The 112193-nt window shown below is 64.7% G+C and carries 109 protein-coding genes, 1 tRNA gene and 1 pseudogene (1 of these 111 running past the window's edge); 35 read left to right on the forward strand and 76 right to left on the reverse strand.

Annotated elements, in window-relative coordinates:
- The 3 genes and pseudogenes from ACROSR_RS09315 to ACROSR_RS09325 all read left to right on the forward strand — a co-directional run.
- A partial coding sequence (locus ACROSR_RS09315) for a hypothetical protein (RefSeq protein WP_432684327.1) occupies nt 1–483 on the forward strand: 483 nt, incomplete at its 5' end.
- 190 nt (nt 484–673) lie between these two features.
- Nucleotides 674–1021: a hypothetical protein gene (locus ACROSR_RS09320; RefSeq protein WP_432684329.1), complete on the forward strand. Its 348-nt coding sequence runs from the start codon at nt 674–676 to the stop codon at nt 1019–1021.
- Nucleotides 1018–2037: pseudogene (locus ACROSR_RS09325) on the forward strand (recombinase family protein); the annotation flags it as partial. The gene ACROSR_RS09320 and the pseudogene ACROSR_RS09325, both read left to right, overlap by 4 nt.
- Before the next feature lie 514 nt (nt 2038–2551).
- Here ACROSR_RS09325 and ACROSR_RS09330 read toward each other — a convergent pair.
- Both ACROSR_RS09330 and ACROSR_RS09335 read right to left on the reverse strand, forming a co-directional pair.
- Nucleotides 2552–2627: transfer RNA gene (locus tag ACROSR_RS09330), tRNA-Ala, on the reverse strand.
- An 85-nt stretch (nt 2628–2712) separates the two neighbouring features.
- Nucleotides 2713–3039 (reverse strand): TIGR02300 family protein, encoded by a 327-nt coding sequence (locus ACROSR_RS09335; protein WP_432684331.1) that lies wholly within the window; start codon nt 3037–3039, stop codon nt 2713–2715.
- A 113-nt stretch (nt 3040–3152) separates the two neighbouring features.
- On the opposite strand from ACROSR_RS09335, the gene ACROSR_RS09340 reads away from it, so the two are divergent.
- The 3 genes from ACROSR_RS09340 to ACROSR_RS09350 are packed head-to-tail and all read left to right on the forward strand — an operon-like array spanning nt 3153 to nt 5696.
- Nucleotides 3153–3845, forward strand: a complete 693-nt coding sequence (locus ACROSR_RS09340) for a M48 family metallopeptidase (protein WP_432684333.1) — start codon at nt 3153–3155, stop codon at nt 3843–3845.
- 30 nt (nt 3846–3875) lie between these two features.
- Nucleotides 3876–4523 carry a GntR family transcriptional regulator gene (locus tag ACROSR_RS09345; protein WP_432684335.1) on the forward strand — a complete coding sequence of 216 codons (648 nt, stop codon included), beginning with the start codon at nt 3876–3878 and terminating at the stop codon, nt 4521–4523.
- A gap of 6 nt (nt 4524–4529) precedes the next feature.
- Nucleotides 4530–5696, forward strand: a complete 1167-nt coding sequence (locus ACROSR_RS09350) for a cation:proton antiporter (RefSeq protein WP_432684337.1) — start codon at nt 4530–4532, stop codon at nt 5694–5696.
- 6 nt (nt 5697–5702) lie between these two features.
- Here the strand turns inward: ACROSR_RS09350 and ACROSR_RS09355 are convergent, their stop codons facing one another.
- From ACROSR_RS09355 to ACROSR_RS09365, 3 genes are all read right to left on the reverse strand, one after another.
- Complete coding sequence (locus ACROSR_RS09355; protein ID WP_432684525.1) at nt 5703–6665, reverse strand: acetyl-CoA carboxylase carboxyltransferase subunit alpha; 963 nt, start codon at nt 6663–6665, stop codon at nt 5703–5705.
- Between the two features lie 76 nt (nt 6666–6741).
- Nucleotides 6742–7344: a LysE family translocator gene (locus ACROSR_RS09360; protein ID WP_432684339.1), complete on the reverse strand. Its 603-nt coding sequence runs from the start codon at nt 7342–7344 to the stop codon at nt 6742–6744.
- Between the two features lie 107 nt (nt 7345–7451).
- A complete protein-coding gene (locus ACROSR_RS09365; RefSeq protein WP_432684341.1) occupies nt 7452–8474 on the reverse strand; it encodes a fatty acid desaturase in 1023 nt (340 codons plus the stop codon).
- Between the two features lie 350 nt (nt 8475–8824).
- On the opposite strand from ACROSR_RS09365, the gene ACROSR_RS09370 reads away from it, so the two are divergent.
- Nucleotides 8825–9922, forward strand: a complete 1098-nt coding sequence (locus ACROSR_RS09370; protein WP_432684527.1) for an AI-2E family transporter — start codon at nt 8825–8827, stop codon at nt 9920–9922.
- Between the two features lie 81 nt (nt 9923–10003).
- Here the strand turns inward: ACROSR_RS09370 and ACROSR_RS09375 are convergent, their stop codons facing one another.
- The 16 genes from ACROSR_RS09375 to leuS form a co-directional block, all read right to left on the reverse strand.
- Entirely contained in the window at nt 10004–10723 is a 720-nt protein-coding gene (locus tag ACROSR_RS09375) for an alanyl-tRNA editing protein (RefSeq protein WP_432684343.1), read from the reverse strand.
- Nucleotides 10720–13167, reverse strand: coding sequence for a DUF3772 domain-containing protein (locus tag ACROSR_RS09380; RefSeq protein ID WP_432684345.1), 2448 nt, complete (start codon nt 13165–13167; stop codon nt 10720–10722). The genes ACROSR_RS09375 and ACROSR_RS09380 overlap by 4 nt, the downstream gene beginning before the upstream one ends.
- Entirely contained in the window at nt 13164–14195 is a 1032-nt protein-coding gene (locus ACROSR_RS09385; RefSeq protein WP_432684347.1) for a cysteine synthase A, read from the reverse strand. Before ACROSR_RS09385 ends, ACROSR_RS09380 begins: the two co-directional genes overlap by 4 nt.
- A gap of 57 nt (nt 14196–14252) precedes the next feature.
- Nucleotides 14253–15335 (reverse strand): NUDIX domain-containing protein, encoded by a 1083-nt coding sequence (locus tag ACROSR_RS09390; protein WP_432684349.1) that lies wholly within the window; start codon nt 15333–15335, stop codon nt 14253–14255.
- A 105-nt stretch (nt 15336–15440) separates the two neighbouring features.
- Nucleotides 15441–16646 (reverse strand): class I SAM-dependent methyltransferase, encoded by a 1206-nt coding sequence (locus ACROSR_RS09395; protein ID WP_432684351.1) that lies wholly within the window; start codon nt 16644–16646, stop codon nt 15441–15443.
- A gap of 82 nt (nt 16647–16728) precedes the next feature.
- The gene (locus tag ACROSR_RS09400) at nt 16729–18150 is read right to left on the reverse strand and encodes a cryptochrome/photolyase family protein (protein ID WP_432684353.1); all 1422 of its coding nucleotides are present in this window, start codon (nt 18148–18150) and stop codon (nt 16729–16731) included.
- Nucleotides 18151–18198: 48 nt separating this feature from the next.
- Nucleotides 18199–19419, reverse strand: coding sequence for an aminotransferase class V-fold PLP-dependent enzyme (locus ACROSR_RS09405; RefSeq protein ID WP_432684355.1), 1221 nt, complete (start codon nt 19417–19419; stop codon nt 18199–18201).
- Nucleotides 19420–19519: 100 nt separating this feature from the next.
- The gene (locus ACROSR_RS09410; RefSeq protein WP_432684357.1) at nt 19520–21226 is read right to left on the reverse strand and encodes a BCCT family transporter; all 1707 of its coding nucleotides are present in this window, start codon (nt 21224–21226) and stop codon (nt 19520–19522) included.
- 290 nt (nt 21227–21516) lie between these two features.
- On the reverse strand, nt 21517–21744 hold the full coding sequence (locus ACROSR_RS09415; RefSeq protein WP_432684359.1) for a ribbon-helix-helix domain-containing protein: 228 nt from the start codon (nt 21742–21744) through the stop codon (nt 21517–21519).
- Between the two features lie 76 nt (nt 21745–21820).
- Nucleotides 21821–22003: a DUF4169 family protein gene (locus ACROSR_RS09420; RefSeq protein WP_432684361.1), complete on the reverse strand. Its 183-nt coding sequence runs from the start codon at nt 22001–22003 to the stop codon at nt 21821–21823.
- Nucleotides 22000–23391, reverse strand: coding sequence for a class II fumarate hydratase (gene fumC / locus ACROSR_RS09425; protein ID WP_432684363.1), 1392 nt, complete (start codon nt 23389–23391; stop codon nt 22000–22002). The genes ACROSR_RS09420 and fumC overlap by 4 nt, the downstream gene beginning before the upstream one ends.
- A gap of 99 nt (nt 23392–23490) precedes the next feature.
- Nucleotides 23491–23943 (reverse strand): SspB family protein, encoded by a 453-nt coding sequence (locus tag ACROSR_RS09430; RefSeq protein ID WP_432684365.1) that lies wholly within the window; start codon nt 23941–23943, stop codon nt 23491–23493.
- A gap of 75 nt (nt 23944–24018) precedes the next feature.
- A complete protein-coding gene (chrA, locus tag ACROSR_RS09435; protein ID WP_432684367.1) occupies nt 24019–25272 on the reverse strand; it encodes a chromate efflux transporter in 1254 nt (417 codons plus the stop codon).
- A 42-nt stretch (nt 25273–25314) separates the two neighbouring features.
- Complete coding sequence (gene holA / locus ACROSR_RS09440) at nt 25315–26343, reverse strand: DNA polymerase III subunit delta (RefSeq protein WP_432684369.1); 1029 nt, start codon at nt 26341–26343, stop codon at nt 25315–25317.
- Nucleotides 26340–26831 (reverse strand): LPS assembly lipoprotein LptE, encoded by a 492-nt coding sequence (gene lptE / locus ACROSR_RS09445; protein ID WP_432684371.1) that lies wholly within the window; start codon nt 26829–26831, stop codon nt 26340–26342. The genes holA and lptE overlap by 4 nt, the downstream gene beginning before the upstream one ends.
- Entirely contained in the window at nt 26818–29379 is a 2562-nt protein-coding gene (gene leuS / locus ACROSR_RS09450; protein WP_432684373.1) for a leucine--tRNA ligase, read from the reverse strand. The genes lptE and leuS overlap by 14 nt, the downstream gene beginning before the upstream one ends.
- A gap of 159 nt (nt 29380–29538) precedes the next feature.
- On the opposite strand from leuS, the gene ACROSR_RS09455 reads away from it, so the two are divergent.
- Complete coding sequence (locus ACROSR_RS09455; protein WP_432684375.1) at nt 29539–30777, forward strand: glycosyltransferase family 4 protein; 1239 nt, start codon at nt 29539–29541, stop codon at nt 30775–30777.
- 22 nt (nt 30778–30799) lie between these two features.
- On the opposite strand, the gene ACROSR_RS09460 is transcribed toward ACROSR_RS09455, so the two are convergent.
- Nucleotides 30800–31279, reverse strand: coding sequence for a DUF3576 domain-containing protein (locus ACROSR_RS09460; RefSeq protein ID WP_432684377.1), 480 nt, complete (start codon nt 31277–31279; stop codon nt 30800–30802).
- A gap of 135 nt (nt 31280–31414) precedes the next feature.
- Between ACROSR_RS09460 and ACROSR_RS09465 the strand changes: the two genes are divergently transcribed.
- Nucleotides 31415–32068, forward strand: coding sequence for a YggS family pyridoxal phosphate-dependent enzyme (locus ACROSR_RS09465; protein WP_432684379.1), 654 nt, complete (start codon nt 31415–31417; stop codon nt 32066–32068).
- 35 nt (nt 32069–32103) lie between these two features.
- Here ACROSR_RS09465 and ACROSR_RS09470 read toward each other — a convergent pair whose 3' ends face one another.
- Both ACROSR_RS09470 and ACROSR_RS09475 read right to left on the reverse strand, forming a co-directional pair.
- Entirely contained in the window at nt 32104–32598 is a 495-nt protein-coding gene (locus ACROSR_RS09470) for a L,D-transpeptidase family protein (RefSeq protein ID WP_432684381.1), read from the reverse strand.
- A gap of 61 nt (nt 32599–32659) precedes the next feature.
- A complete protein-coding gene (locus tag ACROSR_RS09475; RefSeq protein ID WP_432684383.1) occupies nt 32660–32848 on the reverse strand; it encodes a hypothetical protein in 189 nt (62 codons plus the stop codon).
- A 45-nt stretch (nt 32849–32893) separates the two neighbouring features.
- Between ACROSR_RS09475 and ACROSR_RS09480 the strand changes: the two genes are divergently transcribed.
- Entirely contained in the window at nt 32894–33238 is a 345-nt protein-coding gene (locus tag ACROSR_RS09480; protein WP_432684385.1) for a DUF1127 domain-containing protein, read from the forward strand.
- Between the two features lie 265 nt (nt 33239–33503).
- On the opposite strand, the gene ACROSR_RS09485 is transcribed toward ACROSR_RS09480, so the two are convergent.
- Genes ACROSR_RS09485 through ACROSR_RS09495 form a run of 3 tightly spaced genes read right to left on the reverse strand, consistent with a single transcriptional unit; the run spans nt 33504 to nt 36870 of the window.
- Complete coding sequence (locus ACROSR_RS09485) at nt 33504–34865, reverse strand: cytochrome P450 (RefSeq protein WP_432684387.1); 1362 nt, start codon at nt 34863–34865, stop codon at nt 33504–33506.
- Nucleotides 34862–36067 (reverse strand): hypothetical protein, encoded by a 1206-nt coding sequence (locus ACROSR_RS09490; protein ID WP_432684389.1) that lies wholly within the window; start codon nt 36065–36067, stop codon nt 34862–34864. The genes ACROSR_RS09485 and ACROSR_RS09490 overlap by 4 nt, the downstream gene beginning before the upstream one ends.
- 50 nt (nt 36068–36117) lie before the next feature.
- Entirely contained in the window at nt 36118–36870 is a 753-nt protein-coding gene (locus tag ACROSR_RS09495; protein WP_432684391.1) for a cytochrome c biogenesis CcdA family protein, read from the reverse strand.
- A gap of 92 nt (nt 36871–36962) precedes the next feature.
- Between ACROSR_RS09495 and ACROSR_RS09500 the strand changes: the two genes are divergently transcribed.
- Complete coding sequence (locus tag ACROSR_RS09500) at nt 36963–37193, forward strand: sulfurtransferase TusA family protein (protein ID WP_432684393.1); 231 nt, start codon at nt 36963–36965, stop codon at nt 37191–37193.
- Between the two features lie 100 nt (nt 37194–37293).
- Here the strand turns inward: ACROSR_RS09500 and ACROSR_RS09505 are convergent, their stop codons facing one another.
- The 6 genes from ACROSR_RS09505 to purC all read right to left on the reverse strand — a co-directional run bounded on the left by ACROSR_RS09505 (nt 37294) and on the right by purC (nt 45535).
- Nucleotides 37294–40056 carry an Rne/Rng family ribonuclease gene (locus ACROSR_RS09505; RefSeq protein ID WP_432684395.1) on the reverse strand — a complete coding sequence of 921 codons (2763 nt, stop codon included), beginning with the start codon at nt 40054–40056 and terminating at the stop codon, nt 37294–37296.
- A gap of 443 nt (nt 40057–40499) precedes the next feature.
- Nucleotides 40500–41822 carry a sigma-54-dependent transcriptional regulator gene (locus ACROSR_RS09510; RefSeq protein ID WP_432684397.1) on the reverse strand — a complete coding sequence of 441 codons (1323 nt, stop codon included), beginning with the start codon at nt 41820–41822 and terminating at the stop codon, nt 40500–40502.
- An 18-nt stretch (nt 41823–41840) separates the two neighbouring features.
- On the reverse strand, nt 41841–43598 hold the full coding sequence (locus ACROSR_RS09515) for a sensor histidine kinase (protein WP_432684399.1): 1758 nt from the start codon (nt 43596–43598) through the stop codon (nt 41841–41843).
- Nucleotides 43599–43643: 45 nt separating this feature from the next.
- Nucleotides 43644–44312 (reverse strand): phosphoribosylformylglycinamidine synthase subunit PurQ, encoded by a 669-nt coding sequence (gene purQ / locus ACROSR_RS09520; RefSeq protein WP_432684401.1) that lies wholly within the window; start codon nt 44310–44312, stop codon nt 43644–43646.
- 206 nt (nt 44313–44518) lie between these two features.
- Complete coding sequence (purS, locus tag ACROSR_RS09525; protein ID WP_432684403.1) at nt 44519–44758, reverse strand: phosphoribosylformylglycinamidine synthase subunit PurS; 240 nt, start codon at nt 44756–44758, stop codon at nt 44519–44521.
- A gap of 15 nt (nt 44759–44773) precedes the next feature.
- Nucleotides 44774–45535 carry a phosphoribosylaminoimidazolesuccinocarboxamide synthase gene (gene purC / locus ACROSR_RS09530; protein WP_432684405.1) on the reverse strand — a complete coding sequence of 254 codons (762 nt, stop codon included), beginning with the start codon at nt 45533–45535 and terminating at the stop codon, nt 44774–44776.
- A 179-nt stretch (nt 45536–45714) separates the two neighbouring features.
- Here purC and ACROSR_RS09535 point away from each other — a divergent pair, with 179 nt between their 5' ends.
- The gene (locus ACROSR_RS09535) at nt 45715–46029 is read left to right on the forward strand and encodes a DUF1476 domain-containing protein (RefSeq protein ID WP_432684407.1); all 315 of its coding nucleotides are present in this window, start codon (nt 45715–45717) and stop codon (nt 46027–46029) included.
- Nucleotides 46030–46098: 69 nt separating this feature from the next.
- The gene (bmt, locus tag ACROSR_RS09540; protein ID WP_432684409.1) at nt 46099–47109 is read left to right on the forward strand and encodes a betaine--homocysteine S-methyltransferase; all 1011 of its coding nucleotides are present in this window, start codon (nt 46099–46101) and stop codon (nt 47107–47109) included.
- A gap of 24 nt (nt 47110–47133) precedes the next feature.
- On the opposite strand, the gene ACROSR_RS09545 is transcribed toward bmt, so the two are convergent.
- From ACROSR_RS09545 to prfA, 6 genes are all read right to left on the reverse strand, one after another.
- Nucleotides 47134–48600 (reverse strand): carboxypeptidase M32, encoded by a 1467-nt coding sequence (locus ACROSR_RS09545; RefSeq protein WP_432684411.1) that lies wholly within the window; start codon nt 48598–48600, stop codon nt 47134–47136.
- Nucleotides 48597–49748: a heme A synthase gene (gene ctaA, locus ACROSR_RS09550; RefSeq protein ID WP_432684413.1), complete on the reverse strand. Its 1152-nt coding sequence runs from the start codon at nt 49746–49748 to the stop codon at nt 48597–48599. Before ctaA ends, ACROSR_RS09545 begins: the two co-directional genes overlap by 4 nt.
- 55 nt (nt 49749–49803) lie before the next feature.
- Nucleotides 49804–50547, reverse strand: coding sequence for an RNA methyltransferase (locus ACROSR_RS09555; RefSeq protein WP_432684415.1), 744 nt, complete (start codon nt 50545–50547; stop codon nt 49804–49806).
- Between the two features lie 175 nt (nt 50548–50722).
- A complete protein-coding gene (locus tag ACROSR_RS09560; RefSeq protein ID WP_432684417.1) occupies nt 50723–51316 on the reverse strand; it encodes a DUF4167 domain-containing protein in 594 nt (197 codons plus the stop codon).
- 218 nt (nt 51317–51534) lie between these two features.
- A complete protein-coding gene (prmC, locus tag ACROSR_RS09565; protein WP_432684419.1) occupies nt 51535–52404 on the reverse strand; it encodes a peptide chain release factor N(5)-glutamine methyltransferase in 870 nt (289 codons plus the stop codon).
- Nucleotides 52401–53447 (reverse strand): peptide chain release factor 1, encoded by a 1047-nt coding sequence (prfA, locus tag ACROSR_RS09570; protein ID WP_432684529.1) that lies wholly within the window; start codon nt 53445–53447, stop codon nt 52401–52403. The genes prmC and prfA overlap by 4 nt, the downstream gene beginning before the upstream one ends.
- 66 nt (nt 53448–53513) lie before the next feature.
- On the opposite strand from prfA, the gene ACROSR_RS09575 reads away from it, so the two are divergent.
- Entirely contained in the window at nt 53514–53795 is a 282-nt protein-coding gene (locus ACROSR_RS09575; protein ID WP_432684421.1) for a hypothetical protein, read from the forward strand.
- Here the strand turns inward: ACROSR_RS09575 and ACROSR_RS09580 are convergent.
- From ACROSR_RS09580 to ACROSR_RS09590, 3 genes are read right to left on the reverse strand one after another with little or no spacing between them, the layout of a single operon-like run.
- Nucleotides 53733–54131: a DUF1499 domain-containing protein gene (locus ACROSR_RS09580; RefSeq protein ID WP_432684531.1), complete on the reverse strand. Its 399-nt coding sequence runs from the start codon at nt 54129–54131 to the stop codon at nt 53733–53735. The two genes, ACROSR_RS09575 and ACROSR_RS09580, sit on opposite strands and share 63 nt — an antisense overlap.
- 25 nt (nt 54132–54156) lie before the next feature.
- Nucleotides 54157–54552, reverse strand: a complete 396-nt coding sequence (locus tag ACROSR_RS09585; protein ID WP_432684423.1) for a cell division protein ZapA — start codon at nt 54550–54552, stop codon at nt 54157–54159.
- Nucleotides 54552–55082 (reverse strand): hypothetical protein, encoded by a 531-nt coding sequence (locus ACROSR_RS09590; RefSeq protein WP_432684425.1) that lies wholly within the window; start codon nt 55080–55082, stop codon nt 54552–54554. Before ACROSR_RS09590 ends, ACROSR_RS09585 begins: the two co-directional genes overlap by 1 nt.
- 178 nt (nt 55083–55260) lie before the next feature.
- Between ACROSR_RS09590 and tkt the strand changes: the two genes are divergently transcribed.
- Complete coding sequence (tkt, locus tag ACROSR_RS09595) at nt 55261–57276, forward strand: transketolase (RefSeq protein ID WP_432684427.1); 2016 nt, start codon at nt 55261–55263, stop codon at nt 57274–57276.
- A gap of 132 nt (nt 57277–57408) precedes the next feature.
- Here the strand turns inward: tkt and ACROSR_RS09600 are convergent, their stop codons facing one another.
- Nucleotides 57409–58017 (reverse strand): inner membrane-spanning protein YciB, encoded by a 609-nt coding sequence (locus ACROSR_RS09600; protein WP_432684429.1) that lies wholly within the window; start codon nt 58015–58017, stop codon nt 57409–57411.
- 33 nt (nt 58018–58050) lie between these two features.
- Complete coding sequence (locus ACROSR_RS09605) at nt 58051–58953, reverse strand: EamA family transporter (RefSeq protein WP_432684431.1); 903 nt, start codon at nt 58951–58953, stop codon at nt 58051–58053.
- A gap of 126 nt (nt 58954–59079) precedes the next feature.
- On the opposite strand from ACROSR_RS09605, the gene ACROSR_RS09610 reads away from it, so the two are divergent.
- Entirely contained in the window at nt 59080–59547 is a 468-nt protein-coding gene (locus ACROSR_RS09610) for an MgtC/SapB family protein (protein WP_432684533.1), read from the forward strand.
- A gap of 37 nt (nt 59548–59584) precedes the next feature.
- Here the strand turns inward: ACROSR_RS09610 and ftsY are convergent, their stop codons facing one another.
- Complete coding sequence (gene ftsY, locus ACROSR_RS09615; protein WP_432684433.1) at nt 59585–60757, reverse strand: signal recognition particle-docking protein FtsY; 1173 nt, start codon at nt 60755–60757, stop codon at nt 59585–59587.
- Between the two features lie 69 nt (nt 60758–60826).
- Nucleotides 60827–62512, reverse strand: a complete 1686-nt coding sequence (locus tag ACROSR_RS09620; protein WP_432684435.1) for an NAD(P)H-dependent oxidoreductase subunit E — start codon at nt 62510–62512, stop codon at nt 60827–60829.
- A gap of 294 nt (nt 62513–62806) precedes the next feature.
- Here ACROSR_RS09620 and ACROSR_RS09625 point away from each other — a divergent pair, with 294 nt between their 5' ends.
- Together ACROSR_RS09625 and ACROSR_RS09630 are read left to right on the forward strand one after the other, a co-directional pair.
- A complete protein-coding gene (locus ACROSR_RS09625; RefSeq protein WP_432684534.1) occupies nt 62807–63199 on the forward strand; it encodes a hypothetical protein in 393 nt (130 codons plus the stop codon).
- A 119-nt stretch (nt 63200–63318) separates the two neighbouring features.
- Nucleotides 63319–64716: a helix-turn-helix domain-containing protein gene (locus ACROSR_RS09630; protein ID WP_432684437.1), complete on the forward strand. Its 1398-nt coding sequence runs from the start codon at nt 63319–63321 to the stop codon at nt 64714–64716.
- 4 nt (nt 64717–64720) lie between these two features.
- Here ACROSR_RS09630 and ACROSR_RS09635 read toward each other — a convergent pair whose 3' ends face one another.
- The gene (locus ACROSR_RS09635) at nt 64721–65614 is read right to left on the reverse strand and encodes a hypothetical protein (RefSeq protein WP_432684439.1); all 894 of its coding nucleotides are present in this window, start codon (nt 65612–65614) and stop codon (nt 64721–64723) included.
- 213 nt (nt 65615–65827) lie between these two features.
- Between ACROSR_RS09635 and ACROSR_RS09640 the strand changes: the two genes are divergently transcribed.
- Nucleotides 65828–66874: a DMT family transporter gene (locus tag ACROSR_RS09640; protein ID WP_432684441.1), complete on the forward strand. Its 1047-nt coding sequence runs from the start codon at nt 65828–65830 to the stop codon at nt 66872–66874.
- A 7-nt stretch (nt 66875–66881) separates the two neighbouring features.
- On the opposite strand, the gene lpdA is transcribed toward ACROSR_RS09640, so the two are convergent.
- The 4 genes from lpdA to queA all read right to left on the reverse strand — a co-directional run bounded on the left by lpdA (nt 66882) and on the right by queA (nt 71487).
- Nucleotides 66882–68276 (reverse strand): dihydrolipoyl dehydrogenase, encoded by a 1395-nt coding sequence (lpdA, locus tag ACROSR_RS09645; RefSeq protein WP_432684443.1) that lies wholly within the window; start codon nt 68274–68276, stop codon nt 66882–66884.
- A 119-nt stretch (nt 68277–68395) separates the two neighbouring features.
- Complete coding sequence (locus ACROSR_RS09650) at nt 68396–68974, reverse strand: DUF924 family protein (protein WP_432684445.1); 579 nt, start codon at nt 68972–68974, stop codon at nt 68396–68398.
- A gap of 102 nt (nt 68975–69076) precedes the next feature.
- Nucleotides 69077–70330, reverse strand: a complete 1254-nt coding sequence (locus ACROSR_RS09655) for an MFS transporter (protein WP_432684447.1) — start codon at nt 70328–70330, stop codon at nt 69077–69079.
- Between the two features lie 68 nt (nt 70331–70398).
- Complete coding sequence (gene queA, locus ACROSR_RS09660; protein WP_432684449.1) at nt 70399–71487, reverse strand: tRNA preQ1(34) S-adenosylmethionine ribosyltransferase-isomerase QueA; 1089 nt, start codon at nt 71485–71487, stop codon at nt 70399–70401.
- A 90-nt stretch (nt 71488–71577) separates the two neighbouring features.
- Between queA and ACROSR_RS09665 the strand changes: the two genes are divergently transcribed.
- The 3 genes from ACROSR_RS09665 to ACROSR_RS09675 all read left to right on the forward strand — a co-directional run bounded on the left by ACROSR_RS09665 (nt 71578) and on the right by ACROSR_RS09675 (nt 74168).
- Nucleotides 71578–72039 carry a peroxiredoxin gene (locus ACROSR_RS09665; RefSeq protein ID WP_432684451.1) on the forward strand — a complete coding sequence of 154 codons (462 nt, stop codon included), beginning with the start codon at nt 71578–71580 and terminating at the stop codon, nt 72037–72039.
- 235 nt (nt 72040–72274) lie between these two features.
- A complete protein-coding gene (locus tag ACROSR_RS09670) occupies nt 72275–73597 on the forward strand; it encodes a DUF5930 domain-containing protein (protein WP_432684453.1) in 1323 nt (440 codons plus the stop codon).
- Complete coding sequence (locus ACROSR_RS09675; RefSeq protein WP_432684455.1) at nt 73587–74168, forward strand: bactofilin family protein; 582 nt, start codon at nt 73587–73589, stop codon at nt 74166–74168. Before ACROSR_RS09670 ends, ACROSR_RS09675 begins: the two co-directional genes overlap by 11 nt.
- A gap of 105 nt (nt 74169–74273) precedes the next feature.
- On the opposite strand, the gene ACROSR_RS09680 is transcribed toward ACROSR_RS09675, so the two are convergent.
- Nucleotides 74274–74858 (reverse strand): HNH endonuclease, encoded by a 585-nt coding sequence (locus tag ACROSR_RS09680; RefSeq protein WP_432684457.1) that lies wholly within the window; start codon nt 74856–74858, stop codon nt 74274–74276.
- Nucleotides 74859–75015: 157 nt separating this feature from the next.
- Complete coding sequence (locus tag ACROSR_RS09685) at nt 75016–76836, reverse strand: ABCB family ABC transporter ATP-binding protein/permease (RefSeq protein WP_432684459.1); 1821 nt, start codon at nt 76834–76836, stop codon at nt 75016–75018.
- A 225-nt stretch (nt 76837–77061) separates the two neighbouring features.
- Between ACROSR_RS09685 and ACROSR_RS09690 the strand changes: the two genes are divergently transcribed.
- Nucleotides 77062–77613 (forward strand): LOG family protein, encoded by a 552-nt coding sequence (locus tag ACROSR_RS09690; RefSeq protein ID WP_432684461.1) that lies wholly within the window; start codon nt 77062–77064, stop codon nt 77611–77613.
- Here ACROSR_RS09690 and rarD read toward each other — a convergent pair.
- The 8 genes from rarD to ACROSR_RS09730 form a co-directional block, all read right to left on the reverse strand.
- Nucleotides 77574–78470, reverse strand: coding sequence for an EamA family transporter RarD (rarD, locus tag ACROSR_RS09695; protein ID WP_432684463.1), 897 nt, complete (start codon nt 78468–78470; stop codon nt 77574–77576). The genes ACROSR_RS09690 and rarD overlap by 40 nt on opposite strands.
- 128 nt (nt 78471–78598) lie before the next feature.
- Nucleotides 78599–79057, reverse strand: coding sequence for a host attachment family protein (locus ACROSR_RS09700; protein ID WP_432684465.1), 459 nt, complete (start codon nt 79055–79057; stop codon nt 78599–78601).
- Between the two features lie 139 nt (nt 79058–79196).
- Nucleotides 79197–79796: a superoxide dismutase gene (locus ACROSR_RS09705; RefSeq protein ID WP_432684467.1), complete on the reverse strand. Its 600-nt coding sequence runs from the start codon at nt 79794–79796 to the stop codon at nt 79197–79199.
- A 134-nt stretch (nt 79797–79930) separates the two neighbouring features.
- Nucleotides 79931–80500: a sarcosine oxidase subunit gamma gene (locus tag ACROSR_RS09710; protein ID WP_432684469.1), complete on the reverse strand. Its 570-nt coding sequence runs from the start codon at nt 80498–80500 to the stop codon at nt 79931–79933.
- Nucleotides 80493–83501 (reverse strand): sarcosine oxidase subunit alpha family protein, encoded by a 3009-nt coding sequence (locus ACROSR_RS09715; RefSeq protein ID WP_432684471.1) that lies wholly within the window; start codon nt 83499–83501, stop codon nt 80493–80495. Before ACROSR_RS09715 ends, ACROSR_RS09710 begins: the two co-directional genes overlap by 8 nt.
- Before the next feature lie 61 nt (nt 83502–83562).
- On the reverse strand, nt 83563–83892 hold the full coding sequence (locus tag ACROSR_RS09720) for a sarcosine oxidase subunit delta (protein ID WP_432684473.1): 330 nt from the start codon (nt 83890–83892) through the stop codon (nt 83563–83565).
- Nucleotides 83886–84455, reverse strand: a complete 570-nt coding sequence (locus ACROSR_RS09725) for a hypothetical protein (protein WP_432684475.1) — start codon at nt 84453–84455, stop codon at nt 83886–83888. The genes ACROSR_RS09720 and ACROSR_RS09725 overlap by 7 nt, the downstream gene beginning before the upstream one ends.
- A complete protein-coding gene (locus ACROSR_RS09730) occupies nt 84455–85699 on the reverse strand; it encodes a sarcosine oxidase subunit beta family protein (protein ID WP_432684477.1) in 1245 nt (414 codons plus the stop codon). Before ACROSR_RS09730 ends, ACROSR_RS09725 begins: the two co-directional genes overlap by 1 nt.
- Before the next feature lie 214 nt (nt 85700–85913).
- On the opposite strand from ACROSR_RS09730, the gene ccmI reads away from it, so the two are divergent.
- Genes ccmI through ACROSR_RS09745 form a run of 3 tightly spaced genes read left to right on the forward strand, consistent with a single transcriptional unit; the run spans nt 85914 to nt 87860 of the window.
- Nucleotides 85914–87155 (forward strand): c-type cytochrome biogenesis protein CcmI, encoded by a 1242-nt coding sequence (ccmI, locus tag ACROSR_RS09735; protein ID WP_432684479.1) that lies wholly within the window; start codon nt 85914–85916, stop codon nt 87153–87155.
- A 53-nt stretch (nt 87156–87208) separates the two neighbouring features.
- Nucleotides 87209–87634, forward strand: a complete 426-nt coding sequence (gene ruvX, locus ACROSR_RS09740) for a Holliday junction resolvase RuvX (protein WP_432684536.1) — start codon at nt 87209–87211, stop codon at nt 87632–87634.
- Complete coding sequence (locus ACROSR_RS09745) at nt 87624–87860, forward strand: DUF1289 domain-containing protein (RefSeq protein ID WP_432684481.1); 237 nt, start codon at nt 87624–87626, stop codon at nt 87858–87860. Before ruvX ends, ACROSR_RS09745 begins: the two co-directional genes overlap by 11 nt.
- A 65-nt stretch (nt 87861–87925) precedes the next feature.
- Here the strand turns inward: ACROSR_RS09745 and ACROSR_RS09750 are convergent, their stop codons facing one another.
- The 6 genes from ACROSR_RS09750 to ACROSR_RS09775 form a co-directional block, all read right to left on the reverse strand.
- Complete coding sequence (locus tag ACROSR_RS09750; protein WP_432684483.1) at nt 87926–88705, reverse strand: DUF2189 domain-containing protein; 780 nt, start codon at nt 88703–88705, stop codon at nt 87926–87928.
- A gap of 147 nt (nt 88706–88852) precedes the next feature.
- Nucleotides 88853–89539, reverse strand: a complete 687-nt coding sequence (gene pdeM / locus ACROSR_RS09755; RefSeq protein ID WP_432684538.1) for a ligase-associated DNA damage response endonuclease PdeM — start codon at nt 89537–89539, stop codon at nt 88853–88855.
- An 89-nt stretch (nt 89540–89628) separates the two neighbouring features.
- A complete protein-coding gene (locus ACROSR_RS09760; protein WP_432684485.1) occupies nt 89629–92064 on the reverse strand; it encodes a ligase-associated DNA damage response DEXH box helicase in 2436 nt (811 codons plus the stop codon).
- 156 nt (nt 92065–92220) lie between these two features.
- The gene (locus ACROSR_RS09765) at nt 92221–93297 is read right to left on the reverse strand and encodes a 5-(carboxyamino)imidazole ribonucleotide synthase (RefSeq protein WP_432684487.1); all 1077 of its coding nucleotides are present in this window, start codon (nt 93295–93297) and stop codon (nt 92221–92223) included.
- The gene (gene purE, locus ACROSR_RS09770; RefSeq protein WP_432684489.1) at nt 93290–93778 is read right to left on the reverse strand and encodes a 5-(carboxyamino)imidazole ribonucleotide mutase; all 489 of its coding nucleotides are present in this window, start codon (nt 93776–93778) and stop codon (nt 93290–93292) included. The genes ACROSR_RS09765 and purE overlap by 8 nt, the downstream gene beginning before the upstream one ends.
- A gap of 46 nt (nt 93779–93824) precedes the next feature.
- The gene (locus tag ACROSR_RS09775) at nt 93825–94049 is read right to left on the reverse strand and encodes a YdcH family protein (RefSeq protein WP_432684491.1); all 225 of its coding nucleotides are present in this window, start codon (nt 94047–94049) and stop codon (nt 93825–93827) included.
- A 160-nt stretch (nt 94050–94209) separates the two neighbouring features.
- On the opposite strand from ACROSR_RS09775, the gene ACROSR_RS09780 reads away from it, so the two are divergent.
- Nucleotides 94210–94623, forward strand: coding sequence for an Hsp20 family protein (locus ACROSR_RS09780; protein WP_432684493.1), 414 nt, complete (start codon nt 94210–94212; stop codon nt 94621–94623).
- A gap of 6 nt (nt 94624–94629) precedes the next feature.
- The gene (locus tag ACROSR_RS09785) at nt 94630–94857 is read left to right on the forward strand and encodes a DUF1150 family protein (RefSeq protein ID WP_432684495.1); all 228 of its coding nucleotides are present in this window, start codon (nt 94630–94632) and stop codon (nt 94855–94857) included.
- A 15-nt stretch (nt 94858–94872) separates the two neighbouring features.
- Here ACROSR_RS09785 and ACROSR_RS09790 read toward each other — a convergent pair whose 3' ends face one another.
- Nucleotides 94873–95577 carry a hypothetical protein gene (locus tag ACROSR_RS09790; RefSeq protein ID WP_432684497.1) on the reverse strand — a complete coding sequence of 235 codons (705 nt, stop codon included), beginning with the start codon at nt 95575–95577 and terminating at the stop codon, nt 94873–94875.
- 26 nt (nt 95578–95603) lie between these two features.
- Nucleotides 95604–97316 carry a bifunctional sulfate adenylyltransferase/adenylylsulfate kinase gene (locus ACROSR_RS09795; RefSeq protein WP_432684499.1) on the reverse strand — a complete coding sequence of 571 codons (1713 nt, stop codon included), beginning with the start codon at nt 97314–97316 and terminating at the stop codon, nt 95604–95606.
- A 313-nt stretch (nt 97317–97629) separates the two neighbouring features.
- On the opposite strand from ACROSR_RS09795, the gene ACROSR_RS09800 reads away from it, so the two are divergent.
- On the forward strand, nt 97630–98682 hold the full coding sequence (locus ACROSR_RS09800) for a cytochrome-c peroxidase (protein WP_432684501.1): 1053 nt from the start codon (nt 97630–97632) through the stop codon (nt 98680–98682).
- Between the two features lie 272 nt (nt 98683–98954).
- On the opposite strand, the gene ACROSR_RS09805 is transcribed toward ACROSR_RS09800, so the two are convergent.
- From ACROSR_RS09805 to ACROSR_RS09815, 3 genes are all read right to left on the reverse strand, one after another.
- Nucleotides 98955–99194, reverse strand: a complete 240-nt coding sequence (locus ACROSR_RS09805; RefSeq protein WP_432684503.1) for a hypothetical protein — start codon at nt 99192–99194, stop codon at nt 98955–98957.
- 395 nt (nt 99195–99589) lie between these two features.
- Nucleotides 99590–100171: a DUF1523 family protein gene (locus tag ACROSR_RS09810; RefSeq protein ID WP_432684505.1), complete on the reverse strand. Its 582-nt coding sequence runs from the start codon at nt 100169–100171 to the stop codon at nt 99590–99592.
- 12 nt (nt 100172–100183) lie between these two features.
- Entirely contained in the window at nt 100184–100450 is a 267-nt protein-coding gene (locus ACROSR_RS09815; RefSeq protein ID WP_432684507.1) for a hypothetical protein, read from the reverse strand.
- A 162-nt stretch (nt 100451–100612) separates the two neighbouring features.
- On the opposite strand from ACROSR_RS09815, the gene ACROSR_RS09820 reads away from it, so the two are divergent.
- Entirely contained in the window at nt 100613–101428 is an 816-nt protein-coding gene (locus tag ACROSR_RS09820; RefSeq protein WP_432684508.1) for a cyclase family protein, read from the forward strand.
- 204 nt (nt 101429–101632) lie between these two features.
- Here the strand turns inward: ACROSR_RS09820 and ACROSR_RS09825 are convergent, their stop codons facing one another.
- Entirely contained in the window at nt 101633–103318 is a 1686-nt protein-coding gene (locus ACROSR_RS09825) for a thiamine pyrophosphate-dependent enzyme (protein WP_432684510.1), read from the reverse strand.
- 132 nt (nt 103319–103450) lie between these two features.
- Between ACROSR_RS09825 and ACROSR_RS09830 the strand changes: the two genes are divergently transcribed.
- Complete coding sequence (locus ACROSR_RS09830; protein WP_432684511.1) at nt 103451–103894, forward strand: NUDIX domain-containing protein; 444 nt, start codon at nt 103451–103453, stop codon at nt 103892–103894.
- On the opposite strand, the gene ACROSR_RS09835 is transcribed toward ACROSR_RS09830, so the two are convergent.
- Both ACROSR_RS09835 and ACROSR_RS09840 read right to left on the reverse strand, forming a co-directional pair.
- On the reverse strand, nt 103861–104733 hold the full coding sequence (locus ACROSR_RS09835; protein WP_432684512.1) for a DMT family transporter: 873 nt from the start codon (nt 104731–104733) through the stop codon (nt 103861–103863). The two genes, ACROSR_RS09830 and ACROSR_RS09835, sit on opposite strands and share 34 nt — an antisense overlap.
- Before the next feature lie 78 nt (nt 104734–104811).
- A complete protein-coding gene (locus tag ACROSR_RS09840; protein WP_432684514.1) occupies nt 104812–106596 on the reverse strand; it encodes an ABC transporter ATP-binding protein in 1785 nt (594 codons plus the stop codon).
- A gap of 432 nt (nt 106597–107028) precedes the next feature.
- On the opposite strand from ACROSR_RS09840, the gene ACROSR_RS09845 reads away from it, so the two are divergent.
- Nucleotides 107029–107763 (forward strand): alpha/beta fold hydrolase, encoded by a 735-nt coding sequence (locus tag ACROSR_RS09845; protein WP_432684516.1) that lies wholly within the window; start codon nt 107029–107031, stop codon nt 107761–107763.
- A complete protein-coding gene (locus ACROSR_RS09850; protein ID WP_432684518.1) occupies nt 107760–108908 on the forward strand; it encodes an alpha-D-ribose 1-methylphosphonate 5-triphosphate diphosphatase in 1149 nt (382 codons plus the stop codon). Before ACROSR_RS09845 ends, ACROSR_RS09850 begins: the two co-directional genes overlap by 4 nt.
- 283 nt (nt 108909–109191) lie before the next feature.
- Here the strand turns inward: ACROSR_RS09850 and pepN are convergent, their stop codons facing one another.
- The gene (gene pepN / locus ACROSR_RS09855) at nt 109192–111744 is read right to left on the reverse strand and encodes an aminopeptidase N (RefSeq protein WP_432684540.1); all 2553 of its coding nucleotides are present in this window, start codon (nt 111742–111744) and stop codon (nt 109192–109194) included.
- A 108-nt stretch (nt 111745–111852) separates the two neighbouring features.
- Here pepN and ACROSR_RS09860 point away from each other — a divergent pair, with 108 nt between their 5' ends.
- Together ACROSR_RS09860 and ACROSR_RS09865 are read left to right on the forward strand one after the other, a co-directional pair.
- The gene (locus ACROSR_RS09860; RefSeq protein ID WP_432684519.1) at nt 111853–112050 is read left to right on the forward strand and encodes a hypothetical protein; all 198 of its coding nucleotides are present in this window, start codon (nt 111853–111855) and stop codon (nt 112048–112050) included.
- Between the two features lie 23 nt (nt 112051–112073).
- Nucleotides 112074–112193, forward strand: the beginning of a protein-coding gene (locus ACROSR_RS09865) for an FAD-binding domain-containing protein (protein WP_432684520.1). 1383 nt of this gene lie beyond the right edge of the window; the window shows 120 of its 1503 coding nt (coding positions 1–120); its start codon is at nt 112074–112076; its stop codon lies off the right edge, out of view.

Genomic DNA, 112193 nt, shown 5'->3' on the forward strand with positions numbered 1-112193 from the left:
GCTATCAACACCATGATTTATATACGAAATACCAAGCTCAGGACAGCGAAATCAGCGGACTACTTGGGGAATGCGGGGAAGAAACCGTCGAACGAATTCAGCCGCGTGTCCGACGCCCAAAGAGCGGCGCTCGAAGGACTGCGCACCTATGCCGAGAGGCTGTCAGAGAAACAGGAGGCCGCTTTGCTGAACCATGATTTGGCCTGGGAAGCCGAGAAGCGCCGCTTTCAGCCGAAGCTTCAGAACGAATTCCACCTTGGCCGAATCACGCCGCGCCTCACGCAACGCGAATACCGAAAGCTGCGCGCGGAATTCGCAGAACGCCGCAAAACCATCATCGAGAACTACGCGGCCAAACGAAAGGAACTCGAACGCGTGAAGGAGGTCGTGCTGGATCGGTTCAATGAGCGGGCGCATCAGCGGAGGAAGACCAGGACTTTCGAACGCAGCGGACGTGACCGTGACGACGGACCGGAACGCTAGGCAAAAGCCGCGCCAGATCAGGGCAGAGCGAAACGGATCGTCGCGGATTGAAAAAGATCGAAACGGGCCAAGCCGCGCTCAATGCGGCTTTGCAGCAAAGAAATAACCCGCCTCTTTTTGCGAGAATGCCAAAAAATACGGTAAAATAAAAAGAGGTGTTGGTGTGGAAAACCAGAGATCGGAGAGACCGATGAAACACTATACCGATGCCAATAAAACCTCAGAGATGCTGGAAGCCTTTTCGGCTTCGGCACGTCCGACGCTCAGCATCGATGTCGCCAAGTATCAGGAATATCTTGACGAGTCTGAACTGACGCCGGAGCAGAAGGAAGAGTTTCTGCTTGCCGTTTGGAGCGTTGTCGTCACGTTCGTTGAATTGGGCTATGGCGTCCATCCGCTGCAAGAAGCCTGTGGAAAAGATAACGAGGCGGACGGTCCGCCTCCCGTTCGGGCCTTAGATGAGGTAACATCTAAGGATCAGGAAACAGCTAAACCCTTTGAGAAGCCTGCTCCGCCAGGCAAGCCGGAGGTCAAATGACAAAGAAAAACAACGATAACGAGATCACGCAGGCAGTCATTTACTGCCGCGTGTCGAGCACGCGGCAGAAGACCGAAGGCGGCGGGCTCGATAGTCAGGAACACCGCTGCCGCCAGTATGCGGCAGCGCAAGGCTACGATGTCGAAGCCGTGTTCCCCGACGACGCCTCGGGCGGCGGCGATTTCATCAAGCGGCCTGGCATGGTGGCGCTGCTGAGCTTCCTCGATGCGCAGCCGGACAAGAGATACATGGTCATCTTCGATGATCTCAAGCGCTTCGCGCGCGATACGGAATTTCACATCAAGCTGCGCCGCGAATTTCTCACGCGTGGAGCAAAGATCGAATGTCTGAACTTCAAGCTGGACGACACGCCGGAAGGCAAATTCGTCGAGACGATCTTCGCCGCGCAAGGCGAGCTTGAACGCGAGCAGAACCGGCGGCAGGTGATCCAGAAGATGAAAGCCCGCGTCGAGAAAGGTTACTATGTCTTTTCTCCGCCGGTCGGCTACCGCTACGAGAAGGATCGCGTCCACGGCAAGCTTCTCGTGCGCGATGAGCCCGTGGCGTCTATCGTCACCGAAGCGCTGGAAGGCTACGCCGCCGGAAGGTTCGGCACGCTGAGCGAGGTGACGCGCTTCTTCGAATCAAAACCGGACTTCCCGAAATCGTCTAAGGACGGCAGCGTGCGGATCACCAAGACCAGGGAAATCCTCGAACGCGCGACCTATGCCGGATACATCGAAGCCGCGAAATGGGGCGTGGGGCTGCGTAAAGGGCATCATGAGCCCTTGATCAGCTTTGCCACGCACGAACTCATTCAGGCGCTTCTCAAAGGCACCGCACAGGCACCGACGCGGAAGGATATCAACGAGGACTTCCCGCTACGGGGCTTCGTGCTCTGCGACGACTGTGGCGAGCCGATGACCTCCTGCTGGTCGAAGGGCCGGAATAAGCACTATCCCTATTACCTGTGCGATACGCCGTCCTGCGCCTCGAAGCGCAAGTCGATCCCGCGCGCCGATATCGAAGGCGGCGCGGAAGCGCTCCTGCGGTCGCTGCAGCCCGCCAAACAGCTCTATGAGCTGGTGCGGGCGATGTTCATCGACGCATGGAACATGAAGCTGACGCAAGCGCGACAGGAGCAAAGCACGCTCGCAGCGCAGATCAAGGACATCGAAGGCCAGATCGAGGCGCTACTCGACCGGATCGTGGATGCCACGAGTCCTTCGGTGATTCAGGCGTATGAGAAGCGGATCGACAAGCTAGAGCGTGAGAAGATCAAGCTGGGCGAACAAGCGGCCATGAAGGTGCCGCCAAAGGGACGCCTGGAGGAATTTATCGAACACGCCCTGACGTTCCTCGGAAATCCTTGGAAACTCTATGAAAACGGCGGCTTTGCGTTCAAGCGCACAGTGCTGAAACTGGCTTTTGCAGAGCCTCTGCGATACAGCCGCGATAATGGTTATCGAACCGCTAAAACCACCTTTCCATTCAAGGTGTTAGCGGACATTTCAACCCAAAAGTGCGGCATGGTGGAGCCTAGGGGGATCGAACCCCTGACCTCTTGCATGCCATGCAAGCGCTCTCCCAGCTGAGCTAAGGCCCCGAATGACGATCATTATTTGGTCGTCGCTGGCCGTGTAGGCAAACCCGTGAGCGGGATCAAGAGGAAAATCCCGCGCACGGGGCTGTCACATGTCGTTCTCGTCGGATTCGACATCCGCGATCTCGTCGAGAGACACGTTATCGGTGTCGTCGTCTTCGAGCAGGTCGTCTTCCAGCACGACATCCTCGTTGTCGTCATCACCACTGGACTCGCTGTTGTCGGCACTCTTGCCAGACTTGAGCTTCTTGCTTTCCGCGTCCTCGGTGTCGGGCCGGATGGAGCGGGCCTTGCCGGTGGCAAGTTCCACAACCTCGCCAGTATACGGGCTGACGATCGGGGTCTTGTTCAGGTCGTAGAAGCGCTTGCCGGTGGTCGGGCAGACGCGCTTCACACCCCATTCTTCCTTGGGCATCGATGATCCTCGTTGTCTTTGTACTCTTGCACGCAATCAGGGTGCCCTGCCATAAAGGCCCGGTGCTGTCAAAGGCTTTGCCGCGGCACCTGTGCGACCCATACCGAGGCCCCATGACCCAGCATTTTCTTTCGGGCAGTCCCCCCGTGGCCCTGACGCTGCGTCACAGCCCGCGGGCCCGGCGCATCTCGCTTCGCGTTTCAGGCATTGATGGCCGCGTGACGCTGTGCGTGCCCCGCGGCGTAACCGAGGCCGACGCACTTGATTTCGCGCAGTCGAGGGAAGAGTGGCTGCGCACACAACTGGCCCGCCAACCCGAGCATGTCCGGATCGCACCCGGCCTCGAGGTACCGGTGGAAGGGCGCTTGATGCGGATAGCGCCGGTTTCGGGGCGCGCCGTGACGCTTGGCCGGGACACGATCGGTGTGCCCGGCCCCGCCGGTCGGACCGCGACACGGCTTGAGGCCTGGCTGAAAGCGCGCGCGCGCGACCGCCTGTCCGCCGCCTCGGATCGGTACGCGGCGCAGCTTGGGCGACGCTACAGTCGGATCACGCTGCGTGATACGCGCTCTCGCTGGGGGTCGTGCTCGTCGAACGCCGCGCTCAGCTATTCCTGGCGGCTCATCATGGCCCCGCCCGAGGTGCTGGACTATGTCGCGGCGCACGAGGTGGCGCACCTGTCCGAGATGAACCACTCGCCCGCGTTCTGGGCCGTGGTGACACGGCTCTTTCCCGCGCATGACGCCCCGCGCAAATGGCTGCGGCGCGAGGGGGTCGCGCTGCACCGTTATCGTTTCCGTGATTGACCAGGACGCCATTTGTGATCACATGACGGCATGCTGATTTCCACCCGCCCCGATCCCGAACCCGCCGCGCATGACAGGATTTATCGCGGACTCCGCTCGCGGATCATGTATGGCGAGATCGCGCCGGGCCAGGCGATGACGCTACGCGGGATCGCCGCTGAATTCGACGTCTCGATGACGCCCGCGCGCGAGGCATTGCGGCGGCTGTCGGCCGAAGGGGCGCTGACGCTGTCACAGTCGGGCCGCGTTTCGACCCCGGAACTCACCAATGACCGGATCGAGGAACTTGCGGCGCTGCGATCCCTGCTGGAGGTCGAGCTGGCCAGCCGCGCCCTGCCCCGCGCGCATATCGCGCTGATCGATCGGCTGCAGACGATCAATGCCCGCATCGCCGAGGATATCGCCCGGCAGGACGCCGTCGCCTATATCCGGCGCAATCTGGAATTTCACCGCACGCTCTACCTGCGCGCGCAGGCCCCGGCGATGCTTGCGATGGCCGAAACCGTCTGGTTGCAACTCGGCCCGACGATGCGGGCGCTTTACGGGCGATTGCGGCGCAAGGATCCGCCGCGCTTTCATCGGTTGATCATCGCGGCCCTCAAGGCCGGTGACGAGCCGAGCCTGAGGCTTGCGGTGCGATCGGATGTGACGCAGGGTTTGCGCATGCTGATCGGGTGACGGGATATGGAGCACGCATCGGTCCTCATCACGCTTGGGGCGCTTTTCCTTGTCGGACTGGCCGCTGACGCGATAGGGCGGCACACGCCCCTGCCGCGGGTCACGTTGCTTTTGGGCTGCGGGATCGTCGTCGGGGGATCGGGGTTCGACCTTCTGCCGCAGCAGGCGCAGAACCTTTACGACACCCTGTCCGCCGTCGCCCTGACGATGGTGGCCTTTCTTCTGGGCAATTCCCTGACCGTCGCGACACTGCGCCGTCACGGGCGGGCGATCCTGACCGTCTCGATCCTGATCGTGCTGATTACCGTGGCGCTCGTCGCGCTTGGCCTGTGGCTTGTCGGGGTGCCGGCACCTGTGGCCCTGCTGCTTGGGGCCATCGCCACCGCGACCGACCCTGCCGCGACCCAGGATTCGCTGCGCCAGGCCGGTGCGCGGGGGGCGTTCCCGAAACTGCTGCGCGGCATCGTGGCGATCGACGACGCCTGGGGGCTTCTGGCGTTTTCCATGGCGGCCGTGCTTGCCGCCAGCCTTGGCGGTCCGCTGGACTTTGCGCATCTGGCCGACGCGCTGTGGGAAATCGGCGGCGCACTTGCCCTTGGCGCGGCGGTGGGGCTGCCCGCAGCCTACCTGACCGGGCGCCTCGCACGGGGCGAGCCGCAACTGACAGAGGCGCTCGGGCTGGTCTTTCTTATCGCCGGTGTTGCGGTCTGGGCCGAAGTGTCATACCTGATCGCCGGTATGACCGCCGGCACCATCGTCGCCAACCTTGCACAGCACCACGACCGCGCGTTTCACGAAATAGAGCATGTCCAGTGGCCGTTCCTTATCCTGTTCTTCGTGCTTGCGGGGGCCTCGTTGAAACTGGACGTTCTGGCCGATCTTGGCCTGATCGGCGGCACGTATGTCCTGCTGAGGATCGTTGCGCGCGTGGCGGGTGGATGGCTCGGCGGCGCGCTTGGGGCCGTGCCTGCCAGACAACGCCCATGGGTCGGCATGGCGCTTTTGCCACAGGCCGGCGTGGCCGTGGGCATGGCCCTGATCGCGGCGCAGGAATTTCCCGAGCACAGGGATCTGATCGTCAGCCTGACCATCGGGACGACCGTGATCTTCGAGATCATCGGCCCGATCGCCGTCCTGTGGTCGGTCACGCGATTGCAGGCGCAGCGCGACTGACACCGATCAGGCCGCGAGACCCTTTGTCCCGAGACGCAGAAACCGCTCGCGGCGATCGCGGATCAGGGCCTTTCGGCTCTTCTTGTCCAGTTCGCTCAGCATCGCCCCGAGGGTCTGTCCGACAGCCCTGATCGTGGCGTCGCGGTCGCGATGCGCACCGCCCAGGGGCTCGTCGATGATCCGGTCGGCGACGCCCAGCTTTGTCAGATCCTGCGCCGTCAGGCGCAGCGCCTCGGCTGCCTCGCGCATCTTCTCTGAATCCTTCCACAGGATCGAGGCGCAGCCTTCGGGCGAGATCACGGAATATACCGAATGTTCCAGCATGGCGACGCGATTTGCACTGGCAAAGGCGACCGCGCCGCCAGACCCGCCCTCGCCGACAATGACCGACACCAACGGGACACCGATGGCAAGGCAGGTCTCCGTAGAGCGGGCGATCGCCTCGGACTGTCCGCGTTCCTCGGCCCCCTTGCCGGGATACGCACCCGGCGTGTCCACCAGCGTGATCACCGGCAGGCCGAACCGGTTGGCCATCTCCATCAGGCGCACCGCCTTGCGGTAGCCTTCAGGCCGGGCCATGCCGAAATTGCGCGCGATCCTGCTTTTGGTGTCGTTGCCCTTCTCGTGGCCAATCACCATCACCGGGCGGTCCTCCAGACGGGCCAGCCCGCCCATGACCGCGTTGTCCTCGCCGAAGGTGCGATCCCCGGCCAGCGGCGTGAACTCGGTGAACAGCGCCTCGATATAGTCGCGGCAATGCGGACGGTCCGGATGCCGCGCGACCTGGCATTTGCGCCACGGCGTAAGGCCCTTGTACAGATCGCGCAGCAGGTTCGCGGCCTTGCGATCAAGCGCGCCGGCCTCGTCCTCGACATCCATCTCCGTGCTGGTACGGGCCAGCGCGCGCAACTCTTCCGCCTTGCCTTCGATTTCCGCCAGCGGCTTTTCAAAGTCGAGGTAATGGGTCATCGCTACGCGGTCTCCGTCGGTTGCCATTGGACTGTATGATGATCCTCGGCGGGATTTGCAATCGCTTGCTGCGCTGTCACGCGGGCCACAGGACCGGGATGAGCGTCGCCAGCAACAGCGCCGCCATTATCATGTTGAACACGCGCAGTCGCGTGTAATTCTTCAGAAGGCGGCGCAATTGCTGGCCCAGAACGGTCCAGCTTGTCGTGCTGACCGCGGACACGCCGACATAGACGGCAGCCACCCAGAGAACCGCGACCAGATCCCGCCCCGTGGCATACAGCGTGATCGCCGAGAGTGCCATGCTCCACGCCTTGGGGTTGACCCATTGGAAGGCCGCCGATTGCAGGAAGGTCAGCGGCTTGCCCGCGACCTCGGCATCGGCAGAGGCGGGCGGCGCGGCATTGGCGATCTTCCATGCCAGGTACACCAGGTACGCGACCGACACGATCTTCAGCACCGTGTAGCTCTGCGGCCAGATGTCGAACACCTGCATCACGCCCAACCCCACGCAGACCACCATCATGGGAAATCCCAGACCGACGCCGAGCATGTGCGGGATCGTGCGCATGAAGCCGAAATTCGTCCCCGAGGCCATGAGCATCAGGTTGTTGGGCCCCGGCGTGATGACCGTGACAAGGGCAAAGGTCGCAAGCGCGGTGAACAGATCAAGTGTCATGCTCGGTATTCCCTGCAATCAAGTCCAGACGAGGGATCTTGTGGCGGCGTGATGCGTCAAGGCGGTGACCTTGACGCCGAACCAGCGACTGGCGACCCCATGCCCGGTTACACGGATCGTTCCGGATGGGCCACCCCAACCCGGTCCTCACGCGGGAATGGCACCAACCGTTCTGCCGTTTCATCCCATAGCTTGAGCCGGAAGCTGCGAAGCGCCTCGGGCCAGCGGATCACGTCATGGGACTTGAGGTGGTCGGGCAAGTCGTGCTGGCATCGCCGCAGGTTGTAGGAGGGGATCGCGGGATTGTAGTGGTGCAGATCGTGATAGGCGATGTTGCCGGTGCCCAGATCCCACCACCAGCCCAGATCCAGCGAGCTCGAGCCCTCCAGCGTCGCCTTACGAAAATCGAGACCGGGTTTGCGGTCCCAGTAGGTGTCCTCGAAATTGTGCTGGAGATAGACAAGAAACACGCCGATCACCCCGGCCACCACCGCGCTCAGCGCCAGAACCGCCACGCCCGCCAGCCCGAGCGTCACCCAGACCAGCGCGATGAACCCGGCAAGCACAAGATTGTGGACGATCACGCCCGCAACCCCGACAGTGGTGGTGTTCCGTGGCCAGCGATAGGCGAAGAAATAGGTGACGATCCCCCCAAGCGACAGCATCACCGCCGGGTTGCGATAAAGCCGGTACCATAGCCGGCGATACCACGGCGCGACCTGCCACTCGCGCAGCGTCATGGTATAGACCTCGGTCGTGTCGCGGCGATCCAGATTGCCCAGATAGGCATGATGCAGATTGTGATTGTACTGCATCACGCGAAATGGCGTCAGCGAGAATATCGAGAGCACGTATCCCGCAGCGATGTTCATCCAGCGCGTGGCGAACAGCGAATGATGCCCGCAATCGTGTTGCAACACGTATAGCCGTACGGTGGCAAAGGCCAGCAGCACGATCAAAGGCAGCGCCAATGGCCACGCCTCACCCGCGGCCAGACGCCCCCCGACCGTGAGCGCACCGGCATAGACGGCAAGCGTGCCGACAAAGGACAGGCTGCCCCTTAGATCGCTTTTCAAGGTGTAGGGTTTGAGAAACTTGCGCAGCGATGTCTCCGGATCGGTGGTGGTCATGGCAACCTCATTCATGAAAACAGTCCAGAAGTATCACACTATGATCAGGTTGAACTTCTTGACCTTCGATGCAAGGGGACAAAGGCGACTTTTCGATGACATTTGCAGGCCCGCGCCGCGACCGGATCGGACCGGACCCGTCGCAGACGCCGTGACCGACGATGCCCTGCCCGATAGTTCGGCCCATCATGCGGAAAGTCAGGTCCGTGGATCTCTAGCGGTCAGGAGCGATTGTGTTTTCTGCCGGATTTGCAGATAATCGTCACAGACGTTGACCGGCCATGACCACCCCGACGCAGCGAGCCCCCGTGACAGCCCAGATCCAGAAGCCAAAGCCCGAGATTGCCTACATGACGGAATCCCACCGTGTCCGGACGGCCACACAGATCATCATCGCCTTCGCGGTGGTCCTGTTCCTCCTGGTGCAGGCGCGGTTTCTGCTGATCTCGCTGGCGACCGCAATCATTCTGTTCAGCCTGACCTCGGACGCGATCAGTTCCATCGCGCGAATACGGCTTGGACCGGTGCGCGTTCCGAATTGGCTGGCCAGCATCGTGGCGCTCTTGATGATCTCTGCCGCGTTGCTGAGCTTGTCGGCGGTCATCCTGTCACAGGCCAACACCGTGCTTTCGACCACGCTGGCCTATACCGACCGCGCACCGCAGGCAATCTCGGCCATGTTCAAATGGCTGGGCCCGGATGCCGAAGAGATCGTCTACAACTCTGTCGCGACACTCGATGTTGCAAGTTACCTGCGTACCATCGCGGGACAGGCGGGCAGCCTGATGCAAGGCACCGTGCTCGTGATCCTTTTCGTGGGTTTTCTGTTCGCGGAACGCGTCTGGTTCGGCACCAAGCTTGAAAGTCTTTTCGACGATGCGGCACGGGCGCAAAAGGTCAGCCGTATCATCGGGTCGATCATCCATCGGGTGAACTACTACCTGCTTGTCAAGACGCTGGTCAGCGCGGTCACCGGCTTCATGGTCTATGCGGTCGCGCGCGTGTTCGAGCTTGATCTCGCGGCGGCACTGGGGATCCTGACATTCGTGCTAAACTACATCCCCTCGATCGGGTCGATTGTTGCGACCGTTCTTGTGGCACTGGTCGCGTTCGTGCAACTGGCCGACGGGCCGCTGACACTTCTGCTATTCGCGATTGTGGGGGCGATCCAGTTCCTCAACGGCAATATCATCGACCCGATGCTGATGGGCCGCGCGCTGCGCGTATCGTCGTTCGGCATCATCATCAGCCTTGCCTTCTGGGCCGCCATCTGGGGCATCCCCGGCATGTTTCTGGCGGTGCCGATCATGGTGGCCATGATGATCGTATGCAGCCATGTTCCGGGCTTGCGCGCGGTGGCCGTGTTGCTGTCGCGCGAAGGGTTGCCGGAAACCGACTCGGATCTCGATATAGCTACGCCGAAAGCCACCCGGATCAACGCGCGCTAGAGGGTGTCACAGCGCCCCGGCACAGGTCACATGCCTGCGACGGCTTGTCCGACACCGGAGCCCGCCATCATGCGGCCGTGTCTAGTCGTCGAAATGCAAATAGACGCGCCGGTTCTGGCGCCCCTTTTTCTCGATCTTGCCGATGCGTAACGCGCCGATCTCTCCGGTCCGGGCCACATGGGTGCCCCCGCACGGTTGCAGATCGACCTGACTTTCGTCCTGCCCGATCCGGATCAGGCGCACACGACCCGAGCCGCGGGGCGGCTGCGCGGACATGGTCTTGACGAGACCCGGATTCGCGTCGAGCTCGGCATCGGTGATCCATGTCTCACTGACGGCAAGATCCTGTTCGACCAACCGACCGAGATGCGAATTCAGCGCGTCCCGATCCTCGGGCGCCTCGGGCATGTCGAAATCGAGACGGCTGCGCTCCTCGCCGATGGCGCCACCCGTCACGGGCCGCGCAATGACCACGGACAAAAGATGCAGCGCCGTGTGCATCCGCATCACGCGGTAACGGCGCGTCCAGTCCAGCACCTGCCGAACGGTCGTTCCCACGGGCGGCAATGTCTGCGCCGCGACCGGAACAAGGGCGATGTCGCCGGTATCGGCCTTGACGCTCGTGGCGACGGTCAGGCTGCCCTGCGCCCAGTCAAGCCGGCCGCTATCACCCGGCTGTCCGCCCCCGGTCGGATAGAACACCGTCCTGTCGAGCACGACACCCCCGTCGGGTGTATGGGCGACCACGCATCCGTCGGCTTCGGCCATGTAGGGGGCGTCGCGAAACAGTGGATCGGTCATCTGCCGCCCCCATCACCACCGGCACCGTCTGCGCCGTTGGCATCGGGGTCGACATCGGGCTGATGATTCCGCGCAGGACCCCGGCCTTGCGCGCCGGACGCCGACGCCGCCGCCTGCCCTGTCGGGGCGGGCTCCTTGCGGATCCAGACCTCCTGTTGCGGGAACGGAACCTCGATGCCGGCCTCGGCAAAGCGGCGGGCAATATCGTGGTTCATTTCCGAATGCACATCCATCATCCAGTTGACGTCACGCAGGATCGCACGGATCTCGAAGTCCAGCGAGCTGGCCCCGAAGCCCCTGAAAAGGATGGTCGGCGGCGGATTCATCAACACCAGCGGATGCGCTTCTGCGATCTCCCGCAGCACTTTCTCGACCTTCCGTGAATCGCTGCCGTAAGCCACGCCCACAGGTACGATGACCCGGCCCACGGTGTTGCCCCGCGTGTAATTCGTGACCGTGCCGCTGACAAAATCGGCGTTCGGCACAATGACGTCGGTGCGATCGAAGGTCTCGATCCGGGTGGATCGCACGGAGATCGCCTTGACATAGCCGTGCTTTCCGCCGACCTCGATCCAGTCGCCTTCGGAGATCGGGCGCTCGATCAGCAGGATGATGCCAGCCACGAAGTTCGACACGATGTTCTGCAGGCCGAAACCGATACCGACCGACAGCGCACCGGCAACGATGGCCAGCGAACTGAGGTCGATACCCGCACTGGTGATCGAGATCAGGACCGCGAGAAAGATCCCGACATATCCCACGCCCGAAACGATCGCGTTGCGCCCGCCCGTATCAAGCTTGGTCTTCGGCAGGATCGTCGTCTTGAGCGCGCCCTGAAGGATACGGGTCAACAAGAGGCCGAGCCCGAAGACGATCACGAGGGTCAGGAAGATCGTCGGCGATATCGTCGTGGTACCGATGGTCACGCCTTCGGTCAGCTTGGTCCAGAATTCAAGCAGTTGCGCCGGACGTGCCCCCCAGATCAGCGCGAAGACGGGCAACGACAACGTAACCAGCAGAAATCCCGCCAGCACCGGGATAAGCGACTCGTCCGCGCCGTTGCGATTGCCCACGAGCATGACGTAGATCTCGTTCAGGAAGCGTTGCAGCACCATGAGCGCCGCCAAGAGCAACAGCGACAACGCCACCGAGAGCATCAGGGTCTCGGCCGCGGTGATGTACCCGATCGCCGCGAGCGCGGGCGCCAGCACGGCCACGAGGATGAGCAACCTCGACAAGAGGCGTGCAACCCTGTCGCCGATATCGGTTTCGCGTTCGGGGTCGTTCTCAGAAGAATAGCTGTGCAGCCGCAGCAGTGTCGCCAGTCGCCACAACAGCAGGCCGTTCAAGACGAGGATCGGGAAGATTGCGACATTGATCGATGCCTCGCTCCACCGGGCCCCCTCGGCCACCGCCTCGACAAGGTAAAGTCCCGCGACCACGAGCCCCAGAAGCGCGCCGTAAAGCCGGCCCGAGTAAGCACAGGCTTCATCGACGTTCAGCAGCGGTTTGCGCATCCCGACTTTGGGAAACACGCGTTGCGCCAGCCAACGTGCAAGCAGGTAGATGAAGGCGGCGGGCAAAAGGTTGGTCAGGACGAGGTCCCCGATCAGCCCTGCCAGACCAGAGAGCTGCACGGCCTGCACGATGACGAATATGCCCGCGAATGGCAGCGCCCATTCCCCGAACGAAATAAGAAACATCGCGATCCATATTCCCGCGGTCGGCTCGTCGTCGCCGATGCGGTGCATCAACCGTGTCGACCACCGCCGCCCGCGGGCCAACAGCGCCACGCCGATCAGCAAAAGGCCCGTGACAGCCGGAAGATTGTCCATGAAGACCGCATATCCTGCCGGCCTTTGCCACGTCTGCACGACCTCGGATCTGACGCTCTCGACAAGACCGTAGATCGAGGTCAGCGTCTCCGGCCAGAATGTGGGGTTCACAGGCGTCGGGCCGAGACGCAAAAGCTCTTCTGTCTGCCGCGTGCGGATGACCTCGTCGATCGCGTTGATCAGGCCGTCCGCGCGACGCTGCGCCAATTCGGCCGTGCGGACCGGCGCCTCGAGCCGCGACAGCCTGCGCCCAAGCTCGGCGCGCCGCTCGGCAACGGTATCGGGTTCGGTGGCGCCCTCTTCTGGCGCCGGTCCAAGTGCCTCCAGCTCGTCGCGCACCGTCCTGATCGTCGTCGAATTCGTGCCCTGAGCCTCGACGAATTGTTGCCGGCTATCGACCAGAAGCCTGCGCAGCTCTTCCAGGATCTGCGTGTCGACCGTGCCGCTTTCCAGCGCCGCCTCGACCCGCGAGGCCAGATCTTCCCACGCCTCGTAATCCGGCCCTTCGATCGGTTGCTGGGCCTGTGCATCTGTCGCGACCATCACCGGGGCGGCCAAACCGAACCCGAGGGTCAGGACAATACAGATCAGCTGTAGAAAACGTCTCATTCAGTAAAAACTCCGGGGATAGAGCGCGGCGCCCGCTCCAGCCACCGCGGTGTCGGCAAGTTCTTTTCACGTAAAAATTCGGGATTGTACAACTTGGACTGGTACCGTGTGCCGTAATCACACAAAATCGTTACGATCGTGTGACCGGGCCCCATGTCCCGCGCCATGCGCATCGCCCCGGCGACGTTGACGCCGGTCGAGGCCCCCATGCAGATCCCTTCGTGTTCGAGCAGGTCGAACACGATCGGCAGGGCCTCGTCATCCGCAACCTGACAGGCGAAGTCGGGCGTGAAACCTTCGAGATTGGCGGTGATCCGCACCTGACCGATGCCTTCCGCGATGGACGATCCCTCGCCCTCCAATGCGCCGGTGGTGTAGTAGGAGTAGAGCTTTGCGCCCATCGGGTCGGCAAGACCGATCTTCACCCCCTTGGGCTGAAGCGCCATGCCCACGCCGGCGAGGGTGCCGCCGGACCCCACCGCGCAGATGAACCCGTCCACGCCGCCGCCGGTCTGGTCCCATATCTCGGGGCCGGTGGTCTCGAGATGCGCCTGGCGGTTCGCGACGTTGTCAAACTGGTTGGCCCATATCGCGCCGTGCGGTTCGCTTTTGGCCAGCTCTCGCGCCAACCGTTCGGAATACCGCACGAAGTTGTTCGGATTTGAATAGGGCGCTGCAGGCACCTGCACCAGGTCGGCCCCGGCAAGCCGCAGCATGTCCTTCTTTTCCTGGCTCTGGGTTTCGGGTATGACGATCACCGTCTTGAATCCCAGCGACGCCCCGACCATCGCAAGGCCGATCCCGGTATTTCCGGCCGTCCCTTCGACGATGGTGCCGCCCGGCTCAAGCTCTCCACGGGCGATGGCGTCGCGGATGATGAAAAGCGCGGCACGGTCCTTGACCGACTGCCCCGGATTCAGGAATTCGCATTTTCCAAGGATCTCGCAACCGGTCGCCTCGCTTGCGCGGGACAGCCGGAGCAGTGGTGTATTGCCAACGGCGGCGGCCAGATCCTGTGCGATGCGCATGCCCGTTGCTCCTGTCGCTGCGACGTTGCGCGGGTTTATGACGTTGCCTGCCGAAACTCAAGCCGTTGCGCGCAGGCGATCGCGCTCGCGTTGAAGCCAGATCAGCCCGAGGATCAACGGCCCGTTATTGGCCTCGCCGCTTTGCAACAGGGCCATCGCGGCCTCGAACCCGATGACATGGGTGCGGATATCTTCGTTTTCCGTGGCCAGACCACCCTGCCCCTGTACCATGTCAGGCAGATCGCACAGGCCCAGAAACAGGTGGAACATCTCGGTCGAGTAGCCGGGCGTGCAGTAATGGCTCGAAATCTTTTCCAGCGACACGATCTCCAGCCCCGCCTCTTCCCGACACTCTCGGCGGGCGGTGTCTTCGGGTGCCTCGCCCGCGTCGATGCGGCCCGCGACCGGCTCCAGCATCCAGGGATGCGGATCACCGCGACCATACGGGCCCATGCGGAACTGTTCGACCAGCAGCAGACGATCACGCCGCGGGTCGTATGGCAGCACGAGGGCCGCATCCGTCGCCACGAAAACCTCGCGCGTCAGGACCGGGCTCTTGCCGGTATCGAAATGCGGGTAACGCAGGTGATGGCTGCGGGTCCGGAAAAACCCGGCATGCGAGATGTCGATGCGCAGATCCTCGACCTCGGCCGCAGTGGCGGCGCTGCGCAGGTCGGTGGGCACGCTGTCACGCGCCGCAACGCGGGCCGCGGCACGCGACAGGATCATCGCGCGCGTCGCGGCCAGCTGGGCCGCGGGCCGCCGATCCATGTCGGTGACGATTTCACACACCGCCTGATCGAGCGTCGCCTGAGACACCGACGACCAGCCATCAATGGACCACGCCATCTCGCCGGGCGTCCCGGCAAAGGCACGGGCGGCGACGGTTCGACCGTCGCGGCGCGGCTGAACCTTGTGCAAATCGCCGCAGCCCAGGACCTCACCGATATAGACGAGGCGCGCGACCGCGTCGGCATCCGAGATCAGCCACCCGTCCACACCCTCGCCACCCTCGACAAGTCCGGGCAAGGGAAACGGTCTTGGCACCGCGCCCAGGCCGTGATCGGGCAGAACCGCCCCCGAAAGATGGCCCGCTATAGACGTGCCAAGCGCAACCGCCAGAAAGCTGTGCGCCGCCATCGGTCCATAGATGAAAAGCGGCGTGGTCAAGACCAAAGGCACGCCGCCCGCGCCGCATGCCCGAGACAACACTGACCGCGATGCAGGCGACCGGTCAAAGGCATCTCAGGCGGGCCTTGCGATGGTGATCTGCGTGACGTCGCAACTGCCCCCCTTGAACGCGCCCGCGCAGGACGTCAGATAAAAATTCCACATCCGGCGGAACCGTTCGTCAAAGCCCATCTCGGCGATCTCGCCCCACCTTTCATTGAACGTGTCGTGCCAGCGGCGCAGGGTTTCGCTGTAGCTTTCCCCGAATTCGATCGACCGCGCGACCGTCAGACCGGCGCGCTGAATCTCGTCGCGCAAAACGCGGGGGCTGGGCAGCATGCCGCCCGGAAAGATATATTTCTGGATGAAATCCACGTCGTTGCGGTAGCTTTCCCACCGGCTGTCCTCGACCGTTATGATCTGAAGCGTCGCTTGCGCGCCGGGGGACAATCTGTCCCGCAGGCTTTTGAAGAACACCGGCCAGTACTGTTCGCCGACCGCCTCGAACATCTCGATACTGGCGATACCGTCATACGTTCCGCGTTCGTCGCGGTAGTCCTGCAATTTCAGCGTCACACGGTCGGCCAGCCCCGCCCGCGCGATCCGGTCGCGGGCATAGGTCAACTGCTCCTCGCTGATCGTGAGGCCGGTCACGTGCAGGCCCCGTGTCCCGGCAGCATATTCGGCGAAGCCGCCCCAGCCGCATCCGATCTCGAGCACATGATCACCGGGCTTGACCCCCATCTGGTCGATCATGCTGCCATATTTCGCGATCTGCGCCTGTTCGAGGCTGTTGCTACTCTCGTCGAAAAGGGCGCTGGAATAGGTCATCGTATCGTCGAGCCAGAGCCGGTAGAAATCGTTGCCGAGATCGTAGTGATAGCTGATATTTCGGCGCGCCTGCGCCTTGGAATTCCGTTTGAACCAGAAGCGGATGCGCTCGTAGATCTGGGCGATCCTCTGGCCCGGATAGCCGTTATAGATCCCGTCATCCGCGTTCAGAAGATCCATGAACGCCTGCAGGTCGGGGGTGGACCAGTCGCCTTCGAGATAGGCTTCGCAAAATCCCAGATAGCCTTCGCGCACCAGCCGCGCGAACACCTCGGCGTCGTGGATGTGAAGTTCGGCCACCGGGCCGGGACGCGATCCCTCGGCGCGAAACCGGCGCCCGTCGGGCAGGATGATGTCAAGGCGCCCGGCGCTGATCTGGCGGGCGACGGCAAAACAGCGGGCAAAATATCGCGGAAGCTCTGTCTGGCCGCGTGTGTCGGTCAGGATCATTCGGTCATTCCCTTGTTTTCATCTTGTTTTATACGACGCGCGGCGACGATAGGCCACGATTCTTGGCGTGTTCCCGGCACAGTCAGAATGTTCGCGCTTCATATGCAGCCAATGCGCGCTTGCGCCCATCCTGCAGATCGACAACCGGGGCGGGGTACCGGTCGTGGGCGGACATCCCCCAGGCTCGGGGGATCGCATCGAAATAGGACAGCGCGGTTGCACTCGGATCGCGGGCATCCTCGGCGATCCAGCGGTGGATATAGGCCCTGTCGGGGTCGAACTTTTTGATCTGCGTTTCCGGGTTGAAGACGCGAAAATACGGTGTCGCATCCGGGCCGCATCCGGCCGCCCACTGCCACCCGAGGGCGTTCGCGGCCGGATCCCAGTCGGTCAGGCAGTCGGTGAACCAATCATGGCCGATCTTCCAATGGGTCATCAGGTGCTTGGTGAGGTAGGAGGCGACGATCATCCGGCCGCGATTGTGCATCCGGCCCGTCACGTACATCTCGCGCATCGCGGCATCCACGAACGGCACCCCGGTGCGCCCCTGTTTCCACGCCACGACGTCGGGGCGCGATGCATCCTCGTTCCAGGGAAAGGCGTCCCATTCCTCGCGCCAGTTTCGGGTGGTGATGCGGGGCGTGTGATACGTCAGGTGATAGGCGAATTCGCGCCAGACAAGCTCTTTCAGCCATGTCTCGGCCCCGTCCGCGCCATCATGCAAGGCGCGCAGCCCCGCATGCCAGCACTGGCGCGCCGAGATTTCGCCATAGGTCAGGTTTTCCGACAGGTTCGAGGTGCCGTTGATGGCGGGAAGATCGCGCCCGGTCGCGTAATTCCGGATCGCCCCGTCGACGAAGGCCGAAAGACGGTCCTGCGCCGCGGTTTCCCCGACGGATTGATAGGGGCGACACACATCCGCACCGCGCTGCATGGCGCCACCAAGCCCCCACTGTTCCAGCGCGTCGCTGGCAGGCCATGCGTCCGGGGCGGGGATGCGCGCGGGGGCAGCCTCGGGCGCGGGCACGTCGCGATCCTTCACCGCGCGCCATAGCGGCGTATAGACCTTGTAGAAGCCGCCCTGCTGCGTCTCAACCGTCCACGGTTCGAACAGAAGATGCGCGTTATGGCTGTGCGCCGTGATGCCGCGCTCTTTCAGCGCCGCCTTGACCGCTGTGTCACGCTCGATCGCCTCAGGGTCGTAAAGCCGCGACCAGTGCACGCTCTCGGCGCCAGTTTCCTCGATCAGCGCCAGAAGCGTCTCGATCGCATCGCCCGTACGCAGGATCAGGCGGCTGCCCTTGGCCGAAAGGGATTGCGCCAGATCCCCCAATGACAGGCTAAGCCGCCACGCCGGCGCCGCGCCAAGCCTTGCGACATTGTCATCGCGGATGAAGACCGGGATCACCGGTCCGCCCTCGGCGCATGCGGCGCGCAACGACGGATTGTCGATGAGCCTCAGGTCGCGGCGCAGCCACAAGATACTGGGTTTCTGCTGTGTCATCCCTGCCTCGGTTGTTCTCACCTCGTACGCGTCGAAGCAGGGAGTGGATCAAAGCACATCCTGAAGTGCTGTCAAAAGCTTGTCCATCTCGCCGCGCGACGTGTAATGCACGAAGCTGAGCCGAAGCACACCTTTGTCAACATCCACACCCATGGCGGCAAGCGGGCGCACCGCATAAAAGTCGCCACCGCCCGCCATGATGCCATGTCCCGCGAGATCGCCGGCGACCCCCGCGGCAGGCCGATCGAGCGCCACCGCGACGGTCGGTGCCCGGACTGCGGCATCGGCCGGTCCGATGAGGCGGGCGGAATTCCGGTCTGCAAGGAAATCGAGAAGCGGCTGCAGAAGATCGGTTTCATGCGCGCGCATCACGTCGTGAACGCCCGCGCAGCGCGTCTCTGCGTTGCCCGTGATGCCGTGGCGTTCTGCAAGGCTGTCGATGTAATCGGCCATGCCCGCGCTTGCCGCGACCTGCGCATGATCGGGCCCTGCCGGCGTAAAGCGTTTGTACAGCGTATCACCGTTGAAATAATGCGCCTGGTTGGGCAGCAGGTTTCCCAGTTCGCGACGGATCACCATGATCCCCTGATGCGGGCCATACGTCTTGTAGGCCGAGAACAGGTAGATGTCGGGGCCCATCCGCCCCACTTCGGGCAGGCCGTGCGGGGCGTAGCTGACCCCGTCAACGCAGACAAAGGCCCCGGCCGCATGGGCGAGCGCGGTTATCTCGACCACCGGGTTGATCGCGCCAATCACGTTGGAGCAATGCGGAAAGCACACCAGCCGCACCCGTTCGTCCAGCAGGTTTTCAAGATCGGCCGGGTCAAGACATCCTGTTTCGGGGTCGATCTTCCATTCGCGCACCTCGAACCCCTCGTCGGCGAGGCGCCGCCACGGGCCTGAATTCGCCTCGTGATCCTGGTTGGTGACGATTATAGCATCGCCGGGCTGCATCCACTGCCGAAAGGCCTGCGCCAGCACGTAGGTGTTCTGCGTTGTGGAGGGGCCGAAACTCACCTCGTCGGTCGCGACACCCATCATCGCCGCCAATCGGGTCCGTGCCTCGTCCATCTCTTCGCCCGCAAGACGACTGGCCTCGTACGCGCCGTAGGGTTGCACCTTGCGCTGCCGGTAATACCGTTCCAGCCGGGCGATCACGGGCGCGCAGGTGAACGAGCCACCCGCATTCTCGAAAAACGCCTGCCCCGCCAGTGACGGCTCTGACAAGGCCGGAAATTGGGCGCGCACAAAGTCAAGATCGAGTGTCACGTTTCGGTCTCCCCACTCTTATTTTGGGTACAGAACATCAAAGCCCCCCGGGGTGCAACACCCGGGGGGCTTTTCGTCATGACAAGCCGTCAGGCGGTCGTCACCGCGCTTCGGTCGACAGCCCCTTCCAGATTGCATAGCACATGAACAACAGCACCAGCGTGAAGGGCAGACCCGTCGAGATGACGGCCGCCTGCAGCGAGGCAAGCCCCCCGCCGATCAGCAGCGCGATTGCCACGGCGCCTTCGAAGATGCACCAGAACACACGCTGCGACACCGGCGCATCGACCTTGCCACCGGCGGTGATCGTGTCGATCACGAGGCTGCCGGAGTCGGACGATGTCACGAAGAACACGATCACGAGGATGATGCCGATCGTCGAGGTGATCGTCGCCAGCGGAAGCTGCGACAGCATGTAGAACAGCTTGAGTTCGAGTGCCGCGTTCTTGGCCCCCTCATAGCCGTCGGCCACGACCTGGTTCAGTGCTGCGCCGCCAAAGACGCTCATCCACAGGATGCAGACCGTAGTCGGGATCAGCAGGACGCAAATGACGAATTCACGCACCGTGCGGCCACGGCTGACACGCGCAATGAACATGCCGACAAAGGGCGACCAGGAAATCCACCACGCCCAGTAGAACGCGGTCCAGCCCTGGCTGTAGTTGGCATCTTCCCGACCGACAGGATTGCTGAGCGCAAAGATATTCTGCGCATAGGCAACGATGCTGTCGAAGAAGAACGAGACCAGGAAGATCGGACCCGCCACGAAGAAGACGAACAACAGCAAGATTGCCGCGAGACCCATGTTGATTTCCGACAGGCGCTTCACGCCCCCGTCAAGACCGCGGATCACAGAGACAAGCGCGACCAGCGTGATCGCCGAAATGAGCAGGACCAGCAACAGCGGGTCGTTCTCGACGCCCGTTCCACTGTCATTGCCGTAGGTGATCCCCAGGAAGGTACGCGTGCCTTCCGCAGCATCGCCCGACCCGTAAAGAAAGGCCAGACCGGCCGCAGCCTGTTCGGCTCCGAAGCCAAGCGATGTGGCCAGACCGAACAGCGTGGCAAACACCGCCAGCGTGTCGATGATATGGCCCCACCAGCCCCAGACGCGATCGCCGAGGATCGGGTAGAAGGCCGAGCGGATGGTCAGCGGCAGCCCCTTGTTGTACGAGAAAAGTGCAAGCGACAGCGCGACGACGGCGTAGGCCGCCCATGGGTGCAGACCCCAATGCAGGATCGTGGCCGCCATGCCGACACGCTGCGCCTCTACCGGATCACCGCCCGCTGCGCCCAACGGGGCCCAATCCGTTCGCACGCCGTCCTCGCCCATCGTGGTCCCGGCAAGGGCGGTGTCAAAATGCGTCATCGGTTCGGACACGCCGAAAAACAGCAGGCCGATTCCCATGCCGGCCGCAAACAGCATCGCGAACCAGCCCACATAGCCGTAATCGGGCGTGGCATCGGTTCCGCCAAGCCGGACAGACCCGTAGGGCGTCACGATCAGCAGAAGACAGAAGATCACGAAGATGTTCGCGGACCCGAGAAAGAACCAGTCGAACGTCTCGATGACGAACGCCTTCATCGTTTCGAAGACCGACGCGGCCTGGTCCGGCAGGGCAAGCGCGTAGAACACGAACAGGATCACCGCGAGCCCGGAGATCATGAAAACGGGGTTGTGAATATCAAGACCGAACGGTCCGATCTTTCGCTGGATGTTATCCTGACCGATCTTGTAATCGGTCTCGATGATATCCGACGCACCTTCGGGCGCGGGAATACCCTGGATCGTTGTTTCGTCGGCCATGCAGGCCCTCCCTTGTGACATTGCCGTTATGCACATCACCACGTCATAGCCCGACAGCGGATGCGGGACGTATCTTGATTTATGCACCAGCGTTTTCTGCTTTCGGAACCGGGTCGATAGCCTGCCACAGGGAATGGTCGACACAGCATCCCGGTTCCATTCGTTTGAAAAGACTAACAAGCTGCATCACGGGAAAGCAACCGGTTAGCGCTGCATCATGTCCGAAAAACGACACTCATGTGGGGCATGAGCGGCACCAGACGAGCATGACATCGTGGACGGCGCGACACTCAACCGCGGTCCCGATCGCGATAATGGCGCAGGACATAGACCCGGATTGCCGAGGCAAGGCCCGCCTCCATCCCGCGCTCGGCGTCGATCCGCGCCGCCAGTTCATTGATCGCAACCCCTTGAAGAGCGGCGATATCACGGAAGGCGTCCCAGAATTCCGCCTCCAGCGAGACACTGGTGCGATGACCGCGCAGGGTCAGGGAGTGCTTGACGGGGCGCGCGCTCATGGCCGGGCGGGGATGGCGCCGCAGCCCCCACCGTCAGCGGCGCGCCCGCGACGCGTGGGACCAAAGGGACCCGACATCAATCTTCGCGCAACCGATGCTGGTCGAGATGGTGGCGCGCCTTCGACAGCTCTGCCTTGTCTTGTGTCTTGCGACGCTTGGACCGTCCGTATTTCGCGGCATTCTCGTCGGCACGGGTCGTTTTCGCGACTCGCGCGCGGGCCTTGCGCGCCTTGTTGAGATTGACCGGCGTGTCGGTCATTTCGGGCCGATCATGTCCTCGGGGCGCACCACCCGATCGAAGGTTTCGGCATCGACAAACCCCAGGGCGATCGCCTCTTCGCGCAGGGTGGTGCCGTTCTTGTGTGCGGTCTTGGCGACCTTGGTGGCGTTGTCGTAGCCGATTGTGGGCGCAAGCGCGGTGACCAGCATCAGCGAATCCGTCATCAGCTTCTCGATGCGGGCCTCGTTGGCCTCGATCCCCATCAGCATCCGTTCGGTGAAGCTGGCGGTCGCGTCGCCCAGTAGCTGAATGGATTGCAGCAGGTTGTAGGCCATCATCGGATTATAGACGTTCAGCTCGAAATGGCCCTGGCTGCCGGCGAACTTGATCGCGGCATCGTTGCCCATGACGTGGGCTGCCACCTGCGTCAGCGCCTCGGCCTGCGTGGGGTTGACCTTGCCCGGCATGATCGAGCTTCCCGGCTCGTTCTCGGGCAGGATCAGCTCGCCCAGACCCGAACGCGGGCCGGAGCCCAGAAAACGGATGTCGTTGGCGATCTTGTAGCAAGAGCCCGCCACCGTGCTGAGGGCGCCCGACAGGAACACCATCGCATCATGCGCCGCGAGCGCCTCGAACTTGTTGGGGGCGGTCACGAAAGGCAGCTTCGTGATCTTGGCCATGTTGGCCGCCACCGTATCGCCCCAGTCCGGCGCGGTGTTGAGGCCGGTCCCGACGGCAGTGCCGCCCTGCGCCAGCTCGTAGATCCCCGGCATCGTCGCGTTAACGCGCGCGATCCCTTGCCGGATCTGATGCGCATAGCCCGAGAACTCCTGACCCAGCGTCAGCGGTGTTGCGTCCTGCGTGTGGGTGCGGCCGATCTTGATGATGTCGCGGAACTGCGCGGACTTGGCTTCCAGCCCCTCGGCCAGCTTTTCCAGCCCTGGCAGCAGCACGTCGCGCACGCTCATCGCGGTGGCGACATGCATCGCCGTGGGAAAGGTGTCGTTCGACGATTGTCCCATGTTGCAGTGATCGTTGGGATGCACCGGGTCCTTCGACCCGATGGTGCCGCCAAGGATCTCGATCGCGCGGTTGGCAATGACCTCGTTGGCGTTCATGTTGGATTGCGTTCCCGATCCGGTCTGCCAGACGACCAGCGGGAAGTTGTCATCGAACCGCCCCTCGATGACCTCGCCCGCCGCCTGTATGATCGCGTCGGCGCGGCGCGCGTCAAGCTTGCCGCTGGCCTTGTTGGCCTCGGCGCAGGCCTTCTTGACGACCCCGAGGGCGCGGACGATCGCCGCAGGCTGTCTTTCCCAACCGATGGGAAAGTTCATGATCGAGCGTTGCGTCTGCGCGCCCCAGTATTTGTCGGCCGGCACGTCGAGGGGTCCGAAACTGTCCGATTCGCTACGCGTTGCAGTCATAAGAAAATCTCCTTGGCGTCTGCGATGTCCATATCGCAACAGGCGAAAATATCAACGACGCGCGCAGTCGCGTGCCGGTATCCGAAGCATGCGGGATCGCTATTTGCGAAAACTGTCAAGGCTTACGATGTCGGCCTCGCCGGTGGCCGCGTCATCGTCCGGTTTTTCCGCATCACCGGTCTCGGCATCTTCTTCGACCTCCTGCGTCTCGAACCGCAGGCCGAATTCCACGGACGGATCCACGAAGGTCTTGATCGCGTCATACGGCACGTAAAGCCGCTCTGGCGCATCGCCGAAATTGAGCGTCACGGAGAACCCGTCATCGGTCACCTCCAGCGCGTCGTACCAGTTCTGCATGACCACCGTCATCTCGGATGGATATCGGTCACGCAGCCAATCGGCGAGGTCCGCCTGGGGATGGGTCGTGTCGAACGTAATGAAAAAATGATGCGCACCGGGAAGCCCGTTGTCGCGCACGTCACACAGCACCTCCTGGATGAGGCCACGCATGGCACGATGCATCAGGTTTCCGTAATCGATGGTACGCGACATGCTGTGATGGCCTCTGAATTGGGAACGGGGTCAGCATAAGGGATTCGGGGCAAAACGAAAGACCTGCCATGCGTCTCATTGCATCACGGCATGCATGAGACCCGACACCGCCGCCATAAGCCCCAGAACCTTCACGAGCGACAGGCGCAACCCGAGAAAAAGCACCGCCGCAATCAGGACGAACGCGAAATTGAGCGGCATGAATGTCGGCCAGTCGGGCACCGGACCAAAGCGCGTTTGACGCACCTCCGCAAACAGGACGTGCAGGGCGAACCAGACGGAAAGATTGAGGATAACCCCCACGACCGCCGCGGAAATTCCTGCGAGTGCGCCTTTCAGGCGTGGCCGCGCGAGGATCATCTCGATATACGGCGCGCCGGTGAAAACCCACAGGAAGCAGGGCACGAACGTGACCCATAGCGTCAGCAGCGCCGCCTGCACCGCCATCCACGGCCCGCCCTGCGCGTAGCCCGCCAGCAGGCCCACGAATTCGGTCACCAGGATCAGCGGCCCCGGTGTGGTTTCCGCCAGCCCGAGCGCGTCGATCATCTGCGCGGTCGTCAGCCAGCCCTTGGTCGCCACGACCGTGTCGGTCATGTAGGCCAGCACCGCGTAGGCCCCGCCAAACGTCACGACCGCCAGCTTGCTGAAGAAAAGCGCCAGATCCGTCAGGAACGTCGCCCCGAGCGCCCACGCGGTCACGACCGGCACGGCCCAGAGCGTGCCCCATGTCACAACTGTCAGAGCGGTACCCGACAGCGGAACGCGGGCCGCCGGCGCCGATGCCGCAGACACCTGCCCGCGCGCCTGAACATATCCCCAAAGCGCGGCAAGCGCGATGATCGCCGGGAACGGCACCGACAGGAAAAACATCGCGGCAAAGCCCAGACCCGCAAGCACCCAGCTTGCGCGATCGGTCAGCGCCCGTCGCGCAAGGGTCAATAGCGCCTGCAGCACGATCACCACCACCGCCGTCTTGACGCCCACGAACAGCGCCTGCACCAGCGGCACCCCGCCGTAAAGCGCATAGCCCATGCCAAGCGCAAGGATCACCGCCGCGCCCGGCAGCACGAAGAGAAGCCCGGCGATCAGCCCGCCGGGCACCCCGCGCAGCCGCCAGCCCGCATAGGTCGCAAGCTGCATCGCCTCGGGGCCCGGCAACAGCATGCAAAACGACAGCGCGCCCAGAAACTGCGGCTCGGTCAGCCAGCCGCGGCGCGTGACCAGCTCGGCATGCATCATGGAAATCTGTGCCGCCGGACCACCGAATGACAAAAGGCCGATTCGCAAAAAGCTGCGGACAAGCGTGATGAGGCTTGGATCGGTCATGCGGGGCCTATGGTGCGTGCGGCATGCATTCCGCCCTGTCGATCAGCGGGCCTTGGCCAGCATGGCCAGCCGGATCAGCGCCCGTTCGACAAGCGCCATGTCGGGCGCGCGCTGTGCGGCCGATCGCAGGTGAAGATCGGTGTCGGTCAGGATCGTCAGCGCTTGTTGCAGGCGTTCTCCGCCCCACATCTGCGCCTGGCGCAGCATGCGGTCGCGGCGCGGCCCGAAAACCGGCGGGCGCAGCTTGGCGATGCCCTGCCCCGGCCCGCCGGGATCCGAGGCCGCCGTGTAAAGCGCGCGGAAATGGCGGGTCGCGCCGATGCACAGACCGACGGCCTGCACACCTTGCGCCTTCAGCCGGCGCAGCACGGGACCGACCTCGCCGGCGCGGCCCTCGGCCACGATGTTGAGCACGTCGTCGAGATCGGCCTCGGTCGAGGCGGGCGCGCAGGCGGCGATATCCTCGGACGACAGCGGGCTGTCATCATCCCATTTGTAAAGCGCCAGTTTCTCCATGGTCTGGCGGAAATCACCGGGATCGAGATCGCGGGCCATAGCCGTCAGATCGCCCATCACCGGGCCAGGCACGTTGCCAAGGCCCGCCCGGGCAAGCGTCGCCTCGATCTCGTCCCGGCTTGGGGGCTCATCATAAATGGCGGCGGCATAGGCGTTGCGATGTGCCTCGAACGCCTTGCGGATTTTCGAGGTCGGCTTGAGCTGGCCGGCGGTGACGATGATCTGCGCATCCCCCTCCTGCCAATCGGCAAGGGCGGCGAGGATCGGCTCGGCCACGGCATCGTTGGCGTCCTCGACGAAGGCGGCGCGCGGGCCGGGAAAAAAGCCCTGCGCCTTGACGGCATCCGTCAGCCGCGCGGGGTCCTTGCGCAAATCGACGGCGGCCATCCGCGCAAGGCGCATTTCCTCTTCGGCCCCCGGACCGAGCAGCGCCGCGATCACCTCTTGCCGCTTCAGGGCCACGCGCATGGCATCCGCGCCGTAGATCAGAAGGCCGGTGCGCCCCGGCTCCGGCTTGGCGAAGTATCGTGGGGCGTCACGCGGCGTCAGCTTCATTGCGGGCGGTCCGGTACCGTGGCCAGCAGCCGCAGGACCAGTTGATCGGCAAGGACGGACATCAGCCGCATCTCGGCATCGCGCTGCGCGGCACGCGTGGCAACGGGTGTGCCAAGTGCGGAATAGGCGGTAAAACTGTCCACCGTGCCGGTCGTCACGGTCTCGCCGGTCTGCCGGTCGGTCAGGGCGTAGCGCACCGAGCCGAGGATGTTGAAACGCCCCGCCACGTTGCGCCGGTCGATCGCGACCGCCTCTGTCGTCAGGGTAATCTCGGGGACCAGTTCGTAACGCGCCGACCCGGCGCGGCCCAAACGCGCCTCCAGATCGCGGGTCAGCAGATAGCCGGGGCGGGTATCGGGCGCGCGGACCGCCACCTGCTGCATCAGCGCCGCGCCGCCGCCACCCGGCCCGTACGCCGGCGCGAACCCGCACCCCGCGAGCATGGCAAGGCCGGTCAGCAGGAACAGGCGGCGATCAGATGACGACATTCACGATCCGTCCCGGCACGACGATAACCTTCTTGGGCTGTCCGCCATCCAATGCCTTTTGCACGGCCGCATGAGCCAGCGCGCGGGTCTCGACCTCGGCCTTCTCCATCTCGGCGGGCACCTGAAGCTCGCCCCGGCGCTTGCCGTTGATCTGGATGGGCAGGGTCACGGTGTCATCCACCAGCATCGCGGGGTCGGGCGTGGGCCAGCCTGCCGTGGCAACAAGGCCCTGACCGCCCAAGCGCGCCCAGATATCCTCGGCCAGATGCGGCGTCATCGGAGACATGAGCTGCGCCAGCGTGCGTGCCGCCTCGGCCTTTGCCCCCTGCCCGGCCTGCGACTTGGCCAGAGTGGCCGTAAAGGCGTAAAGCCGGGCGATCGCGGCGTTGAAGCCGAAGCTGTCGATGCCCTTGGTCACATCGTCGATGGTCTTGTGCATCTCGCGCAGCAGGGCTTCGTCGTGATCGTTGGGCGCGGTGTCGTCCGTGGCGATCCCGGCGGCAAGACGCCAGACGCGGGCCAAGTGTTTGTGCGCGGCCTCGGCGCCGGAGGCCGTCCATTCCACGTCACGCTCGGGCGGGCTGTCAGAAAGGACGAACCAGCGCGCGGTATCGGCCCCGTATTGCGCGATGATGGTCGAGGGATCGACGACGTTCTTCTTGGATTTCGACATCTTGGCAGAGGGGATTGTGTCCACCTCGGTCCCATCCGCAAGCTTGCCGTCGATCACCTCTTCGGGAAGGTGATAGACGGGGCGACCAGCCGCGTCGGTCGTCTGGTATATCTCGTGCGTCACCATGCCCTGCGTGAAGAGCGCGTCGAACGGCTCGATCGCCTTGTCGGGCAGGTGGCCGGTGATCTGCATCGCACGAGCGAAAAAGCGCGAATAGAGCAGGTGCAGGATCGCGTGCTCGATCCCGCCGATATACTGATCGACATTCATCCAGTATGTCGCGTCGTCCAGATCCGTGGGCGTCTCGGCATGCGGCGCGGTGAAGCGGGCGTAGTACCACGAGGAATCCACGAAGGTGTCCATCGTGTCGGTCTCGCGCCGGGCGGGCTGGCCGCACGACGGACAGGCGCATTCGCGCCACGTCGGATGCCGGTCGAGCGGATTGCCCGGCTGATCGAAACTGACATCGTCGGGCAGACGGATCGGCAGGTTTTCTTTCTTCTCGGGAACCACGCCGCAGGCCTCGCAATGGACCACCGGGATCGGGCAGCCCCAGTAGCGCTGCCGTGACAGGCCCCAGTCGCGCAGGCGGAACTTGGTCACACCCTGCCCCACGCCATTGGCCTCGCAGAACGCGATCGCCGCTTCGATGGCCTGTTCGCCGGTCTGGGCCTCGTCGCCGGCAAAGCCGCGCACGTAGCGCACCGTCTCGGGTTTCGGGGGCACATAGGCGGGGCCGCCTTCCTCGGGCATGATGAAGGTGCCCTCTTCGCCCATGGCCGGCACGAAGACGGACGACACCGGCAGATCGTACTTGCGGGCAAATTCCATGTCGCGGGCGTCATGCGCGGGCACGCCGTAGATCGCACCCGTGCCATAGTCCATCAGGATGAAATTGGCGATGTAGACGGGCAGTTCCCACGCGGTGTCAAACGGGTGGCGGGCCTTGAGGCCGGTATCGAAGCCCAGCTTCTCGGCCTTCTCCAGCGCCTCCTCGGTGGTGCCGCCGCGCCGCGCCTCGGCGCAAAAGGCTGCCACGTCCTCGCGCTCGCGCTCCAGTGTCCGGGCCAGCGGGTGATCCGGCGACACGCCGATGAACGAGGCCCCCATCAGCGTGTCGGGCCGGGTGGTGTAGACCTCGACCCGGTCATGGCCTTCTGGCCCGTCGTTCAGGCCGAAGGCGAATTGCAGACCGCGCGACTTGCCGATCCAGTTCTGCTGCATGGTGCGGACCTTGGCGGGCCAGTCGTCCAGCCCGTCCAGCGCGTCCAGCAGTTCCTCGGCCATGTCGGAGATGCGGAAGAACCATTGCGTCAGCTCGCGCCGCTCGACCTCGGCGCCCGAACGCCATCCGCGCCCGTTCTCGACCTGCTCGTTGGCCAGAACGGTCATGTCCACCGGGTCCCAGTTGACCACCGCGTTCTTGCGGTAGACAAGGCCCGACTCATAGAAATCCAGAAACAGCGCCTGTTGCTGGCCGTAATATTCGGGGTCGCAGGTGGCGAACTCGCGCGACCAGTCGATGGACAGGCCAAGGGGCCTCATCTGCTCGCGCATGGTCTCGATATTGGCGTAGGTCCAGTCCTTGGGGTGGCCGCCCGACGCCATCGCGGCATTCTCGGCGGGCATGCCGAAGGCGTCCCAGCCCATCGGGTGCAGCACGTTATGCCCCGTGGCCAGCTTGTAGCGCGCCACCACGTCGCCCATGGTGTAGTTGCGCACGTGGCCCATGTGGATGCGGCCCGACGGGTAGGGAAACATCTCCAGCACGTAGTATTTGGGGCGGCTTTCATCGCGCCGGGCGCGGAATATCTCCGCCTGGGCCCATGCCTCTTGCCATTTCGCTTCGATCTCGGCTGGTGAATAGCGCGACATGGGCCGGGCCCCTCTTGCTCTGTCTGGTGTTGCACAGGTGATAGGCGCTCAGGCCGGGCTGGTCCAGAGGGCGGCGCAAAAATGCAGGGCTTTGCGGGGCCGTTCCCCGCGATTATACCCACGTCCGGACACGCCATCGCGCAGGAGACCGGCACACGCATGAAAATCCTTTTCATCCACCAGAATTTTCCGGGGCAATTCAAGCATCTGGCCCCGCTTCTGGCGCAGCGGGGGCATGAATGCGTGGCGCTGACGTTGCGGGTGAAGGAACCGACCCATTGGCGCGGCGTACGCATCCTGCCCTATGCCCTGCCCAAGCGGGCCGGGCAGACCATGCACCGCTGGCTGCTGGATCTCGACAGCAAGGTGACCCGCGGCGAGGCATGCTATCACGCGGCCGTCGCCCTGCGGGACAAGGGCTATGCGCCCGATCTGATCCTCGCGCATCCGGGCTGGGGCGAATCGATGTTCCTGCGCGATGTCTGGCCCGAGGCCCGGCTGGGGATGTATTGCGAACTTTATCACCTTGCAGACTGGCCGCATCTTGCGTTCGACCCGGAATTCACGGGCCAGAACCCCGAGACCGAGCCGCTGCGCCTGCGGCTCAAGAACCTCAACAACCATCTGCATTTCGACACGGCAGAGGCCGGTATCAGCCCGACGCGGTTTCAGGCCGACACGTTTCCGGCACCGTTCCGCGACCGCATCACCGTGTGTCATGACGGCATCGACACACGAACGGCCCGCCCCGCACCCGACGCGCGGCTGGTGTTCAAGAACGGCCGCACCCTTGACCGCGACGACGAGGTGATCACCTTCGTCAATCGCAATCTCGAGCCGTATCGCGGGTATCATATCTTCATGCGTGCCTTGCCGCGACTGTTACGCGACCGGCCACGGGCACGTGTGCTGATCGTCGGCGGCGCGGGGGTCAGCTACGGGCAGCACCCGCCCGCAGGGCATACATGGAAGCAGATTTTCATCGACGAGGTGCGCGGACAGATCCCGGATGCGGACTGGGCGCGTGTCCACTTTCTCGGGCGCATCCCGTATGACCAGTTCCTGCAGGTCTTGCAGATCAGCCGCGTCCACGTCTACCTGTCCTATCCATTCGTGCTAAGCTGGTCACTGCTTGAGGCGATGAGTTGTGGCGCGCCCGTCGTCGCCGCCGATACCGACCCTGTCCGCGAGGTGATCGGCCATGACGAGACGGGACGCCTGGTCGATTTCTTCGACGGGGACGGCTTGGTGGACGAGGTTTGCGCGCTGCTTGATGACCCGACGACGCGACACCGTCTGGGGCTGGCCGCGCGCGATGTCATACGTGCACGCTACGACCTGCGCACGGTGTGCCTGCCACGGCAGACGGATTGGGTTCTGGGCCTGATGCGGACGTAAGGGCGGGCGCGCGACGGCCCTATCAGTATCGGGCCGACCGGATGCGCAACTGCCGGGCGCGATTGAGGATTGCGTCCTCGACCGCGCGCTCGGTGCCTGCGTCCACGGGTCCGCTTTGCGTCTGCAGCGCGACGTTGAGCGATCGCGCATCAAGTGCCGGGTCGCTGATCAGGATTGTCGCGCGATAGGGCTGCCCGCCCCCCGGAGGCCGGCCGAACCCGGTGGAGATCACGCCGGTAAACGGATCGGCGGCCTCGACCGGCAGGAAGTCCAGCACCTGAAGAGAGGCCGTCCACAGGTGGCGGTTGACCTTGACGGTGTCACGCGCGCCCCGGAACGCATCAAGCAGCGAGCCGCCGCTTGGGTCCGGATCGCGCTCTCGCCCGCCCTGAACGCGGGTGGCTTCGGGGTCGTATGTGGCATTCTCGAATGCACCGCAGCCGCTCAGTATGCCGATGCATAGCAGTGAAACTGCGACAGATTTGCGACGCGAATGGATCATGGCACCGTCCGATACTGTTTTATCCCTCCTACCCAAGCATCGCCGCCGGGGCAAGCCGTTTGCAACGATCCGCGGACTTGTACCCGCGACGCGCACTGTGGCATGAGCCATGTCAACAAGGGCAGGAGGCCACAAATGGGACTGCAAGACATCCGGGACCGCGTCCGCGACGCGGCGACACAGGCCGGGCGACCGGCCGACAGCGTCACATTGATCGCGATCTCCAAGGTACAACCCGATGACCGGGTCGAGGCGGTGTTGCGCGAAGGGCACAGGGTCTTCGGCGAGAATCGCGTGCAGGAGGCCGCGGGCAAATGGCCCGGCTTTCGCGAACGCTATGACGGAATTGCGCTGCATCTCGTCGGGCCGCTGCAAAGCAACAAGGCACGGCAGGCGATGGAGCTGTTTCAGGCGATCCACTCGGTCGATCGCCCGAAGCTGGCGCAGACGCTTGCCCGGCTTGCGCAGGAAATCGGCGATTGCCCCGACCTGTTCATCCAGGTCAATACGGGCGAAGAACCGCAAAAGGCCGGGATCATGCCCGCAGATACGGATGATTTCGTCGCAGAGTGCCGCGCGCTAGATCTGCCGGTCCGGGGCCTCATGTGCATCCCCCCCGTCGAGGACGACCCCAGCCCGCATTTCGCGCTGCTTGCAAAGATGGCCGCGCGCAACGGGCTGGACGGCCTGTCCATGGGGATGAGCGGTGATTTCGATCGCGCCATCGCGCAGGGCGCGACACATGTGCGCGTGGGCTCGGCGATTTTCGGGGCGCGGGATTACGGCTGACCGGTGCGCCCGCGACAGGTGACGCAGGCGGGACATCATCGCACGATCAGGCGCGTGTCATACCGGATCGCCGCCGCGATCTGGCGCAGGTGATCGGGACGTAGCGCAATGCACCCCGCCGTTGGATAGCCCGGCCTGCGCCAGCGGTGCATGAAGATGCACGATCCGCGTCCGGGCGCGGCTCGCGGCCAGTTCCAGTCGGTCACGATCACCAGATCATACAGCGGATCGCCCCGGCGCAGGGCCTCATGACTGTGGCGATAGGGCGCCCGCACCATGAGGTTGTACGCCTCGTCGTCAGAATCGTCGGACCACAGATCGCCCGGTCGGATCGGCACCGCCCAGTCGGTGGGGCGCGCCATCCTGTCGGGCCGGTACAGCAGGCCGACGATACGGTGTATGCCTATTGGCGTGGCCCCGTCCCCCTCTCGCTTGTCGGCGCTCAGCCCACCGGCCCCGATTGCGCATGGGTAGATGCGCCCCCGAAATCGAAGGCCACGCGGGGTCAGAACCATGTCGTTCGGTGTCATGTGTGTCGAATACCATGCCCCGCGCCATGATCCAGCCATTTCATTCGACGCGATCATGCGGTCACGCGGCACGGGGCACGGGTTGCGCTTGGATCTTAGTAACGTAATATTTCAAGTGCGGCAGACCGATGGGCGTTTTCGCTTTTTCGCGCATCTCGATCACGCCCAAGATCCGCGCATGTCCCGCTTTTGCAGCTGCAGAAATCCTCAAAACCCTTTGCATCACTTTATACATTGCCCAAATAATCATTCATTTGCATAACGTTACGGCACCTTATTCATATGCGTATGCTGCATGGCAGCATTGTTGTCGCAGGCTATTGTGCAGATGCAGAAAAGCGTTATCTTGATTTCAACAAAGGGCGAACCAACCTATAACGCTCACAAACAAGAAGATATCCGAAAGGATGTGAAAATGCCACATACGGTCCAAATGCGCCGATCGGCCATGCACGTCCTTGGCGAAGACCTGAGCGCGGCGATCTACACGGCCATGCGGCGGGTTGCAGACTATCGCACCTATCGCCGTTCGGTCAGCGAGCTGTCGGATCTGAGTGCGCGCGAACTGGCGGATCTCGGCATGCATCGCAGCGAGATCAGGCGGGTCGCATATGAAACAGTTTACGGTCAACAGCCGTAACCACGAGATCGGGTGCATCTTTCCTCCTCCCTAGGTGCATCCGTTATGATCAAGGGCTTCTCTCCTCCTCCCTGGGGCTCTTGATCCAAAAAGCGGGGCTGTCAAAGGTCCCGATGGTTTGCGAATGGTCCCCTCCTCCTCCCTGGGGCCGGACGTACAGAGAACGGCGGCACCCCTCCTCCTCCCAGGTGTCGCCGTTTTTTGATTCTCTTTTCCCTGACCGCAGATCGCGCCGCACACTCAGACACCGGCGTGTCACGCAAGGTCAGCGCGATGTGATCGACAACCATATGCCATCGCGTGCCCGTACCGTCAGATGGGCAACCGGCATCGCGGGCCGCGCCGCAACCGGCGTGAACCGAAACGCTTGCACGAGCATGGCCAGCAAAAGCGGCCCCTCGATCATCGCGAATCCCGCGCCGGGGCAAACGCGTTGCCCCGCGGAAAACGGGATATACGCCGTGCGCAGACAGGCCGCGCCATTTTCCGTGGCAAACCGGCCCGGATCGAACGCATCCGGAGCATCCCAAAGGCGGGTATGCCGGTGCAGATGCCATGGGCTTATGACCACCTGAGCGCCCGGTGCGATGTCACGGTTGCGAAAGCGTTCCGAGCACGCCGTCTCGCGCACCATCATCGGGACCGGCGGATAGAGACGCAACGTCTCGCGAAAGACGTCGCGCGTGATCCGCAAGCGCGCCACGTCTGCAAACTGCGGCGGCTGGTCGCCAAGAACATCCCGCACCTCTTGGGCCACACGCTCTTGCCATTCGGGAAACAGCGCCAGCAGATACAACGCCCAGGACAGCGCCGACGCGCTGGTCTCGTGGCCTGCAAGGAAGAAAATCGCCACCTGATCGACCATTTCCGGCGTGGTGAATCGCGCGCCGGTCTCGGGGTCCGTCGTCGTCATGATCTTGGTCGCAAGGTCATCCGGTGCGCGACCCTGCGCAATCTCGACGCTGCGGGTCGCGACAAGGTCCGTGACAAGCGCACGAATCGTTCTGGCGGTGACGCGGGTGCGGCGCCGGTGAAGGCGCGGAAACCAGCGCGGCACCGGCACGAAGGCGGCAAGGTTCAGCACCGGCTGCGTGCGCTGATGGGCCTTGAACGCGTCAAAGACCTGCGCCGCCGTGTGGTTTTCGATCGGGAGTGAAAACAGGGTTCGAAAGATCACGTCCGCCGCCGCGTGGCTTGTGTGCCCCTCGATCTCGCGCGGTTGGCCATCCGCCAACGGCGCCAGCCGGGCCACCGCCCCCTGCCCTGCCGCCACCATCGCGGGAAAGGTGTCGCGCAATCGGCCGCCCTCGAACGCGGGGTCGATGATGCGGCGCTGATGTCGCCATGTCTCGCCATTGGTGACGAACACCGATCGTCCCAGCAGCGGTCGCAGCCCCTCTGACACGCGTTGCGACTTTGGAAAGGCATCCGGCCGCCGGCGCAGGACCAGATCCACGAGGTCGGGCTGGTTGCACAGGTAAGAGCGGAAAAACGGCGTGCGAAACTCTGCCATCCATGCAGCGTAAAGCCGCGCGGGCTGCGCCGACAGGATATCGGACCGAAACAGCCGCATATACCGCCAGAGCGACACGCGATCGGCCCGCGCGGGGGGTTTCGGCGGACTCATGGCGCCACGCTCGTATGGTGCGAGGTGGGCCGGTCGATCCGGCTTTTCGACGGCTTTCGTCCCGCGAACCTTTGTCCAAGGGTCTGCGGCCCGGCCGTGATCCGGAAATAGTCATAGTCGTTGGGGCGGTCGAAGGCGCAGAGATATTGAAAATGCAGCCGGAAAAAGCGCCAGCGCAGGGCACGCCACCGCTCGCGGCTGAGGGTCTGCGTGAACGCGGCCGAGATCACCAGCGGCCAGCGCTTGCCCGCGGGTGCCACACCTGTGACGCTGACCGGGTCACAAAGCGCAAAGGCGCAACCATCGCCCGGCGCGCTGACATCCAGCCAGAAAAGCTCGGGCCGGGTGCTGAGATAGGCAAGATCGGCGCGCAGACGCCATGCGCGCGGCAGGAACGACACCATCGGCACGACGTGTCCGAGGCTGAGAAACGACAATGCCGGCCCGTCGCGGGGCACCCGCCCCGCGCGGATGAGATCGGCCAGCACCGTGACCGCCAGATGCACACCCGAGGAATGCCCGACGACCAGCACCTCGTCGTAATCCTCGGTCAGCGCCGTGGCGACATCATCCGCGAATTCCGCCAGCCGCGCCGCCAGCCTTGGTGACATCGCACCGTGATCTGACGCCGAATAGGCATAGTCATGCATCAGGTAATACGCGAAAAACCGTCCATCGCGCCGTCGGAACCACGCCAGCACGAGGGGCACGACCACAAGCCCTCCCCACCCGGCCAAGGGATGCCACAGCGCCAGCAGGTGACCGGTCGCCCATGCCGCAGCCAATGCGATCATCAGTTGCAGCAGAAGGAGCGCAACCGGATAAAGTGCCGCAATCACCGGACCTTTGCGCAATCGCATCAGCCGGAACAGCGTGCCAGTGCCAAGGTAGAACGCAGCGGTCCGGACCAGTTGCGCGTAGGTGGCGAGAATGCCGCGATCCATGCTGTCCTTGACGATGTCGGACCAGACCAGCACCGTGAGGTCGGTGGCTGTCTCCTGCCCCTCGATGCGGGCCGCGACCTGCCAGCCGAACCGCGCAGCGAGGGTCCCCGGCACCACCTTGATATCATGCCCCGAAATCGACGCCTGCGCCGCGCTTTGCGTGCGGTAAAGCTCGCGGTAGCGTCGCGGTGGGACGGGATCATAACCGGGGATGTAGAATACCCGCCTGCGGCGCACTGGGGTCGTGTTGCTGCTCATGGTCAACCTTTTGGGCCAGCCTAGCGCAGGGTGCGACCGTGCGGAAAGACTTATCCAAGTACAGCAAGCGCCGGAAATGTCTCGAGCAGCCAGAACGAGAAGGCCGAGAAGCCGCCGGTCAGCATCAGGAGGCCGATGGTCCACAACAGCAGACCCATCACCCGCTCGATCTGTTCCATGTGCCGCTTCATCCAGCCCATGAGTCCCTGAAGACGCGGCAGGAAGGCGGCGACCAGCAGGAACGGCACACCCAGCCCGATGGCATAGACCGCCAGCAGCGACGTACCGCGTGTCACATTGGCCTCGGACGCGGCGAGCGACAGGATCGCACCAAGTTGCGGACCGATGCAGGGCGTCCAGCCAAAGGCGAAGGCAAGACCCAGGATATAGGCCCCGAAAGAGGTGCCCCCCTGATCACCCGCGTCGACCCGCGCCTCGCGGTCGAGAAACCCGATCCGGTACACGCCCACGAAATGCGCGCCGAATCCCATCACGAGGATACCGGCAATCGCGTTGAGATAGTCTTGATATTGCAGGAAAACCGTACCGATCGCCGAGGCGGTGAAGCCAAGGAAAATGAACACCGTCGACAGGCCCAGCACAAAGAACAACGCCGGCACGACGGCCCGCGCCCGGTGCGTCGAGGTCTCGGACAGATCGTTGAGGCTGACCCCGCTCATATACGCCAGATACGGTGGCACGATCGGCAGCACGCAAGGGCTGAGGAACGACATGATCCCGGCCAGCAGAGCCACGAACATTGCCGGGAGAAGGGCCGCGTCTATGATTTCGATTCCGAACATGCCTGTCAGATAACCTGCAATCGGTGCGCCGTCACCCGGCAAAACGTCACAACATTGTGGACAGGCCGTGACACCGGCGCTATCCCACGGTCATGACGCAACATGACACCCTCGACGCCTGCGGTCTGCTGTGCCCCTTGCCGGTGCTAAAGCTGCGCAAGCGCTTGAAATCATTGAATGTCGGCGACATGATCGCGCTGCGCGCCGATGATCCGGCGGCGGTGGTCGACGTGCCGCATTTCTGCATGGAATCGGGAAACGAGCTGGTCTCGACCGAGGATGCGGGACCCGCGCGCGTCTACCTGATCCGCAAGACGACCTGAGCACGGCAAGCCCGCACCGATCCACAAGATCCATCCTGGCACGCTTCTGCGCTGGTGGCGCCTTGCAGACGCCGCGTGCGTCCGCAAGGCTGTACTCAGGCTATCCGACGGACCACCAGCCGCGTCGCTTGCGCTTGGCCGGGGCGGTGTCGTCTTCGACAGTCGCCGTTTCGGCGGTGTCAGGCGCGTCGGCCGTCGGTTCGGGGGGCGCCGGCTCGGGCGTTGGGGTCGGCTCGCTCTCGTTGGCGGGCGCGGCTGCCGGCGCGGGATCGGGCGTGTCGGCAACCTCTGCGACAGGTACGGGCGTGGCCGGGGTCTCTGGTTCGGGCACGGGCTGTGCCTCTGCCACGGGTTCGCCGCTTGTCTCCGGTGCGTTGGCTGCGGCGGGCGCCGCGTCCGCGGCCGCCGGTGTCGCATCCTCTGTCGCCGTTTCGGCCTCTGGCGCTTTCTTCTTGCGCGACACGGTACGCCGCCGCGGCTTGGGCTTGTCCTCTGCGGCGGCCTCTGGCGTCGCCTCGCCCGACGCCTCCGAAGATGGTTCGGACTTGGGCGCGGCCTTTTTGCGGCTGCGCGAGCGCTTCGGTTTGGGCTTGGCCTCTGACGCTTCGGCCGTGTCGGGTTGTGCCTGCACGGCCGCGTCGGCCTCGCCCGCGACCGCCGTGCCGGCAGGCTCCGGGTCACGAGACGTGTCGGATCGGGCGTCGGCATCAGCCCCGGTCTGCGCCGCCTCGGTCTGGCCCGCCTCGGTCTGCCCGGCCTCGGTCTGGCCGTTCTCGCCGGTCTTGGACTTCCGGCGACGCCCACGGCTGCGGCGGCGCTTCTTCTTGGGCTTGTCCTCGTCGTCGCTCGCCGCCTCGGGCGCAGGTGCGGGTTCCGCCTCGGCGGGCGGGGTGGCGACCTCGGACTCCGCCTCGTCGATTTCGGCCATGAGAGAGGCCCCGGCGGACACGAATTGCGCCGCATCGGGTTCAGGCACGTTACGGGTGGCGGATTTCAGTTTTTCGATAGTGAAATCGGGGTTGACCAATGTCTGGTCACCTTCGATGCGCACCGACAGGCCGTAGCGCAACTCGATCTGCGCCACATGCTCGCGTTTGAGGTTTATCAGATAATTCGCGATTCCAACGGGGCACCTGACCACGACCTCGCGCGACCGACGGCGCACGCCCTCTTCCTCGATCTCGCGCAGGATCGCGAGGGCCAGGTTGTCATCCGACCGGATGAGGCCGGTCCCGTGGCAATGCGGACAGGGCTGCGTCGTGGCCTCGATCATGCCGGGGCGCAAACGCTGGCGCGACATCTCCATCAGGCCGAAACCCGAGATCCGGCCCACCTGGATGCGGGCGCGGTCGGTCTTGAGCCGGTCTTTCATGCGTTTTTCGACGGCCGCGTTGTTGCGCCGCTCGTCCATGTCGATGAAGTCGATGACGATCAATCCGGCAAGATCGCGCAGGCGCATCTGGCGCGCGACCTCGTCGGCGGCCTCGAGATTGGTCTTGAGCGCGGTTTCCTCGATCGAGCCCTCGCGCGTGGCGCGGCCCGAGTTGACGTCGATCGCGACCAGCGCCTCGGTCACGCCGATCACGATGTAGCCACCGGATTTGAGCTGTACCGTCGGGTTGAACATCGCCGACAGGTAGCTTTCGACCTGGTGCCGCGCGAAGAGCGGCTGCTGATCGACGTAATGCTTCACGTTCTTGGCATGGGACGGCATGATCATCTTCATGAAGTCCTTGGCGATGCGGTAGCCTGCCTCGCCCTCGACCATGACCTCGTCGATCTCGCGGTTATAAAGATCGCGGATCGAGCGCTTGATCAGGTTGCCCTCTTCATAGATCTTGGCGGGCGCGATAGAGTTCAGCGTAAGCTCGCGGATCTGTTCCCATAGCCGTTGCAGATATTCGTAATCGCGCCGGATCTCGGCCTTGGTGCGCTGCGCACCCGCTGTCCGGATGATCAGCCCCGCGCCCTTTGGCAGGTCGATCTCTGACGCGATCTCTTTCAGCTTCTTACGATCGGCGGCGTTGGTGATCTTGCGGCTGATGCCGCCGCCGCGCGCGGTGTTGGGCATCAGAACGCAGTAGCGCCCGGCAAGCGACAGATAGGTGGTGAGCGCAGCACCCTTGTTGCCGCGTTCCTCCTTGACGACCTGAACCAGCATGATCTGCCGGACCTTGATCACCTCCTGGATCTTGTAGCGCCGTGCGCGCGGCTTTCGGACCGGGCGGATATCCTCGCTGTCATCCTCGTCGGCGACCGATTCGATGCTGTCGTCGTTAGTGGCGTGATCACGGGTATCGGTGGCCTCTGCGGCGTCGGATGCCGTGGCACCGTCGCCGTCGGTCGCGGCGTCGGGTTCCTCGACCGGCGTCTCGGCGACACGTTCCATCGGTGACGAGCCTTCGGGAACGGCCTCGGCCGTGGTCTCGGACTCGGTGTCGAGATCTATGGTCTCCATGCCCGAGATGTCACCTTCGGTCACGGCATCGTCCGAGGTGGTCTTTTCCGCCCGCGACCGGGAACGCCCGCGGCTGGGGCGCTTGGGCTTTTCCTCTTCATCCGCCTGGGCCTGCGCGAGGGCTTCTTCCTCGGCCATCAGCGCCTCGCGGTCGGCGACGGGGATCTGGTAGTAATCGGGATGGATTTCCGCGAAGGCGAGGAACCCGTGCCGGTTGCCGCCGTAATCGACGAACGCCGCCTGAAGCGACGGCTCGACCCGCGTTACCTTGGCGAGATAGATGTTGCCAGCAAGCTGGCGCTTGTTCTCGGATTCGAAATCGAATTCCTCGACCTTGTTTCCGTCGACCACCACGACGCGGGTTTCTTCCGCGTGGGTGGCATCAATGAGCATTTTCTTGGCCATGTTTTCCGTTTGCATCGCGGCGCGGCGCACACCCCTGGAGGCGCGGCACGTTGCGGCAGATGTCTGATATGGGCGATAGCAGGCGCGCGCATGGGCGGACCGGATAAGGCCCGTGCCCGTGTGACGGTTGTATGTCTCGCGCGGTTCATCGCGGTTCTTCTTCTCCGGCCCCCGATCGGGGCCCATTCAACGACGGCCCCGGTCGGGGCCAATTCGGGGCCTGATCAACCATGTCGGGATGTCAGGCATGTCTTTGGTCCCGTGAAGGATCCGATCAGTCTGTCTTGCCATGCGCGTGGGGTTTGATCCGCAAAACGGGCAAGACAGCGAATTATCTGCTGGCAGGCGCGGGTCATCGCGCAAAACTGCCACAACATGACCCTAATCCCTCGCGGGAGGAAATGACAATGGTGAAAACGCGTTGCGGCCGGCGCGGCCGGACGTCAGATGTAGTCCGAGCGTTGCAGGCCGTATTTCGCCATCTTCTCGTTCAGGGTGCGGCGTGGCAGACACAGCTCGTCCATGACGGCCGCGATAGATCCCTTGTGGCGGCGCATGGTGTTGTCGATCAGCATGCGCTCGAACGCCTCGACATACTCCTTGAGGGGTTTGCCCTCGGTGGTCATCACCGGCTGCATCTCGTCGTGATCCGACATCAGAAGCGAGGTCAGCGTCCCCGAGCCGCGCCGCGCCTGAAGCACCGCGCGTTCGGCCACGTTGAACAGCTGGCGCACATTGCCGGGCCACGGGGCCTGCAAAAGCTGCGTCGCCTCCTGAGCGGAGATCTGCGGCGCCTCGCACCCGTAATCCTCGGCGAACTGATCGCTGAAGGACGAAAAGAGCGTCAGGATATCCTCGCCCCGCTGGCGCAGCGGCGGTACGGTAATGCGCAGATTGCCCAGCCGGTAGAACAGGTCGGCGCGCAGCGCATCCTCGCAGGTGCGGCCCTCGTCCTGCATGTTGGAAATCGCGATGATGCGGGTTTCGGGCGGCTGACCCTCGTCGTTGACAAAGGTCAGCAGGCGCGCCTGAACGGCATCCGGCAGCGCGTCGATATCCTCGAGCACCAGCGTGCCGCCGCGCGCCTCTTCCACCGCCGGCAGGCGGGGATCGTCGGGGGCGACCGGCCCGAACAGGCGCTTGATCAGGGCGTCCTCGTCAAGCGACGCACAAGCGATCGACACGAACCTGCGTCCCGCCCGCGCACCCACGGCATGAAGCGCGTGCGCGACAAGCGTCTTGCCGGTCCCGGTCTCGCCTTCGATCAGCACATGACCGTCGGCCTGTCCTAGGTCGAGGATATCCTCGCGCAGGCGCTCCATCGCGGCACTGGTACCGATGAGCTTCTTCATCAACTGCCCGCCATCCGACAGGTCGCGCCGCAGCGCGCGTGCATCCAGCACCATGCGGCGGGCATTTGTGGCTTTTTTCGCCAGTTGCGTCATGCGATCCGGATCGAACGGCTTTTCAAGGAAATCGAAGGCTCCGATACGCATCGCCTCGACCGCCATGGGCACGTCGCCATGCCCGGTGATCATGATGACCGGCAGCGAACTGTCGGCCCCCATCAGCTTTTTCAGAAAGGCCATTCCGCCCATGCCGGGCATCTTGATGTCGGTGACCACGATACCGGGATAATCCGGCCCCAGCGTCTTGAGCGCGTCCTCGGCCGAGGGGAACGCCTCGGTGTCGTAGCCCGACAGGGCCAGCCACTGGCTGATCGACTGTCGCATGTCCTTTTCATCGTCGATGATGGCGATCTTCATCGCAGTCGGCATGTCGTGTTACTCCGCGGCTCGGGTTTCTTCGGCCAATATGGGGAGTTGCACCTCGAATACAGCCCCGCCATCAGGCGCATTGCGCGCCAGAAGGCGCCCGCCGAGGTCGTTGACGATCCCCGAGGAAATGGCAAGCCCCAGCCCGACGCCCTCACCGGGTTGTTTGGTCGTGTAGAACGGTTCGAACAGGGTCTCGAAATTGTCGATCCCGTGGCCGTTGTCACGCACCGTCAGAACAGCGGTCTCGCCGGCGGCCAGCAGGATGTCCACATGCCCCTCGGGTTCGTTCTGAATGGCGTCGATGGCATTGCGCAACAGGTTGATGATCACCTGCTCGACGCGCACCCGGTCACCCATGATCATCACGGGCTCTGAGGGCAATGTGCGGGTGATGGTGATCTTGCGGCTGCGCAGCTGCGGCTCCATCATCGCCAGCGCCGACGCCACCGCATCGCCCATGTCGACAGGCGAAAACGTGTCACCGGACTGGCGCGCATAGGATTTGAGCTGACGGGTGATCGCGCCCATCCGTTCGATCAGGTCGTCGATCCGCTGGAACGAGGTGAGCGCCTCGTCGGGGCGGTTGCGGGTCAGCAGCATGCGCGCGCCTGCCAGATAGGTCTTCATCGCCGCAAGCGGCTGGTTCAACTCGTGACTGACCGCCGCCGACATCTCGCCCAGAACGGCGAGTTTCGAGCTTTGCTGAAGCGTCTGTTCGGCCTGCGCGAGGTTCTCCTGCACGCGCCGGCGCTCTGCGATTTCCCGCTGCAGGCGCGCGTTGAGCGTCCGAAGCTCGGCGGATTCCCGCTGGAACACCGCCAGCCGTAGGGCCGCCTTGCGGTTGAGGAAATAAAACGCGAGCGCCAGCAGGATCGCGAATCCCATGATCTCAAGCGCGAGGTAGCCGATGACCTTGTCGCGTACGGTGGCATAGGCGGTAAAACTGGCGATCCGCCAACCGCGAAACGCGACACGCCCCTCGACCCGCATCACCGCCTCGCCGCTGACATAGGCGTCCGCGGGCAGCGCCGTCCAGTCGGACGTGGCCTGGATCGCGCGCTCGATGGCGCTGCTGGCAGGCTCGCGTGCCAGCGCCTCTGCCTCGGTCAGGCCGCGCCAGCGCGGCTCGGTGGCAAGGATGATCCGCCCCTCGCTGTCAGTCACCATGACGGCATCGGAAATTCCCGCCCATGCGCGTTCGTACTTGCGCAGATCGACCTCGACCACGATCACGCCGAGAACGCCGTTCTGGGTCTCTATCCGCCGCGAATAGGTGAAATTGTAATTGCCCGCCTCCTGCTGCAGGACCTTGAACACCGTGTCCGACGACCGCAATGCATCAACGAAATACGGGGTTTGCCTGTGGGTTTCGCCCAGGCGATTGCGTTCGGTCGTGGCAACCGCGCGCCCGTTCATATCCAGAAGCGTCAGCGAGGCTGCGCCGATCTCTTCAACGAATGACAGCAGACGGCGCGTCGATTGCGCGTAATCCTCGCTGTTGAGCGCAGAGATGAGCGCCGGGTCCCGCGACAGAAGCTGCGGCACGATGGCATTCTGCCGCAACTCCGACAGCAGGTTGCCGGAATAGAGCACCATGCGCAATTCAGCGCGGTTGCGCGTGGTTTCGGTGAACCGGTCGGTCAGCAGCCTGTGTGTCGTGACGACCACGGCCACCGCGACAAGAAACAGCCCCACAAGCACAAGGCGCGCCCGCCACGAGATGGCACGGGCGCGTGGCGCGTCGGATGTCGTCCTGTCGGTCATGGCAGAAGATTAGGCCGGGACGCCCCTGCCCTCAAGCGCCCATGCTCAGGCCTCTGCAAGCTCTTGCACCAGCCCTGAAAACATCGCCGCCCCGTCGGTGCCGCCATGCAGCGGCTCTGCCATCCGTTCGGGATGGGGCATCATCCCCAGGACACGCCGGTTTTCCGACAGGATGCCGGCAATGTCCCGCGCCGATCCGTTGGGGTTGCGCGCGTAGGTGAAGGCGATGCGATCCTCGGCCTCCAGCCGGTCAAGCGTGGCGTCGTCGGCGAAATAGTTGCCGTCATGATGCGCCACCGGCACGGTGATCGTGTCGCCGGCAGCGTAGCCGTGCGTAAACGCGCTGTCGGCGGTGACGACCGCCAGATCCACCGGCTTGCAGATATATTTCAGCCCCGCATTGCGCAAAAGCGCGCCCGGCAGGATCCCGGTTTCGGTCAGGATCTGAAAGCCGTTGCAGATCCCCAGCACAAAACCCCCACGCTCGGCATGGGCGGTGATCGATCTGCAGATCGGCGAATTCGCGGCGATCGCCCCGCAGCGCAGGTAGTCACCGTAGGAAAACCCGCCCGGCACGCCGACGATATCGACACCTTCGGGCAGCGCGGTGTCCTTGTGCCAGACCATCGAGACGCGCGCACCCGCACGCCGAAACGCCACCGCGAGATCGCGGTCGCAGTTGGAACCGGGAAAGACGATGATGGCGGCGTGCATGGCAAGGGCCCCTTGGTGGAATTTGGCGACGGTCTAGCGCGGTGCCGCGCTGTTGTCCATCGGGGTTGGACGCGCCGGACCGACCCGTTGCAGGGCTTTATGCCAGCCGGATCCGGACGACACAGGCGTGTTGCGCCAGCGGCACCCAAATCGCCATGCTTGGGGCGGCGGTTCCGCGCAGGGACATCCCGCACGGTGAATGGCCCTCAGCCCAGCTCGACCGAATAGCTTTCGATCACCGTGTTGGCGAGCAGCTTTTCGCACATGTCGGTCACGGTCGCGCGCGCCGCTTCCGCGTCGGTCTCGGCCAGGTCGATCTCGATCACCTTGCCCTGCCGCACGCCTTCGACGCCGTCGAAACCGAGCGACCCAAGCGCGTGGCGCACCGCCTCGCCCTGGGGGTCGAGAACGCCGGTTTTCAGCATGACATGCACGCGTGCCTTCATCGGGGGGCTCCCTTTTCAGTTGATAAGCGTCGGGCGGGTGACGGGAATGTTGGACTTGGGCATGACGCCAAGGCGTGTCGCGACCTCGGTATAGGCGTCGGTCAGGTTGCCCAGGTCACGGCGGAACACATCCTTGTCAAGCTTCTGCCCGGTCTCGATATCCCACAGCCGGCAGCTGTCCGGGCTGATCTCGTCGGCCACGATCAGGCGCTGGAAATCACCGTCATACACGCGGCCCACCTCGATCTTGAAATCCACCAGCCGGATGCCGACGCCGAACATCACCCCCGACATGAAATCGTTGACACGCAGCGCAAGGCTTAGAATATCGTCCATGTCCTGGCTCGTGGCCCAGCCGAAGGCGGCGATATGTTCCTCTGTGACCAGCGGATCGCCCAGCTTGTCATCCTTGAGGCAGTATTCGACGATCGGGCGCGGCAGTTGCGTGCCCTCTTCGATGCCCAGCCTTTTGGACATAGACCCGGCGGCATAGTTGCGCACGATGACTTCCAGCGGCACGATCTCGCAGGCGCGGACAAGCTGCTCGCGCATGTTGACGCGCCGGATGAAATGCGTCGGGACGCCGACATTGTTCAATCCGGTCATGAAATATTCCGAGAGCATGTTGTTGAGCACGCCCTTGCCCTCGATCGTGGCCTTCTTCTCGGCGTTGAAGGCGGTGGCGTCATCCTTGAAATACTGGATGATCGTGCCCGGCTCGGGTCCTTCGTAAAGGGTCTTGGCCTTGCCTTCGTAGATTTTCTTGCGCCGCGCCATGGGACCTCCGTCGCTGCGGGTGGGGCCGGGCGGGTCTGCACGCCCCGTGCCGATGCGCTTTCATAGGGCATGACCCGCGACGTCGCAAGGCGTCGATGCGGCTGCCGCCCCTTGCTCTTTGGCGCCGCAAGCGCCATATCATCGGGGTGACTGCAACCCATTGCGAGGGGACCTACCCGATGAGCACATTCGACGACCGCGAAACCGCGTTCGAGAACAAGTTCGCCCATGACGAGGAAATGAAATTCCGCGCCGAGGCGCGGCGCAACAAGCTTCTGGGCCTGTGGGCGGCGGAACTGTTGGGCAAGACCGGCGACGAGGCCGACACCTATGCCCGTGCCGTGGTCAAGGCCGATTTCGAAGAGCCCGGCCACGAGGACGTGGTGCGCAAGGTGGCCGGTGATCTCGGCGATATCGCCGACGCCGACACCATCCGTGCCAAGATGGACGAGCTTCTGAAGATTGCCAAGGCGCAGCTCGTCAAGGAAGTCTGAGCCTGTCACGACCGCGCGTCGGTCCCCCCGGCGCAACGACCTCCGGCCCAAGAGATCGGACACAGATCTATGACCAATGCCCTCACCCGGCTCATGGCGCGCCGCGACTGGATTCTCGCGGACGGGGCCACGGGAACCAACCTGTTCAACATGGGTCTGCAATCGGGCGACGCGCCCGAAATCTGGAACGACACGCACCCTGACCGGATCACGCAGCTTTACAAATCCGCCGTCGATGCGGGCAGCGACCTGTTCCTGACCAATTCGTTTGGCGGGAACGCGTCGCGGCTGAAGCTGCACGGCGCGCAAAAGCGCGCCCGGCAATTGTCGCGCATCTCTGCCGAGCTGGGCCGCGACGTCGCCGACCGGTATGACCGCGCGGTGGTGGTCGCCGGCTCTGTCGGGCCGACCGGCGAGATCATGGCGCCGATGGGCGCGCTGACCCACGAGCTTGCCGTCGAGATCTTTCACGAGCAGGCCGAAGGGCTGAAAGAAGGGGGCGCGGACGTCCTCTGGCTGGAAACGATCAGTTCGTCCGAGGAATACGCGGCCGCCGCCGAGGCGTTCCGCCTTGCCGATATGCCGTGGTGCGGCACAATGAGCTTTGACACCGCGGGGCGCACGATGATGGGCCTGACCTCGGCGGACATGGCCGCGATGGTGGAAAAGCTGCCGAATCCCCCGCTGGCCTTCGGCGCGAATTGCGGGGTCGGCGCATCGGATCTCTTGCGCACGGTGCTGGGCTTCGTGGCACAAGGCACCGAGCGGCCGATCATCGCCAAGGGCAACGCGGGCATCCCGAAATTCGTGGACGGCCACATCCATTACGACGGCACGCCGGACCTGATGGCCGATTACGCCGTGCTGGCACGCGACGCCGGGGCGACGATCATAGGCGGCTGCTGCGGCACCATGCCCGAGCATCTGAGCCGGATGCGCACGGCGCTGGAAGCGCGTCCCGCGGGGCCGCGCCCGACGCTGGATCAGATCACAGAAGCGCTCGGCGCGTTCTCGTCTGATATCGACGGCACCGGCGACGATGCGCCCGAACCGCGCCGCAATCGCCGCCGCAGGGCCTGATCGGGCCCGCGGCGGCGCAGCGCGTCAAAGCGACGTGAACTTTTCCTCGAGGTAATCCAGCAGCGGCCCCGCCGTCGGCTCTGCGCCGCCGCAGGCCCGCGTGATGACGTCTGACGGCGCGAAATGCCCGCCATGGCGTTGCACGCGTGACTGCAGCCACGTTGTCGCCCCGCGTATGTCCCCGCGTGACAGGCTGACCTCCAGATCCGGCACGGCACCGCGCATCGCGCGAAAGAGGCAGCCCGCATAGACATTGCCCAAGGCATAGGTCGGGAAATAGCCGAACAGCCCGACCGACCAGTGCACGTCCTGCAACACCCCGTTCGAGGCGCGATCGACGGGATAGCCGAAATCGGCCGCAAAGCGATCGTTCCACGCGGCCTCGAGATCGCCGGTCTCCAGATCGCCGGCGATCAGGGCCTTTTCGAGATCGAAGCGCAGCATGACATGCAGGTTGTACTGCACCTCGTCGGCCTCGGTGCGGATATGGCCGGGATGCACGCGGTTGACCGCGCGGTGGAAGGTATCGGCATCCTGCACCCCGAAATCACCGAAGGTGGCGCGCATACGGTGGTACAGCCAGCCGGTGAAGGCGCGGCTGCGGCCAAGCTGGTTCTCGTAAATGCGGCTTTGGCTTTCATGCACGCCCATCGACACGCCCTGCCCCAGCGGGGTCAGGCGAAAGGCGGGGTCGATGCCCTGCTCGTAACAGGCATGCCCGACCTCGTGGATCGTGGAATAAAGACAGTTGAACGGGTCGGTTTCGCTGACCCGCGTGGTGATGCGCACATCATCGCCGGATCCGGCGCTGAACGGATGCACCGCCAGATCAAGCCGCCCGCGCGCGAAATCATAGCCGAAATTGCGCGCCAGCTCGCGCGCGAGGCGCAGTTGCGCGTCGGGGTCGAAATGCGCGTCGATCACCGGCCAGTCACGATCCAGCGCGCGGGCACGCAGATCGACAAGGCGCGGCCGCATCTCGGCGAACAGCGTGTCCAGCTTTGCCGCGGTCATGCCCGGTTCGAAATCGTCGATCAGCGCATCGTAAAGGTCGCCGCCACGGGCCACCGCCGCCGCCTCTTCACGCTTGAGGCGAACAACCTCGGCCAGCACCGGGGCGAAGGCCGCGTAATCGTCGGCCGCGCGCGCCTCGGCCCATTGGCCTTGCGCGCGGCTGGTCAACCGGGCCAGTGCCACGGCCAGATCGGCGGGCACCCGCGCCGCTCGATCGAAATCGCGGCGGATTTGGCGCAATTGCGCAACGGCGACCGTGTCCGTTTCCTCGGCCTCGGCGGCCGCCAGCAGATCGCCGCGCCGCGCGTCGGTGCGGCGGGCATGCAGCACCGCCTGCATGGCGCCCGATTCCTCGGATCGCTGATCGGCGGCGCCGCGCGGCATCATGGTTTCCTGGTCCCAGCCAAGCCTGCCTGCCACCTGTGCCAGCGCCTGCATCTCGCGCTCTGATGCGATCAAATCGTCATAGGCCGTCATGCATGGACCCCCCGGATGGATGTGCTGCGCGGATACCGCGCAAGAAAGCGGGCGCGCAGGATCACCACCCACAGCACCACCGCAAGGAACTGGTGGGCGATCGCCAGTTGCCACGGCGCGGCGTAGATCACCGTCATGATGCCCAGCACGATCTGCAGGGCCAGCACCGCGAAGGCCACGTTGAAGGCCCCCCGCGTCAGGACATGCGCGCTGCGCCGGGCACGCAGCCAGACCACCACGGCAAAGACCACCAGCAGGTAACCGCTGACCCGGTGGATGAACTGCACCGTGCCCGCGTTCTCGAAAAAGTTGCGCCACCACGGCTCCAGATCCATCATCGTGGGCGGCAGGAAACCACCGGCCATCAGCGGCCATTCGGTATAGCTGCGCCCGGCATCGATACCCGCCACCAGCGCGCCCAGAATGATCTGCAGAAACGCGAAATGCATCAGACCGGTCGACAGCGCGAACAGCCTGGGCTCGCGTGCGCGACGCGCCTGCATCAGGTCACGGTCCTCGCGGCCTAGCGCGAAGACGTACCACGCGATCAGCCCGAGGATCACGAAGGCCAGTCCCAGATGCGTGGCCAGCCTGTAGGAGGCCACGGCGATCATCCCCTCGCCGAGGCCAGAGGCCACCATCCACCAGCCGATCGCCCCCTGCGTGCCACCAAGCGCGCCCAGAAGCAGAAGACGCCCGGTCCAGCCGGTGGGGATCTGCCGTGCGACGAGAAACCCGAGGAACCCGAGCGCCCAGACCAGACCGATCACCCGGCCCAGTTGCCGGTGCCCCCATTCCCACCAGTAGATCACCTTGAACTCGGATAGCGCCATACCCTCGTTCAGCAACTGGTATTGCGGGATCTGGCGGTACTTGTCGAATTCCGATTGCCAGTCTTCGGCACTCATCGGGGGCAGCGCGCCGGTAACCGGCGCCCATTCGGTGATCGACAGCCCGCTATCGGTCAGCCGGGTCAGCCCGCCCACTGCGATCATCACCACGACCAGTGCGAACAGCACCATCAGCCACGCCCGGATGCCGCGCCGGGCACCGCGGCGCCTTGCGTCGATCATGCCGCCCCGTGGCGCCGGGTCGCGCTTGCGCTCTGCGCTGTCGACATCCTCGAATATGCTGCGTTTGCCGCTCATGACCCGCCTTTCCGATCCGTGACGCGTGACAGCTTAGGCCGCACGCCCATGCGCTTCAACCACGCTCCTTCCAGCGGACCATCTGCCGCAACACGCCGTGCAGCATCTGCACGTCGGCACGGGTCAGGGGCATGCGGCTCCAGAGATTGCGCAGGGTGATCTTCATCGGCGCGGCCTTGTGATCGGGAAAGAAGAATCCCGCCTCGTCAAGCCGGGTTTCATAATGCGCGGCCAAAGCCTCGACCTCGACCTGGGTGGCCCGGTCGGTCCGCGCGGTGTCGGTACGCTCGTGCACGACCTCGCCCGCGGCGCGCTGCCACTCATACGCCGTCAGCAGCACGCATTGCGCAAGGTTGAGCGACGGGAACTCAGGGTTCACAGGCACGTTGATGATCGCGTTGGCGCGGGCGATGTCGTCGTTTTCCAGCCCCGCGCGTTCGGGTCCGAAGAGAACCGCCACCTTTTCGCCCGCAGCGATCCGTTCAGCCGACAGCGCCATGGCGCGTTCGGGGCTGTACACAGGCTTGGTCAGATCGCGGGCGCGCGCCGTGGTGGCGAAAACGAAGCTGCAATCGGCGACCGCCTCTGCCGTGTCGGGCATGATCCGGGCCTCGTCCAGCAGCCGCCCGGCGCCGCTGGCCATCGCGGCGGCTTTCGGGTTGGGCCAGCCGTCGCGCGGATCCACGACCCGCATCCTGTCGAGGCCGAAATTCCACATCGCGCGCGCGGCCGCGCCGATGTTCTCGCCCATTTGCGGGCGGACGAGCACGAAGGCGGGGTGCGGTCGATCGGTGGGCATCGGCTCTTTCCGGAGGGGGTGATCCCGGCGGGGCTGGATCTGCGCCGGTCCCGGCGCGACGCCCCGGATTTGCAAGGCACCCCTGCCTGATCTGTCTTCAAATGGTCATGGTCACGTCAGAACATCATTCCTGCGCGCAGGCCGTTCAGGGCGGCAATCGCGACCGGAGTACCGCCTAGCCCGTGGCCTTGGCAGGGCCGTCGGAAGAGCTGTCCTTGCCTCCCCCGGATTCCGAGGCCTGATCCGGCTCGGTCTTGGGCTGGGCAGGTTTTTTTGCCCGTGGCTTGCGCGCGCGCTTCGGCGGCGGCGGAGGCGGCGTGGCCTCTTGCGTTTCGGGTGTTTCAACAAGAGCACTGTTCGAGCCGGACCCGTTACCGTTGCCGTTGTCAAGCACGTCGGTCTCGGCCGGTTGCGCCGGAGCGTCGGACTTGTCCTGCTCGCGCGACGGCTGACGGTCGGCGCGGTCACGCTCGGCCTGACGATCGCGGTTTTGGCGTTCCTGTTCGTCGCGGCGCTGGTCCTGTTCGCGCTGCGCCTCGCCCAGCATTCGCAGGTAGTGTTCGGCATGCTGCTGAAAGTTCTCGGTCGCGACCCTGTCGCCCGAGAGCTGTGCATCCCGTGCAAGCTGATTGTATTTTTCAATGATCTGCTGGGGCGTGCCGCGCACCTTGCCCTCCGGACCAGAGCTGTCAAAGACCCGGTTGACGATATTCCCGACAGAGCGGTTGCGGTTCGATTTGTTCCGCGAACGTGACTTGGATGATCTCATGTTTTTTGCAGTCCAGCCTTCGTGGTCTGTGCGTCTATGGATCCGACTGACGCGGCATCGCGTCTGAAATATGTCAGATCTGACATGTATTGGCTTGGCATCGGGGGGATGGCCCGTGTGGCGCATCCTCGTCCCTGCATATCAATAAACATGCCAAACCGCGCCGCACAAGAGGAAAGCCGGAACTTTATGCGGTTTACGCGGTTTTTTCGACCGTTTCACCGCGGATTCTCGCGGCGGACCCCGCTTGCCACCCTGTCGCGGCCATCGAAATCGCGCAAAAGTCTCAGGTCCTCGAACCCGGCATCGGTCAACAGCGCGCGGATGTCATCCCCCTGCGTAGGGCCGATTTCCATCAAGATGCGCCCCCCGGCACGCAGATGCACCGCCGCCTCTGCGGCAATCGCGCGACAGGCGGCCAGCCCGTCCCCCGCATCGCACAAAGCCTCGTGCGGGTCATGCAGGCGCACCTCCGGCGATAGCCCCGGCATCTCGTCGGCCGCGATATAGGGCGGGTTCGACGCGATCAGGTCAAAGTACCCGTCAACCCCGTCGAACCAGTCCGCGCGCCGCAGATCGAGCCGGTCCGCCACGCCATGACGTGCCGCGTTGCGCCCCGCCACGGCGAGCGCCGCGCCGCTGATATCGGTGGCAATACCCTGCGTGCCGGGCCATTCCGCAAGAAGCGTCACCGCGATGATCCCGGACCCCGTCCCGAGATCGAGCAGGCGCGCGGGCGCAGGCGCGTCCAGCGCCGCGGCGATCAGGCATTCGGTTTCCGGGCGCGGATCGAGCACATCCGCTGTCACCTCGAACATGCGGCCCCAGAAGGATCGTTCGCCAATGATCCTCGCCACGGGTTCGCGCCGCGCACGTCGGTCGATCATCCGGGCAAACCGCGCCTGCGCCGCGTGGTCCAGCCAGTCGCCCAGATGCAATGTCAGGCGGTCGCGGGGCACCTCCATCGCGGCGGCGAGCAGCGCGCGCGCGTCGCCCCCGGCCGCGTCAACGCCCGCCGCCGCAAGCCGCTGTGTTGCCGCGACAAGCGCCTCGCGTGCGGCCTGGCCTTGCGTGCCCCGTGCGGTCACGACATCTCGGCCAGCAGCGTGGCCTGCGCATCCGCCGTCAGCGCGTCGATCACCTCGTCCAGATCACCCTGCATCACCTGATCCAGCTTGTAGAGCGTCAGATTGATCCGGTGATCGGTCAAGCGGCCCTGCGGAAAGTTGTAGGTGCGTATGCGCTCGGACCGGTCGCCAGAGCCGACCATCGCCGCGCGACTGGCAGAGCGTTCACCCTCGACTCGGTTGCGTTCCATGTCGAACAGGCGCGATTTCAGCACATCCATGGCGATCTCGCGGTTGCGGTGCTGGGATTTCTGGCTGCTGGTGACGACAAGGCCGGTGGGCACATGCGTGATGCGCACCGCCGAGTCGGTTGTGTTGACATGCTGCCCGCCCGAGCCCGAGGCGCGCATCGTGTCGATGCGCAGATCGTTCGGATCGATCTGGACATCCACGTCCTGCGCCTCTGGCAGGACCGCGACGGTCGCCGCCGACGTGTGGATGCGCCCGCCGCTTTCGGTTTCGGGGACGCGCTGCACGCGGTGCACGCCGGATTCGTATTTCAGCCGGGCGAACACCCCCTGCCCGCCGACACGCGCGACCAGTTCGCGCAGCCCGCCCAGTTCGCTGTGCTGTTCCTCGATCACCTCGAAGGACCAGCCGCGGCTCTCGGCATGGCGCTGATACATGCGCATGAGATCGGCGGCGAACAACGCCGCCTCCTCGCCGCCCGTGCCGGGGCGAATCTCGAGGATCGCGGGCCGTGCATCGGCCGCATCACGTGGCAACAGCGCGCGGCGCAGGTTTTCCTCCATCGCGGGCAGACGATGCTCGAGATCGTCGATCTCGGCGCGGGCCAGGTCGCGCATCTCGGGATCATCCAGCATGCCGCGCGCGGCCTCGATATCGTCGAGCATCTGGCGATAGGTGCGGATTTCCTCGACCACGGGGCGCAATTCGGCGTATTCGCGCCCAAGCTGCGCTATATCGCCGCCGCCTTCGGTCATGCGCGCCTCGATATACTCGAAGCGTTGCGTGATCTCGTGAAGTTTTTCCAATGGCACCATGGCGATGATCGTCTGTCCCATTGACGTGACTTGGTCAAGTGCGGTGGCCTGTGCTATTATATGACCATGCGACTGATCGTGCCCCTTGTGCTCGCGGCGACGCCGGCGTTTTCAGACAGCGTGCCCGACGGCACGGCAGCCGACTGCTATTGCACCGATCGCAACGGCGACCGCGTCGAGATGGGCGAAACGATCTGCCTGCAGGTGGACGGAAAGATGTTCATGGCCCAATGCCAGATGTCGCTCAACAACCCGATGTGGCGCAAGGTGTCGGATGGCTGCCTGTCATCCGGCCTGAAGTTGCCGCAGCCAGCCGTCGATGCGGGCGGCGTTGACGCCCATATCTGACTTGCCGAACCGCAGCCGGCCATAGATCTCCAGCATGTCGCCATCCTGCCGAACGGTCGTGTAGTCAGGAAAGCCGAACACGCGGCTGCGGGTGACATAGGTGATCATCCCGTCGCCGACACTGCCGGCAAGAACCTGCGTGCGCGGCGTGTCGCGGATGATCGCGTCGAGCGTAGCAAGCTCGCCCTCGACCCGGCGCATCGCGCCGCCCTCAAGATCGCGTGTCTCCACGGTTTCGGGCATCCGGTGCCAGCGGTCGGGGTCCGACGGGGCCAGCCGGATGAACGCAAGCACCGCCACGATCACGGTGACCAGAATGATGGCAAGCAGTTTCATCGCATCCTTTCGGGCCGCGCCGGGTTCAGCCGGTGCGCGTGCCATCCACGGTTTCTGCCAGCGCCTCGGTGCGCGCGGCGATCTCGGCCAGCGTGTCGGTCACGGATTGCGGCACGACCGGCACCTCGACGCGCTCGGGCTTTGGCGCGGGGGCATTGCGCAACCCCTCCAGCTCGGCTTCGGTCCGGGCCAGCTTTTCCTCGGACGCGTGCAGCCTGTCCTGCAACGCCGTGGTCTTGTCGGCCAGCATCAGCCCCGCCATCAGCAGCATCCGCGCCTCGGGGATGCGTCCGATCTGCGCGGCAAGCGCCGCGGCCTCTTCGTCCAGCATCTTCGCGGCGGCATGCAGGTATTGCTCTTCGCCCGGTTCGCAGGCCACCTCGAAGGCGCGTTCGCCGATCTCGATCTTCACCTCGGGCATCACGCCTCCTCTGTCGCGTCTGTGGTCCCGGTCCCGGCGGTCACGCGGGCCAGTTCGGCCAGAACCGCCTCGACCTCGTCGCGGTCGGCCGCACGCGCGGCGCGCAACCCATCAAGCTCGGCCTGCAGCGAGGTGTTGATCGCCTCGGGCCGGGCCACGCCCGCCGCATGTGCCTCGCGCAGGGCCTTGTTGCTGTCGCGCAGTTGCTGATTGGCCGCGCGCAACGCCTGCAGGTCGGTGTCCAGCCTTACCAAGCCGTCGCTCCTGGCCTCTTGCGCAGCCGACAGCGCCGCGTCGCGCGCCTGAACCGTTTCGCGCAACGCGCTCAGCTGCCCCTCGAGCCGGGCATTGGCGGCGTTCGCGACGTCGAGCTGCCGGCGCAGATCCGCGACCTCTTCGGGACCGGGCGCATCCTCGCGTGCCTCCAGCCCCTTGGTGATCCTGTCCAGCGCCGCAGTGATGCGCGCCTGCAAGGCGTCTATCTGGCTCATTTCCACGACCTCTTGCGCGTCTTCGTATCCGGTCGCCAACGAATCGCATATCGAACGGCATTTGGCAAACCCTGCCGGTGCGTCTGCCGGATTCCCGCCTGAAAATGCGTGGTCTTTGGCCGATCCATGCCAAGGCGCGGGTGCCCTGCGCTTGATCTTCGCGGTCGGGCTGGTATTCACCCACCTGACGCTGCCAATCACGAAGGATACACACGCCGTGGATATCGCCACCCTGCGCACTGCCGACCCCGACCACTGGATGAAGGCCACCGCGATCCGCGCGCTCGCCCTCGATGCCGTCGCCGCCGCCAATTCCGGCCATTCCGGCATGCCCATGGGCATGGCCGACGTCGCCACCGTGCTGTTCGAAAAGCACCTGAAATTCGACGCGGCCAACCCCGACTGGCCCGATCGCGACCGGTTCATCCTGTCGGCGGGTCACGGATCGATGCTGCTATATGCCCTGCTGCACCTCACCGGCTACGAGGACATGACGATCGAGCAGATCCGCGACTTTCGGCAATGGGGCGCGCGCACCGCGGGCCATCCCGAATACGGCCATGCCAAGGGGATCGAGACGACCACCGGCCCGCTGGGACAGGGCATCGCCAATTCCGTAGGCTTTGCCATCGCCGAAGAGTCCCTGCGCGCCCGCTACGGCGCGAAGCTGATGGATCACCACACCTACGTGATCGCCGGTGACGGCTGCCTGATGGAGGGTGTCAGCCACGAGGCCATCGGGCTGGCCGGGCGGCAATCCCTGGGCAAGTTGATCGTGCTGTGGGACAACAACAACATCACCATCGACGGCAGCGTCGATCTGGCCGACCGCACCGACCAGGCCAAGCGGTTCCGCGCGGCGGGCTGGCACGTGCAGGAAATCGACGGCCATGACCCGGCGGCGATCGACGCGGCCCTGACCGAGGCCAAGCGCACGCGCAAACCCTCGATGATCGCCTGCAAGACGCATATCGCGCTTGGGCACGCCGCACAGGACACCGCGAAGGGGCATGGCGCGCTGACCGATGCCGATCAGAATGCCGCCGCCAAGGAGGCGTATGGCTGGTCGCACGGGCCGTTCGTGATCCCCGCCGAAATCAAGAGCGCATGGGAGGCGATCGGCGCCCGCGGTGCGGCAGAGCGGGCCGAATGGCAAGCGCGGCTCGAGGCCGCCTCGCCCCAACGCCAAGCCGAGATCGCGCGCATCTTCGCCGGCGATGTGCCCGCCAAGCTGTCGGCACGGATCAAGGCCCTGAAGAAGCAGGTCAGCGAGGAGGCGCCGAAAGTCGCCACCCGCAAGGCCAGCGAAATGGTGCTGGAGGTCGTCAACCCGGTCATGCCCGAGACGATCGGTGGCTCGGCGGACCTGTCGGGATCGAACAATACCCGGTCGGGCGACATGACGGTCTTTGATGAGGGCAACCGCAAGGGCCGCTACATCCATTACGGCATCCGCGAGCACGGCATGGCCGCGGCGATGAACGGCATGCTCCTGCATGGCGGGGTGCGCCCCTATGGCGGCACCTTCATGTGCTTTACCGATTACGCCCGTCCCGCGATGCGGCTGGCGGCGCTGATGAAGATCCCCACGGTCTTCGTGATGACGCATGACAGTATCGGGCTGGGCGAGGACGGCCCCACCCACCAGCCGGTCGAGCATCTGGCGATATCGCGCGCCACGCCAAACACCTGGGTTTTTCGCCCCTGCGACACGGTCGAGACAGCCGAGGCGTGGGAACTGGCGCTGAATTCCAAACAGACGCCGTCGGTCCTGTCGCTGACCCGGCAAGGCCTGCCGACGCTGCGGCGCGAGCACAAGACCCGCAACCTGAGCGCGCAAGGCGCCTATGTGTTGGCAGAGGCGACCGGCAAGCGGCAGGCGATCCTGCTGGCGACCGGGTCCGAGGTGGAAATCGCGATGGCGGCGCGCGACCGGCTGCAAGAGGCCGGGATCGGAACGCGCGTGGTCTCGATGCCCTGCTGGGAGCTGTTCGAGGCGCAGGATGAAAGCTATCGCCGCCGTGTCCTGCCCGCCGGCCCGGTGCGCGTCGCCGTCGAGGCCGCCGTTCAGCTTGGCTGGGATCGCTGGCTTTACGGCGAACGCGGCCGCCGCGACAAGGGCGGCTTTGTCGGCATGCACGATTTCGGCGCGTCGGCGCCGGCGGACGTGCTGTTCGAGCAGTTCGGCATCACGCCCGAGGCCGTGGCCGAGAAGGTGAAATCGCTGTTGTGACGAGGTGCGCGGCGGCAGGTGCTTTTATCTGCGGCCGCGAATCGTTTTTACCTTCGCGCGAGCTACCGCCACGGCGCGGAGCGCGAGCGGAGCCATCGCCTGCCCGCCCCGGACAGGCGACGGCGCGTGCCCTCACGCCGCGTCGTCATCCTGTTCGGTCGAATGGTCGCGGAAAAGCGCCCCCTGCGCCATGAAGAACAGAAAGACCGCCGCGGTCAGCCCGAAGGTCTTGAAATAGACCCAGATCTCCTCGGTCTGCGTGCGCCAGACCAGCTCGTTCAGCACGGCGAGCCCGAAGAAGAACAGCATCAGCCGGCGGGTCAGTGTCATCCAGCCCAGATCGGTCAGGGGGATCATGCCGTCCATCACGAATTGCAGATAGGACCGGCCGCGCATCAACCCCACCGCAAGGACGCCCCCGAACAGAAGGTAGATGATCGTCGGCTTCATCTTGAAGAACATCGGGTCGTTGAACCACACTGAAAGCCCGCCGAATACCACGATCAGCACCGCCGTCACCGCCTGCATCCGCGACAGGTGACCCGTCAAGCGCCACAGCACCGCCATCGAGATCAGGAACACCGGCACGAACCCGGCGGTGACGACGATGAACCCGTCATACTCGGTCCCGCCGATGGTATAGACCCGGTCCTTGAGCCAGAGATACGCCACGAAAAAGGCCAGCACGGGGCCGATCTCGAGAACCGGCTTGACCCATTTGGGCGTCGGGGTGTCATTCATGTTGCCTGCCTTGCCTGTCGTCGTTGCGAATCGTCAACTCCCCAACTCAACTATCACCGCCCCCGCGGCGATCAAGCCCATCAGCGCGATGCGGCGCGGGCCGACGGTGTCCTTCAGCACCAGCCAGCCGATCAGCGCGGCGAAAACCGTCGAGGTCTCGCGCAGCACCGCCGCCTCGCCCACCTTGTCGAGCCGTGTGGCCAGCATTACCGACCCGAACGAAAAGAACGCCACCAGACCGCCCGACACACCGCGCAGCGCCAGCGGGCCAAGGGTGGGACGCGCAGCCATGTTGCGGTAGCGCAGTCCGGCAATGGGCAGGATGCTCAACCCGTCGAGAAAGAAGAACCACGCAAGGAACGTGAACGGATCGGCGGCGGCACGGATGCCGTAGGCGTCATACGTGGTGTAAATCGCCACGAACAGCCCCGTCACGACCGCCAGACCGAGGGCCAGCGGCATCGTCTCGCGGTCCAGCGTCAGGGTCCGCAGGTTGTAGACCGCCAGCCCGAAAATCCCCGACAGCAGCACCCCGAGACCCAGCCACTGCACCGGCGTGAACAGCTCGCCAAAGATCAGCCACGCGCCGACCACGGCAAACAGGGGGCCGGTGCCGCGCACGACCGGATAGACCACGGTGTAGGCCCCTTTCGAATAGGCCATCGCCTGCAACACCTTGTAGCCGACATGGATCACCACCGCGCCGGCAAAGATCGGCCACATATGCGCCTCGGGCCACGGCACGACGAACAGCGCAAAGGGTGCCGCCATGGCAGAATAGCTTGCATCGATCGCGCCACGGCTGAGCCAGGGGTCGTGCCGGCCCTTCTGCAATGCGCCGAAGACGGCATGCAGGAAGGCCGCCGCAAGCGCCAGGATCATGGCAAGACGTTGCCCGGCCTCGGTGCCTTCAAGGGAAATCAGCCAATCGCTCACGCCGCAGGCCTCGCGTCGGGGCGGGCTGTCGTGCTAAGTCCGCAACACCGTGATCGCCAGGAAGATGTGAGCGCCGGAATGTGGGAAACCATGATCGAGCAATTATCAGCCGTGTTCGACAGCAGGATGTGGGACACGATCACCGACGAGATGTCGGGCACGTTCAGCGCCGTGCCCCCGATCATCGCCGCCACCCGGCTGGTCGCGGCGCTTGCGCTTGGCGCGATGATCGGCGCCGAGCGTGAATTCAAGGGCAAGCCGGCGGGCCTGCGGACCCATATGCTGGTCTCGATGGCCGCCTGCCTGTTCATCCTGATAAGCCAGCAACTGGCCGCCCTGCCCTTCGGGGCCGAGGATGCGCTGCGGGTCGATCCGCTGCGCCTGATCGAGGCGGTGACGGCCGGGGTCGCGTTTCTGGCCGCCGGGATCATCTTTTCCTCGGGCGGCGTGGTGCAGAACATCACCACAGGCGCGTCGATGTGGCTGGCCGGGGCGATCGGCCTGGCCTGCGGGGCCGGGCAGATGCCGCTGGCGGCCATGGCGACAGGCATCGTGATCGTGGTGCTGTATGTGCTGCGACTGGTAGAGCGATAACCGCGCGCGGCCGTCCGGGGCGAACCCTGCAATCGGCTCATGCCGCGTCAATGCCGGTCAGGGCTGCGGCGAATTCCTCTGGGTCGAACGCGGACAGGTCGTCGATCTGCTCGCCCACGCCGATGGCGTGAATGGGCAGGCCGAACTTGTCGGCCAGTGCCACGAGGACACCACCGCGCGCGGTCCCGTCAAGCTTGGTCATCACAAGTCCGGTCACATTCGCCAGCTTCTGAAAGATCTCCACCTGGCTCAGCGCGTTCTGCCCCGTCGTGGCATCCAACACCAGCAGCGTGTTATGCGGCGCGTCAGGGTCCTTCTTGCGGATGACGCGGACGATCTTGGCCAGTTCCTCCATCAGGTCGGCGCGGTTCTGCAGGCGTCCGGCGGTGTCGATCATCAGCAGGTCCGCGCCGTCGGCCTCGGCCCGTGTCATGGCATCATGGGCAAGGCTTGCCGGGTCCGAGCCTTCGGGCGCGGTCAGCACCGGCACACCCGCGCGATCGCCCCAGATCTGCAACTGCTCGACGGCGGCGGCACGGAACGTATCACCCGCGGCGATCACCACCGATTTGCCCGCCGCCTTGAACTGGCTGGCCAGTTTGCCGATCGTCGTGGTCTTGCCGGACCCGTTGACCCCCACGACCAGCACCACCTGCGGCCGCTTGGCATAAAGTGGCATGGGCCGCGCCACGGGGTCCATGATGCGCGCGATTTCTTGCGCGAGCAACGCCTTGATCTCTTGGCTGGACAGCCGTTTGCCCATGCGGCCCTCGGCCATGTTGGCGGTGACGCGCATCGCCGTCTCGACCCCCATGTCGGCGGTGATCAGCAGATCTTCCAGCCGCTCGAGCATGTCGTCATCGAGTGCGCGTCGCGTGACCGTGCGCGCCGCGTCCCGGCCCAGAAGCCGGCCCAGCAACCCCGGTTGCTGCCCTGCGTCCGGCAGGGTGTCGGGGATTTCCAGCGGCGCCGGTGGTGCGGTGGCCTCCTCGGGTGGTTGCGGCACCTCCTCGGGACGTTCGACAGGGGCTTCCTGCGGGGCGGGCGGCGGCACCTCGTCAGGCGATGGCGGTATGACCGGCGGCTCTGGCCGGGGGTCCGGCTCTCGGGGTTCGGACGTACCGCCCTCGTCGACGATGGCATCAAGCCCCTCGTCGAGCTTCGACGAGGACTTGAACAGCCGTTCCTTGAGTTTCGAGAAAAACGCCATGCGCCCTCCGATCCGCGTGATACTTGTCACCTAATGCGGATCGATGGAATATGGAAGCCTGCGCCGCGCTCAGATCTCGTCGGGGAAATGCTGCATCGTCAGACGAATCGGGTTCGGGGCCGCCTGCCCAAGCCCGCAGATCGAGGCATCGGTCATCGCCGTGCAAAGCTCGGACAGAAGCGGCTGATCCCAGCGGTCGGCCTGCATCAGCTTCACGGCCTTTTCGCAACCCACCCGGCAGGGCGTGCATTGTCCGCAGCTTTCATCCTCGAAAAAGCGCAGCATGTTGAGGGCGGCATCGCGCGCGCGGTCGTGATCCGACAACACCACCACCGCCGCCGAGCCGATGAAGGAGCCATGCGGCTGCAACGTGTCGAAATCGAGCGGCACGTCGTCCATCGCCGCAGGCAGCAACCCCGACGAGGGACCGCCGGGCTGGTACGCTTTGAAGACATGGCCATCCGCCATGCCGCCCGCAGCGTCGATGATGTCACGGATGGTCGATCCTGCCGGCAGCAGGTGTACGCCGGGGTTCTGTACCCGGCCCGACACCGAGTAGGAGCGCAGACCCCTGCGGCCGTTCTTTTCCACGCCCGACAGGATCTCGCCGCCCTCGCGCAGGACACGCGTGACCCAGTGCAGGGTTTCCACATTGTTGACCAGCGTGGGGCGATTGAACACCCCCACTTGCGCGACGAAGGGCGGGCGATGGCGCGGCAGGCCGCGCTTGCCTTCGATCGACTCGATCATCGCCGATTCCTCGCCGCAGATATAGGCGCCCGCGCCGCGGCGCAGCTCGATATATCCGGGCGACACGAGGCCTGCCTCCTCCAGCGCCGCGATCTCGCGGGCGAGAATCCCGAGCACGGCGGGGTATTCGTCGCGCATGTAGATGAAGCATGTCTCGGCCTCGATGGCCCAGGCCGCGACAAGCATCCCTTCAAGAAAGACGTGCGGTTCGCGTTCGAGGTAATAGCGGTCCTTGAAGGTGCCCGGCTCGCCCTCGTCGCCGTTGACGGCCACGTAGCGCGGGCCCGCCTCGGCGCGCACGAAGCCCCATTTCTTGCCCGACGGGAAGCCCGCGCCGCCAAGACCGCGCACACCCGCGTCAAGCAACGTCTGTTGCACCGTCTCGAAATCGCCGTCCGCGCGCAGCCGCGCCAGCACCTCGTAGCCGCCGGTCGAGGTGTAGTCGCCAAGGGTCTGATATTGCGGAATTCGGGCATGCGTATCCCCGGCCGCAATCGCCGCCTGCACCTTTTCCGGCGTCGCTTTATCGATATGGTTGTGGCCCAGTTCCAGCACCGGCGCGGTGTCGCAGCGGCCCATGCAGGGCGCGCGCACGACGCGCACCTGCGATCTGTCAAGCCCGTCTTCAAGCGCCGATTTGAGCTGCTGCGCCCCGGCCATCTCGCATGACAGCGAGTCGCAGACCCGAATGGTCAGCGCAGGGGGCGGCGTCTCGCCCTCCTTTACCACGTCGAAATGCGCATAGAACGTCGCGACCTCGTAGACCTCGGCCTGCGAAATGCGCATCTCTTCGGCCAGCGCCCGCAAATGCGCCGCCGACAGATGGCCGTGGGCGTCCTGTATCAGGTGCAGGTATTCGATCAGAAGATCGCGCCGTCGCGGCCCGCTCCCCAGCAGCGCGCGCACCTCGTCCAATGCCTGATCCTCGAGCTGGCGGCCCTTGGGCGTGTGCCGCCCCTTGCCCTTGCCAGATTTCCAGACGCCCTTGCGCTCATCCAGTGCCATTTGGGACTCCTCGCTTGTCTTGACCCAAGGGATAACGTTCCCCAACCGTCTCAGCGGGATCAAAAACGACGTTTGCCCCGCCAGATGCGTTCCGATCCGCGAATCTCCCAGGCATCCCGTCCCCGCGCGCCGCGTCTGGAAAGACCGTGTGGCACAACGCCCGGCAATTCAATCGGGTAAAGGGGTATGATCCGGCACAAGCGCCGGATCGTGGTCGCCACGCATATCGCAGGCCCCGAGACAGGCGCCGGTTTTAGCTGGCACGACACGGGCCGGTCTGGCATATCCATGGACATGAAACGCCTTATCCTGCTGGCCGCGATATGCGCGCCCTGTCATCCCGCCCTGGCCCAGATGAGCGCCGCGGAATTCGACGCCTATACCCGCGGACACACCTTCTATTACGGCGCGGGCGGCGCACCCTATGGCGGCGAGGAATATCTCGACGACCGGCGTGTGCGGTGGTCGTTTCTCGACGGCGACTGTCAGGACGGATACTGGTACGAGGACGATGGCCTGATCTGCTTCGTCTACGAAAACAACCCCGACCCTCAATGCTGGAGCTTCGAGCGGTCAAGCGACGGCCTGATCGCGCGTTTCGAGGGCGATCCCGAGATGTCGGAGCTGTACGAGGTCGAGAAATCCAGCGAGCCGCTGATGTGTCTTGGCCCAAAGATCGGCGTCTGAGCGGATCTGGCAGACACAGGGGCCTCCACGGGGCGCGCCTGTCGTGTTGCGCTTGCCCTGCCGGCTTTGCAAACCTATCGTGACACGTGGCTAAGCTGCAAAAACACCGAGGCGCGACAATGGCGGTCCAGAAACTTTATGCCGGGGTAAAATTGCGCGAGACGCGCAAGCGTCTCGGGCTGACACAAAAGGATTTCGCCGCCAAGCTTGGTGTGTCGCTGCCCTATCTCAACCAGATGGAGAACAACAACCGCCCGGTCTCGACCACGGTGGTTCTGGCGCTAGCGCAGGAATTCGGGTTCGACGTCACGGAGTTGTCCACCGGCGATGCCGAACGCCTGATCACCGACATGCGCGAGGCGTTTGCCGATCCCCTGTTCGGGGCAGAACCGCCGCCGCTGGCCGATCTGCGGCTGACGGCGTCGAATGCGCCCGCACTGGCACGGGCGTTTCTCGAACTGCACAGCACGTATCGGCAGACGCATGAACGCCTCGCCTCGCTCGATGCGGCGCTAGGCCGCGAGGATGTGCGCGGACAGGCCAGCCCGTGGGACGAGGTGCGCGATTTCTTTCACTATTGTGACAATTACATGGACGCCATCGATCACGCCGCCGAACGCTTTGCCGACGGCGATCCGCGCATCGGGGCAGAGACGCAGGCAGTACGCCGTCTGGGCGAACTTGGGGTGACCGTGGTCGAGGCCGACACGCCCACCCTGCGCCACCACGACCGCGACGCGCATGTCCTGACGCTATCGGCGCGCGCCGCCCCCGAGACCCGGCGCTTTCAACTGTTGCTGCAACTGGCGCTGCTGACGCAGGACCCGCTGATCGAGGCGACGCTCGATTTCGCGCGGTTCCAGTCGGACCAGGCGCGCGACATCGCAAAGATCGGGCTGGCCAACTATTTCGCAGGCGCGGCACTGATGCCCTACACCCGGTTCCTCGCGGCTGCACAGGAGGTGCGGCACGATGTCGAGGTGCTTGCCATGCGCTTCGGCGCCTCGGTCGAGCAGGTCTGCCACCGGCTTTCGACGCTGCAACGCCCCGGCGCCAAGGGGATTCCGTTCTTTTTCGTGCGGGTCGATCAGGCCGGGACGATCACCAAGCGCCATTCGGCGACGCGGCTGCAATTCGCGCGGTTCGGCGGGGCCTGTCCGTTGTGGAACGTGCACCGCGCCTTCGAGACGCCGGGGCGCTTCCTGCGGCAACTGGCCGAGACCCCGGACGGGGTACGCTATATCAGCCTGGCCTGCGATGTCAGCAAGCCGGGGGGCAGTTTCGGCGCCCCCGTGCGGCGCTTCGCCATCGCCTTGGGCTGCGAGGTCAAGCACGCGGGCGATCTCGTCTATGCCGACGATCTCGACGTGACCAACGCCCGCGCGTTCGAGCCGATCGGGATTTCCTGCCGCATCTGCGAGCGGACGGACTGCCACCAGAGGGCCGTGCCGCCGCTGGAACGCCGCTTGCATGTCACACCCGACGAGCGGGGCGTGCTGCCCTACCGCGTCGGGTGACAGGTCACAGCCTGTCGGACAGCGGGGCCGCGGCCAGCGGCAGGCGCCATGTCTCAGGCGGCGTCCGCTCGTCCTCGGGGCGGGCCAGAAGCACCTGCGCGTGGAAGTGCCCCGTCGTCTCGACGCCGTCAGTGTCGTGCCCCGCCGCACGGGCGTTTTCGATGGCACGGGCCTGCTCGTCGGCGTTCTCGAACCGGCGATGCACGAAGGGCGGGATCGGCAGAACCTCCTGAACCAGCCCGTGCGCGCGTAGCACCGCGTCTGTCGTGCTGCGTTCATTGCCACGGATGGGCGAGGTCATCAGCCACGGCTTTCGCGGCCCGCAGGCCGTCAGCATCCGGTCAAGCGCGCGTGGCATCAGCTGCGCGACCGACCCGCATTCGACGATCATGTCCACCTCTGCAAGCTCTGCGGCGAGCGCCTCGGACGGGTCGGCGGTCTCCAGATCCTCGGCAAAGCCAGCCTCGAACAGGCCGACAGTACCGGCATAGGCCACCGCATTGGGCATCACGTCCAGACCGGCGAAGCGGATGCTTACATCGTCGCGGCGCAATCCGGCCAGCCAGTCGCGATCCCAGTCCATGACCTCTTGCGGGGTGGCGGCATCAAAACGCGACGCGCGGTAGCGCCGGAACACCGCGTCAAGGCTTACCTCGTGCCCCATCAGCAGGCTGACGATCCCGTAACTGCTGGCGAAATCGAACACGCGCGGGCGCGCGATCTCGCGCAGGCGCATCACCTCGTCGAGACCGGCCCGAAACGCCACGACCGCGTGATGCTGGTTGCGGTAACCGAGCGCGTCCATCATCCGGAAATAGGCGCGGCAATCGGGACGGTCGTAGGTGTCGTCGAAGATCGTAACGAAATCGGTGGTCGGGATCTCTGGCGCTTGGGTCATCGGGGGTCCATCCGCAGCGAAGGCATATGGGTGCCAAGTGTGCCCGCGCGGCGCGGCATTACAACCACAAATCACCGCACCATGGCCCGCGCGGGCCGATGTGACATCCCGCTTTACGCAACGTGATCCACCGTGTGCCGCGCGCGCTTGCGCAGCCGGTGCGCAAGGCGCAAGCTGGCACCGCGTCACAGTCCATGTTTACAGGATCAGAAGATGACCCAGACCTCGACCGAGACGATCAGCGACACCCCGCGCGTGCTTCTGGGCGCGGGCTTCGCCTGGGTCGCGGTGGTCATCTTTGCCGCGGGCAATTCCATCGTCTCGCTTCTGGCCGAGATCGGCGCACAGAACCAGGTGATGGGCCGTAATGTCATCACCTATTGCAACCTGCTTTTCCTCGGCTCGCTGATGTCGCTGGTTCCGATGGCGGCCATGTTCTGGCGCGAATGGACGATGGAGAACCTGCGCAAGCTCACCCGCACGCACTGGATGATCCTGACGCTTTCCGCGTTTCTGTCCTCGGCACTGACGCCGGGGCTGTTCTTCTACGCTCTGGAACAGACCACCGTGACCAATGTGGTCCTCATGGGCCGGATCGAGCCGCCGCTCTTTCTGCTCGCCACCTGGCTGTTCCTGAAAGAGAAATTCGAGCCGTGGGCCTTTGCCGGCGGTCTTGTCGCCCTCTGCGGTGCCGTAGTGATGCTGTGGCTCAATGGCGGCGGGGGGTTCGAACTGGGCAAGGGCGAGATCGGGGCGCTTCTGGCGACGTTGTCCTACATCGCCTCGACATTGGTGGCGCGCACTGGGCTGCGCGGCATCCCGATGGGCATTTTCGCGATCTACCGTACCCTGGTCGGCACGATCTTTTACTTCTTCCTTGCCATCTACCTGTTCGGCCCGCTGCATTTTCAGGACGTGTTTCACCCGCTGGTCTGGCAATATGTCTGGATCTACGCGCTGATCGTGGTGATCGGCGGGCAGTTCGCCTGGGCGCTCGCGCTGAAGAACGCGCGGTCGGGCGACGTGTCGCTTGCCACGTCGTTCTCGCCGCTGGCCGCGATCCTGATCGCCATGGTGCTTCTGGGCGAGGATCCCGGCCCCGGCCTGATCCCCGGCGGCGCGATCATCCTGATTGCCATCGCGATCGGGCAGTACGGGCGGCTGCGGTCGCAACGCAAACGCGACGATCGCCCGTCCGAGGCCCCGGCGCGCAAGCGCGCGCTGGAGCATGAGGGCGAGGTGAACTTCAAGGGCGCCTGAGGCGGCGTCACATGTGGATCACACGCCCATACGCATCGAGTACGCTCTCGTGCATCATCTCGCTGAGCGTCGGATGCGGGAAGACCGCCTGCATCAGATCCTCTTCGGTGGTCTCCAGCTGACGGCCCACCACGTAGCCCTGGATCAGTTCCGTGACCTCGGCCCCGATCATGTGCGCGCCCAGAAGCGCGCCGGTGGCGGCGTCGAACACGGTCTTGATCATGCCTTCGGTCTCGCCCATGGCGATGGCCTTGCCGTTGCCGATGAACGGGAAGCGGCCGACCTTGATGTCGAAACCCTGCTCCTTGGCCTGCGCCTCGGTCAGGCCGACGCTGGCGATCTGGGGCGTGCAATACGTGCAGCCGGCGATGCTGTCGGGATCCACGGCATGCGGCGCGCCGCCGGCGATCAACTCGGCCACCATCACGCCTTCGTGGCTGGCCTTGTGCGCCAGCCACGGCCCGTTGGTCGCGTCGCCGATCACGTAAAGACCCTCGACACCCGTGCGGCAATACGCATCCGTCACCACGAAGCTGCGCTCGATCCTGGCGCCGAGATCCTCCAGCCCGAGACCTTCGGTATTGGCGGTGATCCCCACGGCCGAGATCACGGTGTCGAAATCGTGTTTTTCGACCGTGCCGCCGGTTTCGATATGCGCGGTGACTGTGCCCTTGCCGCGATCCAGCTTTTTCACCGAGGCGCCCGTCTTGATGGTCATCTTCTGCGCTTCGAAGGCCTTGCGCGCAAAGTCCGAAATCTCGGCGTCCTCGACGGGCAGGATGCGGTCCTGCACCTCGACCACGGTCGTCTCGGCCCCGAGGGTGTTGTAGAAGCTGGCGAATTCGATTCCGATCGCGCCCGAGCCGATGACCAGCAGCTTTTTCGGCATGCGCGGCGGCATGAGCGCGTGCTTGTAGGTCCAGACAAGCTCGCCATCGGCCTCGAGCCCCGGCAGTTCGCGCGCGCGGGCGCCGGTGGCCACGATGATGCTGTCTGCCGCAAGATCCTCGGTACCGTTTTCGGTCCTGACGCTGACACGGCCCGCTGCCGGCAACGTGGCCTCGCCCATCACGACGGTGATCTTGTTCTTCTTCATCAGGTGCGCGACGCCGGAATTGAGCTGCTTGGCCACCGCGCGCGACCGCTTGACCACCGCGTCGAGATCGAAGTCGATGCCGGTCGCGGTCAGGCCGAACTCGTTGGCCCTGTGCATCAGGTGAAACACCTCGGACGAGCGCAACATCGTCTTGGTCGGGATACACCCCCAGTTCAGGCAGATGCCGCCCATGTGCTCACGCTCGACAATTGCGACCTTGAGCCCGAGTTGCGCCCCCCGGATGGCGGCGACGTAGCCGCCCGGCCCGGCCCCCATGACGATCATGTCAAAACGTTTCAACGCCATCTGCCTCCTCCGAGCTGCCCTGTGACGGTGACGTTAGACCATGTTGCGCACGGCGACAACGCGCAGGCCGCGGTCGGTCGATATCCGTTGGATGATGTCGATGGTCGCGAGCGCGCGGATCACGCGGCTTCCATCACCTCGCGCAGGACCGCGCCGTATCCACCCTCTGCGGTGAAGGCACGCTCAGGCGCGGTCGAACTCCGGCCAAGCGCGTCGTTCCTGTAGGGAAAGCGCCCGAACCGACGGATCACCTCTCGGTGCGCGCGGGCATGCACCATGTTGTCGGGGCCTTGCTCGGGCATGCGTTCGCAGATCAGGCGTACGCAGCGATCCTGATCGCAGAGGTTCTCGGAATGCATGAGCGGCAGGTAGAAGAATTGCCGCGCCGGTTCGTCGATCCTCAGATCCCAGCCCCGATTGATCGCCACCTTGGCGGCCGCCAGTGCGGCCGTGTCTGTCGAGAAGGCCCGCGCGTCCCCGCGGAACATGTTGCGCGGGAACTGATCCGTCAGGATGATGTAGGCGAGCGTGCCCGTCGGATATGTCAGCCAGAGACTGCACGCGCCGGCGCGCGCGTTCTCCCAACCGGTCTGGAACCTGTCACGCACCGTCGCGTCCAGATCTTCGGACGATTTGTACCAACCGTCCGGACCGACCTCGTCCAGCCAGAACTCGAGAACCTCATCGGGCGACACCATCGGGATACTCCTCATCTCCCTGTAACACTGTGATGACGTTAACCCGCGTCTGCTTCGTTTTGAAAGTAACTTAATAATTCAAAAGGCTTGGAATCACTCGAATCATGCCGCTTTTTCGTTTTGCGCAGCCTCGACGGCGATTTCTTGCGCAAACTCGACCGCGACGGGCGACGCAGAGGGCATCACCGGCGCGTAACTGTCGGTCGGCGACACGCCTTGGCCGGGGCGTTGTGTCATCCGGTAGACCGCATAGACCACCATCGCGAACATCAGAATGGCGATATAAAGGAAATACCCCCCCGGCCCGATGATCCCCATCATCCACCCCAGCATCAGCGGTCCGGCGATCGCGCCGAACCCGTTGATGAACAACATGCCGCCCGCCGCGGCCGCCATGTCGTCGTGGTCCAGAAAGTCGTTGGTATAGGCGATGAGCAACGAATAGAGCGGGTTCGACGATCCGCCGATCAGAACCGAGGCCAGCAGCAGGAACCAGAAGATATCCCCCAGCATCATGCCGATCACCGCCCCGATACCGGTGATGAGCGACACGATCGCGATGAGGATGCGGCGATCCATCCGGTCCGAAAGCCAGCCAAGCGGATATTGCGCGACAACGGCTGCCACGTAGAATGACGCGACAAAGATAGAGATCTGCTCGACGGTCAGGCCCGCCTCGGACCCATAGACCGCCGCCATGCCGAATTGCGCCGCGAAAACACCACCGGTCAGGAACATGCCGACACAGCCGAGCGGCGAGATCTTCATGATCTGAAACAGCGACAACGGCTTGGTGGTCTCGAAAGACGGTGTCGGGCTGACCGACAGCAGGATCGGCGCGAACGACAGCGAGACCAGCACGCAAGGGATCACGAACAGGACATAACCCGCCGGATCGGCGAGCACGATCAGCCCCTGCGCGGTGACCAGCCCCACCATCTGCACGATCATGTAGGCCGACAGCGCCTTGCCGCGCGTCCCGTTCGTCGCGGTATTGTTCAGCCAGCTTTCGGCCGTCACGAACACGCCCGAGAAACAGAACCCGATCACCACACGGCCGATGGCCCAGGCCCAGGGATCGGTCACCGTCGGGTACAGGATCATCACAGCCGAGATCATCGATCCGAGCGCGGCAAAAACCCGCACATGCCCGACCCGGCGGATCATCTGCGGGGCGAGGCGCGACCCGAACAGGAACCCCACGAAATAGGCGGACATGATGACCGACAACTCAAGCGTCGTGAACCCTTCGATCGCGCCGCGAATGCCCAGCAATGTCCCCTGCATGCCGTTGCCGACCTGCAAGAGCATCATACCCAGAAACAGCGCCCAAGCGCCTGTCAATACCCGAAACATCGTTGTTTTCCACGCGCTTGCCCGCAACGCTACATGCGCCGGGCTGACCAGTCTGTGCCATTCGCGACTCAGTCTGTCGCGTGGTGGTTCCGGGTGTCATCCGGCGGGGTCGGAAGCAATAGCGAAGCGTCGCCGTAAGAGAAGAAACGGTAACGTTGCGCAACGGCATGGGCGTAGATCCGCCTGATCCGCTGCGGACCCATGAAGCCCGCGACCAGCATCATCAATGTCGATTTCGGCAGGTGGAAATTGGTCATCAGCCCGTCGGCGATGCGAAACTCGAATCCGGGATAGATGAAGATGTCGGTATCGCCCGACCAGGCCGCGATCTCTCCGGTATCGCGGGCCGCGGTCTCGATCAGGCGCAGGGCCGTGGTGCCCACCGGGATGATCCGTCCGCCGGCGCGGCGAGTGGCGTTGATCTCGGCCGCGGCCTCTGCGCTGACCTCGCCCCACTCGGCATGCATCCTGTGGGTTGTCACATCCTCGACCTTGACGGGCAGGAACGTGCCCGCGCCGACATGCAGCGTGACGTAGCTGACGGTCACGCCCTTGTCCGCCAGTTCGTGCAACAGATCCGCGTCGAAATGCAGTGACGCCGTCGGGGCCGCCACCGCCCCCGTGACGCGCGCCCAGACGGTCTGGTAATCCTCGCGGTCCTGCGCATCGGCGGGGCGGCGTGACGCGATATAGGGCGGCAGGGGCATGGCGCCCGCCGCATCCAGTGCGGCATCGAAATCGTCGCCGGTCAGGTTGAACCGCAGCCGCCCCTGCCCGTCATCGCGCGCTTCAAGCACGGCCGACAGCGTGTCGGAAAAGACGATAGCCTCACCGATCGCGACCTTCTTGAGCGGCTTGACCAGCGCCGACCACGTGCCATCCGCCTGCGGCTCCAGCAGGGTGACCTCGATCCGGGCGCGCGTCGCCGCCGGACCCGCCCCCCGGTGGCGGTATCCGCTCAGCCGCGCGGGAATGACCCTTGTGTCGTTCAGCACAAGGCGGTCACCCGCGCGCAGCCACTGCCCCAGGTCGGCCACGATGGCGTCGGTGATCGCGTCACCCTCGGCCACGAGAAGGCGCGCGGACCTGCGCGGCCGCGCGGGCCGCGTGGCGATCAACGCCTCGGGAAGATCGAAATCGAAATCGCTGAGCTTCATCTGTGCATTCGGTTATTCGGGGATGCGGCTTTATTATCGCTTGGCGTGCGTTATTGTGAAACGCGAAGCTTCGCAACAAGAGGACGCGCAATGCCCGAAACTTCCGATATCGCCCCCGATTTCACCCTGCCCCGCGACGGCGGCGACAGCATGACACTGTCGGACCTGCGGCCCGGCCCGGTGGTGCTGTTCTTTTATCCGCGCGACGACACGTCGGGTTGCACCAAGGAGGCCGTCGCCTTTTCCGGGATGAAATCCGAATTCGACGCGGCCGGGGCTGCCGTGATCGGGATTTCGAAGGACAGCGTCGCCAGCCACGAGAAGTTTCGCGACAAGCACGACCTTGCCGTACCGCTTCTGTCGGACGCGGACGACGCCGTGTGCGAGGCCTACGGCGTGTGGAAGGAAAAGAACATGTACGGCAAAAAGTTCTTCGGGATCGAGAGGTCCACCTTCCTGATCGACGGCACAGGCCGCATCGCGCGCGTCTGGCGCAAGGTCAAGGTGCCCGGACATGCGGAAGAGGTGCTTGAGGCCGTGCGCGGCCTGTAGGCGGCGATAGACCGTCGTCTTGTGCGTGATTTGTGCAATTTTACAATCTAAGGTTGTATTTGACGGGCCAAAATAAGCGATTTTCCGCCAACTGGGCGGGAAAAGGCCTGTCGCGCGCGCCTGACGGCTCGAAATTCTTGCCGCCGTTTTAATCAATGTCTAAGCGTGTAACAGGACGCGTGGCGGTGCGGGCAACAGCGCCATGCGACAGGAAAGACACGAGGAAACAGACAGCGTGATAAAACGACTGCAGATGAAATTCCACGACACCCTAGAGCGTTACGTACCCGAAAGACGGGTTTTCATGCGCTCTGACACGGACACACGGTTCATACGATTGGGCCCTGTCACACAGCTGGTCGCGGGGGGTGGCGCGGCTGCGATCGTGGGCTGGGCCATAATCGCGACATCAATCCTGGCCATGGACGCCATCGGCGCCGGCAATTTCCGGGAACAGTCCAAGCGCGACCTGCAAACCTACGAAAGTCGCCTGAACACCTTGGCGTCCGAGCGTGATGCGCGGGCGCGAGAGGCGCGCGCGGCGCAGGATCGGTTCAGCTACGCGCTCGAACGGATCTCGGCGATGCAATCGGATCTGCTCGAGTCAGAGACCCGTCGGCGCGAACTGGAAACCGGGATCGAGGTCATCCAGGCGACGTTGCGGCGGACCATGACCGAACGCGAGGCCGCGACCCGCAAGGCACAGCAGCTTGCAGACCGGATCGCACAAGGCAACGGCGCGGCAACGGGCCAACGTGACACCGAAGAGCGTGACGAGACGGTCGATTTCCTTGCAGCCGCGCTCGAAGACACGGCACAGGCGCGCGACCAGACCATCGCCGACGCCGAGGCGGCCCTCGTCCGGGCCGACGACATCGCCCACGAGCTGCGCCTTTTGCGCGATCGCAACGACGAGATATTCCGGCAGCTCGAAGACGCGGTCGCAATCTCTGTCGAGCCCCTCGACGCGATGTTCCGCAAGGCCGGGCTGGATACCGACCGGCTGCTCGACACTGTCAGACGCGCCTATTCCGGGCAGGGCGGTCCGGACCTGCCGGCATCTTTTTCCACCCGTGGCGAAGGCACGCTTTCGCCCGATGCCCAACGGGCCAACCGCATTCTCGGGCGATTGGACGAACTGAACCTCTACCGGCTTGCCGCCGAGAAAACGCCGTTCGCGATGCCCGTCAAATCCGGCGTCCGCCTGACATCGGGGTATGGCATGCGGTGGGGACGGATGCACAAGGGCACCGACTACGCCGGAGCACACGGCACACCGATCCTGGCGACCGCGGATGGCGTGGTCAGCCACGCGGGCTGGCAGTCGGGCTATGGCCGCCTGGTGAAGATCGAACACGAATTCGGCATAGAGACGCGCTACGCGCACATGTCCCGAATCCGGGTCAAGCCCGGACAAAGGGTCTCGCGCGGGGACAGAATCGGTGATATGGGAAATACCGGACGTTCCACTGGCACCCATCTTCATTACGAGATTCGCGTGGACGACAAGGCCACCAACCCCATGACCTACATCAAGGCAGCGAAAAATGTTTTCTAAGAGCAAGATCAACGAGCCCGCCCAGAAGTCCGGCGATGCGAAACCGGCAACGCCAGAGCCGCGCCGGGATACCGCGCAGGCCGACAGCGGCGCCGCGGGCGAGTTCAAGGCTCAGGCACCCAAATCCAAGCCGCCCGCCTCCGTGCTCTCGTCTGACCTTCATGTCATCGGCAATCTCAAGACCACCGGGGACATTCAGGTCGAGGGCACGATCGAAGGCGACATTCGTGCCCACCTTCTGACCATCGGTGAGGGGGCGACGGTCAAGGGCGAGGTGATCGCCGATGACGTGGTGATCAATGGCCGAATCGTCGGACGCGTGCGCGGTCTCAAGGTGCGGCTGACATCCACCGCACGGGTCGAGGGCGATATCATTCACAAGACCATCGCGATCGAAAGCGGTGCCCATTTCGAGGGATCCGTGCAGCGTCAGGACGACCCGCTGGCAGCCAGCAAGTCGGGCGGCAAGCAGGCGCAGGCGCAGGCCCCGACACCGTCGCAACAGCCCGCCGCGAAACAGCCCGAGAGCAAGCCGGCACAGCCCAAGCCCGCAGACAACACACAGGCGTAATCCCGGCCCACCGGGTGGATGCGGCTCGGTCGCCACGGACGGACGCGCCCGGTTGTGATCTGTGCAACAGTCGCGCAGCTGTCATTGCCTAGTGTGTGAGGCGGTTTACGCCTCCAGCTCGGCATCCCAGTACAGGAAATCCAGCCAGCTTTCGTGCAGGTGATTGGGGGGAAACTTGCGGCCCATGTTGCGCAACTGCTCGGCCTCGGGGGCCAAGGGTGGCTTTTGCAGGCTCATCCCCGCTTTGCGCAGGCTGCGCGATCCCTTCTGCAGGTTGCATCTGCTGCAGGCGGCCACGACATTTTCCCAGCTTGTGACACCCCCGCGAGCGCGCGGAACAACATGGTCGAACGTAAGATCGCCCTTCGATCCGCAATACTGGCAGCTGAATTCATCCCGCAGGAATAAATTAAAGCGCGTGAAGGCCACGCGCTTTTGAGGTTTCACAAAGTCCCTGAGAACGATGACCGAGGGTATTCGTATCTCTGTGCTCGGGCTGCGCACCCAGTGGTCATATTCGGCGACGATATCCACCCGGTCGGACCACGCAGCCTTGACCGCTTCCTGCCATGTCCACAGGGACAAGGGGTAGTATGACAGCGGCCTGTAATCCGCGTTCAACACCAGTGCCGGAAAATGCCGCAAGGCTGCGTGCTCTCTTACGAAGTCGGTTCTGAAATCCCCGTCCATCTTTCACGATGCCCTTCTAGCGGCCCATGTTGCAGGTGGCGCGGCCGATGCGGCCCTGATGATCTGACTATATCTCGTGTTTTGTGGCTGGCAAGCCCGATATAGCGCGTCCTTCTGTAGCCCTCATAGGCAACGAACGTAACTGTCGCGTGACATGTCAGGCGACTTCCTGGTCCTGTCCCGATGCCTGCCGCTGCCACAATGCCGCATAGCGCCCCTGCCGGGCCAGAAGATCGTGATGCGTGCCTTCCTCGATCACGACCCCGTTGTCGAGAACGGCGATCTTGTCGGCCCCGGCCACGGTCGAAAGACGGTGCGCGATCATCACCACGGTGCGCCCCTTCGCGGCGCGCGCAAGGGCGTCCTGGATTTCGCCTTCCGTCTGGGTATCGAGCGCGCTGGTCGCCTCGTCGAGCAACAGGATGGGCGGATTTTTCAGCAAGGTGCGCGCGATCCCGACGCGCTGCTTCTCGCCTCCCGACAGCTTCAGCCCGCGCTCGCCGACCTGGGTGTCGTAGCCGTCGGGCAGCCCCGCGATGAAGTCATGGATCTGCGCGGCGCGTGCTGCGTCCTCGATCTCGGACTGATCGACCCCGGCGCGCCCATAGGCGATATTGTAGCCGATCGTGTCGTTGAACAGCACCGTGTCCTGCGGCACAACGCCGATGGCATCATGCAGGCTGTCCAGCGTAACATCGCGCACATCCTGCCCGTCGATGCGGATCGCCCCCGATTGCACATCGTAGAACCGGAACAGAAGCCGCCCGATCGTCGATTTTCCTGCCCCCGACGGTCCCACCACCGCCAGCGTCTGGCCGGGCTTCACGTCCAGCGTCACGCCTTTCAGGATGGGATGCGCGGCATCGTATCCGAATGTCACCGCATCAAATCGAAGCGCGGCATCGCCGACATCAAGCGGCTGTGCGTCCGGCTTTTCCGTGATGTCCGGGTCCCGTTCCAGCAGTTCGAACATCTCGCCCATGTCGACCAGGGCCTGCCGGATCTCGCGGTAGACCGTGCCCAGAAAATTGAGCGGCATGGTGATCTGGATCATGTAGGAATTGACCATGACGAAATCACCTACCGTCATGTTGCCATTCTGCACACCAACCGCAGCCATGACCATCACGATAACCAGACCGCCGGTGATCAGCACGGATTGCCCGAAATTCAGGAACGCCAGCGAGTGCGCAGTCTGAAGGGCCGCGCGCTCGTATCCCGCCATGGCGGCATCATAGCGCTCTGCCTCGCGTGCCTCGGCCCCGAAATACTTGACCGTCTCGTAGTTCAGCAGGCTGTCGACGGCCTTTTGATTGGCGTCCGTATCCTGATCGTTCATCTCGCGCCGCAGGCGCACACGCCATTCGGTCACCTTGAAGGTGAACCAGGTATAGGCCGCGATCACCCCGGCCACCACGACCAGGTACCAGATATCGAACAACGTCCACAGCACGATACCAACCAGCAGCAGCTCCAGCACCAGCGGCCCGATCGAGAACAGCAGAAACCGCAACAAGAAGTCCACGCCCTTCACGCCGCGTTCTATGATCCGGCTGAGCCCGCCGGTCTTGCGCGTGATGTGATAGCGCATGGACATCGCGTGGATGTGCTGAAAGGTCTGCAGCGCAAGCGCCCGCAGCGCCCGCTGCGCCACCCGCGCGAAGACCGCGTCGCGCAATTGCTGGAACCCGGTGTTCAGCAGACGCGCCATGCCGTAGGCGACGGTCAGCCCCACTGCCCCGGCGCCCAGCATCCACGCCGCATCCCGGCCCTCGCCCGCAAGCGCATCGACCGCCGCCTTGTAGAAGAACGGCGTGCCGACGGCGATGAACTTGGCCGCGACCAGAAGAAGCACGGCGAAGACCACCCGCTTTCGGACCCATGGTTGGTCCGCAGGCCACAAGAACGGGGCGACACGCCGGATCGTAAGCCATCCGCTGCGCGGCGCCGGGGGCAGTGTTCCATCGGAGGTGTTCATGTCTGGCTTGGTCTTTCGCTTGACTGACCCGAGACCTAGCCCCCGCCACGCCGAATGACCAGCCCGCGACAGGATCGCATGGGGATCATTGCGCGTGCGTCATGAACGCCCGGATCACGTTCGGGCACCGCGATAGTCCATAAGGGGCGCAGACCCGATATTGCTCGCAGGCGCGAGGCCGGATATCAGGTTCGGACCGAACCGTTATCAAGCTTGGAGACCCGGATGACACCACGTTCCGTCTGCGTATTCTGCGGCGCGCGCGCCGGCAGGCGCCCCTCGTATATGGACGCCGCGACGGCGACGGGAACGATGTTGGCGGAAAACGGATGGCGACTGGTCTACGGGGCCGGGGATGTGGGGCTGATGGGGGCGACGGCGCGCGCGGCGCAGACGGCGGGCGGCGTCACATTCGGCGTGATCCCCGCACATCTGGTGAATGTCGAATCCGGCAAACGCGATCTGACGCAATATGTCGTGACCGAAACCATGCATGAACGCAAGAAGGTGATGTTCATGAACTCGGATGCGATCGTCGTCCTGCCCGGTGGCGCGGGCTCGCTGGACGAGTTTTTCGAGGTGCTGACATGGCGTCAGCTCGGCTTGCATGAAAAACCCGTTTTCCTTTTGAATACAGAAGATTATTGGGCACCGTTGATGACCATGATCCAGCATGTGATCGCTGAAGGCTTTGCCGATGAAAGCCTTGGCCGTTTCGTGCAACCCGTTGATACGGTTCAGGATTTGAGGATCGCTCTGCGCGCGGCCCTGTCCTGACGCAGGCTGGCGGTGGTGTAGATCGCCAGCGCCGTCCAGATCATCGCAAAGGCGATGGCATGCCAGAAGCTGAAAACTTCCTGAAAAAGCAGTGTCGCGACAAGAAATTGCAGGCTGGGGTTCAGGTATTGTACCAGACCCACCGTGGCCAGCGTGATGCGCTTGGTCGCGTAGCTGAACATGATCAGTGGCGCGCCCGTCAGGATACCCGAAAACGCCAAGAGAAGGCTGTCACGCCAATTGGTACCGAAAGCCCCGCCGGGGCCGGTATGATAATACCATAACACGGTCAGCGCGATCGGGGACAGCAACAGAACCTCGGCGGTGACAGAGGCCACAGGTCCGACCGAAAGCCCCTTTTTTACCAGGCCATACAGCCCAAAGCTGCATGCAAGGACAAGCGAGATCCAGGGCGGCACGCCAAGCCCCGCGGTCAGGGTCACCACCGCGCAGAGCGCAAGCGCGACAGCGAAAAGCTGTGCGCGGCCCAGCCGTTCGCGAAAGGCGATCGCGCCAAGCAAGACAGCAACAAGCGGAAAGATGTAATAGCCCAGTGACGCCTCCATCGCGCGACCCACATGGATCGAGGTGATGAAAACGAACCAGTTGATCGAGATCATCAGCGCCGCCAGAGCGATCGAGAAAAGCTGCCGACGTGCGCCAAGCGCTTGGCCCAGAACCGAAATCCGTCCCTGAAGAAACAGCACGAAAGCAAAGAACGCGCAGGACCAGAGGGTGCGATGCGCAAGGATCTCGATGGGCTGGATATGATCCAGAAGCTTGTAATAGATCCCCGACAGGCCCCAGACCGTGCAGGTGGCGACCATCGCGATGATGCCCTTGGTTTGCTCGCGCATCACCGTGTCGTCCCCCGCTTGGCTACCCGCCCCAGTGCTGCCCTGTCTGACCGGTCAGGGCAAGCCGAAAGCGTACGCAGTGTTCGCCCGGTCGGCGGGGGCGCCAAGGGGCGGTGCGGGGCACACAGCTAGAGTTTCGGGTCCAGCTCTGCCTTGAGCATGCTTTCAACCTTGTCGAGGGGATGGTTGGCGAGATCCTTGGGGATTTCGGCCACCACCTTGTCGCGCACCGCCCTGTGCAGGTGATCGCGCAGATCGCCAAGAACATGCGGTGCGGCGACCAGCACGATCCGGTCGAAATCGCCGCGATGCGCGTGTTTGTATAGAATGTCGGCAAGGTCGTGCGCGAAGCGTTCCTTGGCCAGTTCGTGCCAGTCGGTATCCTCCATCGCCGAGCTTTGCCCGGTGCCGGGATCGCGCTTGCGGCCGGGGCGGTTGGCGGACTGGTCATAGTCAGACGGATTGTCCTGTTCGCTCTTGCTGACAACCTCCAACGTGGGGGATATGGCATCGACGGTGTTGCGCAGGAAAAGCGCCTTTTCGCCATCCGCGATCAGCACCCACGTTCCATTGGTCAATACGGCCATGTTCCGATCCTCCTTTGTCTCGTGCTCGATGATAGTCGCGATGCGGCGACCCTGCATTGATCGGGATCAGCCGACGCGAAAGGGAAGGCCCCGCCGACACGTGCCGACGGGGCCTGTTATCATGTCGGCACGTCAGGTGTCACATGCGCGACGCGACGTTTTCCCAGTTCACGAGGTTGTCGAGGAAGTTGTTGATATAGGCGGGACGCTTGTTGCGGAAATCGATGTAGTAGGAATGCTCCCACACGTCGCAGCCCAGAAGCGCCGTCTGACCGAAGCAGAGCGGGTTCACGCCGTTCTCGGTCTTGGTGATCTTCACGCTGCCATCGGTGTCCTTGACGAGCCACGCCCAGCCCGATCCGAACTGCCCGACACCGGCCGCTGCAAACTGTTCCTTGAACTGGTCGAAACCGCCGAATGCGTCGTTGATCGCCTTTTCGACCTCGCCCGGCATCTTGGTGCCGCCGGGCGCCATCATCTCCCAGAACTGATTATGGTTCCAGTATTGCGAGGCATTGTTGAAAATGCCCGACTGCGCGACCGACTTGGGGTCATACGTCCCCTTGATGATCTCTTCGACGGGCTTGCCTTCCCATTCGGTGCCGGAAATCGCCTTGTTGCCGTTATCGACATAGGCCTTGTGGTGAATGTCGTGGTGATATTCCAGCGTCTCGCGACTCATGCCGTGATCGGCGAGCGCGTCGTGGGAATACGGAAGATCGGGAAGTTCGAAAGCCATGGGTTTCCCCCTGTTCGTTGATGTTGAAATCCTGTGCACCATACATGGTGGCCGGGTCCGGGAAAGGTCAACCCCGCGCGCCGGGGTTTTTCCGTCAGGCTTGGACGGCGCATGCCCGTATCCGGGCCACGCGATCAGCCGTAGACACCAACCTCGCCGCCCGGTTTTGCGGCGGTTTTCAGGATGTTGAAGGCGTAGTCCGAGACCGAGCGGAAGCAGATGACATGAAAGGTTCCGTCCATGTCCAGCCAGAACGCCGCCGCGATCTGGGCCATGCGTGTGCGACGGATCATGCCGGGGGTGAAGACGTCAGGGGACAGGTCCACCGGGCAAAGCTTGGCAAGGGATTCACGCGCGCCGGACCCTTCGACCCGGATATGGGCGCGCGCGTCCGAGACATCGACGGCGATAAAGTGATGCCCGGCAAGCGCATTCTCTATCGTGGCCATCCTGTCGGACACCGATGCATAGGCGCAGACCAGCAGCAATTCATCCGGCGCCATCCACAGCGCCGCAGTGCCGTCGCCGATGAGCGCCTCGCGTTGACCGGGAACAGCCACGCCCAAGCCCCGGTCCACGGCGTCGCGCACCGCGTCCGAGGCCAGATCGCCGCGCAGGGTGATCATCCCTGTCGGGCCGGCATCGCTGATCGTCGCCAGCCCCTCGTAGCGGGCGCCCTGAAGGGCGGTCACGGGTTCAGGCATTCAGTTTCTTCCCTTCCTTGTCGAAGAAGACGGCATCGACGATGCGCGCCTTGACGATGCCGCCATCGACGCGCGGAAATTCCAGCACCTCGCCCATGCGGTCGGGGCCGTGATGCACCAGCCCCATGGCGATGCCGCGCCCCAGCGTAGGCGAATGGTAGGTCGAGGTGACGCGGCCTTGCGTGTTGCGCTGGCCGTTGGCGTTATGGCCCGGCGCCGTGGCATAGGCCCCGTCGGGCAGCACCTCGCCGTCAAGCGTTTCCAGCCCCACCAGTTTCCAGCGATCGGGATCAGTCATGTGACTGCGGGCCTGCGCGCGCTTGCCCAGATAGTCGTCCTTCTTCTTCGAGATGGCCCAGTCGAGCCCAAGATCCTGCGGGATCACGGTGCCGTCGGTCTCGTCGCCAATCATGATGAACCCCTTTTCGGCGCGCATGACATGCATCGCCTCGGTGCCGTAGGGCATCACATCGTACTCCGCACCGGCCTCCATCAGCGCGTCCCACAAGGCGCGGCCATGGCTGGCGGGGACGGCCAGTTCGAACGACAGCTCGCCGGCGAAGGAAATGCGGAACACGCGAGCAGGGATGCCGGCGACGGTGATTTCCATCCAGCCCATGAAGGTGAGCGCATCGGCGCCGATATCGTCATCGGTGAGCTTTTCCAGAACCTTGCGGGCGTTCGGCCCGGCGACGCCCACCTGCGCATATTGCTCGGTCACGTTGGCGGTGTAGACCTGCCAGTCCCACCAGTCGCATTGCAGCCAGTCTTCCATATGCGCATGCACACGCTCGGCCCCGCCTGTGGTGGTGTGGCACAGGAAGGTCTGATCGTCGAGGCGGGCGACCACACCGTCATCCATCAGAAAGCCGTTCTCGGAACACATCAGGCCGTAGCGACAACGACCGGGTTTCAGGGTCGACATCATGTTGGTGTACAGCATGTCCATGAAGCGCCCCGCATCCGGCCCCTTGACGATGATCTTGCCAAGGGTCGAGGCGTCGATCAGCGCGAGGCTGGCCCGGGTCTGGCGGATCTCGCGGTTGACGGCCTCGCGGCGCGGCTCCTCTCCCTTCGGGAAGCAATAGGGGCGGCGCCAGTGGCCGACGGGTTCGAAATCCGCGCCGTTCGCCTCGTGCCATGCGTGGATCGGCGTCTTGCGGATCGGCTGGAAATTCTCGCCCGTCGCCTCGCCCGCGATCGCCGACAGCGAGATCGGCGTGTAGGGCGGGCGGAAGGTCGTGGTGCCGGTCTGCGGGATGGGCTGACCCAACGCGTCCGACAGGATCGCCAGACCGTTGATGTTGCTCAGCTTGCCCTGATCGGTCGCCATTCCGAGCGTGGTGTAGCGCTTGGCATGTTCGACGCTTTCGTAGCCCTCGCGCGCGGCAAGCTGGACATCGGCGACCTTCACGTCGTTCTGATAGTCGAGCCAGGCCTTGGACCGAAGCTCGATCCCCGCGCCCTGCGGCATGAGCCAGACAGGCTGCATCGGGGCCTCGGTCGACTGGCTGGCCGTGGGCGCGTCGCCGGTCGGGGTGTGCCCGGTGGCCTGCGCGGCCCCCTGCCCGGCGGCATGCGCGTCAGCCAGAACACCCGCGAGATCGGCGGCGCCGTTGGCCGCACCCGAAGCGATCACGACACCCGCGCCGTCGGCCCCGCGCGGCGGGTTGTCGGGGTCTGGGCGGAAATGCGCCCGGGCGTCGTCCCAGATCAGCTTGCCGCCGCAATGCGACCACAGATGCACCACTGGCGACCAGCCACCCGACATGGCGACCGCGTCGCAGGCGATCTCTTCCAGCACCGCGCCCTCGCCGGCCTGCGCGCAGATGCCGACGCCGGTGACGCGCTTGCCGCCCTTCACCTTGGCGATGCCCTTGCCGTTCTCTACGCGGATGCCAAGGGACCGCGCCTCGTCTGCCAGTGCGCCGCCGCCCTGCTGCCGCGCGTCGAGGATCGCGGGGATGTCGAGGCCCAGCTTTTTCAGCGTGAGGGCCGTGCGGTAGGCATCATCGTTGTTGGTCACGACCACCGTGCGGTCGCCCACGGAGACGCCGTAATCGACCGCGTAATCGCGCACCGCCGAGGCCAGCATCACACCCGGAATGTCGTTGCCGGCAAAGCTGAGCGGGCGCTCGATCGCTCCGGTCGCGGTGACGATCCGGCCCGCGCGGATGCGCCAGAGGCGGTGACGGGGCCCGTCGCTGCCGGGGGCATGATCGCTGACCCGCTCATAGCCCAGCAGGTAGCCGTGATCGTAGACGCCGGCCCCCATGCAGCGGGTGCGCAGGGTGACGTTGGGCATGGCGCGCAAGCGGTCGAGGGTGGCCTCGACCCAGTCCGCCACGGGCTGGCCGTCGATCTCGCCACCATCCACGGGGCTGCGGCCGCCCCAATGCGCGGTCTGTTCCATCAGCAGGACGCGCGCACCGGCCGCGCCCGCCGCCAGCGCCGATTGCAGCCCGGCCACGCCGCCGCCGATCACGGCCACGTCGCAGAAGTGGTAGAAATGCTCGTACCGATCTGGATCGCCGGCATTTGGCGCCTGTCCGAGACCGGCCGAGCGGCGGATGAACGGCTCGTAGACATGTTTCCAGAAGGGGCGCGGGTGGATGAACATCTTGTAGTAGAAGCCCGCGGGCAGGAAACGCCCGAGATAGCTGTTCACCGCGCCGATGTCATAGTCGAGGCTGGGCCAGTGGTTCTGCGACGTGCAGGTAAGGCCGTCGAAAAGCTCTGTCGTGGTGACGCGCTGATTGGGTTCCATCCGCGCGCCCTGCCCCAGATGCACCAGCGCGTTGGGTTCCTCGGCGCCGGAGGCCACGATGCCGCGCGGGCGGTGGTACTTGAACGACCGGCCGACCAGGGTCTGGCCGGACGCCAGCAGCGCCGAGGCGAGCGTGTCCCCCGGATGGCCCTTGAAGCGCTTGCCGTTGAAGGTGAATTCCAGAACGCGGCTGCGGTCCAGACGGCGGCCGGAAGTGGCGAGGCGTGTGCTCATGTCCGAAACCCCTTTACCCGTGGCGGGCGTGGCGGTTGAGTATTTATGGAAAGATGAAGCATCATGCGAAGCCCCGCCATGTCCAGCCGGGGCGCTTGGCGCTGACGGCGTCGCGGATGTGCTGCGGCGGCTCAAGGGTCTGGGCCGGATAGGTGCCGTAAACCTCGAGCGTCAGGGTATCGCGGGCCGCATGGAACCACTTGCCGCAGCCATAGACATGGCGCCAGCGTTCGAAATGGGGGCCCCTGGGGTTTTCCTTGGCAAAGAGGTAGGCGTGCAGGTCGTCATCCGAGGCGTCGGGGCCGGAGCGCACGAGATGCGCCTCGCCGCCCTGGTGAAACTCGGACTCCTCGGCGGTGACGCCGCAGCAGGGGCAGGTTAGGATCAGCATGTTGTTAACTCCCTAGCGTACCATGAGCAAAGGAACCAATCGCCTGCAGTTACCTGGAAAGTTCCAAGAACCACAAGAAAGCCTTCCAGAAATCTGTGTGGTCTGTGGGCCTGTGAAATATTGGCGAACGCGCGGTTCATATCTTCTGATTGCCCAAGATCAGCAGTCCTCTGAGTTCTTGTCTGTTTGTCATATATCTCTTGCGCAGCGATTTCCTGCGCGCGGGAATCCATCACCCTGAGAAAGAGATCGAAAAACTCTTTCTCAGTAACGGACTTAAACCGATTTGCTGCGACAAACTGAAAGAAAAAGCCCGCAACTAGCGTGACTGCACCCACTCTCTGAAAGAGTTCCGGCCATTTCGCGACGATGGCAAAACACGACAAGCCTAGCGACCCTACCACGATCAACGCAACCAACGGATGCTTGTACGCGACCCAAGGGATCGGTCGCCAGATACGTCTCCCGGTGAAAGCACGTAGCTCTTTTCCACCTTGCGTTCGGTTTACTATCACTTCCTCTCGCGTGAGAACATGTTGCCTCAGCTTCTGACGCCACTTCATCAATGCGCCACCCCCGCGGCGACGGACTCGTCGATGAAGCGGCCCTGATAGAAGCGGTCGAGGCCGAACTGGTCGCAGAGCGGCGAGTGGCCCTTGGCCATCAGCTCGGCAAAGCCCCAGCCGGAGCCGGGGATCGCCTTGAATCCGCCGGTGCCCCAGCCGCAATTGATGAACACGCCATCGACCGGGGTTTTCGACAGGATCGGCGAGCGGTCGCCGGTCATGTCCACGATGCCGCCCCATTGGCGCAGCATCTTGAGCCGGGCGACCATCGGGAAGGTTTCCACCAGTGCGCGGACGGTCTCCTCGATGTGGTGGAAAGAGCCCCTTTGCGTGTAGTTGTTGTAGCCGTCGGTGCCGCCGCCGATCACCATCTCGCCCTTGTCGGATTGCGACATGTAGCCGTGCACGGTGTTGGCCATCACCACGCTGTCCATGCAGGGCTTGATAGGCTCGCTGACCAGCGCCTGAAGAGCGACGGACTCGATCGGCAGGCGGAAGCCGGCCATCTCGGCCAGGTGCCCCGAATGGCCCGCCACGACGATGCCCAGCTTGTCGCAGGCGATGTCGCCGCGATTGGTCGTGACCCCGGTGACCTTGCCCCCGTCGCGGGTGATGCCCGTCACCTCGCATTTCTGGATGATGTGCATGCCCATGTCCGAGCAGGCCCGCGCATAGCCCCAGGCCACCGCATCGTGGCGCGCGGTACCCGCGCGCGCCTGCCACAACCCGCCGAGGACCGGGTAGCGCGGCCCGTCGAGGTTGATGATCGGCACGATCTCCTTGACGCGCTGCGGCGAGATGAATTCCGTCTGCACGCCCTGCAGGGCGTTGGCGTGGGCGGTGCGGGTATAGCCGCGCACCTCGGACTCGGTCTGGGCCAGCATGATGACGCCGCGCGGGGAATACATGATGTTGTAGTTGAGGTCCTGGCTCAGCGTCTCGTAGAGGCTGCGCGATTTTTCGTAGATCGCCGCCGAGGGGTCCTGCAGGTAGTTCGAGCGGATGATCGTGGTGTTGCGCCCGGTATTGCCGCCGCCCAGCCAGCCCTTTTCGAGAATCGCGACATTGGTGATGCCGAAATTCTTGCCGAGGTAATAGGCGGTGGCCAGCCCGTGACCCCCTGCGCCGATAATGATGACGTCGTATTTCTTCTTCGGCTCGGGCGAGGACCAGGCGCGCGGCCACCCCATGTGGTGGCGCAGGGCCTCTCGGGCGATGGCAAAGGCGGAGTAGTGTTTCATGCGCGCGCTCTCATCGGGGTGGATTCGCGGATGGCAGATCCCTGTGGTCGTCATGCGACGGCTGGCCCGGCAAGAGATTACCCGGCGCGGCGATTTGCGTCCCAATCGCGACATTGCGACATCGCGGCGCGCACTCCGCGCGGATCCCGGCGCAGATGCCTCTTTTTTCCACGCGCCGGGGCGGTTACACAGCAAACGTGGATGGGGAGACATCATGACGTTCTGGATCATCGTGGCAGCTCTGTCGATCGGGGTCGCGGCCGTTCTGGCGCTGACAGTGTTGCGCGGACGCGTGGGCGACGCGCCGCCCGCCGCCTATGACCTGCGGGTCTATCGCGACCAGTTGCGCGAGATCGAGCGCGACGCGACCCGCGGCGTGATCGGCCCCGAGGATGCCGAGCGGCTGCGCGCCGAGGTCTCGCGCAAGATCCTTGCGGCCGATGCGCAATTGCAGCAGGGCGGCGACAGCGGTGGACAGCCGCGTGCCCTTGGTGTCGTGGCCGCGGGGGTGATCGTGGCACTGATCGCGGGTGGTGGGGTCGCGCTTTACAGCTGGATCGGGGCGCCGGGATATCGCGACTTGCCGATGGCCACGCGGCTGGCCAATTCCGACACCGCGCGCGCGGAGCGGCTGGATCAGGACGCCGCCGAGGCGCGGTTCGCACCGCAGCAGCCCGATCTGCCGGACGGCACGGATGAAGAGTACATGGCGCTGGTCGAACGGCTGCGGCAGACCGTGGCGAAGCGGCCGGATGACCGGCGCGGGCTGCGGTTCCTGGTGCGCAGCGAGGCCGCGCTTGGCAACATGTCGGCCGCGCGCCGGGCGCAAGGACAACTGATCGAGGCCAAGGGCGAGGAAGCGACGGCAACCGATTACGCCACGTTGGCCGAGCTGATGATCAACGCCACCGGCGGGTATGTCTCGGCCGATGCCGAGACGGCCTTGCGCGAGGCCCTTGACCGCGAAGGGCGGCTGCCCACGGCGCGCTTCTATCTCGGGCTTTACATGGCGCAGGTCGACCGGCCCGATGCGGCCTTTCGCCTGTGGCGCGATCTGCTGGAGGAAAGCACGCCCGACGCGCCCTGGGTGGACCCCATCCGGTCGGGGATCGAGGATCTGGCGGCCCGCGCCGGGGTGCGCTACGAATTGCCGCCACGTCGTGCCGCGCCCGGTGCCCCCGGCCCCTCGGCCGGGGATGTCGAGGCCGCCGAGGACATGGACCCCGAAGCTCGGCAAGACATGATCCGCGGCATGGTCGCCCGGCTGTCGGACCGGTTGGCGACCGAAGGCGGCACCGCCGCGGACTGGGCGCGGCTGATCAACGCCTATGGCGTTCTGGGCGAGTCGGCACAGGCACGCCGGATCTGGGCCGAGGCGCAATCGGTGTTTGCCGAAAATCCCGAAGGTCTGGCGACGGTGCGCGCAGCGGCCGAGAATGCCGGCGTGGCCGAGTGATCTGCGACGACATCAGCGATCTTGTCGGGGCGCTGCCGCGGGCACGGGCGGTCATGGGCCTCGACCTGGGGACCAAGACAATCGGCGTGGCGCTGTCGGACCGGCTGTGGTCGGTGGCCAGCCCGCATGAGACGATCAAGCGGCGCAAGTTCACCCAGGATGCCGCGCGCCTGCTGCAGATCGCCACGGCGCGCGAGGTGGGCGGGCTGGTGTTGGGCCTGCCGCGCAACATGGATGGCAGCGAGGGGCCAAGATGTCAGTCCACCCGCGCCTTTGCCCGCAATCTTGCACGGCTGACCGACCTGCCCATCGGCTTCTGGGACGAGCGCCTGTCGACCGTCGCGGCAGAGCGCGCACTGCTGGAGGCGGATGCGTCACGAAAGCGTCGCGCCGAGGTGATCGACAGCGTCGCGGCAAGTTATATCCTGCAAGGGGTGCTGGACCGTATCCGGCATATGAGGGCAGAGCATGACGGATGAAACGCCATGGGCGCGCAACGAGGTGGAAAGCCCCTGCATCAAGGTGTGCGTCGTCCATCCCGAGGAGAGGATCTGCACGGGCTGCCTGCGGTCGATCGACGAGATCACGCGCTGGTCACAGATGACCCCGGGCGAGCGGCGCACCATCATGGCCGCCCTGCCCGACCGCGCGGTATTGCTGAAAAAGCGCCGGGGCGGGCGCGCGGCGCGGCTCGCCCGAGACTGACGGCGCGACAGGATGTGGACCGGGACGCCGACGCTGCGTCCCAACCGCACACAAGACGCGCGGGATCAGCCCCGTGGCGGCAGCGCCCGGCGATACAGGTGCCATGTCGCGTGCCCCAGAACCGGCAAGGCAATCAGCAGCCCGACAAAGATCGGGATCATCGACAGGAACAGCACGACGGCGATGAAGGCCGCCCATTGCAGCATGACCTCGCGGTTGATGCGCACGACCTCGGTGCTGGTGATCATCGCGGTGACGAAATCCACGTCACGATCCAGCAGCATCGGCAGGCTGATGACCGTGATCGTGAACAGCGCCAACGCGATCAGCAGCCCGACGATGGTGCCGACCACCATCATCGTGATTCCGTTGAAGGTCAGCAGCATGCCAAGCGTCTCTTCGGCGATGCGTCCCTGCGAAAAGAAGATCGCGAACATGCCGCGCGCGATGATCACCCAGAAACCGAAGATGATCAGCACGGTAACGGCCATCAGCGCCAGCTGGCCGTTCCCCCGCCCCTTGAGCGCGGTGAGCACGCTGGCCCATCCCACATCGAGTCCGGCCTCGCGGCGGCGGCTGACCTCGTAGATGCCGAGGGCCGCGAAGGGCGCGAAAAGCGGGAAACCGGCAGCGATGGCGATGAACCAGACCACCTGTCCGTTGGCGATCATCCCGAAATAAAGCGCCAACCCGCCCAGCATGTAGAAGGCGGCGAAGAACAGCCCGTAGATCGGCATAGCCTTGAAATCCGTCCATCCGGCGGCGAGGGCGGCGCGCAGATCCGCGCGTTCAAGGTGCGCGGGTTCCTGCGATAGGGTGATTTCGGCCTGTTCGGCAAGGGTCATTGGGACCTCCCTGAATGGTGCTGTGTGACGCGACGGGCCGCGCCGTGTGGCGGCGATGATAGCACAGATTCCCCGTCAGGGAATCGGCGATTTCGGGGGGGGACGACGGGCGCGTGACCCCGCCCGCACCGTCGCGTGGCCCGGTCGTCAGCCACGCCGCGCCGGGACGGTGTCGCGCGGCATCGGAACAGCGTGCAGGACGGGACCCGTCAGAACGGCCACCGCCTCGGGACGCATCAGGCGGGACAGCGTCGTATCGTCGCTGCGCAGCCCCCCGGTATAGGTGCCATAGGCGGGCAGGATCACCTTTTGGGCGTCGATCAAAAAGGCGGGGCGGCTAATGCGGCGTCCGCGCAGGTTCAACCGCGCCTTGGGATGATAATGCCCCGAGATCTCGCCGGTTGCGCCGGGCATCGCGATATGGCGGAAGACCAGTGGCGGTACGGGCAGGTCGAACCTGTGATCGCCGCCCAGATCCACCGGACCGGGATCGTGATTGCCCTCGATCCAGATCCAGTGCCGCCCGGCCTGAAGCGTCGCGATCCACAGCCGCTCGGTCTCCGGCAGGGCATGCGCCGCGGCAGTGTCGTCAAAACTGTCCCCCAGGCAGATCACGGTCGTGGCGCCCGTGCGGTGCAAATCAGCCTCGAGCCGGGTCAGCGTGTCGCGCGTCTCGTAGGGCGGCAAGGGCGCCGCACCGCGACGCGCGCCGCGTTCGGCCTTGCCGAGATGCAGGTCCGACACGCAAAGCAGATCCTGCGCGCGCCAGTAAAGCGCGCCCGAGGGCAGCGCCGTGAGCGCCGCGCCGGCGAGGGTGAAATCATGCCCGTCCATGGCCGCGGTGGTGGCGCGTGGCGCGACGATTGGCAAGGGGCATTAGCGGGGTGTCTTGGCACAGGCAGCAAGCCCGGGCCGCGCAGGGATCAGCCGCCCATGACTGCGCCCGCGTCGATCGCGTCGAGGCCTGCGGCCTGCATCAGCCGCGCGCTTTCCTCAGCCAGCAGGCGGTCTTGGGCCGCACCTTCGACCGGCATGCGCCCGGCCTCCAGGAACAGCGGCGCGGCCAGCGGGCTGACATGGGCCAACCGGCGCAGGGTGATGCGGCCCGCGACACGGGTAAGCATCTCCTCGATTCGGCCGAAATCCACCAGCCCGCGCATCGCCTCGGCGCGGGTGATGTCCAGCAGAAGGTGATCCGGGTCGTATTTCACCAGCGTGTCGTAAAGGATGTCGGATGAAAACGTCGCCTGCCGTCCGTTCTTGCGCGCGGCGGGTTGATTGCGCTGGATCAGCCCGGCGATGATGGCCGAGGCGCGGAAGGTGCGTTTCATCACCGCGTTGGACATCAGCCATTGGTCGAGCCCCGCGCGCAGCGCGTCAGGATCGAACAGCGGGGCGGCGTCGGTCAGCGGCTCCAGCCCCCAGATCAGCGTGGCGTAATCGGTGGCCACGAAGCCAAGCGGCGCAAGCCCCTGCTCCTCCATCCGCTTGGTGACCAGCAGGCCGAGGGTCTGCATCGCGTTGCGCCCGGCGAAGCCGTAGACGCAGACATGCTCGCGCCCCGCGTGGGGAAAGCTTTCGACCAGCAGCCGACCGGCCTGCGGCATCTGCGACATCCGGCGCTGCAGGTGCAGCCAGTCGCTGATGTGATCCGGCAGGTCGGGCCAGTCAGGCTGGTTGAGAATGGTCAGGATCCGGTCCGAAAGCTGCGTGGAATTGGCGAACTTGGTGCCCATGTAGGTGGCGATCTTGGGCGTGCGGCCGGGATCGCGGCTGACCTCGACGACCATCTCGCGCAAGGATTCGAACCGCACGATCTGCCCGCCCATCAAGAACGTGTCGCCCGGCGTCAGCGTCGCGGCAAAACCTTCCTCGATCTCGCCCAGTGGGGTGCCGCCGCGGCCGCGCTTCATGCGCACCTTCAGCGTGTCGGTGTCCTGGATCGTGCCGATATTCATCCGGATCAGGCGTGCGGCGCGCGGGTCGCGCAATTGCCACTGCCCGTCGGCGCGCTGTTGCAGGCGTTGCCAGCGATCGTAGGCGCGCAGGGCGTATCCCCCGGTGGCACAGAAATCGAGGCAGGCGTCGAATTGCGCACGGGTAAGCGTCGCATAGGCCCCCGTCGCGGCAACCTCGGCGTAAAGATCACCTGCGGCGAACGGCCCAGCGCAGGCGCGGATCAGGATATGCTGGCACAGCACGTCGCGCGGGCCGTCCCCACGCGGCGCACCGTCGAGATCGCGATCCTTGACGGCCTGCAGCGCGGCCTGACATTCGACCACCTCGAACCGGTTGGCGGGGACCAGCAGCGCCTTTGACGGCGCGTTGTAGCGATGATTGGCCCGCCCGATGCGTTGCACGAGGCGCTTGACGTTCTTCGGCGCACCGACCTGGATCACCAGATCCACGTCACCCCAGTCGAGCCCCAGGTCAAGGCTGCCGGTGCAGACGATGGCGCGCAGCTGGCCCGCGACCATCGCCGCCTCGACCCGCTCGCGCTGCTCGCGATCCAGGCTGCCGTGATGGATGCCGATGGGCAACGCGTCCGCGTTGGCCAGCCACAGGTTGTGAAAGAAGATCTCGGCCTGCGCGCGGGTATTGTGAAAGATCAGCGTGGTGCGATGCTGCCGCACCTGGTCAAGCACCGCGGGGATCGCATAGGCAGCCCCGCCACCGGCCCAGGGCTGGGCTTGGTCAGTGTTGAGCATGGCGATATCCGGCTCCGGGCCGGGATCGGCGTCGAGGATCGTGGGCACCTGCCCCGCCTGCCCCATGAACCGTGCGAGCGCGGGCGGGTCCTCGACCGTGGCCGACAGCCCGACGCGGCGCAGGCCGGGGCACAGCGCCTGCAACCGCGAGAGCGCCAGCATCAACTGGTCGCCGCGTTTCGATTCCGCCAGCGCGTGGATCTCGTCCACGACGACGCGCTTCAGCCCCCGGAAGATGCGCGGCGCATCCTCGTAGGAGATCATCAGCGCAAGGCTTTCGGGCGTGGTCAGCAGTATATGCGGCGGGTCGGCACGCTGCCGGCGCTTTTTATGGGCCGAGGTGTCGCCTGTGCGGTCCTCGATCCGCAGATCGAGCTCCATCTCGGTCACAGGCGCGGTCAGGTTGCGGCGGATGTCAGCCGCCAACGCCTTGAGCGGCGAGATATAAAGCGTGTGCAGCCCGGCATGGTCGTGGTCGGCCAGATCCGCGAGCGTCGGCAGGAACCCCGCCAGCGTCTTGCCGCCCCCCGTCGGCGCGATCAGCAGCGTCGCGGGATCGTCTGCATGGGCCAGCATGTCCGCCTGATGCGGATGCAACTGCCAGCCGCGGGCGGTGAACCATTGGTGAAGCGGGGCGGGCAGGCGATGCATGACATGTCACGTAGCGGGGCGCGCGAAGAATGCAAAGACGGGAATTCGGCGTGGCGCGGCCGCTCCGGGCGCCGGAATTTTCGAAAAATTCCGGACCGGAAAATTTCAAATTTTCCGGGCTCATCCAGCTGCCGACACGTAACTTGGGCCGCGGCGCTACCCCGGCCGGCCCGTCACGCGGTTGACGTGGCCCATCTTGCGGCCTGGCTTGATCTCGGCCTTGCCGTAAAGATGCAGTCCGGCGCGCGGGTCGCGCAGGATGTCGGGCAGCCGGTCCATGTCGTCCCCGATGAGATTTTCCATTACCACGTCGCTGTGCCGTGATCCGTCCCCTAGCGGCCAGCCCGCCACGGCGCGTACGTGCTGTTCGAACTGGTCGATGGCGCAGCCCGCCTGCGTCCAGTGGCCGGAATTGTGAACGCGTGGCGCGATCTCGTTCACGACAAGGCCCTTGGGCGTCACGAACAGCTCGACCCCCATGACGCCCACGTAGCGCAGCTTGTTGAGGATCTGACCGGCCAGCAGAACCGCATCGGTCCGCTGCGCCACGCTGAGGCGGGCGGGCACGGTCGTCGTACGCAGGATGCCGCCCTCGTGCACGTTCTCGCCGGGATCGAAACAGGCCACATCACCGGCGGCATTGCGCGCCGCGATGACCGATACCTCGTGGCTGAACTCGATGACACCTTCAAGGATCGCCGGCGCACCCTTCATGGCAGCCAGCGCCTTTTCGGCCGCGCCAGCCTTTTCGATCCGCACTTGGCCCTTGCCGTCATAGCCGAAGCGGCGCGTCTTGAGGATCGCGGGCAGGCCGATCTCGCCCACGGCCTCGGCCAGATCGACCTTGTCATCCACCGCCGCGAACGGGGCCGTGGCCAGCCCGAGTCCCGACAGGAACGCCTTTTCGGTAAGCCGGTCCTGGCTGACGCGGAGGGCCTTGCGACCGGGCCGGACGGGCTTCAGCGGTTCCAGCACATCCAGCGCCTCGGGCGGAATATTCTCGAACTCGTACGTGATGAGATCCACCGCCTCGGCAAAACGGTACAGCGCGTCCTGATCGGAATATGCCGCCTTGAAGTGGTAATTCGCCACGTGGCTCGCCGGGCAATCCCCGCCCGGATCGAAGATGCAGGTCTTGAAACCGAGCCGCGCCGCCGCGACCGACAGCATGCGGCCCAGCTGACCACCGCCCAGAATGCCCAGTGTCGCGCCTGTCGGGACGGGATCAGTCATCGACAGGCTCATCCGGGATCGAGGCCGACAGCGCAGTGCGCCAGTCATCGAGACGCTGCGCCAGATCCGCATCGGCATTGGCAAGTATCGCCGCGGCCATCAGCCCGGCATTGGCCGCCCCGGCCGCGCCTATCGCCATCGTCGCCACGGGAAAGCCGCGCGGCATCTGAACGATGGAATAGAGACTGTCGAGCCCGGACAACGCGCGGCTTTGCACCGGGACGCCGATCACCGGAAGGCGCGTTTTCGACGCCATCATGCCCGGCAGATGCGCGGCGCCGCCGGCGCCTGCGACAATGACCTGCAGCCCGCGCTCGACGGCGGTCCTGCCATAATCCCACAGACGGTCCGGCGTGCGATGCGCCGAGACGATGCGTGTCTCGTAGGCCACGTCCAATTCGTCGAGAACCTTGGCCGCCTCGCGCATGGTGGACCAGTCCGACTGGCTGCCCATGATGATCCCGATTTTCACACCTGTCATGTCACGCCCCTCGTTCTGGCGGGCGTCCTATACCGATCGGGTGGGCTCATGCAATGATGTCCGGGTACAGACGATCCTCGATCCGTGCGATCATGTCCCGCAGCCAGAGCTTCTTTTTCTTGAGCCGTTGCAGTGTCAGCGCATCGGCCGTGCGCCTGTCCTGCAGGGCCCGGATCGCCGCGTCGAGATCGCCGTGCTCGCGCCGGAATTCTTCCAGTTCCACGCGCAGCACGTCGTCGGGTTTCATCGATAGATCGCTGTAGGCGTTCATGGCGCGCGATTCGTCCCCATTGATTGATTGTCTAGGATACGCAATCCGCCGCCATTCGCAAAGCCCTTGCGCGGCGGCAGTTGCAGGCCCATGTTACCGATGCGGGTCGCCGTTACGGGGCCTTGCACAACGGACGGTCGCTTAGCATAAGGACATGTCGATGACAAAACTGACCATGGGATCGCACCCCTACATGCTGGGGTTCGAACAGCTTGAAAGGATGCTGGAACGCAGCGCCAAGTCAGGCAACGAGGGGTACCCGCCCTTCAATATCGAACAGACATCGCAGAATTCCTATCGGATCACGCTGGCCGTGGCCGGATTCGCGGAAGGCGATCTGTCGATCACCGTCGAGGACAGGCAACTGGTCATTCGCGGGCGCCAGCTTGACGACCGCACCGACCGCATCTACCTGCATCGCGGTATCGCGGCACGGCAGTTCCAACGGTCATTCGTGCTGGCCGACGGCGTCGAGGTCGGTGAGGCAATCATGGAAAACGGGCTGCTTCACGTGGATCTCACCCGCGCCCAACCAGAGCCGGTGGTTCAGAAAATCAAGATAAACAAGGGGTAAAAGGTCATGGAGGAATTTTACGATTTTGGCGAGTCCCACAGCCGGGCCATCGTCTATGTCCGACCCGTCGATGTGGCGGACCTGCCGGAAGATTTGCAAGAGCAGGTCGGCGATCTGACCACGCTTTACGCGGTGCACAGCGAAGAGGGCGAGCGTCTCGCGCTGGTGGACAACCGCAACCTTGCCTTTCAGGTCGCACGGCAGAACAACATGGACCCGGTCACGGTCCATTGACCGGGGTCCGCACCGTCATAGCGGGGGCCAGAGGCCGTAACGTGCGGTGATCTGCGCCACGCAAGCCATATTGGCGGCGTGGCGCCGCCGGCCATCAATTTCGGCGTCTTGCAGCGCGTGTTCGTCCGCAAATGCCAATCGCATCCCGTGCCGCGCGGTGTGGGACAAGCGGATGGAAATGCCCTGTCGCGCCATTTGTGCCGACAGCCACAGATCATCCACAGGCCAGCCTTCGACGGTGGGTGTGCAGTCGGGTCCGGTGAGCCAGCCGGGACGGACCAACACCCCGGCATAGCCTTGCGCGATATCACACAAGGTCGTATCAGGCGGCCGGTGGCTGCGACGCTTGAGCCGGTCAACGTCGAACCCGGCACCCGCGACGGCCTCGTGCGGCGCACCGCCGCGCAACAGGCCCGCCGCCCAGTCGGGAGGCATGATCCAGTCGTCATCGCAATAGATCAGACGGTCGATTCGCCCCGCAAGCGCGCGGGCAGCCGGTAACGCCTTGGTTGCCGGCCCGTCATCGCGCGCGGGGCGCAGAATCTCGACACCCTCCGGCAGCGCCGGCAGCGGCGCCGGATCAAACCGTGCGGGATGCTGCGGCAGGCACAGGATCACGCGCCACGGCGCCGGACGCTGCGCCAGCAGGCTGTGCAGCACCGGGCCAAGCCGATCGTAGCGCGGCGGGATCGACGTCAGCGATATGGCATACGACCCCATCAACCGCCCCACGCCGCGCCCGCGCGTCAGCCCGCGATCAGGCCCATCGATTCCAGCTTCAGGATGACCTGGTGCGCGCAGTTGTCGACATCGACATTCTCGGTCTCGACGCGCAGTTCGGGATCCTCGGGCACATCATAGGGATCGGAAATGCCCGTGAATTCCTTGATCTTGCCCTCGCGCGCCAGCTTGTAAAGACCCTTGCGGTCGCGGCGTTCGCATTCCTCGAGGCTGGTGGCGACATGCACCTCGACAAAGGCGCCGTAGCCCTCGATCTCTTCGCGCACCGCCCGACGGGTGGCCGCATAGGGGGCGATCGGCGCGCAGATGGCGATGCCGCCATTCTTGGAAATCTCGCTGGCGACATAGCCGATGCGGCGGATGTTGAGGTCGCGATGCTCCTTGGAAAAGCCCAGTTCGGATGACAGGTTCTTGCGCACCACGTCGCCGTCCAGAAGGGTCACGGGACGTCCGCCCATCTCCATCAGCTTGACCATCAGCGCGTTGGCGATTGTCGACTTGCCCGAGCCGGACAGCCCGGTGAAGAACACCGTGAACCCCTGCTTGGCGCGCGGCGGTCTTGTGCGGCGCAGCTCGGACACGACCTCGGGGAACGAGAACCAGTCGGGGATCTCCAGCCCCTCCTGCAGGCGGCGACGCAATTCTGTCCCCGAGATGTTGAGGATGGTGACGTCGTCGCGATCCTCGATCTCGTCCACGGCCTCGTATTGCGCGCGTTCCTGCACATAGACCATGTGTTTGAAATCGACCATCTCGATGCCGATCTCGTCCTTGTATTTGCGGAACAGCTCCTGCGCATCATAAGGGCCGTAGAAATCCTCGCCTTGCGAATTCTTGCCGGGTCCGGCGTGATCGCGGCCGACGATGAAATGCGTGCAGCCGTGGTTGCGGCGGATGATGCCGTGCCACACTGCCTCGCGCGGGCCGGCCATGCGCATCGCGAGGTTCAGCAGGCTCATCGTGGTGGTCGATTGCGGGTACTTGTCGAGCACCGCCTCGTAGCAGCGCACGCGGGTGAAATGATCCACGTCGCCCGGCTTGGTCATGCCCACGACGGGATGGATCAGCAGGTTCGCCTGCGCCTCTTTCGCCGCACGGAATGTCAGTTCCTGATGCGCGCGGTGCAGCGGGTTGCGCGTCTGGAAGGCCACCACGCGCCGCCAGCCAAGCTTGCGAAAGCGGGCGCGCATTTCGTTGGGCGTGTCGCGGCGGCCCCGGAAATCGTAATGCGTCGGCGGCTGGATACCGGTCACGGGTCCGCCCAGGTACACCGGACCGGCCGTGTTGTGCAGATAATTCACCGCCGGGTGTGCCACGTCATCGGCGCCGAATACCTGTTCGGCCTCTTGCGCCTTGTCGGGCATCCACCGGTCGGTCACCGTCATCGTCCCGAGGATCACACCCTCCTGGTCCCGCAGCGCGATGTCCTCGCCGATCTCGATACTGTCGGCAAAGGCCTGACTGACATCCAGGGTGATCGGCATCGGAAACAGCGTGCCATCGGTCAGCCGCAGCGTCTGCACCACGCTCTTGTAATCGGCCTCGGTCATGAAGCCCTTGAGCGGGTTGAACCCGCCATTCATCAAGAGTTCCAGATCGCAGATCTGCCTCAGGCTGAGATCCCAGCTTGTCAGGTCGCCCGCCTCGATCTTGAGCTTCTGGGCGCTTTCGTAGGACACGTAAAGTTCGGGGACGGGGGCGAGATTCGGCAAATGCATCTTGGTCCTCGGTTGAATTGCGAATGGGTCTGGCGTTGCGACGCTGCGCGATCACCCGCGCCATAGACCCTGCGCGACGACAGTTTCAAGCGTCCCACGACCAAATTGCCCGATTGCGACCGATATGGCGCAGTCGGGCCGGCGCAGGATCGCCACCGCGCGGCGGCGACAGGCGTTCAGGCGACGGCGGGCGGGGCCGCGCATGGTTTGAGATATATCAATGCGCGAGATCATGCAGCGGATAGACCCTGCGTGATCGCGCGCATGACGCCTGTCACGCCCGTGCAAGGTTCACAGCCAAAGGAGATCCCACATGACCTCGACACGACGCACCATTCTTTGCACCGCCGCAGTGCTGGCTCTTGGTCAGAGCGCCGCCGCGTCCGACCTGCGCGAGCAGGCGCAAGAGATGTTCCAACCCCTGCCCTCGACCATCCCCGCGCTCAACGACAACGTGTTGACCGAAGACAAGATCGACCTTGGCAAGGCGCTGTTCTTCGATCCGCGCATGTCGGCCTCTGGCGTGTTCTCGTGCAATTCGTGCCACAATCTCGCGACCGGGGGCGACGACAACATGGAAACCTCGATTGGCCATGCCTGGCAGCGCGGGCCGCGCAACTCGCCCACCGTGCTGAACGCGGTATTCAACGACGCCCAGTTCTGGGACGGGCGCGCCGAGGATCTGGCCGAGCAGGCCAAGGGCCCGGTGCAGGCCGGGGTCGAGATGGCCAACACGCCCGAGAACGTCATCGCCACGCTGACCTCGATGCCGCAATATGTCGAGTGGTTCGAGGCGTCGTTTCCCGACACCGACGACCCGGTGACCTTCGACAACTTTGCCAAGGCGATCGAGGCCTACGAGGCCACGCTGATCACGCCCGCGCCCTTCGACGCATGGCTGAACGGCGATGACGGCGCATTGACCCAGACGCAGAAGGAGGGGCTCGCGCTCTTCATGGAGAAGGGGTGTGCGTCGTGCCACAACGGGATCAACCTTGGCGGTAACGGATACTACCCGTTCGGCCTGATCGAAAAGCCGGGCGCGGATGTGCTGCCCGAGGATGATCGCGGCCGCTTCGAGGTGACCAAGACCGCCGACGATTCATATGTCTTCCGCGCGGCGCCCCTGCGCAACATCGACCAGACCGCGCCCTATTTCCATTCCGGCAAGGTCTGGAACCTGAATGTCGCGGTGCAGATCATGGGCCTGTCGCAACTCGGCGCGGAACTGAACGAGACCGAGACCGACAAGATCGTCGCCTTCCTCGGATCGCTGACCGGAGAGGTGCCGGAGGTGGTCTACCCGGTGCTTCCCGCCGAGACGCGCAACACCCCCCGCCCCTCGGGCGAGCTGCAGGCGCAGTGACAAAAATACCGGGCGTGAGACCACCCCTCGCGCCCGCTTTTTTTACCTGACGAATGGGTTACGCGGGACACGGCGGTCCTTGGTCCAGCCTCGGACACGCGTGCTGAATCAGACGAAGGCACTTGGCGCGCGAACAGGACGGACCCGTTTGAAGAAGACCGATCGGTGCGCATCAGTCAGCGCCGAGACCACGCATGAAGGCGTTAGCCCATTTCTCGAAAGCTGACACTTAACGCAGAGCTTTGATAGCGGACGTTTCCCCGTGATCGGGGTCAATTCTCCTCGGGCGGATTTTGCACAGTCATGACCACCCAAAAGAAGACACCGGCAAACAGGCCCAAAACGCCCCACGTGACCCCGTTGGCGACGGCGAAGCGCGCGGTTTCGGCGAATGTGACGCCGTCGAAGGACAGATTGATCAGGATATAGATCAAAGGAGCGGCGAAGAGGCCGAAGCCAGCACCACCGGCGGCCCCCAGCAGGGCCCAGGTCTTGTAAGATTTCATGTTCATGCGCGTTTCCTGCTTTCAGGTTTTCGTGTTCCGACTCGGGTCGTGCGTCTCGGTCTGGTCAAAGTCATTGCCGCCAACGCCCTTTAACCGACGCAGCCCGCTCAGGCGGCCAGTTTCAGAGTGATAGAAGTGCATTCCCTCACGAGGGGACGGTTTAACGAAAAGTGGTCACATGAACACGGTGCTGATTTGTCGCAGGCACGCGCCCGGTTGACTCTTTTTTTCTGACATGGCCGGGGAACGTGGGTCCCGCACCTGCGATCATCGGGAAAGATCCATGTCCGGGCGCGCTCGAAACTCTCGTCGGCAGCCTCGCACCCGACGACATATCCCGTGATTATCTGCACGCCTGTTCGTGGCGGGCGCGCAGGTTAGGCCGACACGAGCGCCGCGGATCAGGCTTTGCCGTCGCTCCACTCGTCCTCGGCCCATTCCTCGCGCTTGCGCCAGAACCGCTTCCAGCGGGCGCGGATCGTCCAGAACAGCACCGCCAGCAGCGTCAGCACCACGATGTTGAACCAGGGGATGATCCGCACATCCGGCCCCGAGACCGGGGTGATCGAGACAGCGTTGGGATAGATCGAGAGAAACTCGTTGCGCCAGCCGTAATGCAGCACATCGACCCACCGCGCCTCTGCGCCGCTCGCGTTCATCTTGGCGTCAGAGGCCTGGGCCTGCAGGTTCGACGTGTCGAACTTGAAATAGGGCGGCCAGCCCCAGCCGGTATCCTCGTTGCGGTATACCATCGGCTGCTCGTCGTTCAGAAAGCTCTGGATGAAGAACACGTCGCGCCCCGTCGCCTGCGTGTTGTCGCCGGTATCGGCATTCGACCAGAACAGCGCGTTGTCACCCGGCTCGATCCGCCGCTCGTAGGTGTCGGTGATCCGCACCACATCGTGATGCGGCAGCGTGTAATGCAGGAACGCCGCAAGCAGCGTCCAGAACACCCCCCAGAACACCCATTTGACATAGACCATGCGACATCCCCTTTACATGTAATTCGTGACATAGACGATGGCGATCACCGCCGTTACCGGAACGATATAGACCAGCCAGATCAGCCTGCGGCGCAGCGATTGCTCGTACTGCTCCATACCGGCCTTGACATAGGCATCCCGTGCGCCGGGACGGCCGGCATCTTCCCAGTCGCGCTCCATCCGGCGGCGGCGTTCGGCACGAAAATACCATGACAGGGCGAAATAGACCGCAGTCAGGAAGATCAGCCCGAAAATCAACAATCGCAACAATGCCGCCATGGCACGACCTCCCGGTTCACCTGCAGCCTTGCAATACACGGCGTGACCGGTAAACTCCATAGTGGATCGAGGATCATCCGCGATGTGATGCGGTCGCCCGAGAGGCCTGACGCACCCCGGACGCCGGAGCCGAACGACCGGACCCAACCTGAGGAGAGACCCATGTGTGACGCCTGCATCATCAACGCGGTCAAGGACAGGATGCTGTCACGCCGGGCCTTTTTCACCACCGCGGCGGGGGCCGGCGCGGCCGCCGCGCTGTCACCCGTGGGGGCGCCGCCCGCCATGGCGCAGGGACACAGCCGGGTCGAGGACCTGACCCACGTCTATGACGCCGCGTTTCCGACCTATTTCGGAGAGCCGGGGATCTCGACCGAACAGAATTTCAACTTCGACGCGCACGGCCTGAACCTGATGACGCTGACGGTGAACGAGCATACCGGCACGCATGTTGATGCGCCGCTGCATTTCTCGGCCGATGGTGCATCGGTCGACGAAATCCCCTTGGGGGATCTGGTGGCGCCGCTGTGCGTCGTGGATATCGCCGCGCGCGCGTCCGAGGATGCCGACACGCGGCTCACGCCCGACGATCTGCGGGCGTGGATGGACGCGCACGGCCCCATCCCCGACGGCGCCTGCGTGGCGCTGTTTTCGGGATGGGGGGCCAAGACCGGAACGGATGCGTTCCGCGGCTTCGACGGCGAGGCGCAGCATTATCCGGGCTTTCACGTCGAGGCCGCCGAGATGCTGATCAAGGAGACCGGCGCACGTTCCATCGCGTCGGACACCCTGTCGCTGGATCACGGGGCGTCGGCGGATTTCGCCACGCATTACGCCTGGCTGCCGACGGGCCGGTTCGGGATCGAGTGCATGGCGGGTCTGGACCGCGTGCCGGCGGCGGGGGCCACCGTGGTCGTTGGCGCCCCCAAGCATCGCGGCGGCACCGGCGGCCCGGCCCGGATCTTTGCACTGATCTGACGGCCCGGCACGACGGCGTGATCGGCGCATCCGCCTGCGCAAGGGTCTTCCCGACAAGGCCGGGCCACCGCCTTTTACGTCCGCGCCGGCACAGCCTCTTGCACCTTATGGCGGACCCGACAGACGAGCGATGGCTGTGCGGCCACCGACCGTGTACCGTGTAACGCACGCAATCACCCCGTAGCGGGCCGAGACAGGCCCCCCTCAGGCCTTCATCTTCTGTGCCAGCCCCGCCTCACGCATGGCGCTGAGCGTGACACGCGGCGTTATCGCCTCGGGCGAGATCGCCAGATCCAGCACGGCGCCGGTCTTGGATGCGCAAGCGCGCGCGAAGGCGTCGGGGAACGCCTCGGTCGTCTCGACCCGTTCACCGTGAAAGCCATAGGCGCGGGCCAGTGCGGCGAAATCGGGATTGACCATCGTCGTGCCCGACACGCGCTCGGGATAGTGCTTTTCCTGATGCGCGCGGATGGTGCCGTAGGTGCCGTTGTTGAGCACCAGGATGATCGGTTGCGCGCCCGCCTGCGCGGCACTGGCAAGTTCCTGCCCGTTCATCTGAAAATCGCCGTCGCCCGCGAAACAGACCACGCGGCGCTCGGGGTACACCAGTCTTGCGGCGATGGCGGCGGGGATGCCGTAGCCCATGGCCCCCGATTGCGGCGCAAGCAGCCGCATGTCCGGGCCGTATTTCAGGAACCGCCCGGACCAGATCGCGAAATTGCCGGCGCCGTTGGTGATGATCGCGTCGTCGGGCAGCACGTCGCGCAGATGCGCCGTCACCCGCCCCATGTCGACCGGCGAGGGCTGGTCGGGCAGATCGAACGCCGCCTCCCACGCCGCGCGGGCCTCGGCGCGCCATGCCGACCAGCCCCCTGTGACGGGGCCCGCGGCATCAAGCGCGGTGACAAAGGCATTCGGCCCCGCCTGAATGCCGAGGGTGGGCTGATAGACCTTGCCCAGTTCCAGATCCGAGGCATGCACATGGACAATATCCTGCGCAGGCTGCGGCACCGACAGCACGCTGTAGCCATCGGTGGAATTCTCGCCAAAGCGCACGTTGATCGCAAGGATCACGTCCGCCTCGGCCAGCAGGCTGCGCACATGCGGCACCATGCCCACGCCCGCCTCGCCGCAGAAAACCGGCGCGTGGTTGTCGAACTTGTCCTGGTAGCGGAAGACCGACACGACCGGAATGTCCGATCCCGCGGCAAAGGCATGCAAGGCGGCGCGCCCGGCGCCTGACCAGTTGCCCCCGCCGTAAAGGATGACGGGGCGCTGCGCCCCGGCAAGCATGGCACGGGTGGTCTCTATCGCGTCGGCCGACGGCGCGGCCTCGACATAGCGCGCGGGGCCTGTCAACGGGACCGTGACGGTCGCCGCGCTCAGCACGTCCTCGGGCAGTGCCACCACGACCGGGCCGGGACGCCCGGTGGTCGCGGTCTTCCAGGCGCGCGCGGTGATCTCGGGGATGCGGTCCACATCGTCGATCTCGACCGCCCACTTGACCATCGTGCCGAACACGGCGCGGTAATCCAGTTCCTGAAACGCCTCGCGGCCCTTCATGCCGGTGGCCACCTGGCCCACGAACAGGATCATCGGCGCACTGTCCTGCATCGCGGTATGCACGCCGATCGACGCGTTGGTGGCCCCCGGCCCGCGTGTGACCCAGGCGATGCCCGGCGACCCGGTCAGCTTGCCATAGGCGGCGGCCATGAACGCAGATCCGCCCTCTTGTCGGCACAGCATGAAGTCAAGCCGCCCGGCCGTGTCGTGCAGCGCATCGAGCACCGCCAGATAGCTTTCGCCCGGCACGCCAAAGCTGTGCCGCGCCCCCAGTGCCATCAGGCAGTCCACCAGAAGTTGTCCGCCAGTGCGGGTGTTATCGGCCATGTCATGTCCCCCTTTGTTCGTTTGCGACACGCTGGACCGGCAGGCACGGGAAACACAAGCCCCATTCGGCGGGTTGTCGCGGCCGCGTGCGGCGGGCATGGTTCGCGCAAGCACACCCCCGCAGGAGCCGTCATGCCCAGCCCACGCCTCGCCGCCCGCGCCGTGATCGTCGAGGATGGGCGGCTTTTGCTGGTCAATGCCTACGCGGGTGCCGAGACGACGCTATGGTGTGCGCCGGGCGGCGGGGTCGATGCGGGCGCGTCCCTGCCCGAAACCCTGATGCGCGAGGTGCACGAGGAAACCGGGCTGATGATCGAGGTGGGCGCACCGTGCCTCGTCAACGAGTTCCACGCCCCCGAGCGCGGCTTTCACCAGGTCGAGGTGTTTTTTCGCGCCAATGTGATCACGGGTAGGCTGGATGCGGGCTGGCGCGATCCCGAGGGCATCGTGACGCGGCGCCGTTGGGTGGACCGGACGGAAATGGACGGGCTTCGGGTCAAGCCCGACAGCCTTGCGGAAATCGCCTTTGACGGGGGGTTCGGCTATGATCCGCTGGAACGGCTGGTTGGCCCCTGAAACGGCAGCACGGAGATTGCCACACCGCCCAGAACCAGCGCGCCGGCAAGCAGGGATTGCGCGGTCAGGCTTTCGCCCAGAAAGATCATCCCGCCCGCCATGGCGATCACCGGCACGCTAAGTTGCGCCACGGCCGCGACAGATGACACAAGTCCGGGCAGCACGTGATACCACAGCGCGTACCCAAGCCCCGAGGTCACCGCGCCCGACAGGATGGCAAGCGCCGCGCCCTGGGGGCCGATCACCGTACCGGCCGCGCCCGCCGGCAGGGCGAGGCCGATCAACACTCCCAAGGGCGCCGCGAGGATGAAATTCGCGGCGGTGCCTTGTAGCGCATCGGTACTGCGCCGCCCGGCCAGGGAATAGACACCCCAACCGATACCGGCCATGGCCATCGACAGGCCGTGCAGGACGCTGACCTGAGGTCCGGCCCCCGGCCAGAGCAGCCAGGACAGGCCCGCGAATGCCAACGCCGCCCCGATCCAGCGGCGCGGCGGCAAAGGCTCGCGCACCATGAGACCCCCGGCAAACATGGTGATCTGGACGACGCCGAACAGGATAAGCGCGCCCAGCCCGGCATCGAGCGCGGTGTAGGCGGCGGAGAAACCGTACATGTACACCAGCAGCGACACGACGCCCGCACACCGTCCCGACCCGCGCAGATGCAGCCCGCCGCGCAACATGACGCAGATCACGGCCAGCATGACGGCCCCGGCGATCAGGCGGATGGTGCCAAAGCTGGCGGCGTCGATCCCGCCCCCGGCCAGAGCCATGCGGTTGAGCACGGAATTGGCCGCAAACGCGATCATGGTGAGGGCGGTCAAGAGAAACAGGCGCATGGGCCGTGGCATAGCGCAGGCTGCGACGCGGGTACAGTCACCGATGTGTGTGGTGGTCCGCAGGTATTATCGAATCGATCAAACCTTGGCGTCGCCCTGTTTCTGCGCCTTGTAGAGTTGCGCGTAATAGCCGTTGCGGGCCAGCAATTCATCATGGCTGCCCTGTTCCACCAGCCGCCCGGCCTCTAGCACGAGGATACGGTCGGCATCGGCGATCGAGGACAGGCGATGCGCCACCACGATGGTCGTGCGCCCCTCGGTCAGCCGGGTCAGGGCCGACTTGATCCGCGCCTCGGTTCCCTGGTCCAGCGCGCTGGTCGCCTCGTCCAGCAGCAGGATTGGCGCGTCCACGAGAAAGGCGCGCGCGATGGCGATCCGCTGTTTCTGTCCACCCGACAATTGCGCGCCCTTTGGACCGACCGGCGCCGCGCCGCGCGCCCGGACCAGATCGGCGATCTCGGCGTTCTCGGCCGCCTGCCAGATCTGCGCCTCGGTCGCCTCGGGATTGACGTAGCGGATATTCTCCCAGATCGAGTTGTTGAAGATCACGATATCCTGCGCCACCACGGAAAATGCGGCGCGCAGCGACCGGATACGCAATTTGTCGATGGGCGTGCCGCCGATCGTGATCCGCCCGCCCTGCACGTCGTAAAGCCGCGACAGCAAGGACAGGACCGTGGTCTTGCCCGACCCGGTGGCGCCCACGATGGCCGAGACCCGCCCACCGTCGAGCCGCATCGACAGCCCCTCGAACAGCGGTTGGTCGGCACTGTAGGAAAAGCTGACATTGTCGAGCACAATATCGCCGCCCGTGTCGAATTCGCTGACCGCATCGGGCGCATCGGTGATCGACGGGGTTTCGCGATAGAGGTTGCGCACCCGGTCAAGCTGCACGATCTGGCTTTGCAGGATGCCGAGATATTGCGCCAGAAGACGCGCGGGATCAAACACCAGCACCATGCCCAGCAGGAAGGTGATGATGCCCGCGCCATCCGTGTCGAACGCGGGGCTGAGAACCATGTAACCGCCGCCACCGATGACCAGAACATAGACGAAGGCCGAGCTGAGATCGATCGTCGGCATCACGAGGGCCTGCGTGCGCTGCACGTGCAGCGTGAGATCGCGCAACCGCCGGGTGCTTTCTTCCAGCCGCGCGGCCTCGACCTCTTCCTGGCTGGCGATCTTGACGGTGCGCATCGCGGTCACGGTTTCCTCGATCCCGCTCATGTAATGGCCCATCTCGGTCTCGGCCTCGCCCTGCACGCGTTTGACCAGGTCCGACACGTAGTTCATCACCCAGATGATGAACGGCAGCACGAGGATCGCGGCCGTGAACAGGACCGGGTTCTTCCAGATGAGATACCCCGACACGATCACCACCGTCACCGCGTCGCGAACCGCGTTGGCCGTGGCCAGCCCGATGAAATGCCCGAGCGCCTGTGTCTGCGTCACGATCCGGTGGATCAGATCACCCGATTTGGTGCGCTCGAAATAGGCGAGGTCCAGCCCCATCATGTGCGTGATGAGATCGCGCCGCATCTCGTGGATCGCGGTGTTCGACACCCAGACCGCGATACGCGGCACGAAATAGGCCATCGCGCCGCGCACGACGAACAGCACGAACACCGCAAGACAGACCAGCGCCAGCTCGGCGAGGGTGCCGTTCTCGAAGATCACGCGCAGGCCGTTCTCGGTGATCGACAGGAATTGCTGATAGACCACGCCCTGCACCAAGATCATCACGAGGACGAGCGCCAGCCAGCGCGCGCGCTGCTTCATGTAGTGCTGCCAGAACCATAGCAGGTTGTCGCGGTCGCGCTGCGAGAAAAGTGGCTGCCTTGGGGGGCGGGGGGATCGGGTCATGCGCGATTGGGCCGTTGATCAGAATGTGTCGCCCGTCTCATAGACGGGAATGGCACCGGGGTCATCCCATATCTCGGGATTGCGCGCCCGCCCTGCCCGGCCGATCCATGCGCCCGGATCGGGCGCGCATCGTCTCTGGCCCGTGCCAAGCAGACGGGCTTGATCTCAAGACCATCATGCCCCAGCCACAGATCACGGCAGCGACGCAACGATCTGGCACCGATCTGGGTGGGGTGATAATCGAGTATCTTGAACATGGCAGACACGGACGGCGTGCTGTGAAGTGATGGCCGGACCGCCAAGGCGGCACGCTGCCGATCCCCCTCGGGTGGCTCGATCCCCGGTTGCTGGGGCTCGGCGACAGGCGGGCGGGCTGCGACATTGCGCGCAAACCCTGTTCACAGCGCCCGCATTCCGGCTTATACGCGCCGTATGAAATCGATCGCCTTTATCCTCGCCGTCACATTCGGCCTTGTCTCGACCGCGGCACGCGCCGATTGCGTCGTTCTGCTGCACGGGTTGGCGCGCAGCGACGCGTCGTTTCTGGTGATGCAGGAAGTACTGGAATCCCAGGGCTACGACGTCTTCTCGCCCGATTATCCGTCGACCGAAGACGATATCGCGCAACTGGCCGAAGAGACCCTGCCCTACGCAAAGCGGGTCTGCGGCGACACGCGGCTGCATTTCGTGACGCATTCGATGGGCGGTATCCTGCTGCGGGTCTGGCTGGCCGACACCCGCCCCGACACCCTCGGCCGTGTCGTGATGCTGGCCCCGCCAAATCACGGCAGTCAACTGGTCGACGAACTGGGCGCCCTGGAGCTGTTCAAGTGGCTTAACGGGCCCGCCGGACAGCAATTGATCACCGGGCCGGACGGGCTGCCGGAAAATCTGCCCCCCGTCGATTTCGAACTTGGCGTGATCGCCGGGACGCGCTCGCTCAACCCCTATTTCTCGGCACTGATCGAGGGGCCGGACGATGGCAAGGTCTCGGTCGCCTCGACGCGGGTCGAGGGCATGGCGGACCACATCACCCTGCCCGTCACGCACACGTTCATGATGAACAATCCGCTTGTGATCGCGCAGGTCGAGGAGTTTCTGGCGCATGGCCGGTTCGACCATGACCTGACGCTCGGTGATGTCCTGCTGGGGCGACGCGGGGGATGAGCGCGCCGGCCTTGACCCTGCGCGGGGCGCAGGTGCTCTGGCCCGACGAGATCGGGCCGGGTGCGCTGTCGCTGGCGGACGGCGTGATCACCGACACGCCGCAAGAGCGGGTCGTCGATCTGGCGGGATTTCTGATCCTGCCGGGGCTGGTCGATGCGCATGGCGACGCGTTCGAGCGGCATCTTGCCCCGCGTCGCGGCGCAATGATGGATCTGGCACGCGGGCTGATCGCCACCGAGGCCGAGCTGGCCGCGAGCGGCATCACCACGGCGACGCTGGCGCAGTTCTATAGCTGGGAAGGCGGTCTGCGCGGGCCGGAATTCGCCGCACGGATGCTGGAGGCGCTTGCCGCGACCCGGCCCCGCGTGGCGACCGATCTGCGCGCGCAACTGCGCGTCGAGGTGTCGCTGATCGACGCCTACGCGGATATCGAAGAGATGATCGCACAGTCCGGCGTCGATTACGTGGTGTTCAACGACCACCTGCCGCACGTGGCCCTCGCAGCGGGCAAGCGGCCCCCGCGTCTGACCGGGCAGTCCCTGCGTATCGGGCGCAATCCCGAGACGCATCTCGGGATCATGCAGGCCCTGCACGCGCGCATGCCCGAGGTGCCCCCCGCCCTCGACACGCTTGCCGCAAGGCTGGCCGCGGCGGGCGTGCGTCTGGGCAGCCACGACGACCAGACGGCGGACAGCCGGGCAAGGCACCGCGCGCGCGGCGTGCGGATCGCCGAATTCCCCGAAACGCCGGAGGCCGCAGAGGCCGCACGCACGGGGGGCGATGCGGTGATCATGGGCGCGCCGAACGTGATGCGCGGCGGGTCGCATAACGGCAACGCCGGCGCGTTGGAGATGATCGCGGCGGGCTGTGTCGATGCGCTGGCCTCGGATTATCACTATCCCTCGCTGGCGGGCGCGGCTTTCCGGCTTGTCGATGCGGCGGTGTGCGATCTGGCCTCGGCGTGGCGGCTGGTGTCAACGGGACCGGCGCACGCCCTGGGGCTGGACGACCGGGGCGCGCTGCGCCCCGGCCTGCGCGCCGATCTGACGGTGATCGATCCCGATGCGCGCCGTGTCGTCGCGACCCTTGCGGGCGGGCAGATCAGCTACATGACCGGCGCGGCAGCGGCGCGGTTCATCGGCTGACGCGATGATGTACGGCATGTTACCGGCGGACGGTTCGAGAGTTACCGCGTGAGCGGGCTAGTATGGCCTTGAACTGACATCGAGGTTACTGCCCTGGCGCGGTACGCGACCGCAGGTCGCAGCGCCATCGCATGCGCGCCCCCCGGACAGGCGATTTGTCAAAGCTGGCGCATCGATTGCAGCTTTTGCGGCTTGGCCGGCATAAAGTGCGCTGAAAAACCGTCGGATCGCCTGCCCGCGGACATACGCTGTCGCTGCTGCGTCGGAAGACCGCCTCATCTCATCACCCCTCCAGAATGCGCCCGACCATTTCGCCGGTATCGCGGCTGAGACCGGCCGTGGCGCGAATACGCTCCAGCTCGGCCTTGATCAGTGACTGGCGCTGCGCGTCATAGCGCCGCCACGTCTCGAACGCGGTGCACATCCGCGCAGTCGTCTGCGGGTTGAGCGGGTCGAGCGCGATCAGCCAGTCGGCCAGCAGCCGGTACCCCTTGCCCGAGGCGTGGTGAAAGCCCGCCGGCGACATCGTCAGCGCGCCCAGCACGGCGCGGAAACGGTTGGGATTGCGGATGGTGAAATCAGGGTGCTCGGTCAGGCGCGCCGCGACATCCGCGGTATCCTCTGGCCGGGCATTGAGGATCTGCAGGCTGAACCACTTGTCGATCACAAGCCGGTCGTGCCGCCACTGGTCATAGAAGGCGCGCACAGCGGCGTCGCCCCGGCCCGATTGCAGCAGGCAGGAAAACGCCGCAAGTTGCTGCGTCATGTTGCCGGCGGCGTCGAATTGCGCCTGCGCCTGCGCGCCGCCATCGCGCCGCGTGAGGATCGCGAGCGCCGCATTGGCCAGCGACCGTGCCGCGGTCTGGTCGGGATCGGGCCGGTAGGGCGCGGTGACCTGGTGGGCGGCGTAGAGGTCGCGCGCGGTGTCTTCGAGTGCGCCGGCGCGGGTGTCGCGCAAGCGCTCCAGCGCCTGCCAGATGGCCTGCGGATCGGGGGTATCACCGGCGTCGTGCAGCGACTGCGCCAGATCATCCTCCGACGGCAGGCCCAGCGCCAGCGCGCGGAAGGCCGGGTCGAGGCTGTCATCGCGCGCCATCGTCCGCACCGCATCGATATAGGCGGGATCGGGGTCGGCGGCGTCGCGGATCATCGCGAGCAGGCCATTGCGCGCCAACGCGCGCCCGGCCTCCCACTTGTTGAAGGGGTCGGTGTCATGCGCCAGAAGGAAGGCACGTTCGGCATTGGTCGTCTCACGCTCGACGATCACGGGGGCCGAGAAATCCCGCAGGATGGATGGCACGGGTTTCGCGGACAGGTCGTCAAAGGTCACGCTTTGGCGCTGCTCGGTCATCTCGATCAGCTGCGTCGGCCGCACCTCGTCCCCGTTCGGGCCCAGCAACCCCACCGCGATCGGGATCACGCGCGGGGTCTTGACGTCCTGCCCCGGTGTGGGGGGCGTCGATTGCTCGAACTGCAGGGTATAAGTGCCGTCCGCGTAGCTTTCCGTCACATGAAGGCGCGGCGTGCCGGCCTCGGAATACCAGCGCTTGAACTGGGCGAGGTCGCGGCCCGCGGCCTCCTCGAACACGCGCAGCCAGTCCTCGATCGTGCAGGCCTGCCCGTCATGGCGCTCGAAATAAAGATCCACCGCGCGGTAATAGGCATCGTCACCCACCAGCCGCTTGAGCATGCCGATCACCTCGGCGCCCTTTTCATAGACCGTCGCGGTGTAGAAATTGTTGATCTCGACAAAGCTTTCGGGGCGCACGGGATGCGCCAGCGGGCCGTTATCCTCGCGGAACTGCCGCGCGCGCAGGGCGATCACGTCGCCGATTCGTTTGACAGGGGCGCTGCGCATGTCGGCGGTGAATTGGCTGTCGCGGTATACGGTCAGACCCTCCTTCAGGCACAGCTGGAACCAGTCGCGGCAGGTGATGCGGTTGCCGGTCCAGTTGTGGAAATATTCATGCGCGATGATCGCCTCGACCCGTTCGAAATTGGCGTCCGTCGAGGTCTCGGGGCTGGCAAGGACGCAGGACGAGTTGAAGATGTTCAGCCCCTTGTTCTCCATCGCGCCCATGTTGAAATCGTCTACCGCGACGATGTTGAACAGGTCGAGGTCGTATTCGCGCCCGTACACATCCTCGTCCCAGGTCATCGATTTCTTCAGCGCCTCCATGCCGAAGGCGCATTTGTCCTCGTCACCCGGCCGCACCCAGATGTTGAGCGCCACGTCGCGCCCCGACCGCGTGGTGAAACTGTCGGGATGCGCTACCAGATCGCCCGCGACCAGCGCGAAGAGGTAGGACGGTTTCGGCCACGGGTCGTGCCATTCCGCCCAGCCGTAGCCCTGCGCGACGGGGTTGCCGTTAGACAGCATCACGGGCATGTCGCCTTCTATCCGGACGGTAAACACGCCCATCACGTCGGGGCGGTCGGGATAATAGGTGATCTTGCGAAAGCCCTCGGCCTCGCATTGGGTGCAATACATGCCGTTCGACATGTAAAGCCCCTCCAGCGCGGTGTTGCCCAAGGGGTCGATCTCGACCTCGGCCTCGAAGGTGAAGGGCGCGTCGGGCACCTTTGCCTGCAGCCCATCGGGGGTCACCTCGGGCGTGATCGCCTGCCCGTCGATCTTGGCGCCGATCAGCCGCAGCCCCTCTCCATGCAGGAAGAAGTCGCGCGATATGGCATCGGGGTTGGGACGGAACGCGATCCGACTGACGACACGGGTCTGTTCGGGTGCAAGGCGAAAGGTCAGATGCACCTCGTCCACGAGAAAGGCTGGCGGCGTGTAATCCGCGAGATATATGGTCTGGGGCGAGGCGTCTTTCATCGCGGGCGTCTCCATCAGGCAGAATGATTTCATCTGTCAGAGGTTAGGGCGATGCGCGTGCGCCTTCAATGCAAGAAGCGCGCGACTGTTTGAACGAAAGGAACTGTCATGTCGGCACCGGACACGAACGTCGAAAAGCAGAAAAAGCAACACCGGACGGCACTGATCGGCATCCGCGGGGCAATGATATTCGCGGGTGTCCTGATGATTGGGTTGATCGTCTGGACCGTCTATCAGGGTCAGGACCCCGTCACGCCGGATGTCCGGATCGACGGACGTACCGGCGAAGCCGTCGAGGTCGAGTGAGGCGCGCGGGCTGAGGGCGGAGCATGACGAGACCTGTCATTTGCTGGTTCAAGCGGGACTTGCGCATCGCGGATCACCCCGCGCTGACCCATGCCGCGCGGCTGGGGCCCGTTCTTCCGCTTTACATCGTCGAGCCTGACCTC

It is taken from the genome of Roseovarius tibetensis, assembly GCF_050896375.1.
Classification (GTDB): Bacteria; Pseudomonadota; Alphaproteobacteria; order Rhodobacterales; family Rhodobacteraceae; genus Roseovarius; species Roseovarius tibetensis.

Coding starts and splice junctions, on each gene's coding strand:
- ACROSR_RS09320 (WP_432684329.1), top strand. CDS start 674: ATGAAACACTATACCGATGCCAATAAAACCTCAGAGATGCTGGAAGCC.
- ACROSR_RS09335 (WP_432684331.1), bottom strand. CDS start 3,039: ATGCCCAAGGAAGAATGGGGTGTGAAGCGCGTCTGCCCGACCACCGGC.
- ACROSR_RS09340 (WP_432684333.1), top strand. CDS start 3,153: ATGACCCAGCATTTTCTTTCGGGCAGTCCCCCCGTGGCCCTGACGCTG.
- ACROSR_RS09345 (WP_432684335.1), top strand. CDS start 3,876: ATGCTGATTTCCACCCGCCCCGATCCCGAACCCGCCGCGCATGACAGG.
- ACROSR_RS09350 (WP_432684337.1), top strand. CDS start 4,530: ATGGAGCACGCATCGGTCCTCATCACGCTTGGGGCGCTTTTCCTTGTC.
- ACROSR_RS09355 (WP_432684525.1), bottom strand. CDS start 6,665: ATGACCCATTACCTCGACTTTGAAAAGCCGCTGGCGGAAATCGAAGGC.
- ACROSR_RS09360 (WP_432684339.1), bottom strand. CDS start 7,344: ATGACACTTGATCTGTTCACCGCGCTTGCGACCTTTGCCCTTGTCACG.
- ACROSR_RS09365 (WP_432684341.1), bottom strand. CDS start 8,474: ATGACCACCACCGATCCGGAGACATCGCTGCGCAAGTTTCTCAAACCC.
- ACROSR_RS09370 (WP_432684527.1), top strand. CDS start 8,825: ATGACGGAATCCCACCGTGTCCGGACGGCCACACAGATCATCATCGCC.
- ACROSR_RS09375 (WP_432684343.1), bottom strand. CDS start 10,723: ATGACCGATCCACTGTTTCGCGACGCCCCCTACATGGCCGAAGCCGAC.
- ACROSR_RS09380 (WP_432684345.1), bottom strand. CDS start 13,167: ATGAGACGTTTTCTACAGCTGATCTGTATTGTCCTGACCCTCGGGTTC.
- ACROSR_RS09385 (WP_432684347.1), bottom strand. CDS start 14,195: ATGCGCATCGCACAGGATCTGGCCGCCGCCGTTGGCAATACACCACTG.
- ACROSR_RS09390 (WP_432684349.1), bottom strand. CDS start 15,335: ATGGCGGCGCACAGCTTTCTGGCGGTTGCGCTTGGCACGTCTATAGCG.
- ACROSR_RS09395 (WP_432684351.1), bottom strand. CDS start 16,646: ATGATCCTGACCGACACACGCGGCCAGACAGAGCTTCCGCGATATTTT.
- ACROSR_RS09400 (WP_432684353.1), bottom strand. CDS start 18,150: ATGACACAGCAGAAACCCAGTATCTTGTGGCTGCGCCGCGACCTGAGG.
- ACROSR_RS09410 (WP_432684357.1), bottom strand. CDS start 21,226: ATGGCCGACGAAACAACGATCCAGGGTATTCCCGCGCCCGAAGGTGCG.
- ACROSR_RS09415 (WP_432684359.1), bottom strand. CDS start 21,744: ATGAGCGCGCGCCCCGTCAAGCACTCCCTGACCCTGCGCGGTCATCGC.
- ACROSR_RS09420 (WP_432684361.1), bottom strand. CDS start 22,003: ATGACCGACACGCCGGTCAATCTCAACAAGGCGCGCAAGGCCCGCGCG.
- fumC (WP_432684363.1), bottom strand. CDS start 23,391: ATGACTGCAACGCGTAGCGAATCGGACAGTTTCGGACCCCTCGACGTG.
- ACROSR_RS09430 (WP_432684365.1), bottom strand. CDS start 23,943: ATGTCGCGTACCATCGATTACGGAAACCTGATGCATCGTGCCATGCGT.
- chrA (WP_432684367.1), bottom strand. CDS start 25,272: ATGACCGATCCAAGCCTCATCACGCTTGTCCGCAGCTTTTTGCGAATC.
- holA (WP_432684369.1), bottom strand. CDS start 26,343: ATGAAGCTGACGCCGCGTGACGCCCCACGATACTTCGCCAAGCCGGAG.
- lptE (WP_432684371.1), bottom strand. CDS start 26,831: ATGTCGTCATCTGATCGCCGCCTGTTCCTGCTGACCGGCCTTGCCATG.
- leuS (WP_432684373.1), bottom strand. CDS start 29,379: ATGTCGCGCTATTCACCAGCCGAGATCGAAGCGAAATGGCAAGAGGCA.
- ACROSR_RS09455 (WP_432684375.1), top strand. CDS start 29,539: ATGAAAATCCTTTTCATCCACCAGAATTTTCCGGGGCAATTCAAGCAT.
- ACROSR_RS09460 (WP_432684377.1), bottom strand. CDS start 31,279: ATGATCCATTCGCGTCGCAAATCTGTCGCAGTTTCACTGCTATGCATC.
- ACROSR_RS09465 (WP_432684379.1), top strand. CDS start 31,415: ATGGGACTGCAAGACATCCGGGACCGCGTCCGCGACGCGGCGACACAG.
- ACROSR_RS09470 (WP_432684381.1), bottom strand. CDS start 32,598: ATGACACCGAACGACATGGTTCTGACCCCGCGTGGCCTTCGATTTCGG.
- ACROSR_RS09475 (WP_432684383.1), bottom strand. CDS start 32,848: ATGATTATTTGGGCAATGTATAAAGTGATGCAAAGGGTTTTGAGGATT.
- ACROSR_RS09480 (WP_432684385.1), top strand. CDS start 32,894: ATGGCAGCATTGTTGTCGCAGGCTATTGTGCAGATGCAGAAAAGCGTT.
- ACROSR_RS09485 (WP_432684387.1), bottom strand. CDS start 34,865: ATGAGTCCGCCGAAACCCCCCGCGCGGGCCGATCGCGTGTCGCTCTGG.
- ACROSR_RS09490 (WP_432684389.1), bottom strand. CDS start 36,067: ATGAGCAGCAACACGACCCCAGTGCGCCGCAGGCGGGTATTCTACATC.
- ACROSR_RS09495 (WP_432684391.1), bottom strand. CDS start 36,870: ATGTTCGGAATCGAAATCATAGACGCGGCCCTTCTCCCGGCAATGTTC.
- ACROSR_RS09500 (WP_432684393.1), top strand. CDS start 36,963: ATGACGCAACATGACACCCTCGACGCCTGCGGTCTGCTGTGCCCCTTG.
- ACROSR_RS09505 (WP_432684395.1), bottom strand. CDS start 40,056: ATGGCCAAGAAAATGCTCATTGATGCCACCCACGCGGAAGAAACCCGC.
- ACROSR_RS09510 (WP_432684397.1), bottom strand. CDS start 41,822: ATGAAGATCGCCATCATCGACGATGAAAAGGACATGCGACAGTCGATC.
- ACROSR_RS09515 (WP_432684399.1), bottom strand. CDS start 43,598: ATGACCGACAGGACGACATCCGACGCGCCACGCGCCCGTGCCATCTCG.
- purQ (WP_432684401.1), bottom strand. CDS start 44,312: ATGCACGCCGCCATCATCGTCTTTCCCGGTTCCAACTGCGACCGCGAT.
- purS (WP_432684403.1), bottom strand. CDS start 44,758: ATGAAGGCACGCGTGCATGTCATGCTGAAAACCGGCGTTCTCGACCCC.
- purC (WP_432684405.1), bottom strand. CDS start 45,535: ATGGCGCGGCGCAAGAAAATCTACGAAGGCAAGGCCAAGACCCTTTAC.
- ACROSR_RS09535 (WP_432684407.1), top strand. CDS start 45,715: ATGAGCACATTCGACGACCGCGAAACCGCGTTCGAGAACAAGTTCGCC.
- bmt (WP_432684409.1), top strand. CDS start 46,099: ATGACCAATGCCCTCACCCGGCTCATGGCGCGCCGCGACTGGATTCTC.
- ACROSR_RS09545 (WP_432684411.1), bottom strand. CDS start 48,600: ATGACGGCCTATGACGATTTGATCGCATCAGAGCGCGAGATGCAGGCG.
- ctaA (WP_432684413.1), bottom strand. CDS start 49,748: ATGAGCGGCAAACGCAGCATATTCGAGGATGTCGACAGCGCAGAGCGC.
- ACROSR_RS09555 (WP_432684415.1), bottom strand. CDS start 50,547: ATGCCCACCGATCGACCGCACCCCGCCTTCGTGCTCGTCCGCCCGCAA.
- ACROSR_RS09560 (WP_432684417.1), bottom strand. CDS start 51,316: ATGAGATCATCCAAGTCACGTTCGCGGAACAAATCGAACCGCAACCGC.
- prfA (WP_432684529.1), bottom strand. CDS start 53,447: ATGGTGCCATTGGAAAAACTTCACGAGATCACGCAACGCTTCGAGTAT.
- ACROSR_RS09575 (WP_432684421.1), top strand. CDS start 53,514: ATGCGACTGATCGTGCCCCTTGTGCTCGCGGCGACGCCGGCGTTTTCA.
- ACROSR_RS09580 (WP_432684531.1), bottom strand. CDS start 54,131: ATGAAACTGCTTGCCATCATTCTGGTCACCGTGATCGTGGCGGTGCTT.
- ACROSR_RS09585 (WP_432684423.1), bottom strand. CDS start 54,552: ATGCCCGAGGTGAAGATCGAGATCGGCGAACGCGCCTTCGAGGTGGCC.
- ACROSR_RS09600 (WP_432684429.1), bottom strand. CDS start 58,017: ATGAATGACACCCCGACGCCCAAATGGGTCAAGCCGGTTCTCGAGATC.
- ACROSR_RS09610 (WP_432684533.1), top strand. CDS start 59,080: ATGTGGGACACGATCACCGACGAGATGTCGGGCACGTTCAGCGCCGTG.
- ftsY (WP_432684433.1), bottom strand. CDS start 60,757: ATGGCGTTTTTCTCGAAACTCAAGGAACGGCTGTTCAAGTCCTCGTCG.
- ACROSR_RS09620 (WP_432684435.1), bottom strand. CDS start 62,512: ATGGCACTGGATGAGCGCAAGGGCGTCTGGAAATCTGGCAAGGGCAAG.
- ACROSR_RS09625 (WP_432684534.1), top strand. CDS start 62,807: ATGAAACGCCTTATCCTGCTGGCCGCGATATGCGCGCCCTGTCATCCC.
- ACROSR_RS09630 (WP_432684437.1), top strand. CDS start 63,319: ATGGCGGTCCAGAAACTTTATGCCGGGGTAAAATTGCGCGAGACGCGC.
- ACROSR_RS09635 (WP_432684439.1), bottom strand. CDS start 65,614: ATGACCCAAGCGCCAGAGATCCCGACCACCGATTTCGTTACGATCTTC.
- ACROSR_RS09640 (WP_432684441.1), top strand. CDS start 65,828: ATGACCCAGACCTCGACCGAGACGATCAGCGACACCCCGCGCGTGCTT.
- lpdA (WP_432684443.1), bottom strand. CDS start 68,276: ATGGCGTTGAAACGTTTTGACATGATCGTCATGGGGGCCGGGCCGGGC.
- ACROSR_RS09650 (WP_432684445.1), bottom strand. CDS start 68,974: ATGGTGTCGCCCGATGAGGTTCTCGAGTTCTGGCTGGACGAGGTCGGT.
- ACROSR_RS09655 (WP_432684447.1), bottom strand. CDS start 70,330: ATGTTTCGGGTATTGACAGGCGCTTGGGCGCTGTTTCTGGGTATGATG.
- queA (WP_432684449.1), bottom strand. CDS start 71,487: ATGAAGCTCAGCGATTTCGATTTCGATCTTCCCGAGGCGTTGATCGCC.
- ACROSR_RS09665 (WP_432684451.1), top strand. CDS start 71,578: ATGCCCGAAACTTCCGATATCGCCCCCGATTTCACCCTGCCCCGCGAC.
- ACROSR_RS09675 (WP_432684455.1), top strand. CDS start 73,587: ATGTTTTCTAAGAGCAAGATCAACGAGCCCGCCCAGAAGTCCGGCGAT.
- ACROSR_RS09680 (WP_432684457.1), bottom strand. CDS start 74,858: ATGGACGGGGATTTCAGAACCGACTTCGTAAGAGAGCACGCAGCCTTG.
- ACROSR_RS09685 (WP_432684459.1), bottom strand. CDS start 76,836: ATGAACACCTCCGATGGAACACTGCCCCCGGCGCCGCGCAGCGGATGG.
- ACROSR_RS09690 (WP_432684461.1), top strand. CDS start 77,062: ATGACACCACGTTCCGTCTGCGTATTCTGCGGCGCGCGCGCCGGCAGG.
- rarD (WP_432684463.1), bottom strand. CDS start 78,470: ATGCGCGAGCAAACCAAGGGCATCATCGCGATGGTCGCCACCTGCACG.
- ACROSR_RS09700 (WP_432684465.1), bottom strand. CDS start 79,057: ATGGCCGTATTGACCAATGGAACGTGGGTGCTGATCGCGGATGGCGAA.
- ACROSR_RS09705 (WP_432684467.1), bottom strand. CDS start 79,796: ATGGCTTTCGAACTTCCCGATCTTCCGTATTCCCACGACGCGCTCGCC.
- ACROSR_RS09710 (WP_432684469.1), bottom strand. CDS start 80,500: ATGCCTGAACCCGTGACCGCCCTTCAGGGCGCCCGCTACGAGGGGCTG.
- ACROSR_RS09715 (WP_432684471.1), bottom strand. CDS start 83,501: ATGAGCACACGCCTCGCCACTTCCGGCCGCCGTCTGGACCGCAGCCGC.
- ACROSR_RS09720 (WP_432684473.1), bottom strand. CDS start 83,892: ATGCTGATCCTAACCTGCCCCTGCTGCGGCGTCACCGCCGAGGAGTCC.
- ACROSR_RS09725 (WP_432684475.1), bottom strand. CDS start 84,455: ATGAAGTGGCGTCAGAAGCTGAGGCAACATGTTCTCACGCGAGAGGAA.
- ACROSR_RS09730 (WP_432684477.1), bottom strand. CDS start 85,699: ATGAAACACTACTCCGCCTTTGCCATCGCCCGAGAGGCCCTGCGCCAC.
- ccmI (WP_432684479.1), top strand. CDS start 85,914: ATGACGTTCTGGATCATCGTGGCAGCTCTGTCGATCGGGGTCGCGGCC.
- ruvX (WP_432684536.1), top strand. CDS start 87,209: ATGGGCCTCGACCTGGGGACCAAGACAATCGGCGTGGCGCTGTCGGAC.
- ACROSR_RS09745 (WP_432684481.1), top strand. CDS start 87,624: ATGACGGATGAAACGCCATGGGCGCGCAACGAGGTGGAAAGCCCCTGC.
- ACROSR_RS09750 (WP_432684483.1), bottom strand. CDS start 88,705: ATGACCCTTGCCGAACAGGCCGAAATCACCCTATCGCAGGAACCCGCG.
- pdeM (WP_432684538.1), bottom strand. CDS start 89,539: ATGGACGGGCATGATTTCACCCTCGCCGGCGCGGCGCTCACGGCGCTG.
- ACROSR_RS09760 (WP_432684485.1), bottom strand. CDS start 92,064: ATGCATCGCCTGCCCGCCCCGCTTCACCAATGGTTCACCGCCCGCGGC.
- ACROSR_RS09765 (WP_432684487.1), bottom strand. CDS start 93,297: ATGACTGATCCCGTCCCGACAGGCGCGACACTGGGCATTCTGGGCGGT.
- purE (WP_432684489.1), bottom strand. CDS start 93,778: ATGACAGGTGTGAAAATCGGGATCATCATGGGCAGCCAGTCGGACTGG.
- ACROSR_RS09775 (WP_432684491.1), bottom strand. CDS start 94,049: ATGAACGCCTACAGCGATCTATCGATGAAACCCGACGACGTGCTGCGC.
- ACROSR_RS09780 (WP_432684493.1), top strand. CDS start 94,210: ATGACAAAACTGACCATGGGATCGCACCCCTACATGCTGGGGTTCGAA.
- ACROSR_RS09785 (WP_432684495.1), top strand. CDS start 94,630: ATGGAGGAATTTTACGATTTTGGCGAGTCCCACAGCCGGGCCATCGTC.
- ACROSR_RS09790 (WP_432684497.1), bottom strand. CDS start 95,577: ATGGGGTCGTATGCCATATCGCTGACGTCGATCCCGCCGCGCTACGAT.
- ACROSR_RS09795 (WP_432684499.1), bottom strand. CDS start 97,316: ATGCATTTGCCGAATCTCGCCCCCGTCCCCGAACTTTACGTGTCCTAC.
- ACROSR_RS09800 (WP_432684501.1), top strand. CDS start 97,630: ATGACCTCGACACGACGCACCATTCTTTGCACCGCCGCAGTGCTGGCT.
- ACROSR_RS09805 (WP_432684503.1), bottom strand. CDS start 99,194: ATGAACATGAAATCTTACAAGACCTGGGCCCTGCTGGGGGCCGCCGGT.
- ACROSR_RS09810 (WP_432684505.1), bottom strand. CDS start 100,171: ATGGTCTATGTCAAATGGGTGTTCTGGGGGGTGTTCTGGACGCTGCTT.
- ACROSR_RS09815 (WP_432684507.1), bottom strand. CDS start 100,450: ATGGCGGCATTGTTGCGATTGTTGATTTTCGGGCTGATCTTCCTGACT.
- ACROSR_RS09820 (WP_432684508.1), top strand. CDS start 100,613: ATGTGTGACGCCTGCATCATCAACGCGGTCAAGGACAGGATGCTGTCA.
- ACROSR_RS09825 (WP_432684510.1), bottom strand. CDS start 103,318: ATGGCCGATAACACCCGCACTGGCGGACAACTTCTGGTGGACTGCCTG.
- ACROSR_RS09830 (WP_432684511.1), top strand. CDS start 103,451: ATGCCCAGCCCACGCCTCGCCGCCCGCGCCGTGATCGTCGAGGATGGG.
- ACROSR_RS09835 (WP_432684512.1), bottom strand. CDS start 104,733: ATGCGCCTGTTTCTCTTGACCGCCCTCACCATGATCGCGTTTGCGGCC.
- ACROSR_RS09840 (WP_432684514.1), bottom strand. CDS start 106,596: ATGACCCGATCCCCCCGCCCCCCAAGGCAGCCACTTTTCTCGCAGCGC.
- ACROSR_RS09845 (WP_432684516.1), top strand. CDS start 107,029: ATGAAATCGATCGCCTTTATCCTCGCCGTCACATTCGGCCTTGTCTCG.
- ACROSR_RS09850 (WP_432684518.1), top strand. CDS start 107,760: ATGAGCGCGCCGGCCTTGACCCTGCGCGGGGCGCAGGTGCTCTGGCCC.
- pepN (WP_432684540.1), bottom strand. CDS start 111,744: ATGAAAGACGCCTCGCCCCAGACCATATATCTCGCGGATTACACGCCG.
- ACROSR_RS09860 (WP_432684519.1), top strand. CDS start 111,853: ATGTCGGCACCGGACACGAACGTCGAAAAGCAGAAAAAGCAACACCGG.